This is a genomic window from Gabonibacter massiliensis (assembly GCA_001487125.1).
Lineage (GTDB): Bacteria > Bacteroidota > Bacteroidia > Bacteroidales > Marinifilaceae > Gabonibacter > Gabonibacter massiliensis.
The window spans coordinates 980414-1095756 of the sequence record LN913013.1 but is presented as its reverse complement, the minus strand read 5'-3'; the positions used below and the strand labels follow the sequence as shown (position 1 = coordinate 1095756).

General features: G+C 42.9%; 96 protein-coding genes and 1 tRNA gene (2 of these 97 running past the window's edge). 45 read left to right on the top strand and 52 right to left on the bottom strand.

Annotated features, from left to right (window positions below; genetic code table 11):
* The 3 genes from BN3283_RS08875 to BN3283_RS08865 form a co-directional block, all read right to left on the bottom strand.
* A protein-coding gene (locus BN3283_RS08875) for a hypothetical protein (RefSeq protein WP_059026426.1) crosses the window boundary here: on the bottom strand, positions 1-953 show its 5' portion. It extends 184 nt beyond the left edge of the window; the window shows 953 of its 1137 coding nt (coding positions 1-953); its start codon is at positions 951-953; its stop codon lies beyond the left edge, outside the window.
* A 201-nt stretch (positions 954-1154) separates the two neighbouring features.
* The gene (gene mdh, locus BN3283_RS08870; RefSeq protein WP_041504223.1) at positions 1155-2093 is read right to left on the bottom strand and encodes a malate dehydrogenase; all 939 of its coding nucleotides are present in this window, start codon (positions 2091-2093) and stop codon (positions 1155-1157) included.
* A 313-nt stretch (positions 2094-2406) separates the two neighbouring features.
* Positions 2407-3822: an MATE family efflux transporter gene (locus BN3283_RS08865; RefSeq protein ID WP_059026425.1), complete on the bottom strand. Its 1416-nt coding sequence runs from the start codon at positions 3820-3822 to the stop codon at positions 2407-2409.
* A gap of 95 nt (positions 3823-3917) precedes the next feature.
* Between BN3283_RS08865 and BN3283_RS08860 the strand changes: the two genes are divergently transcribed.
* The gene (locus BN3283_RS08860) at positions 3918-4895 is read left to right on the top strand and encodes a D-alanine--D-alanine ligase (RefSeq protein ID WP_059026424.1); all 978 of its coding nucleotides are present in this window, start codon (positions 3918-3920) and stop codon (positions 4893-4895) included.
* Between the two features lie 175 nt (positions 4896-5070).
* Here BN3283_RS08860 and mnmA (BN3283_RS08855) read toward each other — a convergent pair whose 3' ends face one another.
* The 6 genes from mnmA (BN3283_RS08855) to BN3283_RS08830 are packed head-to-tail and all read right to left on the bottom strand — an operon-like array spanning position 5071 to position 10796.
* Positions 5071-6153 carry a tRNA 2-thiouridine(34) synthase MnmA gene (mnmA, locus tag BN3283_RS08855; protein WP_059026423.1) on the bottom strand — a complete coding sequence of 361 codons (1083 nt, stop codon included), beginning with the start codon at positions 6151-6153 and terminating at the stop codon, positions 5071-5073.
* 39 nt (positions 6154-6192) lie between these two features.
* Positions 6193-6945 (bottom strand): tRNA (guanosine(46)-N7)-methyltransferase TrmB, encoded by a 753-nt coding sequence (gene trmB, locus BN3283_RS08850; RefSeq protein WP_059026422.1) that lies wholly within the window; start codon positions 6943-6945, stop codon positions 6193-6195.
* An 18-nt stretch (positions 6946-6963) separates the two neighbouring features.
* On the bottom strand, positions 6964-7437 hold the full coding sequence (locus BN3283_RS08845) for a gliding motility lipoprotein GldH (RefSeq protein ID WP_059026421.1): 474 nt from the start codon (positions 7435-7437) through the stop codon (positions 6964-6966).
* 2 nt (positions 7438-7439) lie between these two features.
* Positions 7440-8072, bottom strand: a complete 633-nt coding sequence (locus BN3283_RS08840; protein WP_059026420.1) for an NUDIX hydrolase — start codon at positions 8070-8072, stop codon at positions 7440-7442.
* Positions 8073-8100: 28 nt separating this feature from the next.
* Complete coding sequence (locus tag BN3283_RS08835) at positions 8101-9870, bottom strand: gamma-glutamyl-gamma-aminobutyrate hydrolase family protein (RefSeq protein ID WP_059027223.1); 1770 nt, start codon at positions 9868-9870, stop codon at positions 8101-8103.
* A gap of 35 nt (positions 9871-9905) precedes the next feature.
* On the bottom strand, positions 9906-10796 hold the full coding sequence (locus BN3283_RS08830; protein WP_059026419.1) for a S66 peptidase family protein: 891 nt from the start codon (positions 10794-10796) through the stop codon (positions 9906-9908).
* Positions 10797-11444: 648 nt separating this feature from the next.
* Here BN3283_RS08830 and metG point away from each other — a divergent pair.
* The 3 genes from metG to BN3283_RS08815 all read left to right on the top strand — a co-directional run bounded on the left by metG (position 11445) and on the right by BN3283_RS08815 (position 18108).
* Positions 11445-13475, top strand: coding sequence for a methionine--tRNA ligase (gene metG / locus BN3283_RS08825; protein ID WP_059026418.1), 2031 nt, complete (start codon positions 11445-11447; stop codon positions 13473-13475).
* Positions 13476-13773: 298 nt separating this feature from the next.
* Complete coding sequence (locus BN3283_RS08820; RefSeq protein WP_041504232.1) at positions 13774-16365, top strand: TonB-dependent receptor; 2592 nt, start codon at positions 13774-13776, stop codon at positions 16363-16365.
* An 18-nt stretch (positions 16366-16383) separates the two neighbouring features.
* Positions 16384-18108, top strand: coding sequence for a hypothetical protein (locus BN3283_RS08815; RefSeq protein ID WP_059026417.1), 1725 nt, complete (start codon positions 16384-16386; stop codon positions 18106-18108).
* A 260-nt stretch (positions 18109-18368) separates the two neighbouring features.
* Here the strand turns inward: BN3283_RS08815 and BN3283_RS08810 are convergent, their stop codons facing one another.
* On the bottom strand, positions 18369-20135 hold the full coding sequence (locus BN3283_RS08810) for a bifunctional metallophosphatase/5'-nucleotidase (protein WP_059026416.1): 1767 nt from the start codon (positions 20133-20135) through the stop codon (positions 18369-18371).
* 180 nt (positions 20136-20315) lie between these two features.
* Between BN3283_RS08810 and BN3283_RS08805 the strand changes: the two genes are divergently transcribed.
* Positions 20316-21725 carry a NupC/NupG family nucleoside CNT transporter gene (locus tag BN3283_RS08805; protein ID WP_082667089.1) on the top strand — a complete coding sequence of 470 codons (1410 nt, stop codon included), beginning with the start codon at positions 20316-20318 and terminating at the stop codon, positions 21723-21725.
* 151 nt (positions 21726-21876) lie between these two features.
* Here BN3283_RS08805 and BN3283_RS08800 read toward each other — a convergent pair whose 3' ends face one another.
* The 4 genes from BN3283_RS08800 to BN3283_RS08785 are packed head-to-tail and all read right to left on the bottom strand — an operon-like array spanning position 21877 to position 26877.
* Positions 21877-23154 carry an MFS transporter gene (locus tag BN3283_RS08800; RefSeq protein ID WP_059026415.1) on the bottom strand — a complete coding sequence of 426 codons (1278 nt, stop codon included), beginning with the start codon at positions 23152-23154 and terminating at the stop codon, positions 21877-21879.
* The gene (locus tag BN3283_RS08795; protein ID WP_059026414.1) at positions 23147-24472 is read right to left on the bottom strand and encodes a SpoIID/LytB domain-containing protein; all 1326 of its coding nucleotides are present in this window, start codon (positions 24470-24472) and stop codon (positions 23147-23149) included. Before BN3283_RS08795 ends, BN3283_RS08800 begins: the two co-directional genes overlap by 8 nt.
* Before the next feature lie 3 nt (positions 24473-24475).
* Positions 24476-25453, bottom strand: coding sequence for a DUF4922 domain-containing protein (locus tag BN3283_RS08790; RefSeq protein ID WP_059026413.1), 978 nt, complete (start codon positions 25451-25453; stop codon positions 24476-24478).
* A complete protein-coding gene (locus BN3283_RS08785; protein WP_059026412.1) occupies positions 25450-26877 on the bottom strand; it encodes a glycosyltransferase family 2 protein in 1428 nt (475 codons plus the stop codon). The genes BN3283_RS08790 and BN3283_RS08785 overlap by 4 nt, the downstream gene beginning before the upstream one ends.
* 45 nt (positions 26878-26922) lie before the next feature.
* Here BN3283_RS08785 and BN3283_RS08780 point away from each other — a divergent pair, with 45 nt between their 5' ends.
* Entirely contained in the window at positions 26923-29283 is a 2361-nt protein-coding gene (locus tag BN3283_RS08780) for a sensor histidine kinase (protein WP_286137616.1), read from the top strand.
* A 244-nt stretch (positions 29284-29527) separates the two neighbouring features.
* Here the strand turns inward: BN3283_RS08780 and BN3283_RS08775 are convergent, their stop codons facing one another.
* The 3 genes from BN3283_RS08775 to cls all read right to left on the bottom strand — a co-directional run bounded on the left by BN3283_RS08775 (position 29528) and on the right by cls (position 34829).
* Positions 29528-30805 (bottom strand): M64 family metallopeptidase, encoded by a 1278-nt coding sequence (locus tag BN3283_RS08775; protein ID WP_059026410.1) that lies wholly within the window; start codon positions 30803-30805, stop codon positions 29528-29530.
* Between the two features lie 18 nt (positions 30806-30823).
* Positions 30824-33271, bottom strand: a complete 2448-nt coding sequence (locus tag BN3283_RS08770) for a bifunctional UDP-N-acetylmuramoyl-tripeptide:D-alanyl-D-alanine ligase/alanine racemase (RefSeq protein ID WP_070807468.1) — start codon at positions 33269-33271, stop codon at positions 30824-30826.
* 103 nt (positions 33272-33374) lie between these two features.
* Entirely contained in the window at positions 33375-34829 is a 1455-nt protein-coding gene (gene cls, locus BN3283_RS08765) for a cardiolipin synthase (RefSeq protein ID WP_059026409.1), read from the bottom strand.
* Positions 34830-34938: 109 nt separating this feature from the next.
* On the opposite strand from cls, the gene prmC reads away from it, so the two are divergent.
* Together prmC and BN3283_RS08755 are read left to right on the top strand one after the other, a co-directional pair.
* Positions 34939-35790 carry a peptide chain release factor N(5)-glutamine methyltransferase gene (gene prmC, locus BN3283_RS08760; protein ID WP_059027221.1) on the top strand — a complete coding sequence of 284 codons (852 nt, stop codon included), beginning with the start codon at positions 34939-34941 and terminating at the stop codon, positions 35788-35790.
* A gap of 42 nt (positions 35791-35832) precedes the next feature.
* The gene (locus BN3283_RS08755; protein WP_059026408.1) at positions 35833-36282 is read left to right on the top strand and encodes a regulatory protein RecX; all 450 of its coding nucleotides are present in this window, start codon (positions 35833-35835) and stop codon (positions 36280-36282) included.
* Positions 36283-36402: 120 nt separating this feature from the next.
* On the opposite strand, the gene BN3283_RS08750 is transcribed toward BN3283_RS08755, so the two are convergent.
* Both BN3283_RS08750 and BN3283_RS08745 read right to left on the bottom strand, forming a co-directional pair.
* The gene (locus BN3283_RS08750) at positions 36403-37122 is read right to left on the bottom strand and encodes a Crp/Fnr family transcriptional regulator (protein ID WP_059026407.1); all 720 of its coding nucleotides are present in this window, start codon (positions 37120-37122) and stop codon (positions 36403-36405) included.
* A 16-nt stretch (positions 37123-37138) separates the two neighbouring features.
* A complete protein-coding gene (locus tag BN3283_RS08745; protein ID WP_059026406.1) occupies positions 37139-38722 on the bottom strand; it encodes an NAD+ synthase in 1584 nt (527 codons plus the stop codon).
* Between the two features lie 208 nt (positions 38723-38930).
* On the opposite strand from BN3283_RS08745, the gene BN3283_RS08740 reads away from it, so the two are divergent.
* Positions 38931-39473 carry a 5-formyltetrahydrofolate cyclo-ligase gene (locus tag BN3283_RS08740; protein WP_041504247.1) on the top strand — a complete coding sequence of 181 codons (543 nt, stop codon included), beginning with the start codon at positions 38931-38933 and terminating at the stop codon, positions 39471-39473.
* Positions 39474-39518: 45 nt separating this feature from the next.
* On the opposite strand, the gene fdxA is transcribed toward BN3283_RS08740, so the two are convergent.
* On the bottom strand, positions 39519-39689 hold the full coding sequence (fdxA, locus tag BN3283_RS08735; protein ID WP_071595998.1) for a 4Fe-4S ferredoxin: 171 nt from the start codon (positions 39687-39689) through the stop codon (positions 39519-39521).
* A gap of 499 nt (positions 39690-40188) precedes the next feature.
* Between fdxA and BN3283_RS08730 the strand changes: the two genes are divergently transcribed.
* The 10 genes from BN3283_RS08730 (at position 40189) to BN3283_RS08685 (ending at position 47677) form a co-directional block, all read left to right on the top strand.
* Positions 40189-40761, top strand: a complete 573-nt coding sequence (locus tag BN3283_RS08730) for a 50S ribosomal protein L25/general stress protein Ctc (RefSeq protein ID WP_041504249.1) — start codon at positions 40189-40191, stop codon at positions 40759-40761.
* Positions 40762-40777: 16 nt separating this feature from the next.
* Positions 40778-41347 (top strand): aminoacyl-tRNA hydrolase, encoded by a 570-nt coding sequence (gene pth, locus BN3283_RS08725; RefSeq protein ID WP_041504250.1) that lies wholly within the window; start codon positions 40778-40780, stop codon positions 41345-41347.
* 165 nt (positions 41348-41512) lie between these two features.
* Positions 41513-41890, top strand: coding sequence for an RNA-binding S4 domain-containing protein (locus BN3283_RS08720; protein WP_041504451.1), 378 nt, complete (start codon positions 41513-41515; stop codon positions 41888-41890).
* A 10-nt stretch (positions 41891-41900) separates the two neighbouring features.
* On the top strand, positions 41901-42446 hold the full coding sequence (locus BN3283_RS08715; RefSeq protein ID WP_059026405.1) for a DUF4924 family protein: 546 nt from the start codon (positions 41901-41903) through the stop codon (positions 42444-42446).
* Between the two features lie 112 nt (positions 42447-42558).
* On the top strand, positions 42559-43599 hold the full coding sequence (locus tag BN3283_RS08710; protein WP_059026404.1) for a DUF4097 family beta strand repeat-containing protein: 1041 nt from the start codon (positions 42559-42561) through the stop codon (positions 43597-43599).
* 35 nt (positions 43600-43634) lie between these two features.
* Positions 43635-44852, top strand: a complete 1218-nt coding sequence (locus tag BN3283_RS08705) for a M16 family metallopeptidase (RefSeq protein ID WP_041504452.1) — start codon at positions 43635-43637, stop codon at positions 44850-44852.
* 1 nt (position 44853) lies between these two features.
* Entirely contained in the window at positions 44854-45495 is a 642-nt protein-coding gene (locus tag BN3283_RS08700) for an O-methyltransferase (RefSeq protein WP_041504253.1), read from the top strand.
* 58 nt (positions 45496-45553) lie between these two features.
* Positions 45554-46348, top strand: a complete 795-nt coding sequence (locus tag BN3283_RS08695; RefSeq protein WP_059026403.1) for a thymidylate synthase — start codon at positions 45554-45556, stop codon at positions 46346-46348.
* 89 nt (positions 46349-46437) lie between these two features.
* Positions 46438-46929: a dihydrofolate reductase gene (locus BN3283_RS08690; RefSeq protein ID WP_041504255.1), complete on the top strand. Its 492-nt coding sequence runs from the start codon at positions 46438-46440 to the stop codon at positions 46927-46929.
* 1 nt (position 46930) lies between these two features.
* A complete protein-coding gene (locus tag BN3283_RS08685) occupies positions 46931-47677 on the top strand; it encodes a lipopolysaccharide kinase InaA family protein (RefSeq protein ID WP_059026402.1) in 747 nt (248 codons plus the stop codon).
* A gap of 1 nt (position 47678) precedes the next feature.
* Here BN3283_RS08685 and BN3283_RS08680 read toward each other — a convergent pair whose 3' ends face one another.
* The 3 genes from BN3283_RS08680 to BN3283_RS08670 are packed head-to-tail and all read right to left on the bottom strand — an operon-like array spanning position 47679 to position 50534.
* Positions 47679-48731, bottom strand: coding sequence for a CDP-glycerol glycerophosphotransferase family protein (locus BN3283_RS08680; protein ID WP_041504257.1), 1053 nt, complete (start codon positions 48729-48731; stop codon positions 47679-47681).
* Positions 48731-49465: a phosphocholine cytidylyltransferase family protein gene (locus BN3283_RS08675; RefSeq protein WP_059026401.1), complete on the bottom strand. Its 735-nt coding sequence runs from the start codon at positions 49463-49465 to the stop codon at positions 48731-48733. The genes BN3283_RS08680 and BN3283_RS08675 overlap by 1 nt, the downstream gene beginning before the upstream one ends.
* A gap of 10 nt (positions 49466-49475) precedes the next feature.
* Entirely contained in the window at positions 49476-50534 is a 1059-nt protein-coding gene (locus BN3283_RS08670; RefSeq protein WP_041504453.1) for a pyridoxal phosphate-dependent aminotransferase, read from the bottom strand.
* Positions 50535-50794: 260 nt separating this feature from the next.
* On the opposite strand from BN3283_RS08670, the gene BN3283_RS08665 reads away from it, so the two are divergent.
* The gene (locus BN3283_RS08665) at positions 50795-51412 is read left to right on the top strand and encodes a DUF4254 domain-containing protein (protein WP_059026400.1); all 618 of its coding nucleotides are present in this window, start codon (positions 50795-50797) and stop codon (positions 51410-51412) included.
* Positions 51405-52463 (top strand): glycosyltransferase family 9 protein, encoded by a 1059-nt coding sequence (locus BN3283_RS08660; RefSeq protein ID WP_041504260.1) that lies wholly within the window; start codon positions 51405-51407, stop codon positions 52461-52463. The genes BN3283_RS08665 and BN3283_RS08660 overlap by 8 nt, the downstream gene beginning before the upstream one ends.
* On the opposite strand, the gene BN3283_RS08655 is transcribed toward BN3283_RS08660, so the two are convergent.
* The 12 genes from BN3283_RS08655 to BN3283_RS08600 all read right to left on the bottom strand — a co-directional run bounded on the left by BN3283_RS08655 (position 52456) and on the right by BN3283_RS08600 (position 63437).
* Positions 52456-53877 carry a capsule assembly Wzi family protein gene (locus BN3283_RS08655; RefSeq protein ID WP_286137614.1) on the bottom strand — a complete coding sequence of 474 codons (1422 nt, stop codon included), beginning with the start codon at positions 53875-53877 and terminating at the stop codon, positions 52456-52458. The genes BN3283_RS08660 and BN3283_RS08655 overlap by 8 nt on opposite strands.
* A gap of 41 nt (positions 53878-53918) precedes the next feature.
* A complete protein-coding gene (gene ispD, locus BN3283_RS08650) occupies positions 53919-54647 on the bottom strand; it encodes a 2-C-methyl-D-erythritol 4-phosphate cytidylyltransferase (RefSeq protein WP_052634808.1) in 729 nt (242 codons plus the stop codon).
* A gap of 15 nt (positions 54648-54662) precedes the next feature.
* A complete protein-coding gene (locus BN3283_RS08645; protein ID WP_041504262.1) occupies positions 54663-56771 on the bottom strand; it encodes a GH92 family glycosyl hydrolase in 2109 nt (702 codons plus the stop codon).
* Positions 56772-56798: 27 nt separating this feature from the next.
* Complete coding sequence (locus BN3283_RS08640; protein ID WP_041504263.1) at positions 56799-57749, bottom strand: ROK family protein; 951 nt, start codon at positions 57747-57749, stop codon at positions 56799-56801.
* A 267-nt stretch (positions 57750-58016) separates the two neighbouring features.
* Complete coding sequence (locus tag BN3283_RS08635; RefSeq protein WP_059026399.1) at positions 58017-58724, bottom strand: tRNA1(Val) (adenine(37)-N6)-methyltransferase; 708 nt, start codon at positions 58722-58724, stop codon at positions 58017-58019.
* An 81-nt stretch (positions 58725-58805) separates the two neighbouring features.
* Entirely contained in the window at positions 58806-59213 is a 408-nt protein-coding gene (locus BN3283_RS08630) for a DUF5606 family protein (RefSeq protein WP_041504265.1), read from the bottom strand.
* A 131-nt stretch (positions 59214-59344) separates the two neighbouring features.
* On the bottom strand, positions 59345-60067 hold the full coding sequence (locus tag BN3283_RS08625; RefSeq protein WP_041504266.1) for a TerB family tellurite resistance protein: 723 nt from the start codon (positions 60065-60067) through the stop codon (positions 59345-59347).
* Positions 60068-60167: 100 nt separating this feature from the next.
* Positions 60168-60749 (bottom strand): dephospho-CoA kinase, encoded by a 582-nt coding sequence (gene coaE, locus BN3283_RS08620; RefSeq protein WP_041504267.1) that lies wholly within the window; start codon positions 60747-60749, stop codon positions 60168-60170.
* Entirely contained in the window at positions 60749-61759 is a 1011-nt protein-coding gene (locus BN3283_RS08615; protein WP_041504268.1) for a CdaR family protein, read from the bottom strand. The genes coaE and BN3283_RS08615 overlap by 1 nt, the downstream gene beginning before the upstream one ends.
* 82 nt (positions 61760-61841) lie before the next feature.
* Complete coding sequence (yajC, locus tag BN3283_RS08610; protein WP_200889860.1) at positions 61842-62159, bottom strand: preprotein translocase subunit YajC; 318 nt, start codon at positions 62157-62159, stop codon at positions 61842-61844.
* A gap of 16 nt (positions 62160-62175) precedes the next feature.
* Positions 62176-62631 carry a DUF1573 domain-containing protein gene (locus BN3283_RS08605; protein ID WP_147625568.1) on the bottom strand — a complete coding sequence of 152 codons (456 nt, stop codon included), beginning with the start codon at positions 62629-62631 and terminating at the stop codon, positions 62176-62178.
* A gap of 35 nt (positions 62632-62666) precedes the next feature.
* Complete coding sequence (locus BN3283_RS08600) at positions 62667-63437, bottom strand: AMP nucleosidase (RefSeq protein WP_041505105.1); 771 nt, start codon at positions 63435-63437, stop codon at positions 62667-62669.
* Positions 63438-63524: 87 nt separating this feature from the next.
* Here BN3283_RS08600 and BN3283_RS08595 point away from each other — a divergent pair, with 87 nt between their 5' ends.
* From BN3283_RS08595 to meaB, 4 genes are all read left to right on the top strand, one after another.
* Entirely contained in the window at positions 63525-64739 is a 1215-nt protein-coding gene (locus tag BN3283_RS08595) for an S-adenosylmethionine:tRNA ribosyltransferase-isomerase (protein WP_059026398.1), read from the top strand.
* Between the two features lie 29 nt (positions 64740-64768).
* Entirely contained in the window at positions 64769-65212 is a 444-nt protein-coding gene (locus tag BN3283_RS08590; RefSeq protein ID WP_059026397.1) for a type I restriction enzyme HsdR N-terminal domain-containing protein, read from the top strand.
* A 126-nt stretch (positions 65213-65338) separates the two neighbouring features.
* The gene (locus BN3283_RS08585) at positions 65339-66844 is read left to right on the top strand and encodes a glutamine synthetase family protein (protein ID WP_059026396.1); all 1506 of its coding nucleotides are present in this window, start codon (positions 65339-65341) and stop codon (positions 66842-66844) included.
* A gap of 147 nt (positions 66845-66991) precedes the next feature.
* Positions 66992-68098 carry a methylmalonyl Co-A mutase-associated GTPase MeaB gene (gene meaB / locus BN3283_RS08580; RefSeq protein WP_286137612.1) on the top strand — a complete coding sequence of 369 codons (1107 nt, stop codon included), beginning with the start codon at positions 66992-66994 and terminating at the stop codon, positions 68096-68098.
* A 208-nt stretch (positions 68099-68306) separates the two neighbouring features.
* Here meaB and ppdK read toward each other — a convergent pair whose 3' ends face one another.
* From ppdK to BN3283_RS14510, 6 genes are all read right to left on the bottom strand, one after another.
* Entirely contained in the window at positions 68307-71039 is a 2733-nt protein-coding gene (gene ppdK, locus BN3283_RS08575; RefSeq protein WP_059026395.1) for a pyruvate, phosphate dikinase, read from the bottom strand.
* A gap of 382 nt (positions 71040-71421) precedes the next feature.
* Positions 71422-74751 carry a golvesin C-terminal-like domain-containing protein gene (locus tag BN3283_RS08570; protein WP_059026394.1) on the bottom strand — a complete coding sequence of 1110 codons (3330 nt, stop codon included), beginning with the start codon at positions 74749-74751 and terminating at the stop codon, positions 71422-71424.
* Between the two features lie 32 nt (positions 74752-74783).
* Entirely contained in the window at positions 74784-75170 is a 387-nt protein-coding gene (locus tag BN3283_RS08565; RefSeq protein ID WP_147625567.1) for a hypothetical protein, read from the bottom strand.
* A gap of 102 nt (positions 75171-75272) precedes the next feature.
* Positions 75273-75737 (bottom strand): hypothetical protein, encoded by a 465-nt coding sequence (locus BN3283_RS08560; RefSeq protein WP_059026392.1) that lies wholly within the window; start codon positions 75735-75737, stop codon positions 75273-75275.
* Positions 75738-75773: 36 nt separating this feature from the next.
* A complete protein-coding gene (locus BN3283_RS08555) occupies positions 75774-76253 on the bottom strand; it encodes a hypothetical protein (RefSeq protein WP_059026391.1) in 480 nt (159 codons plus the stop codon).
* A 328-nt stretch (positions 76254-76581) separates the two neighbouring features.
* Positions 76582-76755 carry a hypothetical protein gene (locus tag BN3283_RS14510; RefSeq protein ID WP_154665526.1) on the bottom strand — a complete coding sequence of 58 codons (174 nt, stop codon included), beginning with the start codon at positions 76753-76755 and terminating at the stop codon, positions 76582-76584.
* A gap of 301 nt (positions 76756-77056) precedes the next feature.
* Between BN3283_RS14510 and mnmL the strand changes: the two genes are divergently transcribed.
* The 6 genes from mnmL (at position 77057) to BN3283_RS08520 (ending at position 83464) form a co-directional block, all read left to right on the top strand.
* Complete coding sequence (gene mnmL, locus BN3283_RS08545) at positions 77057-78007, top strand: tRNA modification radical SAM protein MnmL/YtqA (RefSeq protein ID WP_059026389.1); 951 nt, start codon at positions 77057-77059, stop codon at positions 78005-78007.
* Positions 78008-78182: 175 nt separating this feature from the next.
* Positions 78183-78674, top strand: a complete 492-nt coding sequence (locus tag BN3283_RS08540; RefSeq protein ID WP_041504288.1) for a prolyl-tRNA synthetase associated domain-containing protein — start codon at positions 78183-78185, stop codon at positions 78672-78674.
* Positions 78675-78898: 224 nt separating this feature from the next.
* On the top strand, positions 78899-79558 hold the full coding sequence (locus BN3283_RS08535; RefSeq protein WP_041504289.1) for a hypothetical protein: 660 nt from the start codon (positions 78899-78901) through the stop codon (positions 79556-79558).
* A gap of 204 nt (positions 79559-79762) precedes the next feature.
* A complete protein-coding gene (ffh, locus tag BN3283_RS08530) occupies positions 79763-81088 on the top strand; it encodes a signal recognition particle protein (protein WP_041504290.1) in 1326 nt (441 codons plus the stop codon).
* A gap of 139 nt (positions 81089-81227) precedes the next feature.
* The gene (gene folD, locus BN3283_RS08525; RefSeq protein WP_059026388.1) at positions 81228-82103 is read left to right on the top strand and encodes a bifunctional methylenetetrahydrofolate dehydrogenase/methenyltetrahydrofolate cyclohydrolase FolD; all 876 of its coding nucleotides are present in this window, start codon (positions 81228-81230) and stop codon (positions 82101-82103) included.
* A gap of 128 nt (positions 82104-82231) precedes the next feature.
* Positions 82232-83464 carry a nucleoside recognition domain-containing protein gene (locus tag BN3283_RS08520; RefSeq protein ID WP_041504292.1) on the top strand — a complete coding sequence of 411 codons (1233 nt, stop codon included), beginning with the start codon at positions 82232-82234 and terminating at the stop codon, positions 83462-83464.
* Here BN3283_RS08520 and BN3283_RS08515 read toward each other — a convergent pair.
* On the bottom strand, positions 83446-84039 hold the full coding sequence (locus BN3283_RS08515; protein ID WP_059026387.1) for a DUF4251 domain-containing protein: 594 nt from the start codon (positions 84037-84039) through the stop codon (positions 83446-83448). The genes BN3283_RS08520 and BN3283_RS08515 overlap by 19 nt on opposite strands.
* Positions 84040-84252: 213 nt before the next feature.
* Here BN3283_RS08515 and BN3283_RS08510 point away from each other — a divergent pair, with 213 nt between their 5' ends.
* The 5 genes from BN3283_RS08510 to BN3283_RS08490 all read left to right on the top strand — a co-directional run bounded on the left by BN3283_RS08510 (position 84253) and on the right by BN3283_RS08490 (position 95169).
* Positions 84253-84969, top strand: a complete 717-nt coding sequence (locus tag BN3283_RS08510; RefSeq protein ID WP_059026386.1) for an energy transducer TonB — start codon at positions 84253-84255, stop codon at positions 84967-84969.
* A 972-nt stretch (positions 84970-85941) separates the two neighbouring features.
* Positions 85942-89070, top strand: coding sequence for a SusC/RagA family TonB-linked outer membrane protein (locus BN3283_RS08505; RefSeq protein ID WP_059026385.1), 3129 nt, complete (start codon positions 85942-85944; stop codon positions 89068-89070).
* An 11-nt stretch (positions 89071-89081) separates the two neighbouring features.
* On the top strand, positions 89082-90632 hold the full coding sequence (locus BN3283_RS08500; protein WP_059026384.1) for a SusD/RagB family nutrient-binding outer membrane lipoprotein: 1551 nt from the start codon (positions 89082-89084) through the stop codon (positions 90630-90632).
* A gap of 17 nt (positions 90633-90649) precedes the next feature.
* Entirely contained in the window at positions 90650-91468 is an 819-nt protein-coding gene (locus BN3283_RS08495; RefSeq protein ID WP_147625566.1) for a DUF7015 domain-containing protein, read from the top strand.
* Positions 91469-91806: 338 nt separating this feature from the next.
* Positions 91807-95169 (top strand): golvesin C-terminal-like domain-containing protein, encoded by a 3363-nt coding sequence (locus BN3283_RS08490; RefSeq protein ID WP_059026382.1) that lies wholly within the window; start codon positions 91807-91809, stop codon positions 95167-95169.
* Here BN3283_RS08490 and BN3283_RS08485 read toward each other — a convergent pair.
* The 7 genes from BN3283_RS08485 to BN3283_RS08455 form a co-directional block, all read right to left on the bottom strand.
* Positions 95166-96437, bottom strand: a complete 1272-nt coding sequence (locus BN3283_RS08485) for a M16 family metallopeptidase (protein WP_059026381.1) — start codon at positions 96435-96437, stop codon at positions 95166-95168. The genes BN3283_RS08490 and BN3283_RS08485 overlap by 4 nt on opposite strands.
* 34 nt (positions 96438-96471) lie before the next feature.
* Complete coding sequence (locus BN3283_RS08480; protein WP_059026380.1) at positions 96472-97707, bottom strand: M16 family metallopeptidase; 1236 nt, start codon at positions 97705-97707, stop codon at positions 96472-96474.
* Between the two features lie 17 nt (positions 97708-97724).
* On the bottom strand, positions 97725-98672 hold the full coding sequence (locus tag BN3283_RS08475; RefSeq protein WP_059026379.1) for an NAD(P)H-dependent flavin oxidoreductase: 948 nt from the start codon (positions 98670-98672) through the stop codon (positions 97725-97727).
* Positions 98673-98816: 144 nt separating this feature from the next.
* On the bottom strand, positions 98817-100214 hold the full coding sequence (locus tag BN3283_RS08470) for an MFS transporter (RefSeq protein ID WP_059026378.1): 1398 nt from the start codon (positions 100212-100214) through the stop codon (positions 98817-98819).
* A gap of 68 nt (positions 100215-100282) precedes the next feature.
* Complete coding sequence (locus BN3283_RS08465; RefSeq protein WP_041504301.1) at positions 100283-101230, bottom strand: glycosyltransferase family 2 protein; 948 nt, start codon at positions 101228-101230, stop codon at positions 100283-100285.
* Between the two features lie 16 nt (positions 101231-101246).
* Complete coding sequence (locus BN3283_RS08460; RefSeq protein ID WP_059026377.1) at positions 101247-101768, bottom strand: DUF4199 domain-containing protein; 522 nt, start codon at positions 101766-101768, stop codon at positions 101247-101249.
* An 8-nt stretch (positions 101769-101776) separates the two neighbouring features.
* A complete protein-coding gene (locus tag BN3283_RS08455; protein WP_286137608.1) occupies positions 101777-102697 on the bottom strand; it encodes a glucosaminidase domain-containing protein in 921 nt (306 codons plus the stop codon).
* Positions 102698-102745: 48 nt separating this feature from the next.
* Here BN3283_RS08455 and cdd point away from each other — a divergent pair, with 48 nt between their 5' ends.
* The gene (cdd, locus tag BN3283_RS08450; RefSeq protein ID WP_059026376.1) at positions 102746-103207 is read left to right on the top strand and encodes a cytidine deaminase; all 462 of its coding nucleotides are present in this window, start codon (positions 102746-102748) and stop codon (positions 103205-103207) included.
* A gap of 72 nt (positions 103208-103279) precedes the next feature.
* Here cdd and recR read toward each other — a convergent pair whose 3' ends face one another.
* Both recR and recJ read right to left on the bottom strand, forming a co-directional pair.
* Complete coding sequence (gene recR, locus BN3283_RS08445) at positions 103280-103891, bottom strand: recombination mediator RecR (protein WP_041504307.1); 612 nt, start codon at positions 103889-103891, stop codon at positions 103280-103282.
* Complete coding sequence (recJ, locus tag BN3283_RS08440) at positions 103892-105616, bottom strand: single-stranded-DNA-specific exonuclease RecJ (protein ID WP_041504308.1); 1725 nt, start codon at positions 105614-105616, stop codon at positions 103892-103894. It abuts the gene before it with no gap.
* Between the two features lie 334 nt (positions 105617-105950).
* Here recJ and lysS point away from each other — a divergent pair, with 334 nt between their 5' ends.
* The 8 genes from lysS (at position 105951) to BN3283_RS08400 (ending at position 114731) form a co-directional block, all read left to right on the top strand.
* Positions 105951-107678, top strand: a complete 1728-nt coding sequence (lysS, locus tag BN3283_RS08435; RefSeq protein ID WP_059026375.1) for a lysine--tRNA ligase — start codon at positions 105951-105953, stop codon at positions 107676-107678.
* Positions 107679-107758: 80 nt separating this feature from the next.
* Positions 107759-108760, top strand: coding sequence for an NAD(P)H-dependent glycerol-3-phosphate dehydrogenase (locus BN3283_RS08430; protein ID WP_041504310.1), 1002 nt, complete (start codon positions 107759-107761; stop codon positions 108758-108760).
* A gap of 63 nt (positions 108761-108823) precedes the next feature.
* Positions 108824-109795: a nucleoside recognition domain-containing protein gene (locus BN3283_RS08425; RefSeq protein ID WP_286137607.1), complete on the top strand. Its 972-nt coding sequence runs from the start codon at positions 108824-108826 to the stop codon at positions 109793-109795.
* Between the two features lie 4 nt (positions 109796-109799).
* Complete coding sequence (locus BN3283_RS08420) at positions 109800-110999, top strand: hypothetical protein (RefSeq protein ID WP_059026373.1); 1200 nt, start codon at positions 109800-109802, stop codon at positions 110997-110999.
* A gap of 22 nt (positions 111000-111021) precedes the next feature.
* Positions 111022-112683: a putative transporter gene (locus BN3283_RS08415; protein WP_059026372.1), complete on the top strand. Its 1662-nt coding sequence runs from the start codon at positions 111022-111024 to the stop codon at positions 112681-112683.
* A gap of 38 nt (positions 112684-112721) precedes the next feature.
* The gene (mnmA, locus tag BN3283_RS08410) at positions 112722-113792 is read left to right on the top strand and encodes a tRNA 2-thiouridine(34) synthase MnmA (RefSeq protein ID WP_059026371.1); all 1071 of its coding nucleotides are present in this window, start codon (positions 112722-112724) and stop codon (positions 113790-113792) included.
* 150 nt (positions 113793-113942) lie between these two features.
* Positions 113943-114015, top strand: a tRNA-Trp gene (locus tag BN3283_RS08405).
* Between the two features lie 65 nt (positions 114016-114080).
* Positions 114081-114731, top strand: coding sequence for an HAD family hydrolase (locus BN3283_RS08400; protein ID WP_059026370.1), 651 nt, complete (start codon positions 114081-114083; stop codon positions 114729-114731).
* 307 nt (positions 114732-115038) lie between these two features.
* On the opposite strand, the gene BN3283_RS08395 is transcribed toward BN3283_RS08400, so the two are convergent.
* Positions 115039-115343, bottom strand: the 3' portion of a protein-coding gene (locus tag BN3283_RS08395; RefSeq protein WP_059026369.1) for a nucleoside kinase. The gene runs 1366 nt beyond the window's last position; the window shows 305 of its 1671 coding nt (coding positions 1367-1671); the start codon falls outside the window, past its right edge — the gene reads right to left on this strand; its stop codon occupies positions 115039-115041.

Here is a 115343-nt window from a genome sequence, read left to right as displayed (position 1 = left end):
ACGGGATTCTTTCCGTCTAAAAATAAATTATAAGACGGGTAGATGGTAAACCATACATTTGACCCTGTATTGAACGAGTATAGAATGATTTCATTACTTCTAACACCATTTGTCTCAGTTGTTAACTTTATGCCTATTTTGAAAGCAAACGATTTAAAATTATAAGAATTTGTTCCATTGATTTTTTCTTGTCCAATGGCACGCATGTACAGTTCTCTAATATAGTTGTCTGGAAGAGCTAAGGCCATTTTGTCATAATAAACAAAAGAATATCGTTTATTGTCTTTTATGATTGATAGTCCAGATGTAATATTGGGTGGAGATGCAGGGAAAGATATTGTACGAGCTTGTGGTTTTGAAGTATAATCATATACGAGAATGTTTTTTTTAGGATCAGAGATTTTGCATTCAGATAGGAGTTTGGTGTTTTGGATATCACCTTGAAACCATATTTTGAATTGATTTGCTGTGACTTGGAATATGGTGTCATTGACGGCAAAGAAGCCTTCATTATTGACTACTTTTGCATAATATGGAGCAGCAAGGTTAAGATCGTAGGAAGATGATCCATCGGTATAGAATACTTTTCTTATAACCCCTTTTCTTAGTGCTTCATTATAAGTGTTACTATGTTTCGGAGCTTGTTCCAACGCTTTTCCGCTTAGTTGATCTAAATAATCCATTTGTTTACGTTCGGCTGCAATAATTTCGTCCAATAGATTTTGTTGAGAAGTAAATTTAGTTACAAAACTATTTGTGGATATTTCTATCTTATCATTAAGAATTGAAGTTAATACTTTATGATTAGGTAAAATTAATATCCCATTTGTTATTTTCATTTCTGATGGAGAGGGTGTCGCGTTGGCAATTCCTTCTTCTTTTATTGTACAGCAATGGAATAATCCAATTGTAAATAATAATGCAAACAGTTTGATTGAATTGATTTTCTTCATGATATATGAATTTTTATCATTGGTGATAATAATATCATTGTTGGTGCAAATTAAGTGTAAAGATAATAGATAAAATATTATATCAAACAATATTCGTGTGAAATATTACATTATTATAGATCAATAATGGGTTTTGTGTAAACAAAAAACCGTTCCGGTACCCCGGAACGGTTCTAACAGAATGATCGTGAAGTATTATTGTTAGTTAAAGATTTTCATGTTGTCCAAAACATCCATTACGGATCTCACGGCTTTAGCCGATTGTTCCAACAAAGCTTTTTCTTCTTTGTTCAAGGAAACTTCGATAATTTTTTCAATACCGTTTTTACCCAAGATGACCGGAACACCCAAATAGATGTTTTTCATGCCGTATTCACCGTTCAGCATGGCACAAACAGGGAATACCCGTCTTTGGTTGCGGATGATGGCTTCGACCATTTGAGCTGCAGCGGCACCCGGGGCATACCAGGCGGAAGTTCCCATCAGTTTTACCAGTTCGCCACCGCCCACTTTTGTTCTTTCGATGATGGCATCCAACTTCTCTTTTTCAATCAATTCGGTAACGGGGATACCGCCGACAGTTGTGTAACGGGGAAGCGGAACCATGGTGTCGCCGTGACCACCCATCAACAAGGCCTGAATGTCTTTCGGAGAAACATTCAACGCTTCGGCTAAGAAAGCCCTGTAACGGGCCGTGTCTAAAATACCGGCCATACCGAATACCCTGGAAGAGTCGATTTTGGCAGTCAGGTAAGCGCAATAACACATCACGTCCAACGGGTTGGAAACGATGATAATGATGGCTTTCGGTGAGTGCTTGATGATATTTTCGGTTACTGATTTTACGATACCGGCGTTGGTTGAGATCAAGTCGTCGCGGCTCATACCCGGTTTGCGGGGAAGACCGGAAGTGATGACTACTACATCCGAATTGTTGGTTGCTTCGTAATCGTTGGTAACTCCCTTGATACGGGTGTCATAAAGATTAATCGGAGCGGTTTGCCACATATCCAAAGATTTTCCTTCTGAAACACCTTCTTTGATGTCCAAAAGAACCACTTCGCCGACGATGTCTTTTTCGGCGATGCAATTGGCGCAAGTAGCACCAACATTTCCTGCTCCTACAACTGTAACTTTCATTTTTGCAATTTTTTTATTGTTATACTATCCTGTTTTATTTAGTGTCAGCTTTAATGCCGACCCAAATGTATACCTTATTTTTTACATCAACAATCTTTATACCGAAAAATTACAGAATTTTTTCTGTAATAATAGAGATATCTTGGTCGGATATATTATTTCTTACTCGGGACAGGGATTTTGAAAAAAAAGTATAGGGATGGAAACCGTATGAATTAGTCGTTTTATTCGTCTGTTTTAGAATCTATTTTTCTCTTTTCGTTAAATTGAAAGAAGTCGGTCGTTATTCTGGAAATGCTGTCAAGGGAGGATTTCAATTGAATTGTTGCCAGAGACGGGTGGCAACGGCTTGCATGCGTCCGAGGATACCGATGGAATGGAAGCGGATACGGGGTAAATTCTTTTGGAATGAGTGATACCAGACGGCTAATACGACGCCTTTCAGCACGCTGGAAAAAGAGATACTCCACCAGATACCGTTCAGTCCCAAAGCGGGGAGGGTGATGAGGTAATAGGCCATGGGAATCCGGGCTCCCGTGAGGAGAATACCCACGATAGCCGGAGGAGTAGTGCGGCCGCACCCGTTGAATGCTCCGGCCGTGACGGTCTCGATCGCGGAGAATATTTGCGAGATGGCCAAAATCTTCAGGTAGTCGCTTCCGGCATCTAAGGTGGCGGGATCGTTGATAAATACGCTGAAAATACTTCTGCTGCCGAATAAAAAGGCGGCTCCGGCGAAGAAAGCGATACTGACGGCTAATTTAAGGGTATAATGATACCCTTGTTTGATCCGGGTGTAGTCGCGTGCCCCGTAGTTTTGTCCGACAAAAGCGGCAAGGGCCGTGGAGAATCCGGCGGCGGTCATCCAGGTAACCGCTTCGATCTGGGCTCCCACGCTTTGTACGGCGACCCCGATATGTCCCCATTGGGCGGCCACGGTGGCTAACGTGAGCGAGAACATGGCGAAAAGTCCGCTCTGCATGCAGACCGGTAGTCCCAATAGGGCAATTCGTTTGATAAAACGGATTCTTAACCGGGTGATGAAATAGAGTTTTCCGATGGAGGATTCTTTCAGGTAAAGATTCCGGATGAAGATGGAGAAAACGACAAACTGGGAAAATACGGTAGCGATAGCGGCTCCGGCGGTTCCCATTCCCGGGAGGGGACCATACCCGTAGATCAGTAGGGGGTCGAGCACGATGTTGCATAACAAACCCGTGGCCACGATTTTCAACGGTGTTTTGCTGTTTCCCTGCCCGTTGTACAGCCCGCTATAGGTATTGTTGTTGAAGGTAAAAAAGATACCGGGGACGATGATGCGCATGTAGGTGACCGATAGGGAGGAGATGTCGGACTCCAGGTGGAATACACCCACCAGCAGATCGGCTGCAAACCAGATAAAGCAGGCGTAGAATAAAGCGATAATGGAAGATAATTGAGAGGCTTGGTTGGCATAGATCCGGGCCCGTTTTTTTTGTTTGGCTCCCAAAGATTGGGCGATGGTGACTTCGGCTCCGATCTTGCTGATGAAAGAGAGTGCATTGCATAACCACGTGAAAAAGCCGGCAACCCCGACGGCGGCCACACTCTCGCTGCCCAGGTGTCCCAGCCAGATCATATCCGTCATGCTGTAGGCCATCTGTACGAATGAGGCGGTAATCAAAGGAATAGCCATGCTCCATATGCCTTTGCTGATGCTTCCCCTCGTAAGATCGTTTGTGTGAGCCATAGTTACTTTTTTAGCGTTGCAAAAGTATAAACCTTTTGCTTAAAGTCTAACTCTTTTTTATACTTTTGTCGAAGAGTTTACAAATTTATTGACGGATGAAAAATGTTGTGGTAATAGCAGGAGGGAACTCCTCCGAGTACGTGGTTTCGATAAAGTCTGGAAGTTATGTTTACGAAATGATCGATGAAACCCGGTACAATAAATATTTGATGTTGTTGAAAGGGCGGGATTGGCATGTGGTGATCGGGGAGAAGAATTGTCCCGTGGATAAGAATGATTTCTCTTTCACGAAGGACGGAGAAAAAGTAATTTTTGATTTTGCTTATATAACGATACACGGAAATCCCGGTGAAAACGGCATGCTGCAAGGGTATTTGGATATGATGGGGGTCCCTTACGGGGGATGCGATACGCTTTGCTCCGCGTTGACTTTCGACAAGCATACCTGTAACACCTATTTGAAAAGTTTTGGGGTAAACGTGGCTAATTCGGTATTGCTGACCCAGAAAATGGAGTATGAGGTAGAAGAGATTATTGAGGAAGTCGGTCTTCCCTGTTTTGTAAAACCCAATGCCGACGGTTCCAGTTTCGGTATATCCAAGGTAAAAGAGATCGGAGAGATGGAAGCTGCTTTAAAAAAAGCTTTTGAGCATTGCCATGAGGTGTTGGTCGAAAGCTTTATCGACGGTACGGAGTTTACCTGTGGCGTGGTGAAGGGTAGGGACATGGAGTTGGTGATGCCTATTGCAGAGGTCATTTCTAAAAAGGAATTTTTCGATTTTGAGGCGAAATACGACCCCAAAATGGCCGATGAGATCATTCCCGCTCCGATACCCGACGAGTTGACGGACCGGATAAAAAGCTTATCTTCCGCTGTCTACGACATCCTGCGTTGCAGGGGAATTATTCGTGTCGATTATATCGTGCGGGATAACGAGATTTTTATGTTAGAGGTAAACACCACTCCGGGTATGACCTCCAATAGCTTCATTCCCAAGATGGTCCGTGCTATGGGCGGTTCCATACGGGATATATTCACGAAAATAATTGACGACTCTTTAATGATTCGGTGATTGAAAAGATTGACGATTGTAGATTGGGTATTGTTTTTTTAATCTGCAATCGTTAATTTACAATCTACAATTTAAAATTTACAATGAAGGGATTGAGAGATTCGGTGATTGACGATTTCAGGATTAAAATCGAATCACTAAATCGCAGAATCATTAAATCATAGAGTCCGTTAGTCTATAATCGAATGATTCCTCCCCCGACGACATCTGTTCCTTCGTAAAAGACAGCGCTTTGTCCGGGAGTGATGGAGTCCATGCCTTCGCGGAAAACCACCCGGAATTTTTTTCCTTCAGGATAGACGGAGGCGAGGGCTCCCTGGTTGCGGTAACGAATCTTGGCCGTGACCTCGAAGCCCGGGGGAAGCGAGGGATATTTCATTAAGTTCGCCTCTTTTATATAAAACTCTTTTCCTTGAAGTTCTTCTTTGGTTCCTAAAACGACTTCGTTTTTTTCAGCGTCGATGGAAACGACAAACATGGGGTGTCCCAAAGCGATACCCAATCCTTTTCGTTGGCCGATGGTGTAGTTCGGGAATCCTTTGTGTTCTCCTAATTTTTTACCTGAGGTATCGACGAAAAGCCCCGGGCCGTATTTTTCCGTAAAATTTTCTACCTTTTCGTTTAGAAAGGTGCGGTAATCGTTGTTCGGAATAAAACAGATCTCCTGGCTTTCGCTTTTTCGGGAGAGTTGTTCGTATCCCCGTTCCAGGGCAATCCGACGCACCTCGGGTTTGGTCAGTTCTCCTAACGGAAAAATTGTCCGGGCTAAGTTTTCCTGCGTGAGCGACCATAGAAAATAGGTCTGGTCTTTGCTTTCGTCTATACCTTTCCGGAGAAAATAACGTCCGTTCTCCTGACCGATGCGGGCGTAATGTCCGGTGGCGATATAGTCACAACCGAGGGAATCGGCCATATCCATCAGTTTCCCCCATTTTATGGTGGAGTTGCAAAGAACACAGGGGTTGGGAGTACGGCCATGCAGGTACTCGTCGATGAAATTCCGGATGACTAAGGTGTCGAACTCTTTTCGGATATCCAAAATATGATGTTCGAATCCTAATTGGCGGGCCATGTTCTTGGCTTCAAAAAGAGCGTTGACACTGCAACACCCTTTCTCTTTTTCCAGGCATCCTTGTGCAATCTGATCGTAAACCCGGTAGGTTACTCCGACCAACTCGTATCCTTGTTCTTGCAGCAGCATGGCTCCGACGGTGCTGTCTATTCCTCCGCTCATGGCCATTAAAACTCTTTTTCCCATATGATGTTGATTAGTGAAAGGAGGTGAACTTTCCTCCTGTTACGGGTTGACTTTTTTATTCATAAACCGGGCTTCGCTGTGGTAATCGTCTTTTTCCAGTTCGATATCGGGTTCGATCCATTCCGTCGCATGTTCTAACGCGAATTGCAGGTATTTTATCGTCTTGCCGCGCGTAAGCCATTGTTGTTCGTAAAAAGTTTTGATATCCAGTATCTTATCGTTGTATCCGGAATGATACAGATCATCCGTGTCGACGAAATAGGGCAGGTGATTTACCCGGATTACCTCATCCGTGTAACGGTATAGAAAAGGACTATCTGTTTTTAAATGGATGAGTCCTTCGGGTTTCAATATTTTTCGGTATAGTGCTAAAAAGCGGGTACCGGTCAGTCGTTTTCTCGCTTTAGCCATTTGCGGATCGGGAAAGGTAATCCAGATTTCCGAGATTTCGTCCGTTGCGAAAATAGATTCCAGTACTTCGGCGTGCGTGCGGAGAAATGCCGCATTTTTCAGTTGTTGTTCCTGAGCCGCTTTGGCACCGGTCCACATCCGGGCTCCTTTTATATCCAATCCGATAAAATTTTTTTCGGGATACAACCGGGCCAGGCCTACCGTGTATTCTCCTTTTCCGCAACCCACTTCCAACACGATCGGGTGGTCGTTTCCGAATACCGTTTCGTTCCATTTTCCTCTAAGCGCGTATTCGGTACGAAAAACCTCTTCGTGAGTAGGCTGGAAAACGTTTTCCAACGTCTCCATTTCAGCGAATTTGGCTAATTTGTTTTTTCCCATGTATTCTTATTTGAAAAATTACTCTTTTGTATTGCCGGAAGCCTCTAACTCGATGCCTATATTTTTTATTCCTTTTAACTCCTTATTTCGCATGCTGTGCCACAAATAGAAGGTATAGCTGCAGCATGAGTCCGACGGGGCAATTTTCCCGACAGGCTGAATAATTGTTTTCAAACCTTTCATCCCGTCTCCTAACCAATCTCCGTTATCATCGGCCAGAATGAGGTTGATCGTGTCTATTTTGATCGGTTGATTGTTGCGGTGGATGGACAGGAAACACCTTAAATTGGCGTACATATAGTCTGTCGTGTGCCGCAGTCCGATTTTCAGTTGGTATTCTCCGGGAACCAGATCCTGTGCTTTAAATGCGATGACACTATCCCGTATCCATCTCTCTTTTGATAAGGTGCGGTAGCTTTTATAGGAAGAGAGGTCTAAATGGCATCCTGTGCATCCCAGTAATATTATCCAACAACAGATCTTATTCTTCATTCTTATCTAAACGGTTTTACATCCTCTTTTAGCAAATATTCCAATTCGGCGATCATCATGGCTGTCGCTCCCCATATGAAATGTTCCCTGACCCGGTAACCGGGAGCGACGATTTCATAATCGTGACGGAAAAAAGAGAGGGAAGTTTTATTCCTGTCGTCGAATAGCTCGCTTAACGGGACGAGAACCACTTCTTCCACTTCATTTTTCGAGAGCACAAAATTAGGTATTTTCGGCGTGGTTCCAACAAACGGCGTAATATTAAAGTTACTCAATGGGATATAAACATCGCTTAACCTTCCCATGATCGTCACCTCTTCGGGAGGAACGCCGATCTCTTCCTGACACTCCCGGAGGGCCGTACTTCGGCTATTGATATCTTCCCGTTCGCTTTTTCCCCCGGGGAGGGCCATTTGTCCTCCGTGGTATTTTCCGGCTTCTCCGCGTTTGATAAACGGAATAGCCCACTCGTCCCGATAGGGTACCAACAATATCATAACGGCACTTTTAATCGGGGGAACCGCGTGTATTCCGTCGACCCCTTCGATAAATTTGGGATAGGGGGCCATGCGAATGTGTGCTTTTTCGCCGGGAAGGGTCTGGTCTAATTTTTCTTGTATATGGGATAGTGTCACTTCTTTCTGCTGTTTTTTACGGGTGTTTTTACTCTTGATATTGTTGCGCCTGGTTCAGAACCCGCAATAGGTTGTCTCCCCATAGTTTGTCCAACTCTTCAGGTGTATATCCCTGGCGGAGTAATTCTACCGTTAAGGAAATCAATTCGTTGGAAGCCTTACAGCCCTTTAGCTTTTCCGTGTCGTCGCCGTCGAAGTCCGTACCGATACCCACGTGGTCTATTCCCACGAGGCGAACGATGTGATTGATATGGTCGATGGCGTCTGAAATATTCGGATTCGGTTGCTTACTGATAAACCAATTGTATAAACATACTTGTACGACGCCCCCTTTTGCCGCAATCGCTTTGATCTGATCGTCCGTCAAATTACGGGGATGATCACAAAGGGCTTTGGCAGAAGAGTGGGAAGCGATGACGGGAACTTTACTTGTTTCCAGTACGTCGTAAACCGTTTTCTCGCTGGCGTGGGAAATGTCGATCATAATTCCCAAACGGTTCATTTCCCGGACAACCTCTTTCCCGAATTCGCTTAATCCGTTGTGTTCCTCCTCGCCTTTGGCAGAATCGCAAATATCGTTGCTTCCGTTATGACATAAAGTAATATAGGATATTCCCATCTGTTTGAAAAGGGTTAAGTTGCGTATCTCCTTTCCGATTGCATAACCGTTTTCGATCCCCAGGAAAATAGCTTTCTTGCCTGCATTCTTTAATTGGATCAGGTCGTCCGACGTATAGGCTAAGCCGATCCGGTCGGCGTTCCGCTCCACCTGTTCCGCAATTTTGTAAAGAATGTCGATTGCCTTTTGGGTGGCAGCCCGGGAGGCTGTTTCGTTCCGATCCTCCTGTTTTAGATAAGCGACCATAAATACGGCGTCAACCATTCCTTCTTGCATCTTGGGAAGATCGATCTTTGTAAAAGAGGTACGTTTTCCCAAATCGAAGTCATCCGTAAATTTCATCGGGGTGTCGCAATGGGAATCGATGATAAAACTTCTTTTGTGTACCGCTTTTGCCCGCTTGTACAGGTCGGCTTCTTTCATGAAATGGCGGAATAATCCGAGCATTTGTTCGTTGGGAAGAGGGGCCATTTTTTCCGGATGCCATTGTACGCTGAATATCGGATATTCCGGCATGCCTTCCATGGCCTCGATGATTCCGTCCGGGGAGGTTGCCGTTACCTTAAATCCGGGAGCCACCTCTTTTATCGCTTGGTGGTGAAAGGAGTTGACGATTATGCTTTTTTGGCGGAATATGTCGGCGAGTACGCTTCCTTCTTCAATGTTTACGGAATGAGATCCGTACTCCCTGTTCAAGCTTTGGCTGTGCTTGAGGAGTTTTCCGGGGCACTGGGAATAGATATCCTGGTAATTGGTGCCCCCCAAGGCGATATTAATGATTTGGTGTCCGCGGCATATGCCGAACACCGGAATTCTTCGGTCCGCAGCTAATTTTACGAGTGTAAAATCGTATTGGTCCCTGGCGGCATCCATCTCCTGCAGAGCCGGAATCGGTTCCTCGCTGGCATATAGCGGATTTATATCTCCGCCGCCTGTTAGTATAAGTCCGTCCAACCGGGAAATAATATCCTTCAGGGAATCGATGTCAGTATGCATGGGAATCAACAGGGGGATTCCCCCTGCTTGCAGGATGGAGTGTACGTAGGTATTATCAATGCAAGAGTTGCCTTCCTTGAAGTTGGAAGAGATACCGATCAAAGGACGATCGTTATTTGAAATTCGGTTATCGATGGCATCGTTTAAAATTTTAAGATTTGCCGGATAGATAGGTGTATTCATTAGATTGAACAATATTACTAAAATTAATTTCATGATTAAGTAAAACGAATCTCGCAATTTTCAGGAGTTACGGAAAGTACGGTATCGGCTCCTAATATAACCGGAAAATTATTCCGAATGTGTCCTGCGGGAAATCCGAAACAAACCGGATAGCTGTACTCTTCCACTGCCTTTCGAATAAGGTGATAAACCTCTTCTGTGAATCCGGGATTTTCGTTTTCTGCAAATTCTCCCACGATTAATCCCTGAAGGTGTTGTAATTGCCCGGCATATTTCAGACATTGGATGCTGCGATCGATGTCGTATATATTATCTGCTTTCTCTTCTATGAAAAGAATGGTTCCCCTCGTATTATGATCTATACTGGTATCATGTAAGCTGTGTACCCAGTTCAACATGCCTCCGACCATTTCCGTTTCAGCGAATCCGGTTCGATTTAACGGGTGAGCTGGGATGGAATATGAAGAAATGATTCCGAACAGGAAATTTCTCAGTTGAGTCATCGCCTCCGGTGAAGTCATCGAGTAATCTTCCGGCATAAAGGCGTGTAGACTCTCGATTCCTAAAAAATGAAGTTTTGCATGAAGAATGGTGATGTCGTCCATCCCGATTATCCATTTGGGATTTCCCTGGAAGGTGGAGTAATCGGCTTCTTCGACGAGACGAAGAGTTCCGTATCCTCCTGTCGTACACCAGATAGCCCGTATCTCCTCGTCATCGAGCATAACCTGTAAGTCTACTAATCGTTCCTGATCCGTTCCGGCGAGTTGGCCGTTTCGGGCATAGATGTGCTTGCTTAAAACCGGAATAAGTTCCCAGGAACGCAATAAGTTTACGGCATAGTCAATGTTGTCTGTTTTCGGAACTCCCGCCGGGGAAATCAAAGCGACTTTATCTCCCGGTTGTAAATATATAGGTCGTAACATAATTGAACGTGTTTATTTTTGTACGAAGATAAGATTTTTAATTGTAAATTGACAATTGTAGATTGACGATTGTAAATTGTAGATTCAAAGATTAAAGAGATTAGGTGATTTGGGATTTTTGACGATCGAGGACTGAAGAAGCGGGGGATAGTGGACGGCGAGCGTCGTGTTTTCTTTTAGGAGCGACCGGACGACGGATTGTCCGAGCACGGCGAGTCCCGGAGGAGTTATCCCCTTTGCGATTGTAGATTGACGATTGTAAATTGTAGATTCAAAGATTAAAGAGATTAGGTGATTTGGGATTTTTGACGATCGAGGACTGAAGAAGCGGGGGATAGTGGACGGCGAGCGTCGTGTTTTCTTTTAGGAGCGACCGGACGACGGATTGTCCGAGCACGGCGAGGCCCGGAAGAGTTATCCCCCTTTGCAATTGCAGATGGACGATTTAAATTATAAAAATCGGAATTGAATCGTAAATCAATTTATAGTCTGCGATCTAAAATTTGCAAATTACAATCACAGATTAGGTAATATTTTTCTACCTTTGCGAATTCTTAAAGATCATGAAGTTTACGAGGTTATAGAACTTTGAATACGAGTGACTTTATGGATTTAGGGGCGTTTTAACTTTACAAACTCAAATAAAATATGAGCAAATTCAAGAGAAATTTAGTTACCACTGCGTTACCTTACGCGAATGGTCCGGTGCATATCGGACATTTGGCAGGGGTATATGTGCCGGCAGATATTTATGTGAGGTATTTGAGAAAAAAAGGAGAGGAGGTCGTTTTTATCGGAGGTTCGGACGAACACGGGGTGCCTATCACGATTAAAGCCCAGAAAGAAGGGGTGACGCCGCAGGATATTGTAGATCGTTATCACAAGATAATAAAGGAATCGTTTGCCGAATTGGGGATATCTTTCGATATCTATTCAAGGACGAGTTCCAAAACCCATCACGAACTTTCGTCTGCTTTTTTTAAAAAATTGTATGATGAGGGTAAATTTATCGAGAAGACCTCCATGCAATTCTACGATGAGAAGGCAGGGCAATTTTTGGCCGATCGTTATATTATCGGAACCTGTCCGCATTGTGGAAACGAGCGGGCATACGGAGATCAATGCGAGGCGTGCGGTACGAGTTTGAATGCCACTGACCTGATTGATCCGGTTTCGGCGATTACCGGTAACAAACCGGAACTGAAAGAGACCAAACATTGGTATTTGCCTTTGAATGAGTATGAGGATTGGTTGAAGAAATGGATATTGGAAGAACACAAGGAGTGGAAGCCGAACGTGTACGGACAGTGTAAATCATGGTTGGATAACGGCTTGCAGCCGCGTGCCGTCACTCGGGATTTGGACTGGGGTGTACCTGTCCCGATCGAGGGAGCCGAAGGCAAGGTCCTTTACGTGTGGTTTGATGCTCCGATCGGGTATATTTCGGCCACGAAAGATTTGACGCCGGAATGGGAAAAATATTGGAAAGACCCGGAGACCCGGATGATTCATTTTATAGGAAAAGATAACATCGTGTTTCATTGTATAATCTTTCCGGCCATGTTAAAGGCCGAAGGGTCTTATATCGTTCCGGATAACGTTCCGGCAAACGAATTTTTGAATTTGGAAGGCGATAAGATTTCGACTTCCCGGAATTGGGCGGTATGGTTACACGAGTATTTACGTGATTTCGAGGGGAAACAGGATGTATTGCGTTACGTTTTAACGGCCAATGCCCCGGAAACGAAAGATAACGATTTTACTTGGAAGGATTTCCAGACCCGGAACAATAGCGAATTGGTAGCGATATACGGTAACTTTATCAATCGTACCTTGGTATTGACACAAAAGTATTTCGATAACCGGGTACCGGAACGGGAAGAACTGACGGATTACGATCGGGAAGTATTGGACGAGATTCCTCGGATTGTCGAACAGGTGGAAAAGAACCTGGATACTTTTCATTTCCGGGAAGCTTTGAAAGAGGCTATGAATCTGGCTCGTTTGGGGAACAAATACTTGGCGGATACAGAACCTTGGAAGGTGATTAAAACGGACGAGGGGAGAGTGAAGACTATTTTGAATATATGCCTTCAGGTTTCAGCCGATCTATCCACCTTGATGGAGCCTTTTATGCCGTTCTCTTCGGAGAAATTGCGAGGTTTCTTGAATATAGAACCGATAGCCTGGGAGGCTATGGGCGACCAGGTTATTCCGGCAGGACATCGTTTGGGTGAAGCAGGGTTGTTATTCGAGAAAATTGAAGATGCCCAGATACAAGCTCAAGTCGATAAACTGTTGGCGACGAAAAAAGCGAATGAACTGGCTGCAGTAAAAGCAGCTCCGGCAAAAGCCAATATCAGTTTTGAAGATTTTTCAAAGATGGATATTCGCGTGGGGAAAATCATAGCCGCCGAGAAAGTGGCTAAAACTAAAAAATTGATGAAGTTAACCGTGGATACCGGGATAGATCAACGTACGGTTGTGTCCGGTATTGCGGAATATTATACCCCGGAAGAAGTCGTCGGTCGTCAGGTCAGTATATTGGTGAACTTAGAGCCGAAACCTTTGAAAGGGATAGAATCTCAAGGAATGATTTTAATGGCGGAGAATGCAGACGGAACTCTTTCTTTTGTAGCTCCGGAAAAAGAGTTAAAACCCGGGTCTGAAATTCGCTGACAACTGCAATAAAATAGCATATTTTAAAAATATTTTTGAGAGGTGTTGTTCCTGTAATATAGCCGGGACGACACCTTTTTCATAGGAAAAATTAACATCTGATAAAAAGAACTGTCTCTCTTTTTATAAAATGTTAAACTCGTTTAAAAAATAGATATATTGAATCGAAATACTACCTTTGTAGCTCTCTTAATAAAAAATAAAAAGAAGTGTGAAATGTAATTTTTATCCTACAAGAAATTAATAATTGATTAACATTAAGGGTGCTATTTTGCTTACGAATTAAAAAAGTTAGATTATGAGAAAAGTGTTATTAAAATGCCTGATGTTGTTTATTCCGATGCTTTGTATGTCGTTGGCTACGTTGGCGGACGGCGTTATCAAAGGGAAAATTATTGATGCTAAGACGAACGAGGCATTGATTGGAGCAACTGCAACGATAGATGGGACTTCCATCGGGGCTGCTGCCGATATTGATGGGAAATTCGTGATTAAGACAAAAAAGGAAGGGAAAATGGTCATTTTATTCAGATACGTGGGGTATGAGGAGTTGAAGAAAGAGATAGATTTGAAAGACAAGGAATTGGATATGGGAACTATAAAACTTACTCCTGTGACGGTAGGTTTGGATGAGGTGAAGGTAACAGCTTCTATTGTGACGAAAGATCGTGAGACCCCGGTGGCTATTTCGAATATCACACCCTTAATGATTGAAGAAAAACTGGGAAGTCAGGAGTTTCCCGAAATTATGAAATCTACCCCTTCTATCTATGCGACGAAACAAGGCGGTGGATACGGAGATTCTCGTATTAATATGCGGGGTTTTGATTCCAATAACATAGGTATTTTGATTAACGGTATTCCTATCAATGACATGGAGAACGGAAGGGTATACTGGTCGAATTGGGCCAGTCTTTCTGATGTGACTCAATTTATTCAGGTACAGCGCGGCTTGGGGGCTTCTAAATTGGCTGTTAATTCCGTGGGAGGAACCATGAATATGATTACGAAGAGTACGGATGCTATTAAAGGCGGTGGTTTATATTACGGAATAGGAAATGACGGTTACTCGAAAGCCGCTGTAAATGTTTCGACCGGATTGATGGAGAACGGATGGGCTGTAAGTTTAGCCGGATCCAGAACAGCAAGTACTCATGGGTATGTAGATGCAACTAATTACGAGGCATGGGCTTATTTTGTGAATGTGTCCAAGCGAATCAATGATAATCATCGTCTTTCTTTTACTGCTTTCGGTGCTCCGCAATGGCACAATCAACGCGGACAAATGCATACGATTCAGGAATATCGCGATAACCAAAACGGGACGAGATGGAATTCCAGTTACGGTATCTTGAACGGTGAAATATTCAATGGCCCTTATGCCTATAACGAGTATCATAAGCCTCAGATGTCCTTGAATCATTACTGGACGATTGACGAGCGTTCTTCTTTATCTACGGTGGTTTATTTGTCTTTCTCTAACGGAGGCGGAAGACGTAGCTATGGTGTTAATAAGAATTGGTTACAGTACAACTATACGGACGGAAAGCCTTACGAAGAGACGAAACTTACCCCGGACGGTTTGTTGGATTACGATGCCGTGATGAGAGAAAATCAGGCTTCCACGACCGGTTCCTTGTTAGTTTTGGCAAATGCGATAAACTCTCATGATTGGTACGGTGCGCTGAGTACCTATACCAATCAGTTAACCGATAATATCAAATTAACGGGAGGTTTGGACGTTCGCTACTATAAGGGGTATCACTTTATAAAAATTACGGATTTGATGGGGGGTGCTTATTATAACAATAAGTCTGATTTATTGGCTTACCAGGATCCTAACGTGGCTTTGAAAAAAGGAGATAAGATCGCTTTTGATAATACCGGAGAGGTCCTTTGGGGCGGTATTTTCGCGCAGGGAGAGTACGTGAAAGATAATTTTTCGGGATTCCTCTCTTTTTCGTTGACGGACGAGGCCTATCGCCGTATAGATAACGGTGCCTATAAAAAAGGTGACCCGATGCGTAAAACAAGTTGGCAAAACTTTTTGCCTTGGGGACTGAAAGCCGGAGCTAATTATAAATTCGGTGCTTTTCACAATGTTTATTTGAATGGCGGTTACTTTAAGCGGGCTCCTTATTTTAATGTGGTTTTCAAGAATAACACGAACGTAATTACACCGAACGTGAAATACGAGACCGTATACACTATTGAGGGAGGATACGGTTTAGAAATGCCCACTTTGACGGCCAAGATAAATTATTATTATACCCGCTGGAATGATCGCGGTTTGACCAAGAGTGTCGGTAACGGAAACGTGGCTAATATACGCGGCCTGAACGCCTGTCACCATGGTGTCGAATTTGAAGCCGAATATAAACCCGTTTATAATTTTAACCTAAAGGGAATGTTTTCGTGGGGTAACTGGGTTTTAACCGATAACCCGACGATGGTGGTTTTGGATGCGAGTAACGAAGTTATTAGCGAGAATGAGAAATTATACGTGAAAGACGTGCATGTGGGCAATTCGGCTCAGATGACTGCTGCTTTAGGAGCAAGTTACGAACCGTTCCCTCGTTTTAAGATCGGAGCCGATATGAATTTCTTCGGTAAAAACTATTCCGATTATACGATTGAAAACCGTGTTGCGGCGAGAGAAGAGGGAATTGATTCGTGGAGAATGCCGAATTACGTCACGGTAGATGCCAATTTACGTTACGGCTTGGATTATAAGGGCGTGCGTTTTACCCTGTACACGAATATCAATAACGTATTTAATGCAAAATACATTGCCGATGCTAAGGACGGAGCTTATCATAATGCTGCTTCTTCTTTGGTATATTACGGATTCGGTAGAACTTGGACACTGGGATTGAGATTGAATTTCTAATGATTAAAATTGAAAGATATGCGTAAAATATATAGTTTGATAACATTGGCATTGTTGGGGTTGGCATCCTGTAATCCCATGTCGGATGTGTATGATGATTTGGATGCCAATAAAGAGCCTGTTCATGCCGATATTGTTTACACGCTTGCGGATGCGGACTATGCCACGATCGCCTCTTTAGCTTATAAACATTGCGAAAACGCTGCAGACTCTGCAAAGGTGAAAACGATTGCGGATAATAAGAATTTTTCTTCTTCTGTTCCGGCTAAAAATTATATTCCTGATTTTTTAACATCGAAATATCCGGCATTGAATAAAAATTCAACAGCTATGGTTACCTATAATTTTTATACGGCGGCAACCAGAATAAATAAAAAGACGTTGGGGGTAGCCGATTATAAAAAAGTAGGAGGAAACGTGGCTCAGTATCTTTGTTTTACGGGGGGAATGCCCGCGAACCGGGATAATATGACAAAGGCTATCGATGCCGATGGAGAAGACGGAGAATTGCTGATCGTGACTTATAACGAGACCTCCGATGCGGTTGACGGAAAAACGGCCAATGTGGTGAACTTCGAAATGAATAAGTATGATTATAAGAGTATTCTGGATTGGGTGAAGAGCAACAAAGAAGAGTTCGTGGATGGAAACAAAGAGTTTTATTTCGGTGTGGATGCAGATCGTCCGAATTTTAATCTGAGCAAAAAAGATTGGGAGAAGTACCAGGAAAAGCACGGTGTGACCATAACGGATGCATTTATCCTTCAACAGGTTAGAGCCGGTATAAAGATTTTGTTGGCTAAATTGGGAAATAAGGCTGTAAAGGATGTGATTTACAATGTCAGATATGCCACTTATGGAAACAATAGCGCTCCGAAAAGTGTCGCTTATAAATGTACTTTAGCCGGAAAGACTCCCGAGTTTGAGATCGTAGGGAGTGTGGATCCCGTGTTGACCAAGGAAGTGGTTGCCGTATTCTCGTATAGCGAGAGGTATGGAAACTGGAGTCCCTACACGAAAAAAGATGTTTATATCGTGACGGCCGACGATTTCAGCCAGATGGGTAAGACCGATTGTTTCAATAGCGATGCAGACAATTATTTGCCTCAATTGTTGACGTTAAAATTCCCGTACGCTCAGGACAAGGATGTGGTGACGTTTATTTATAAAAATGACGGAGGAAGCAGTTACTCCATCTATACGGACGAGTATGCTTTTACCGCAGGAGCCTGGATGAAATACAATCCGGTTTCTCAGAAAGCAGAACAATTCATGCATAATGGAGAGAAGTGGTTTGCTAATCCTCACATTACATTCGAAATGGGGAAATCGGATTATCAGTATATGTTGGATTGGGTTGATAAAAACAAACATGCTTATTTGGACGAGAAATATCCGGATACCGGAGAGTTCTATTTCGGTTCTACGACCTATAACGTGAATATCAATATGGGCGTGTCTTTATTGGTAAAATATGACGAGTTGGCGGGTGTTAACGAGTTAGCGGGTAAATCCGATGAAGAAGTATTGGAAATCCAGAAGCAGCGTTTGATTACGGAAGGTTTCCCGGCCGTGTTAGAAGGAAAATATCCCGAAGCAGAGCCGGTAGTTGACGGAACGCCGATCGAATACACGATTCGTTTCAAGAGTTATTCTCCGCGCGCTAACTGGGAAGTGAAGTATAAAGGAGTATCGAAGGGTAAATTCGAATACATCGAAGACAGTTATAAAGAACTCCAGTAGATAAAAGTTTTTGGATAGGAAAATCCGGTTCATTCATGAACCGGATTTTCTTATTTGTGAATAATTATAGATTCAGTGATTCCATTTTAATCCAACAATCGTCATTTTTTCTATTGTCAATTTTAAATTGGACGTAATAACGTACAACGAAAAAGAGGTCGTCCCGGTCAAGTCAGCTATCGGTTATGAAAGAGATAGAGGTTGAAGGACCGGTTTTATTTGTAAAAAAGGGTTGCTTTTTATCGAAGCAACCCTTTTGTTTATTTGTTGTATAATAATTTATAGTCCTGCGCTTTGCCTTTCTTATACCATTTCTCCGGAATAACCTTCCATTCGTTTCTGGATTGAGGATCCAATACTTTTTGGCGTTTGATGTACTCCGCGATGTAATAGCGGATGTCTTTCTCTCGGACGTCGATGATGCGTTTCGTTAATTCGGCCTTGGGAATTCCTGCTCCGCGGGTGAGATGTCCTCCTCCTCCATTACCCTGGTAAGAGTTTACAGCTACCTTGTACATATGTTCCGGATAGAAAGGAGTACCGTCGGTCATGGAGAGGATGGTGACCCGGTGACCCGGTTCTTTACTTACGTCCACGGTATATTTTATACCTGCCGCGGCAGAGAAATTGAAAAAGTCGTTTTGTAAGAACGGATATCCTTTTTTATTCGTTAGAATCTCTCCTTCCGCGTCTTTTTTAAAGTTTAGCAGATGATCTTTTGAGGATTGCATGGTATTGAACTGCATAGCCGCGGCGTATTCCAAGTATTTGCGTATTTCTTCGCCGGAAAGCCGCATCGTGTAGAGAGAGTTCTCGTAAGCGTAAAGATTAAACATGTCTTTCATGGTAATTATTCCGGCTTTGATGTAGGCATCCCGCGAAAGGATGGAGGCAAAAGAGATTTCCGCTCCGCTTTCTGCTAATTGGGCTTCGTTGATGAAATCGATGAACGCCGAGGGGCCGAACATGGCGTCCCGTCCCGAAAGCGGACTTTTGAACGTACCTAATTCCGAGTCGATGTATGATTTGGCCTTATCTATTGCCGGAGTAAAAGTTGAAATGTAATCCTTATCCGTAGTTACCTTATCCAGATCGATCAGTTCGCTTCGGTAAGATTTTCGATACCGGTCGCCTTCCCGTTTCAAGGAAACGACAATTTTACCGAGATAAGTACCGTGGGATTTTGGATCCATTAATAAAACCTTATGGCCGAAATCGTTCGTCAGCTCTTCCTGCTTCTCCGTATGATCATGGCCGAAAATAACGATATCGAATCCGTCTACCTGTTGTGCAACTAATTTACTGGCGTTTTCGTTTTTAAGCGTTTTTTCGTTGGCTCCTCCATAGGTGTAGTCGTACCCGGAATGGAAAAGTCCTATGACCATATCCGGTTTTTCCTGTTTTCGGAGGATGTCGATCCATTTTTTCGAAGATTCGATCATGTCTTCGAATTCGATTCCTTGCCAAAGATGCTCCGGTAACCATTGAGGAATATTAGGAGTCGTCATTCCCAAGATAGCAATTTTAATTCCTTGTCGCTCCACTATTACATAGGGTGTGAAATAGGGCTTACCTGTTTGGCTGTCGATTAGATTTGCAGATAGCCAAGGAAATCGAAATTCTTTCTTTATGCGGTCATAAACCGGGTGACCGGCTTCGATATCATGGTTTCCCACGGCGGCGGCATCGTATTTCAAGTAGTTCATGACTTGAGCCTGGATGTGTGGGGTAATGGTGTCAATAAAATTATAGTAGTAGATCGAGGGTTGGCCTTGAAGAAAATCGCCGCCGTCTAACAGGAGTACACTTAATGAGTCTTTGGCCCGGGCTTCTTTGAGGAGGGTCGAAGCCTTGGCGAGACTATGAGAAGTTTCTTTTCCTTTTTTTAAATCGTAATTGAAAATACTGCCGTGGACGTCACTGGTACAGTAGATGGTAAGTCGGGCTTCTTCCGGTTTGGATGAACAAGCTTGTAAAAGGTTTAGCAGAAGTAATATTCCGGAAAACCATGAAATGATTTTTCTCATAGATATGGATTTATTCGTGTGTTTCAATAATATAAGATATAAGGGGCGTATCCGGGGCAAAACTATGGATTTTTTTGTTAAAAAGAATCTTTTCTATCGCTAAAAAGAGTAAATTCGCCCTGATTACTGCTAATGAAGCAGGTGCGTTTTATAATATAATGATCATCAATAATAACAGATATGGGTAAGATTGGAAAAATAACGGTACTGACGGTGGGATTGTTTATGTTGGCGGCAGGGAATCTTTTCGCTCAGGCCGGAGGAGGAATACATAGTGCGGTGAATATTGAAAGTCATATTTCGTTTATGTCTATTTTGAGGGGAGTCATAGGTATGGTGAGTATACTCGGGATCGCTTGGTTGTTCAGTAGCGATCGTAAAGGGGTTTCCTGGAGAGTTGTGGCGATTGGTTTGGCAATACAGTTGATTTTGGCCATAGGTATTTTATATCTCCCTCCGGTTCAGGCCGTATTTGATTTCGTGGGAAAAATATTCGTTACCATATTGGATTTTACGCGTGCCGGAAGTGAGTTTTTGTTAGGAGGATTGATGGATACGACCAAGAGCGGGTATATTTTTGCTTTTCAGGTACTGCCGACGATCATTTTCTTTTCAGCTTTGACTTCGTTGTTGTTTTATCTCGGGATCATACAGAAAGTAGTATACGGAATGGCTTGGGCAATGACTAAATTGATGAACTTGACCGGACCGGAGTCTTTGTCTGTTACGGGAAATATTTTTTTAGGACAAACGGAAGCTCCTTTAATGGTTAAGGCTTATTTGGATGATATGTCTCCTTCAGAAATATTTTTGGTGATGACGGGTGGGATGGCAACGATTGCCGGCGGTGTGCTTGCTGCTTATATCAGTTTTTTGGGTGGGGAGGATCCGGTACAGCGATTGTTGTTCGCCAAGCATTTGTTGGCGGCTTCCGTGATGGCGGCGCCGGGAGCTGTCGTTGTCGCTAAGATATTGATTCCTCAGACGCAGAAAATTCAAAATACGATCGAGGTACCTAAGAATAAAGTAGGCAAGAATGTTTTGGATGCGATCTCCAATGGTGCTTCCGAAGGAGTGAAATTAGCCGTGAATGTTGCCGGTATGTTGCTTGTGTTTGTTGCTTTCATCGCCTTTGCCAATTATTTGTTTGCCAAATTTGGACATATCGTGGGATTGAACGATTGGATTGCCGAGCTGACGGATGGGAAGCAACATGAATTGTCCTTGCAATTGATCTTGGGGTATTTGTTTGCACCATTGATGTGGTTGATCGGTATATGTCCCGCGGATATCGTACACGCGGGTAGTTTGTTGGGACAAAAAGTGATTATGACCGAATTCATTGCTTATGTGGATCTGGCGAGTTTGAAGACGGCAGGGGCTTTTGCCGAGATGAAGTCCGTAATCATGTGTACTTACTTTTTGTGCGGGTTTGCCAATTTTGCCTCTATCGGGATTCAAATCGGAGGAATCGGAGGATTGACTCCCAAAAATAAGCCGCTTTTGGCTAAATTCGGTTTAAGGGCTCTATTGGCGGGAACTCTGGCTTCTTTGATGTCGGCCACGATTATCGGTATGATTATAGGATAGGAGGATTCTGTGATTAAGAGATTGGGTGATTGAGAGATTCTGTGATTGGGGATTAGAAAGATTGACCATTGCAGGATTAAAATCGAATCATTTAATCACTAAATCACGGAATTTTATAGGGTTCGATCGTTGATCAAAAATCTATTTGCCATTATAAGTTTTTATGTATTTTCCGGGCGGCCAGGAAGCTGGGGATGGTACAGAGCATGATCCAGATAAAGAAATGCTGATACCCTACCTCTTTTTGAATCCACCCGGAGATCATGCCGGGAAGCATCATGCCTAAGGCCATAAAACCCGTACAAATGGCATAATGGGCCGTTTGTTCCTTTCCTTTACTGAATAGTATCATAAAAAAGGTCAAAGCCGTAAACCCGAAACCGTAACCGAGTTGTTCGATAGCGATACAGGAAGATATAAGGTATACGTTATCGGGGCGGGCATAAGCTAAATAGAGATAAACTAAATTGGGTAGATTCATGGCTGCCGTCATCCACATGATCCAATGTTTGAGGCCGTCGCGTGCCATCACGACTCCTCCGGATATTCCTCCAGTTATAAGGGCTATCAGGCCGACTACGCCGTATAGGGTGCCTACTTGCAATGTACTCATCCCTAGTCCGCCTGTTTCCGGTTTGTCTAATAAGAAAGGAGAGGCGATTTTCACTAATTGGGATTCGGCTAAACGAAACAGGAGCATGAACAGCAGGGCCGTGACGATACCCGGTTTCCGGAAAAAGGATAGAAAAGTGTCGAAAAAGGCTTTCAGATAATCATCGTTTTTAACCGCGGTATCCTCTTGGGGTTTGGGCAACACGAATTGATGATAAAGAAAGAGGATAAGAAATATGCCGGTAAGTAGATAAAAAGTAATCGACCAAGCCTTCGATACGGCGATCTCCTCCGGAAGTTGAATCGAATAGGTTTTTTCGAGCCATCCGGCGAACATGACGATAAGGCCTTGCCCGGTGAGCATGGCCAGGCGGTAGAACGTGTTGCGTATACCTACGAAAAAAGCCTGTTGTCGGGTATTTAGTCCTAACATGTAGAACCCGTCGGCGGCAATGTCGTGTGTGGCGGAGCTGAATGCCAATAACCACATAAAAGCAAGGGAGTAGCGAAAGGCGTTAGGTCCGGGAAGGGTCAGGGCAATGCAGGCTAAGCTGCCGCCGATCGTTAATTGCATGGAAACGACCCACCATCGTTTGGTTTTCATGATATCGACCAGCGGACTCCACAGGGGTTTAATCACCCAAGGAAGGTAAAACCAACTGGTATAAAGAGCTATGTCCGTATTGTCTATTCCGAGACGTTTATACATGATAACGGCTAAGGTCATGACAACTACGTAGGGAAGGCCCTGGGCAAAATAGAGCGTGGGTATCCACGACCAGGAAGACTTCCGTGTAGGGTGGGTTTGTTTATTCATGGTCTATTTTTTCGAGGTTGGTTCCCGGAAAGTAGTGTGCTAAAATTTCCCGGTAGTCGTATCCCTTTTCGCTCATGACGGCAGCACCGATTTGGCAAAGTCCGACACCGTGCCCCCAGCCGGCTCCTTTGAAGGTAAATCCGATCGTATTGTTCCGGGAATCTTTCAGGGGTTCGACAACAAAGGCCGAACTATAGAGATGGCTGGCGGAAAATGCTTTACGGATAACCAATTCTTTCCCAATGATCATACTTTTCAATGTTCCCACGATCTTAACCTTCACGAGTCTGCCGGAAACGCCTCTTTCGATAGGCTGTATCTCCACGATTCTTCCGAAGTCGATCCCGAGCTTTGATTTTACCAATTCTGAAAGTTCGGTCGTTTCGTAAGAGACTTCCCATCGGAAGAAGTTCCGGGTCTCTTGATCGTAATCGTTTAAAACGTTGGACAGTGTGGCTTTGTCTTTCGTGTTGCAAAAAACGTCGGGAGAAGACAATATCCATTTTCTCGCTTCTTCTTCCTGACGTAAATCGGGTGTCGAAGTTTGTACGGGAGTGTCTATGACCTTAGTCAGGTACGCGTGATTAACGGGTTCCCAGGTGTTTTCAAAAAGTTCGGATACTCCGCCGCAACATTTGGAAAATCGGGTGTCGCAAACTTCTCCCTCGTAAGTCAGAATTTCTCCTTGCGTGGCCTCTACGGCCTGAGAAACAATAGGAGTGTAAGCTTTGCTGATTCCTTGATAACGCTGGCAATGATCATCGGCGCATACATCGAAATGCAGGTGGTCTTCCCGATCGTACCAGCGGATGTATTCCGTTTCCGTCTGTACGCGGGAAGGATTTGCCGTCCTTCGGAAAGATTTGGCTTTTTGGGCCAACAACCAGCTCCGGGAGATAACGGCATGTGCTTTTAGCAATTCGAGTGAGGACGTGGCGCTCATTTCCGATGAGATGACGCTGACCAAATAATCTTCCAAAGGTAAGATGTTGATTGCCGTAAGATGTTTTTTTTCGTCGATGATTTTAAGAGAGCCCTTAAATTTTTGATTTTCCTTACGTTCCCAGTGGAAGTGAATGCCGATGATTACATCCAGCAATTCGAAGTGGGAAGAGGTATAATCTACGGGAATGAGGGTGAAACCGGAAAGAATGACTTCCTCTTTTTTTTCTTGTCGGAATATGATTTTTTCTTGTCGTTTGCATACGGTGTATTCTCCCCGGTATGTTTTTCCGGAGTTTTTTTCTATGAATTCTCCGTGTAAATGGAAACGGATTGAGGGGGAAAAGAGTATTCCGATTTCAATATGTGGTCTCATAGTTTATAAGTTAGGGTGTTCGATATATCGGATTAAATTGTTCCATTGGTTATCGTCCAAGGTTAATTGTCCGAAAAGATCCGACAGCAAAGGTGCGTCGAACCGTTCGAAATCTTCTTTCCGGGGGGAGATCACCACTCCGGCGAAATCGACACATCCGGGACTAAAAAGAATATGTTCTTTCCCTTCCGCGAAAAATTGCCGCGGGCGATGTTTTTGCCGGGGAAACAGGACGACGTACCACTCTCCGTTTTCGTACCAGACAAACAGGTTAAGCATCGGTTCGGGATCGTTCGGGGTTACCTTGCCTATTTCTGTCAGGAGATATTGGAAGGCTGTCTGCATTATTTTCTCATCTGCCGTCCGTAGAATCAGATTCTTTCGGATGTAACGCGTGATACTTTCGATTTTGAAAGTGACAGGCGAAGCGATGGAACTTATCTTCTCCTGACAGGTTAGGAAAGCCGGGAGTATGGTCTCTTTGGAACAATTAATCACGTCGTTTTCCAAGGGCATCGAATGTCTGGGGACCAGTTGGAAATGCAAATGATCCGGTGCGGAAGCTCCGCTTCGGGGGCCGTTATAGAAAACCGTGTAATCCGGAAAATCTTTGGCCATGGAGAGCATATCTCTGAAATAATTCTCCAGTAGTTGCGGGATATGTCTTTTGGCCGGTACGGTAAAGTGCGGGGTGAAAATGGGAAAGGGGTTGATTCGTATGTCGAAATTTTCGTTGTAGCTCACGCTGTCCTGCGAGGCAGGCAGATGTTCTTTACACAAAAAACAAGGTCTGGATTGAAGCGATAGCCTATCGATGCGTGCTGTCGCCGATACGATCCGGTCGGGATTGCATTGTATTTTTATTGAAAAATCGTCGAACTCTATCGTGCGGTAAAGTACTTCGTTCAACCGATTGTAATTGTTATTTGCCGTTTCCCAGTGGGAGAGCTGGTGCTTAAAAAAAGATTCCAAGTCAATCATTTTCCTTTCTTTATTAGATTATATCTGATTCGACCCCATAACTCGATGGTTCTTATTTTGTCTTTGTAAGTATTGTGTTCGTTTACCTTCGTTATCGTTAAATCTGCGTCCGAATTGCCTTCCCAACGGCGGCATAGGTATACAGGAGTATATATTCGTCCGATACGGTACCGGCGGCAGATAGCAAGGGCTACGGCGTAGTCTTCGCCGTAGCTGACATTCGGAATTTTAATTTTCCTCAGGATAGGGGTATAGAAGGCTCTCGGTGCACCTAATCCGTTTATTCTTAATGCATTGTTGTGTCCGTTTTCCATGCTCCACTCTTTATGGTCGATTATTCCGGGCGGAATCTCCTTTAAATTAAAATCGACCATCCGATAACTTCCCACGAGCATGGCACATTGCTGCTTGTAAAAAGTATCGATCAGGAGTTGCAGGACCTGATCGTCGATGTATAGATCGTCGCTATCCAGTTGAACGGCAAATTTCCCGCAACAGTTTTGCATGATGGCATGGGTCCAGCATCCGCCTATTCCTGTTTGCGGTTGATCGGGAATCAAATGAACGATTCGTTTGTCTCCGTGGGATAGATCGCGGATAATTTCTGTCGTTGAATCGGTAGAATGGTTATCAATGACGATTACATTGAAATCGAATGTCGTTTTTTGGTTTAGGGCGGAACGAATAGCGTCCGCTATTGTTTTTTCCCTGTTTCGGACAGGAATGATAACGGATGCTTCGGTCGTGAATTTTTGTTCATTCAAATCGACAGTCTCGAATTCGGGAGGTAACCAGGCATTTATCGCTTTTAGATGTGTCGTACAAGCCTGTTCCATTTCGATTTGAACTTCCCGGTTTTGGGGATTCACGTAGTCGAATTGTTTTTCTCCGGATAACCTGAGATCCTCTTCCGTATCCGTGTATAAAAATTCAGGAATCCTGATAATCATTCCCTCCCGCGATAGACGTAGCCGTAGATCATATAAGGCTGCGTACCGGTACGTTGTGCGAATCTTTTCGACCGCTTGTTTGAATTTTACGGTGTTAAATAAGATTAACGAACCGAAATCAAAATCGTTCCGTAGACTGCCGATTTGATACTCTATGGTAGGATGAGGTAAAGATACTCCTTTTTTTAGAGAATAATGATCGGAATAGACCATTGTCGCTCCTGTCGTTTCCGCTACTTGTACCATACGTTCCAAGGCGTAGGGAGCAAGCTTTACAGGGGCATTCTTGAGATAAAACAGGCAAAATGGAGTTCTTATTTGTTTAGCCAATTCTTTGAGGGTATTCGTTTGATGAATAGGTTCCCGTAATGGAATTATATTTTCAGTTTCTAATTGGGACTGAAATTCTAATTTGTTTTGTAAGAATATATTATCACTCTTGTCTACCAGAAAGCAAGTAAGTATACGATTCATGAAAAAATGATTTTAGATGTTGCTCAAAGATATATTCTTTTTAGCATGAATTTATTTCTTTTTATTAGTTTTTCTCCGGAATTATTTATCTTTGCTGGAATGTTATCACTATTCGGCATGTGGCGATTAATAGGATTGAGGTTAAAAATTTTACTAATAATAGGGTTGTCTGTCTTGCCCATGATGGTTATGGGCGAGAAGGATTCTTCTCATCCGATATTGATTATCAGTTCCTACAATCCGGAGACACAGCAAACCTCGAACAATATTTCCGAATTTTTGGATGAATACACGACTAAAGGCGGAAAGTTTCAGGTAAGCATAGAAAACATGAACTGTAAAAGTTTTTCGGAAGTACTTGCCTGGAAGTCGCGCATGAAAGAAATTCTTTTGAAATATACGGGAATAAATCGTCCCTCTTTGATCGTGATTTTAGGACAGGAGGCTTGGTCCTCTTATCTCTCTTTAGATAGCGAGCTTACAAAAGATATCCCATTGGTATGTGGTATGGTCAGCCGGAATGCTATTTTCTTGCCGGATTCCAATGTCGTCGATTTAAGTACGTGGAAACCGGAGAGTATAGATGTGCTTGCAGATGTGGACACAAGTGTACAAATGAGCGGTTTTGTATACGATTATGATATTGTCGGGAATATAAGGTTAATACGGGATTTTTTTCCGGAGACAAAACATATCGCTTTTATTTCGGATAATAGTTACGGGGGAGTTTCCTTGCAGGCGTACGTGAGGGAGGAAATGCAAAAGTTTCCCGAATTGGATCTGATTCTATTGGATGGCCGCGAGAATACGGTTTATCTCATGAATGAGAAAATTGAGAATCTGCCTGAAAATACGGTGATTCTTTTAGGAACGTGGCGTGTGGACATGAATGACGGCTATTTTATGAGGAATGCGACCTATTCCATGATGATGGCTAATCCCAAGATTCCGGCTTTTTCCGTTACTTCTATCGCTATTGGCCATTGGGCCGTGGGGGGGTGCGTGCCCGAGTACCGGACGGTCGGAAAAGATTTGGCTCAACAGGCTTTGGCATGGGAACGTCAAAAACAGGATACGACACTGAAGATGCAGTTTATTCCGAATCAGTATGTTTTCGATTACAGGAAGTTGCAGGAATATGATTTCTTGAATAAATCTCAGGTTGACCATGCTCGATTATTTAATAAGAAAATATCTTTCTTTGAAGAATACAGGTATCAGATAGTCGGCTTCGCTGTTACCTTCATTATTTTATTGCTTGGTTTTTTAATTTCCCTCTATTTTTATATTCGGACCAAACGATTGAAGGATGCGTTAGAGGATGCCCAGAAGGATAATATCCTTATATTGAATAATGTCAACGCGGGAATTAAGTTTATCAATCCTGATTTTACCGTGAAGTGGCACAACGGAGTAGATTTTGAGACTCCGGAGTGTAATATTCAGTCTTCCACGGGAAAAGTTTGTTACGAAGTATTGAGAGGGTTGGATGAGCCTTGTACGTATTGTCCGGTTGTGACCGCTATGAAGGAGAGAAGGGCTACCGAGGTGATTGCCAAATATCCCTCCAATACGTATGTCTATATGTATGCTAATCCGGTTTTTGATGCGGAACAAAACTTGTTAGGCGTGGTTGTCCGACTCGAAGACGTGACCAAACAAAAGCAGGTGGAGATGGAGTTGCGTTTGGCCAAGGAAAAAGCCGAAGAATCGGATCGCTTGAAATCGGCTTTTTTGGCCAATATGAGTCATGAGATCCGTACTCCGTTAAACGCTATTGTCGGTTTCTCCGAAGTGTTGACGGCTGACGAATACGACGCGGAAGTCCGTAAAGAGTATGTTTCTATCATACAAAAGAATTCGGATTTATTGTTGCGCCTGATCAATGATATTTTGGATATTTCCCGTTTGGAGACAGGACGATTGAAATTTAGTTACGAGTATTGTGAGGTGATCGGTTTGTGTCGTAGTGTAATGGCGACTACGGGGCATGCTAAGCCTCCTCGAGTGGAGTATGTCTTTAAATCTCCCGTGGAGAGTTTCGAATTGATGACGGATGTCCAGCGTTTGCAACAAATATTGATCAATCTCATGTCGAATGCCAATAAGTTTACCAAAGAGGGGAGCATTACGTTGGAAATCAGAATCGAAGCGGCGGAAGGCAGAATTTATTTTTCCGTATCGGATACGGGTTGCGGAATTCCGGAGGATAAACAAAAGAAGGTGTTCGAACGTTTTGAGAAATTGAATGAATATGCTCAAGGAACAGGCTTGGGATTGGCTATATCCAAGATAACGATTACCATGATGGGAGGAGATATCTGGGTCGATAAAGATTACACGGAGGGAGCCCGTTTCGTATTCTGGCATCCGTTACACATTCAGCCGGTTAATGAAAGCGAATAAGAGGCTCCTGGAAAATTCAGTTATTCAATTTTAAATCACGTATCGTAAATTGGAATAATTCTGCGATTTAGTGATTCGCTTTTAATCCTGAATTCGTCAATCACCTAATCCCTTAATCACCTAATCCTTTAATCCTTTAATCCCTTAATCCTTTAATCCCTCAATCTCTCAATCCCTTAATCCTTTAATTCCCTGTCATTATATCACAAAAGTCCGGATTTTATGTCCGGACTTTTAGACGGTATCATTCGGAATAAAATCGTATTTGTTGTTGGATGGCTCTTGTACACGCTGGACAGAAAGCTTCACCCTTGAGAGAGTTCATCAGGCAATCGGGCCAAGGTCTGTAAACGCCTTTGGAAACGTAACCGCCTCCCTCGTAGACCCCTAATCGGGTCGGATTTTCAGGGTCGACGGGTGTGGGGATGGGGGTATTTTTATCCATTAAGTTTTTCCATTTTTTCCCGAAATCGGTCAGCGTCGTCAAATTCGGTTCCCAAGGTTCTATTTTGGGAGGATAAAGATCGTTGTATTCGGCACCGCCCACGTATTCGTCTCCTAATCCGGCAAAAAGATGCCCGAATTCGTGTACGTATACTTTGGCCGAGTGTAAATTACCGGATATGCTCACGCCGTAATGGTTATAGATGGCCCCTCCTCCGTATTTTTGCGTGTTCACGATGATGTAAATGTAGTCGTACGGAACGTTTGCGGCTAAATCTTTTACACTTTTAAAATCGTAGGTCATGATATAACGTTCCGAATCGAAGGTGTAGAAAGAGGAGTTCAGAATCGTATTTTTCCATATGTACTCACCCGGAATATCAACTCCGGATTCCTTCGAGGGAGCCAGAACGGCGCGAACGTTGAATTTATTTTTATTCTCTTTGTAAGGCGAAAAGCTGAAAAGCCCTTCTACGAATTGGTGACAATCGGCTTTGAATTGCTCCATTTCGTCTGCCGAATAACCTTCCGGGAGCAAAACGATATCCACCCGTTTGGCAGAGTTACCCGTGTACATTACGTCATAAGTGGGATATTCCAAGCGACGGTCTTTGCTGATGAAATAACTGTTCACGTCTACCGTGTATTCGAATTTTTTCACGAAAACGCCTTTTTTATTCCGGGCTGTAATCTCAATACGTACATTCTCTTTCGGAAAGGGCATGGTTACGGCTTCCGGGCAACTACGGCGAGTTGTCAGGGCTTCGTCTGTCATTCTCCATTCTCCGAAAAGACTGCAATACCCCCTGGAGTAGATTAATTTATTGGTTTTAAGGTCGTAGACATTCAGGTAATAATTACCGTATAAGGTAGTATCGATTAAATTGGTTTTGGAACCGCCCCAATAGGGCTCTTCCCGTAATCCCTCGAAGAAGATTTCATCCTGTTTGTTGTCTCCGCAATGGGAGTAATCCAGCCGGAGTGTTTTGTTATAGAAATAGGTGTCGAATTGTGCAAAACTATTTCCTGCCGAAAACAGGAGGATAGATAGAAATAATAGTCGCATTCTTTTTTTCATAAATTAAAAATTATTGTTTTACTCTTTGTAATATACTCGTTTCACCCGAGAAGATACTCCCGTCAAAATCTCGTACGGTATGGTACCGAGTTTATCGGCTATTTCCGTTACGGGAATATGTTTCCCGAATATTTCCACTTCCTCGCCCGCGAGAGCGTCCGTATCGGTAATATCTATCATGCATGTATCCATACAGATATTTCCGATGATCGGAGCTTTTTTCCCTTTCACGTATACTTCGCCGACCCGATTGCTCAGATGACGATTCAGTCCGTCTGCATATCCCACCGGGATAACGGCAATTCGCGAAGGACGGTCGGTATAGCTTTTACGTCCGTAGCCGATCGATTGACCCGTTGGAACTTCCCGAATGGAAGAGATATGCGTTTTAAATGTACTGACAGGCCTGAGGAGGGCATGATCGGAGCTGATTCCGTGTAAGCCTATTCCCAATCTGACCATGTCGAAATGATATTGCGGGAAACGCTCGATGCCGGCAGAATTTAAAATATGTCGCCAGATTTTATAATTGAAACGCCCCTGGATTGTGGTTGTCATATTTTCGAAGAGATGAATTTGGTTTAAGGTAAACTCATCGTGTATGCTTTCGTCGCTTCCGGCTAAATGGGAGAATAGAGAACGGATATATACGGTCCGGGGGCGGTTGAAAAAACGGAGTAATTCCGGCAGATCTTTTTCGTCAAATCCGGAACGGTTCATTCCCGTGTTGAGTTTTACGTGTACCGGAAAATGTTTTATTCCGTGTTTACCCAGGGCTTTTTCAAAATCTTCCAAAATATCGAGAGCGTAAATCTCCGGTTCTAATCCGAACGTGATCATATTGTCGAATGCTTCCCGTTCCGGATTCATTACGGCAATAGGGAGAGTGATACCTGCGGCCCGTAATTCTATGCCTTCATCCGCGAAAGCAACCATAAGGTAATCTACCCGGTGATATTGAAGGAGTGAAGCGATCTCTTTGGACCCGCTGCCGTATGAGAACGCTTTTACCATAACCGCTAATTTGGCAGACGTGAGAGAGCGGAAATAGTTCAGGTTATGGACCATCGCATCCAAGTCGACTTCCAGGATGGTGCCGTGCGACTGTTTTTGCAGGAAACCGGCAATGAATTCGAATTGGAAGCGCCGGGCTCCTTTGATCAATATGACTTGATTTTTAAAATTATTCCGGTTCTCCTGTTTTAAAAATTGCTCGGTATTTTCATAAAATCGGGAGTTGTCGACGGTAAAGTAGTGCTGATACTCTCTTAATTCTTTCCCGATGCCGATGAAACAGGATATTTTTGCTTGCTGTAACAGCATGGCAATACTCTTGTACAGCGTCTGTTTGTCTTCGCTTATATCCATAAAGTCGGATAGGATGACCACCCTCTCTTTGTGGGAATCCTGTATGGATAGACTATTCAGAGCCAATTGAAAGGAGGCGGGATCGGAATTGTAGTAATCGTTGATCAGGATGCAGTTGTTGATACCCTCCTTTATCTCCATACGCATGGCTATAGAGGAGAGATGTTTTACGAGCCGGGTGATGGAGCTTGGTTGTATGCCTTTGAGTAATAGTACGCAAACGGCATTCATCGTATTTTCGAAAGAAGCGGCGTCCGGAAACGGTATCGTGAGTAAGAACGAGATGTCTCCGTGTGTGATTCTTACTTGACGACTCTTTTCGTCGATATCCAATGTTTCGGTTTTTACGGTTGCTTCCGGGCTATCCCCCCAAAGAAAGAGCCGTACTCGGTCCGGGAGTTGTTTTTTTATGAATTTCAGTACTTCTCCGGCTTGCCCGACGAGAGTTTTGCAGGAGGTAAATAACTTGGCTTTTTCGGTTAGTTTTTCCTCTGTCGAGGTGAAATTTTCATCATGGGCCTCCCCGATATGAGTAAATAGGCCTATATCCGGGCGGATCATCTGTTCCAAGTGTTGCATCTCTCCTTTTTGAGAAATTCCTGCTTCGATCACAGCGATCTCGGTCTCCTCTTCTATACCTAACAAAGAGAGCGGTACGCCCACCTGTGAATTATAGCTTCGAGGGCTGCGATAAACCCGGTAATTTTCCATTAAAAGTTGAGAAAGCCATTCTTTTACAATGGTTTTGCCATTACTACCCGTAATTCCGATTATTTCGGCTTTCGATTGTTGACGGTAGTGGGCGGCTAATTGTTGCAATGCGGATAACACATGGTCTACCCGTATAAAATTGGCTTCGGTCAATCGGTCGAATTCGGACCTGTACTCATGGATAACGAAAGCCCGTACCCCGTTTTCATACAAAGAAAGAATATAATCATGCGCATCGTGATTTTGTCCTTTTAGAGCGAAAAAAAGGGTTTGGTCGGCATAAATGACAGAACGACTGTCGATACCGTATTCACTTATTGTTACGGGACATCCTTTTTTCAGGTCTCCGCGGATGACACGGGCGATTTCTTCGATTGAGTACATCATACGGCCATAATTAATATCTTTAATTCGCAAAAGTATAAATTAATCGGATATCTTTCCGTCGGGAACGTTATAAATAATTATATGCCGTTATCCTTTTCGCTTGTCATAGGAGGGGGGCAAACAGACGGGCAAGAGACTCTTTTATCTTGTCTTTCTTGGGTCTGAATTTCCATTGTTGTATGCTGATCTCGCCGCTACCTTTCAAGTCGTTTACAAAATCCGTAGCCAGCTTGCGGCTAACGTTCCGGTCGTAGATGATCATGTTCAATTCGAAATTCTGCTCAAAGCTGCGAATATCCATGTTGGCGGTCCCTACACTCGAAACGAGTCCGTCTATGATAATTAATTTGCTGTGATTGAATCCTTTGCGATACCTGAATACCCGTACGCCTGCCTCTAATAACTCTTCGACATATGAACGGGTACACCAATAGGTAAGCAGGGAGTCTGATTTATAAGGAATCATGATACGTACGTCCACACCGCTCATCGCTGCTGTTTTTAATGAATTGATGGTCGTTTCTCCCGGCATGAAGTAAGGCGTAGAGATAAACACGTATTTCTTCGCCATATTTATCAACGTGAAATAGGCTTGTTGAATGGACGTCCAGTCACTATCGGGGCCGGAGGAGACCGCTTGCATGATGACACTTCCTTCTGCTCCTTTGTTCGGAAGATAGGCCTCTTTGTTGAGTAAAAGTTCTTGCCGGACAAAATACCAGTCAATAAGAAATACGACCTGGAGTGAAGTCACCGCTTCACCTCGGACCTTCAGGTGCGTGTCGCGCCATATTCCGATGCCGGGCAGACCGTGTAAATACCGGTCGGCAAAATTCAGCCCTCCTAAAAAGCCGACCTCCCCGTCCACGACAACAATCTTTCTATGGTTTCGATAGTTTACCTTATTCGTAAACAGGGGAAACCTTACAGGGAGGAAAGGGTAGATCTGAATGCCGGCGGCCTGCATTTCACGGATGTAACTTTTAGGCAGTTTCCAGGAACCGACGTCATCGTATATGACTCTCACTTCCACTCCTTCCGTCGCTTTTTTGATCAAAACGTTTTTTAGCCGTTCGCCTAATTCTCCTTTTTCAATGATATAGTACTCCAAATGGATGTATTTTTTGGCTTTGGAAATAGCCAAGAAGATGGCTTTAAAGGTTTCTTCGCCGTTATTTAATATATCTACCGTATTATTACGAGAAAGCAAAGCCTTACTATTGTTCAGTAAAAGTGTCATGAGCCGTTTTACGGTTTCCATGTCTTCCCTTTTCAACAGTTCGGTCTTTTTTATACGTTGTTTTTGATCTTCACTCATGTATTGGAGCCACTTGAAGTCTCCCAGCCCTTTCATGGAGAACATTTTAATCCTACGGTAATTCATACCGAAATAGATGTAGAACAGCAGTCCGATACCCGGAATCAGACTGAGGACGAGCATCCATGCCAAAGTCCTGACTGGACTCCTGTTTTCCATGATGATGGTATACATTACGCCAATAACGGTAATGACATATAAAGTAATGATAATATAAAATACGATCGTCGTCCACGCCATGCTGCTACTCCTTGTCTTTTCAATTTTTTTGTTTTACGAATCACTTTCTCTTTCTGTATATTTTATGATTTTCAAATTTTCTCCCGTTCAATTTTGTTATCTTTGTCTTATGAATACGATCTTCGATTTACAACAGTACGCATTGCAAGTATTAAAAGATACTTATGACGAAAGGGAAATCCGTTCTCTTTGTTCTCTTATTTTTCAATATGCTTTGCATTATACAAATATAGAAATCCATCTGAGAAAACACGAACAATTAGATAAAAGCTTTATCAATAAATTTTTACAAATACTGGAAGAGCTGAAAACGGACCGACCGATTCAATATATTTTGGGTGAAACAGAGTTTATGGGGTTGTGTTTTAAATTAAATGAAAATACGTTAATTCCCCGTCCGGAAACAGAGGAAGTGGTTATGCGGGTGGTCAATTCCGGGATTTGTATGCCTGCCCGGCTTTTGGATATCGGGACGGGAAGCGGGTGTATTGCGATCGCTTTGGCGAAGCAGATGGAGGGATTGGAAGCGGAAGGTGTCGATATCTCTTTGGAGGCTGTCCGGCAGGCAAAAGAGAATGCTCGGATAAACGGGGTAACAGTGGATTTTTATGTACGGGATATTTTGCGTTGGAAAGAAGAGAATTGGCCTGTTTATGATGTGATCGTGAGCAATCCGCCCTATGTCCGTTTTTCGGAACGGCAATTTATGCATAATCGCGTATTGAATTATGAGCCGGAACGGGCTCTTTTTGTATCGGATGAAGATCCCTTGGTGTTTTACCGTACGATTGCCGATTTTGCTATGTCTCATTTGAAATCGGGAGGGGCTCTCTTTTTCGAGATAAATGAAGCATTGGGAAATGAAATGGTAAATTTATTGTCGGAAATGGCATACGAGGGGATAAAGATAGAACAGGATATACACGGTAAAGATAGAATCCTTTGGGCTAAAAAAAGGTAACTTAAATTCAGAAAATAACAGAATCGGTTTGTAACGAGGACAATGGATGTGAAAAAGGCTTTGCATATAATTGCGGCTCAATGCAGCAAGAAAGAGTATTGTAGTTTCGATGTTATCGTGAAGTTGCAACGTTGGGAGTTGACGGGAACGGATATCACGGAAGTTATGGCTTTTTTGGTAAAAAATCATTTTGTAGATGATGAACGTTATGCCCGGGCTTACGCGATGGATAAGTTTCGGTTTAACCGTTGGGGAAAACAGAAGATAGAACGTATGCTTCGACAAAAGCAGATAGAGGAACATATCGTTGCCGGGGCTTTGAACGGTCTACCCGACGAGGCTTATGATGAGGCGTGTATCTCTTTGCTGAAACAAAAGGCCCGAAGCTTGAAAGAGGAAGATCCCCGCAAACGTAAAGCCAAACTTTTCCGTTATGCCCTCGGTCGGGGGTTCTGTTACGAAGTCGTTTCCCGTTGCATTAAACAGCTTTGATTTAAATTTTACTTCATATTTTCCCGGCCGTAAAAATGGATGAGGATAGAATGAGGGAAGTTTGTCCGTCGAAAGAGTGATTTCAACTTATGTGCATCGGTATAATTCAGGTGAAAATACTCATCCTAAATTACTGACTTTTTCCAAGGCTTCCATATCGGTGATCTTTATTTGTTTGCCGTTCAGCTCCACGATACCTTCCGAGGCAAAATTCGATAGTGTGCGAATAGCGTTGGAAGTAGTCATGTTGGAGAGATTGGCGATATCTTCCCGGGAAAGGCAAACTTTTAACGTTTGACAGTCATCTTCGCATCCGTAAGTCTCTTTCAATACCAGTAGGGATTCGGCCAACCGTCCCCGGATATGTTTTTGCGTCAGGGTAACGGTCCGGCGGTTGGAAAAACCGAGGTCGGTGGCTAAAGCGCGGATCACGTTCATGGCTACATCGGAGTTACTTCGGACGATGCCGAAAATCAATTCGGTTTTCATGATACACACGATGGAATCTTCTATGGCCTCGGCGGATGCTATATGGTTTTCTTCGGCAAAAAAAGCGCGATAGCCGATGAAACCGACGGGCTTGGCCATACGTACGATCTGATCCCTCCCCGATACACCTTTTTTGATGATTTTAGCTTTTCCGGTGATCAAACAAATCAGACCGAAAGGTTTATTTCCTTCCTCGTATATCAGATCTCCTTTTTTATAACTTTTACAGATACTGGTTTGCCGGATAATGCTCTTGCTGCTTTCATCCAAATCGGCAAAGAGAGAATTAGGGCTATCGATACAAATATTGCAATATTTTTCGTGTAATTCCTTGTCTTTGATTGTTCTCATAGGTTGGGTCGGTTATTTACGTTAGTTTGGCAGTGAGAGGCATACGGCGTCCGTTTCCGAAAGCTTTTTTGCTGACTTTTAAAATGGGAGGACATTGTGCCCTTTTGTAATCGTTCCGGTTTACCATCGTGATTGTTTTTTCTACGATCTCCGGGGCAAATCCTTGAGCAATGATCTCCTGTTCGGACAGGTTCTCTTCTATGTATAACTTTAATACGGCATCCAATACGGGATAGTCGGGAAGAGAGTCCTGGTCTTTTTGCCCGGGGCGGAGTTCTGCCGAAGGCGGTTTTAGTAGGGTGTTTTCCGGAATAATTTCCCGTTCCCGATTGATGAACCGGGCTAATTGGAATACCTCCGTCTTGTATACGTCTCCCAGAACGGATAAAGATCCGCATAGATCTCCGTATAAAGTTCCGTAGCCTACTGCCGCTTCGCTTTTGTTAGATGTGTTCAATAAGATGTTTCCGAATTTATTCGACATGGCCATGACCAGGGAGCCTCTGACACGTGCCTGAAGGTTTTCTTCCGCCACGTTGAAGGGTAAATCCCGGAACACGGGCTCTAAAGTGTTTAAAAAGGAGTCGTATATCTCTTTTATGGGTAGAATTTCGTGAGGTATATGCAAATTTTTCGCCAAGTCGATGGCGTCTTTCACGGAATGATCCGTGGAGTAGTGGGAGGGCATTAATATTCCCTTTACATTTTCACTCCCGATAGCTTCTGCGGCCAAGGCGGCGACGACAGCGGAATCGATACCGCCGGAAAGACCTAAGATGGCTTTGGTGAAATTATTTTTTTTGAAATAATCTTTTATTCCTAAGATTAAAGCATCGTGAATCAATTGTATTTTTTCCGGAAATTTCTCTTGGAGAGGCTTACTCTTGGCCAGTTGAAAAGTATCGACCAGCAGAAAATCCTCTTCGAAAGCGTTTAATCGGTGTGTTAGGATACCCTGTGCGTTAAATACCAACGTATTGCCGTCAAAGATAAGGGAAGTGTTCGCACCGACGTGGTTTAAAGAGATGACGGGGGCCTTTTGCTTTTTGGCCATGGAAGCAAAAACCTCTTTCCGGTAGGCGCAACTTTCGGTCGTGAAAGGTGTCGCACCCACGTGGATGATGAGCGAGTCCGTCTTTTGGATACTTTCTGCTTCGTATTCGTCAAAAATGACCCGGATATTCTGATCTTTATAACGGATGGCTGTATTTTCTTCCCCCGCAATGAAATAGCGACTCTCGTCGAATACGTCGTAATCGCTAAGGATGGTTTTGTTGGCTCCTCCCCGAACTTCCTTATTGTACATGAAAAAGATAGCGTTGTACAGAATACCGTCTTCTATATCGAGATTGGGACATCCTACTAAAGCGGCTATGGAATCGCAGGCCTCGGCGATTTTCTCGATACTGATCCGGCAAGCGTTTACAAAATACTCTTTTTCGAACAGATCCTGAGGATAAGCCCCGCATACGGCGTGTTCCGGGAATACGACAAGATCTGCTTTCATCGACTTCGCTTTTTTGATAGCCTTTATTATAAGCTCCTGATTTTTCTGTATATCACCGATGTGGTAATCGATCTGGGGTATTGCTATTTTCATAATTCCTTCATTGTACTGCCGGGCAGCACGATCTGTTTTAAGTTTATAAAATCAATCTTTTCCGTTACGAGGATTAAGATTTTTAGCTGTCTTTTCCGTTATACCTGTCACAGGTAATTTTTTTTTGTTTATGACGGATGAATTTTGTTTTCCTGAGGCAAATTTACGAATTTTGGGCTGAAATAACGATAGAAATTTGTATAAGTTTATGATGATAGAAAAAAAAGAGATCCGGAAACAGATCAAGGAGATAAAGAGCCGTTATGCGTTGGATGAGAAGAAGAAGATGTCCCGTTCCATTTGGGATCAGTTGGAGAAAGACCCCTCGTTTGAACAAGCCGAGGTCGTCTTGCTGTATTGGTCTATGGATGATGAGGTGTATACGCACGATTTTGTTTGTAAATGGGCGGATAAGAAGGTTATTTTGTTGCCTTGCGTGAAAGGGGATATTTTGGAGTTACGAATGTTTAAAGGGGTGGATTCTCTTGCTCCCGGAGAAAGTTTCGGAATATTGGAGCCACAAGGTGAGTTATATACGGATTACTCTTCTATCGATCTGATCGTTGTGCCCGGGGTAGCCTTTGATGCACAAGGGAATCGGTTGGGCCGCGGCCGCGGATATTACGATCGAATACTGAAGGAGACGCACGTAGCTAAAAAAATAGGGGTATGCTTCAATTTCCAATTTCTGAAGCGTGTTCCGGTAGACGAATTGGACGTGAGAATGGATAAAGTAATCCATGAGGCATAAAAAAACCGTCCTTAAAGACGGTTTTTGAATCTTTTTTTATGATGATTAAGCTTCTTTCGGAGCTCCAACAGGGCATACTCCTGCACATGCTCCACAAGAGATACACTCGTCAGCATTGATTTGATAGTGATCATCACCCATAGAGATTGCTCCAACAGGGCACTCTGATTCACATGCTCCACAAGAAATACAATCATCAGATATTACGTAAGCCATTTCTATAAATTTTTTTGTTAATAATGCCGCAAAATTAGAATCTATAATTGAAACAAAAAATTTTTTGCTTATAAAAAGACCAAAATCATTGAATTTAGATTTGTTCTATTCTTTATTTTGGGATTTTTACAATGATTCTATATTCACGTGATCTCGGATTTATGAAGTTGTAATGAGTTTATAGCGTGTTGATTGGTAGTATAAATATAAACGATTCAGCTATTCGGCTCTTTCGGGATATTCTTTCGCCTGATGATGGCGGATACAGACTCGGTACGATAAAATGCGTTTTGAACGAGGTCAGGCAATCCGAGTTATGATTGTGCGTTATATATTTTCACGGTATAAGGAAAAAGGATTTGTATTTTGTCATTATTTCTTTAACTTTGCGGCAAAATTTTGAGAACGGGGGTTTTAAAATCGTGCAATGGGAATACGGATATGGTCTATAACCCCGAGGCTTTAATTCGCATTTGAGTAGCACATATGAATATAGATTATGCAAGTATTTGAATTAAAAGGAGACGTAAGAAGTGATTTAGGGAAAAAGGCGACAAAAGCTTTGAGAGCCGAAGAAAAAGTTCCATGCGTGCTTTACGGTGGGGAGGCTAACGTACATTTTGCCGTTGCGGAACGTGATTTAAGAAAGTTATTGTATACTCCTAACGTATACCTTGTAAAATTGACGCTTGATGGAAAGTCTTACGATGCAGTAATGAGAGAGATTCAATTCCATCCTGTAACCGATCGGGTGTTGCATATTGACTTCTATCAAACGGCGGATGATAAACCGGTTGTGATTGAAGTTCCGGTGAGAACGGAAGGTTTTGCCGAGGGTGTGCAAGCCGGAGGTAAATTGGTTTTGGTCAGTCGTAAGTTGAAAGTAAAATCTCTTCCGAAAGATATGCCTGACGAGCTCGTTTTGAATGTAGAGAAGTTGGGGGTAGGTAAATCCATTAAAGTGAAGGATTTGGATTTTCCGCATATTGAAATCGTGAATGCGAAGAGCGTGGTTGTTGCTCAGGTTAAGTTAACAAGAGCTGCAAGAGCCGCACAATCTGAAGCTAAATAAGTTGTAAGAAGACAAGATGAAATATCTTATTGTGGGATTGGGAAACATAGGTCCCGAGTACCAGAATACACGACATAATATAGGATTTAAAGTATTGGACGCTTTTGCTAAGGCGTCCAATGCTGTTTTTGAAGATAAGCGTTACGGGGCCGTAACCACGGTAAAAGTAAAGGGGAGAACCTTGATTTTACTGAAGCCGAATACTTATATGAACCTGAGCGGAAAAGCCGTGGCTTATTGGTTGCAGAAAGAGAGAATCGAATTGTCGGATGTGCTCGTTATCGTGGATGATCTGGCATTGCCCTTTGGTACGATTCGATTGAGGGGGCAGGGAAGCGATGGAGGTCATAACGGTTTAAAAAGTATTAACGAATTATTGGGTACTCAGGCGTATGCCCGTTTGCGCTTCGGGATAGGCAACGATTTTGCTCGCGGAGGACAAGTCGATTACGTGTTGGGGCATTGGACTCCGGAGCAGGAAGAGAAAATGCCCCGGATGCTGGAACATTGCGGAGAGATCATTAAAAATTTCATTTTCGTGGGGCTTGGAAAAACGATGAGTCAGTTTAATAATTGTAAATTCTGAAATCGGATGATTAGATGATTGGTGATTGAGGGATTGAAATTGAATAACCTAATCATTGAATCACGAAATTCTTCTAATTTACAATGAGCGATTCTGTGATTGGAGAGAGTTACGATTTTCGATTTTAGAGAGTTTGAACGGAGTTTGGATCAAAAGTTATCGGATATGGACGAGAAGGTAAGGATAGATAAATGGCTTTGGGCCGTACGAATTTTTAAAACTCGTTCTCAGGCAGCCGAGGCATGTGGGAAGGGACACGTTTCAATCGGGGAGGTGCATGTGAAGGCTTCTCGGGAAGTGAAGGTCGGAGAGGTCGTGAAAGTGAGAATTCCTCCGATAGAGAGGGAGTATGTCGTTAAACAGGTTACGGATAAACGTATGTCCGCCCAATTGGCTGTTGATTTTGTAGAAGAGATTACGCCTCAGGAGAGATTGGATATATTGAAAGGGACACATATGATGTTTGAGCACCGGGATCGGGGTACGGGACGTCCGACCAAACGGGACCGGCGTTTAATAGATAAATTGAAAGGTGACGTTTAAAATTTGATTTATGTTGATTGCACGCGAAAAGAGAAAAAGTAACCTTGCGGAGTATATCCTTTACATGTGGCAGCTGGAGGATATGTTGAGGGCATTGCATTTGGATATGACTTTGGTGGATCAACATATCGTTAGTGGTTTTCAAGTAGATGAATCGACTCGTAAAGAGATGCTGGACTGGTATGATAATTTGGTCGAGATGATGAAGAAGGAAGAGGTGACCCGGGAAGGGCATTTGCAAGTCATTAAAAATATGGTAAGTGAATTGACAGAGATGCATTATCATCTTTTACACCAAACTCATGATGTCCGTTACCGGCATATTTTTATGGCAGCGGCAAATAATTTATTGGATTATCGCCGTAAATCCGATTTATCCGAGGAGGTTTCCGACGTGGAATTGGCTCTGCATGCTCTTTATGGAAATTTGCTCCTTAAATTACAAAAGAAGGAGATACACGCTCAAACGACGGCGGCGATGGAATCTTTCAGCCGTATGCTGGCCTATTTGTCTGCCGTATACAAACGTATGGAAGAAGAGAACGAGCGAGAATGACTGATAATTAAATAATATTTCTAACTTTGAAATCGGGCAGATCCGTCTGTCGGCAGAGTATGGATGATGGGAGGACGGAGAATAAAGGTTTGTCAAATCTAAATTATTTATTATGAAAAAAGCGGTGTTTATAGCTATTCTGATCTTTGTAGGCATAGCGTGTCGGGCGGAAAATCGTTCCAGAACATTTAAAAAGAACTTTCCTGCCTCAGCCGTGAAGGAATTGAGAGTATGGAATCGTTTCGGGAACATCGATGTCCGTCAGGAAGGTAACGAATTCGAGATCGAAGCCGTTATTGCAATGGAAGGAAAATCGGGGGCAAAGTTAGATGAATTATTAAAGTATATATACATACAGGTGCAGGAAGAGGGGGAAGTTTTGGATGTTAAGACCGTTTTTGGAAAAGATATGAGTATGCTACAAAGGGTATCGTCGGTAATTGTAAATGTGGATTACCACATTAAGGTGCCGGTAGGGAAGAATGTTAAATTAGAGGTGGAAGATGGTAATATCCTTTTGGGAGATTTTGTCGGAAATTTGAGCGTAGGAAGTGTTTCTGGAAATTTTAAGGCTCATTCCGTAAAGGAGGGGGTTTTTATGGTTAATTTCTCTAAAGGAGATTTCGAAATTGAGGAGTTGACACAGCTGAAAGGAGAGTTCAAATCGGCTAAAGTAAAAATCGGAGGGGGAAAAGAGGTAAAATTAAATTGTACTTCGACGACATTGCAATTGATGGAAGCCGATCATTTGAACTTGAAAACCTCGGGTGGTACCTGCTTTTTGGGAATGATCGATTGTTTAACGGCAGAATCTTTTTACACCAAATACGAGATTCAAGATATCGGAGATTCTTTGCAGATGAAAACCCGATGGGGTGAAGTTAATATTCGGAATATTCATTTCTCTTTTGCCGCCGTAGAGATCAAAAGTTCTTCGACGAAGTTAGGGTTGACGTTTGGTGAAGGAGCAGGTTATGATTTAAGTTTGAAATATAATCGGGGAGTAAAAGTTGATTTACCCGAATCCTTTCAATTGGAAACGCAGCCTGTGACCGAGAAAAATATAATTTGGAGAAAAGGAGCGGTCGGGGATAAAAAATACGATAGTAAGGTAGTTCTGGAGTTATCGGGAGGAAATCTATTTATACAGTAATGAGGATCCGTGTGCAGGCAAATGAAGGTGTAAAGATGTATCAGACACATATTTTTGAGAATGGATTGAGACTTATTCATTATGAAGTTCCGAATAAAGCGGCTTATTGCGGGTTGATCATAAATGCCGGAAGTCGTGACGAGCGAGAAGAGGAGTTGGGGGTAGCTCATTTTATAGAACATGTTATCTTTAAAGGAACGGAAAAGCGGAAGGCTTATCATATCTTAAGTCGTTTAGAAGATGTAGGTGGTGAATTGAATGCTTATACCACGAAAGAGGACACCTGTATTTATGCCACTTTTATGCCGAAAGATTACGAGCGGACATTGGAGTTGTTTGCGGATATTGTTTTCCATTCCGTGTTTCCCGAAAAGGAGCTTGAGAAAGAGAAAGATGTCGTGCTGGATGAAATTAATTCCTATAAGGATAGTCCCGGGGAGTTGATCTTTGATGATTTCGAGGAATTGATCTATAAAGGGTATCCTATCGGTCGAAATATTTTGGGTGATGAGGCTGCCGTGCTGCGTATTGATCGGAAAATGATCCTTGATTTCGTGAAGCGAAACTACAATCCCGAGCGGATGGTTATTACTTCAGTGGGAGATATGCCGTTCGAAAAGATCGTTCGTTTGGTTGAAAAATATTTTGCCGTTTACCCGAGAGGATCGGGGATTTTAAGACGGACTAAACCGGAGATCTATTTGCCCCGTTTCGTGAAAGAAGAGAGGGATACTTATCAGAGTCATTGTATTATCGGAAATGTCGCCTACGACCAAACACAGGAAAAACGGGTGGTTTTATCGTTGCTTGTTAATCTTTTGGGTGGACCTGGAATGAACTCCCGATTGAACCTGAACATCAGGGAGCGTTATGGTTTGGCTTATAATATAGAAGCTTCCTATACTCCCTATTCGGATACAGGGGCTTGTATGGTTTATTTCGGTTGTGATAAAGAGAATGCAGCCTGGTGTTTGGATTTATGCCGGAAGGAGATGCGCTTGCTCTATGAAGAGAGGTTAGGTCCTGTACAATTGAAGAGAGCCAAGGCTCAGATGATAGGGCAGATTACCATCTCCTCGGAGAACTATGAGAACCTGATGCTTTCTATCGGAAAAAGTTTTTTAATATACGATAGAGTGGATAGTCTGGAAGACGTTTATGCCCAGATAGAGAGTATTACGCCGGAAATGTTGATGGAGGTGGCGCAAGAGATTTTTGATTTGGAAAAACAGTCTATTTTGTTATATAAATGATATGTTGGAAATGAATGCGGAATTGGAACGGTACATTTTGTCCCATAGCGAACCGGAGGATCCTTTGCTATCGGAGTTGACTCGTTCAACCTTTCTGCATGTACTGCGTCCCAGAATGCTGTCCGGAAATCTGCAAGGACAATTTTTAAAGATGATTTGCCGGATGACGGGAGCCCGGAGGATATTGGAGATAGGAACCTATACCGGGTATTCGGCTATCGCTATGGCTTCGGGTTTGTCGGAGGAGGGGTGTTTGCATACCATTGATATCAATGATGAGTTGGAAGATTTTACCAGAGAATACATAGAAAAGAGCGGTCTGGCTCATCGGATCGTTTTTCACGTGGGGGATGCCCGGAAGGTAATTCCAACGATAGATGAAGTTTTTGACTTGGTATTTATCGATGCTGACAAGCGGGAATATTCCGATTACTATCGTTTGGTATTTGATCGGGTGCGTCCCGGAGGAGTTATTATTGCCGATGATGTGTTGTGGGACGGGAAAGTGCTGGAACCTGTAGGAAATCCTGATGCCCAAACGAAAGGGATATTGGATTTTAATGCTCTCGTGCAGTCGGATGCACGTGTGGAGAATATTTTACTGCCCATTCGTCACGGACTGATGTTGATCCGGAAAAAATAAATATCTTTGTTCTGAAAACCGATAAGATGGTAAGCTTATTCTCAAATTTTCATGAAATATGAAACAATATTTAGAATTATTAGATAGGATATTACAAAAAGGGGTTGAAAAAACGGACCGTACCGGTACGGGAACGATTAGCGTTTTCGGCCATCAGATGCGTTTTGACCTGTCAGCCGGTTTTCCGTTGCTGACCACTAAAAAATTGCATTTAAAATCCATCATATATGAATTATTATGGTTTCTTCGAGGCGATACGAATGTGAAATATTTGCAGGAACATGGCGTACGGATATGGAATGAGTGGGCGGATGAGAACGGGGACTTGGGACATATATACGGTTATCAATGGCGTTCTTGGCCTCGTCCTGACGGTACTCATCTGGATCAGATTTCACAGGTAGTAGAAGATATAAAACATACTCCAGACTCTCGTCGGTTAATCGTGAGTGCATGGAATTCCGGGGATATTGAGAACATGGCGTTGGCTCCTTGCCATGCCCTTTTTCAGTTTTACGTGGCCAATGGAAAATTATCCTGTCAGCTGTATCAGCGGAGTGCCGATTCTTTTTTGGGTGTTCCTTTTAATATCGCATCTTATGCTCTTTTGACCATGATGATGGCTCAGGTGTGCGATTTACGGCCGGGAGAATTTGTACACACTTTGGGAGATGCCCATATCTATTTGAATCATATCGATCAGGTGAAATTGCAGTTGTCCCGGGAACCGAGGGACTTGCCTGAGATGGTAATTAATCCTGCCATAAAATCCATATTCGATTTCCGGTATGAGGATTTTGAACTGCGGAATTATAACCCGCATTCGCATATAAAAGGAGAAATCGCGGTCTGATGAATTTTAAATCGTAGATTTAAAATTGTAAATTATAGCAATGGATTTAATTTATAATTTTCAATCTGCATGTTAATCTACAATTAATTATGGTTTTGTCAATAATAGTAGCAGCAGCAGAAAATAGTGTTATCGGTAGGGATAACGGGTTAATATGGCATTTGTCGGGAGATCTGAAGCATTTCAAGGCAATCACCACGGGACATACGGTAGTGATGGGAAGAAAGACTTTTCAATCTATGGGACGGGCTTTGCCTAACCGTAGGAATATCGTTATTTCCCGTAATCCGTCATTTGTTGCGAAAGGATGTGAATTGGTCGATTCCATTGAAAAAGCATTGGAGCTGGCAAAGGATGAGGAGGAAGTTTTTATTATCGGTGGCGGTACGATATACCGGGAGTTATGGGATCAGGCCGATCGTCTCTATCTGACGGTCGTTCACACGGTGTGCGACGGGGATACGAAGATCCCTTCCGTGGACCCTGGATGTTGGGAAAAAGAAGGTCAGGAAGATTTTCCGGCGGATGAAAAGAATGAGTTTGCCTATTCGTTTATCAATTATCGAAGCAAGAAAAAGTAGAATGATTTATCGGATTAACCCCAAGTATAAAGAGTTTGAGTCGTTTATCTTAGCTATTCCCCAACGTTTCGAACGAGAAGGTGAAGTGTTGGAGGCGGATCGGAATGTGATAAAAGTGCTGGAGATAAACGGTCTCCGGTTAAATGTCAAATCTTATAAGAAGCCGAATTGGGTGAATCGCTTTGCTTATGCTTATATTCGGAAGAGCAAGGCCGAACGTTCTTTCATTTATGCCAATAAATTGGTAGAGAAGGGTATTGGAACGCCGGATCCCGTAGCCTATATTCTATATAAAAACGCCTGGGGGGTTACTCGCAGTTATTATATCTCTTTACAAGTGGATTTTGATTATGAATTCAGGGATTTGAAGAAAAAACATCCGGTCGATAGGGAACGGATATTGAGGGAGTTTACCCGGTTTACCTATCGGCTTCATCAAAATTCGATCTATTTTTTGGATCATTCGCCAGGTAATACATTGATAAAGAGGGAGGGAGATGCTTATTGTTTTTATCTGATCGATTTGAACCGGATGCAATTTAAATCGATTTCTCCTTTGGCCGGATTAAGAAATTTTTACCGTTTGAATGCAGACGATGAAATGATTGACATTATGGCCGATGAGTATGCGCGGCTAACGGGGGGAGATTGCAGGGAGATGTCCGTTTTGTTGAAAAAGTGGACTCATGAACATGATGCCAACGTATTGAGACGCAAACAAAAAAAAATAGCCCGACGTCGACGGTAGCTTACTTTTTCCGTATTTTTCCAAATTTTTTTATACTCGTGTATTTACGCCATAGGTTAAGCTTCCGGTGTGAAGGGACACCGTGCCGTGCAATGTAATCTCTGGCGGCATCAAGCATGCGATGAGCTACTTTACCATCCAGGTAAGGATCGTAATTTTCAATGATCCATTTTCGCTTGTTGATGCATTCTTCGTCGCGTTGAACTCTTTCAAAAGCGTCGGAAAGTTCTTCCGCTTGTTGTATATCTTGCCAGTAGATGTCTTTGGCAATGGTTTTATAGGTGATTACCGGTTTATCCAGCAAAAGAAATTCGTATACGGTCGAAGAGGTGTCGCTGATCATAACGTCGGCCATCAATTGGTATTTGGTAATATTGTGATCCTCTATCCAGAGTATATTTTCGTGTTGTTCGGAGAGTGCTTTGTATTCTTCCATCCACTCCGGCCGGGTAAGGGGATGGAATTTTAAGATCAGTAAAATATCTTTTTCTTTCGCTATTTTAACCAATCCCTCTTTGATGAAAGGAAGGGAGGTCAGGGAGGGTGAGAATGTGGGAGCGTACAGGAGAAGTTTACTTTTACGGTATTTTTCCAATAGTTCTTTTTTCTCGTTATCAAAAGTATGCAGGTTCGCGTATATCCAGTCTTGGCGGGGCCAGCCTGTTTCGACTACTTCGAAATCTTTATATTTTTTGGCCAAAGCCTTGAACCCTCGGGTAAAGAAGGGCCCTTGGGTAAAATAAGTGTCAAAATAGCGACGGATCACCCAATGATCTTTTTTTTCTGCGGCATAACCGTGAAATATTTGTATTTTTACCCCTGGCAGGTAATAGGGAACAATGTTACACGGAACGAAAATGACTTCCGGTGAGAAATCGTAGACTTTCTGTATGCTATTGGTCCATCGGGTATCGTTTCGTAAAGGAAAATCAGGAATATTTTTTTGATGAACATACCATAGTAATTCATGTCCGCCCTCCTGTTCGGCTTCCTCTTCAATCGGTTGCAAAATGTTGATGGCGTATTTCTGCTCACAAAATAGTACGATTCTCATTATAATAGGTGTTGGGGTATTTGTTTTACTGCATGCTGAAAATCTTCTACCGTATCCAGTTCCATGGAAAAATAATCGCTGGTGTCGACGGGATAGAAATAATGTCCTTTGGGAATCAACCTTTCAAAAGCCCGTTCATAAAAAATGTTATCCAGTTTTTCTACCGTAATCATTTGAGATAGCTCGTGGTAAAGAGCCGTAAGATAGGAGTTGGAGATTTTCTCTATCCCGATGGATTCTCCGATTGCTTTCTCGATAGAACAGGTTTTGCTGATCTCTATGATTTGATCCTTCTCGTTGGTAATCACTTTAATCTCTTCTTCTCCAAGATGATGAGCGTTTAAAGCCAGGCAATTCTCGTGAGGGGATTCCTGCAATAGCCGGATCATTTCTGGGTCATAGAGGATGTCGCTATCGAGTAATAGAAATTCGTTCTCGCGAAGAACTGCCGGCAAGGCTAACCATAAGGAATAGATGTTGTTGGTACTCGCGTATCTCTCGTTGTAAATGAATCGAACCGATAAGTTCGGATAGGTCGTTTTTACAAATGCCTCGATCAACTCTTTTAAATAACCGGTGACAATGATAATTTCATCTACCTGATGCAAAAGTAATCCGTCGATAGCCCGTTCCAACAGACAGCGATCACCGATCTTCAATAAGCATTTGGGTTTATCGTCTGTAAGCGGACGTAAGCGGGAAGCTATACCGGCAGCAAGAATGACAGCTTTCATAAAAATGAATTTACGGTTTGAAATTCTTTGCTACTTCTTTTATCGTATCGATAACCAAACGGTTTTGTTTTTGGGTCCCGAGGGTAATCCGCATGTGAGTATTGATGTTTTCCTCGTTCATAAATTTCACGATCAGCCCTTTTTCTTTTAATGCTTTCTGAAGTTCGGATTTCATGGCGATCGGATATTTTACGAGGATGAAATTGGCATCGGATCGGTACACTTTGAAACCATCCAATACTCCTAACTCTTTTCTGTAGGTTACTCGATCTTCTGCCATTAAGTCCGCTATGCGTTGATAGTAATCACTGGCTTTAAATACGGCAATTCCGATCTCTTCGGAGATTCGGTTGTAACCTAAATATTTGGTACTGTAATTCAGGAACGGAGTCAGGTTACTACCCATGAAGGCAAAACCTAATCGCAGTCCGGGCAGTCCGTAAAATTTGGAAAGTGTTCTGACGATTAAGAGGTTGGGGTATTTTTCTATTAAAGGTTTGATGTAACTGGTATCTTTATTAGCGAATGAAGCGTAAGCTTCGTCGATAACAACGACCGTATCCTTATCGATAAAAGATAGTATCCTATCCAACTCGCTTTCCGATAGGGAGTTCCCGGTCGGATTATTCGGGGATGCAATTAAGATCATTTCCGGTTTTTCCTGTTCGGTGATTTTTTGCATTCCTTCGATATCGTATTTAAAGGTATCGCCCTCTTCGTATAGAGGATAGAATATGGTACGTCCGTTTACTTCGTCAGCAATAGACTTATAATACCACCAGGAAAATTTGGGTATGAGTAATGTTTTAGTTTTGGGACCTCCTGCTAAAAAACAATGTACCACTTGTTTTAAAATGTCTTCTCCGCCGTATCCTAAAATGACTTGTTTCTCGGGAACACCGTAGAGTGTGGAGATATAATCCGATAATATACTTTTTTTCCCTTCATCGTAAATACGGGTGTAAAAACATAATTTATTGGGATCGAAATTCTTTAGTACTTCTCCGATTTCAGGTGCAGGACCGTAGTTGTATTCATTGCGGTCGAGGTAAGTTATCTTATTTTCCATGGTTATTTTATATGGTTTCCAAAACATTCAAATAAATAGTTGCTTTAAAATGAAAAAAGCGTTTATTAATGATATGCAAAACTACATGAAATAATTTAATACGCCAAAATAACCGCTCTCTTTCGGCATAGAGAATGCGTAACCGAAACGGGGGTGTATTTGGCATAAATAATAAATGTTAACATTCAGGTGTGCCCGTATTATGGAATGAAATTATAATTTTGTTATCTAATGTATAATCTGTCAGATTCGTAGTGTAGATGTCGTTTACAGAATGGAGTTATAGGATTTTTGATGAGGCAACACATGCTTATCATCTTGTAGGTGAGGTTGAAGCGAAAGTAGTCAACCCGTACGATGAAAAGAATATTGCTTATCATTTGTATGTAAAAAATTGGACGGATGCGATACAATGGCATCTGGAAGATATTATTCGGGATCCGGATATTGTTCCGGAGGAAGCGTTGAGAATAAAACGTCGGATAGATGTGTTGAATCAGATTCGTACGGATATTGTTGAAAAAATCGATGATTGGTTTTTAGCGAAATATAAAGACGTAAAGACCGGACCGGATGCTGTGTTGAATACGGAAAGTCCCGCGTGGGCATTGGATCGTCTCTCTATTTTGGCTCTTAAAATTTATCACATGGAACAGGAAGTGGAGAGAAGAGATGTATCTTCTGTCCATGTAGAGAGATGTAGGTTTAAATTGGATGTGTTAAAGTGCCAGCGTCAGGATTTGATTGTGGCGATTGACCAATTATTGGCGGATATCGAATCGGGTAGAAAATATATGAAGGTTTACAGGCAGATGAAGATGTATAACGATCCGATGCTGAATCCCGTATTGTATAAAAAGATGGAGGTGGATGATTAAAAAGGTTTTAATTATTCGTTTTCGTCGGATTGGAGATGCCGTATTGTCAACCGTGCTTTGCAGTACTATTCGTAAAAACTTTCCGGAGGCGGAGGTGCATTATCTCTTGCATGATCCGATAAATACCTTATTCGAGTATCATCCCGATATTGATAAAGTGATCTCTTTTCCGGCGAAGGATAGTGTCGGGAGTTATTTAAAACGTGTTTGGCGATTGATGCGGAAAGAGAAGTACGATGCGATTATAGATACCCGTACCACTTTTACTTCTTTGTGTTTCTCCTGGTTTTCTTTTAAAACAAAATACCGTATCGGGACTCGGAAGAGTTATTCTTTCATCGGTCATAATTACCGGATCGCCAATCAAAAAGACGATACTTTAGATGAGGTCTCGCGAAATTTGTTATTGTTGAAGCCGTTGGAACAGTTAAGACCGTTGGAATACGTGTCTGATTTTCGACTATGCATTACTTCGGAAGAGAACCGGGATTTTCATTCTTTTATGGAGCGGGAAGGAATTGATTTTTCCAAGCCGGTAATTGTATGTACTCCTTTTACCCGGGTAAAAGGAAAAGCATGGAGTATGGAGAGAATGAAAAAAGTGTTGAGACTGATCATTGAAACTTATGACGCCCAATTGATATTCAATTACAACGAGCGGGAAAAGGAGGCTGCTTTTCGGCTCTTTCGGGAGATGGGAGAAGACGAGCACCTTTTTATTCATATTGAAGCCGATTCCATAAGAAAGTTGGGTGCCATGTGTTTGCAGGCAGACTTCTTTTTTGGTAATGAGGGCGGACCCCGGCATATCGCTCAGGCCTTGAACATTCCTGGCTTTGCTATTTATCCGCCTTGGGTGGATAAGACGAAATGGTTGCCTAATCCGAGTGAACGTTACCAGGGAATTAGTCCCCGGGATGTAATTCCTCCGGACAATTGGCAGAGCCTGACGGACAGAGAACGTTTCGAGCGGATTACCGTCAAGGAGGTGTGGGCGAGATTACGGCCTATGCTCGATAAATTTTTGGCTTCGAAATCCGGTATTACTTAATAAATCCTTTTCTGCTTATTCTAACGGTAAGCCCGATGTTATTTTTGAATACTTTTCCAAAATCTCCGTAGATACCCGTGTCGATATTTACGGGCAAATGCCGTAAGGGCAATCTGGCTTCCAATCCGAAAGAGAATTGACGGTGAGAACCCTCGAATTTTTTTGAATAAGTTCCGTAGTTGATGGAATAGGATAGCATAGCCTTGTAAGGAACTTCCCGGAAAGCCTTTCCTTTTATTCCTATATAGTGAGCTATAATCCGGTTATTGTATATTCCTAAACCTCCTTTTGCCATGTCGGATAACATAAAGGGGGAACCGATGGTGCGTTGATACAGGGTCCAACCGCTCCGGTATTCGCCGTTATTGAAATAATCGTCGCAGCCTCCTAATATTTTTTTACCGTACGTGGGGCTGTTCGGATCTTGATGCTCCATCTCTTCTGGTGTCGCTGGCCGGTCGTGACGGGAACCGGATTGGTATTTGGTATAATAGAATTCATACGTAATATCGCTGATCCATTGCTCTTTATTTTTGGCTCCGTAATAGAAATTATAAGTTCCGTCCGGAAAAGAACGAAAATCGGTGCCCGATCCGTCTTCAAACGGGATGTCGTGATAGAACGTCAGGGTGTAATTGTCTCCTATGTAATTGATGCGTAAATGTTCTCTTCCCAGGTGATTTCCCAAAGCGTTGATCATATCGCTTTGGCTGGCATCCGAGCCTCCTTCCTTGGCGGCGACGATTCGCAAATAATCTTTGAACGAAGAGGGTTGTTTCCCGTATACCGGAGATTTTCCTCCCCATTGAGCCCAATGTTCCAGACCCATGATAAGTTCGATCCGTCGGTGAATCGTGAATTTTACAAATAGGGACTTGTTGTGCAAACGGGTATCTTTTACATAGCGGTCATCGATCATCTGATAATCGGCCCAATTGAATTTAAAGGCAAAAAAATCCCCAACGGAGATGTAGTCGCTGCTAAGGTTATAACCCGGCATGGTCCTGGAATTGCCGGAACGGACGAAATTACCGTTGGTGGAAGAAGTTCCGTTATACTCTTCTTCCGGGTGGATCATTCCCAGGTCCAACCGAAATTTTTTCCATTTGGCACTAACGTAAAGTTGGTCGATCAATAGGTTGTTTTCTGCCTGGGAGAGATGGGCCGCCCCGGAAAAACCATAAGCGAATTGTATTTTATGTTTATGGTTGAAATCCGAGAAAATGCCGGCTTCCAACAAGCCGCCTTTGCCGTTGGGAATAAGACCGTGACGGTTGGAGATCATCCAAAAAGGTAATTCGTTTTCCGACGAGATAAAACCGGTAAGGGAGGTCTTATATTCCATACTTCTTTTTTGAGCACACATGACACCCGGAAGTAAAAATATCCCTAATAAGATAATTACTATTTTCATTTAACAAGTTCAATTATACACAATACAACACACAAAGGTATTTAAAAATCGATATAATCTTTGTGATCTGTGTTATTTCTTGTCAAAAGAAGTTTTTCTATTACCGGGATATCTTCTTTATAGGTTAGTTTGATGTTGGAAGGTTCTCCTTCCACTATCTTAATCGGAACGTCGGGAAAATAGCGACGTATCACGCTACAATCGTCGGTACAGGTGAATTGGGGATCGTTTTGTGCCAATTGGTATGCTTTTTTTAGAATGGTTGAATGAAATCCTTGGGGAGTTTGAACGTGGAACAAAGTCTGACGTCGGGGTATGGCAGCGATAAACCGCCCGGTCGAATCGCTCTGTATGATGGTGTCAGTTGCCGGTACGGCCGTAGTACACGCTTCATGGGTATTGAGGTTTTCGACAATACGATGAATGATGGAATGAGAGACTAACAAGCGAACGGCGTCATGAATGATAAAGAGCACGTTTTCGTCGGTGTAGGAACTTAAGGCTGCCAGAGTGGAGTGATAGCGTTCCCTGCCGCCCGGTACGATTTTTTTTACCTTGTGAAACTTTTCCGCATCTACGATATGCTGGGCTTGCGTGATAAAATCTTTGTGAATAACGATGATGATTTCGTCTATATCGGGATGTGTTTGAAAGACGGAAAGCGTGTGTGCCAATACGCTCTTTCCGGCGATTTCTAAAAATTGTTTCGGAATATCATTCCCCAGTCTTAATCCGGAACCTCCGGCCAATATGACGCCAATGCGTTTCATGATAAATCTTTGTGTTTATAAGTTTGTGGTAGGTTGATCCGTCAGTATGAATTCCAATTCACCTCCGCGAAGGATTTCTTCGTGTGTGATCCAGGGACGTTTTAAAGGATCTCCGTTCAATAATATCTTTTTTACATATATGTATTGATCGTTTTCTTTATTGGCCTTGATAATAAAACGTCTGTCTTGGCCCAGTTTTAAAATAACCTTTTTAAATAAAGGTGTGCCTAATCGATATTTGCCGTCGCAGGGATTTACCGGATAAAAGCCGATGGCTGAGAAAACATACCAGGTAGATAATTGACCGTAATTGTCGTTTCCCGGCAGTCCTTCTGGAGTATCGGAGTAAAGTTTTCTGATTTGGCTGACGTGGTATTGTGTCTTTGTCGGGACTCCGGCATAACTGAACAGATAGGGTGTGTGCTGTAACGGACCGTAAGCCTGTTCGTAATACAGGGTACTGTCTATTGAGGCATATAGACTGTCTAACCTGGAGATAAAAAACTGTTTTCCTCCTTGAATATTAATGAGCCGTTCGATTTCGTGAGGAATAAACCACGTGTTTTTCCGAGAGTCGTCGGTTTGTTTGAACCGGCACTGTTTGTCTTTTTCTTCAACCCACCCCGTTGCCGTGTCGAATAGTTGTTCGTAATTTCGGGAGGATTGTATAAAAAAGAGGTAATCGTCCTCTTTGTTTAATGCTTTTGCCATTTGTGCGGCACACCAGTTGTCATAGGCGTGGGTCAGACTTTTCAAAACGGAATGTTCCGTCAGCTCGCCGGGAATAAAGTGGTACCGACGTAACGCGTTGATTTCCGGTGACGGATTGGTTAACGTGGCTTTGATGGCTTCGTAGGCTTTTTCTATGTCGAAATTGCGGATTCCCTTCAGGTAGCTTCCCGTGATAACGGATATGGCCGGATTGCCGATAGCTCGTTGCGGGATGATCCCGCGGGGAAGAATGCCGGTTTGATCGTAATGGATCAGTAAAGATTGAATGATTTCGTTTGCCTTTTCCCGCTGGGTAATGGTTAATAGCGGGTATTGAGTCCAGCAAGTATATTGTAACGGAGCTAATTTATATTGAATCCCTTTCCCTACGGAGTGTACTTCTCCGTCTACTCCCGTGTAATTTCCGTGTACGTCAGAGTAGACGGATGGGGTTAAATAAGCGTGATATAAGGCTGTATAAAATATTTTAGCCGTTTCGGAACTATCCGTTTTTATTCTTATTCTGGAAAGCGTTCTTCTCCATTGTTGCTTGGCGTCTCTCTTTACTTTATCGAAACTCCAGTGGGGTATTTCTTTATTCAAATTTGCAATAGCCCCGTCGCTATTGGCGGAAGAGATACTGATTTTAGCGATGATTTTATTGGTGATTTGTCCGAAGTCTATCCAGGCGTAACTTTGGGGGAGGGTAATCCTTTTCCCGTTGGCAAGAGGCCGTAGCGAATCGTTGCCGGCCCACACGTTTACATCTTGTGAAAATTGAATGAAAAAGTAGATGCGCCTGGTCTGGTTGTCCTTTATGTATTTCCGGTATCCCTGAATACTTCTGTTGTCTACTTTTTTAATGGATGTTTCTTGTGAGCCTTCTTCTTCATGGGGAGTTATCATGTCCAACACCAATCCGTAATTGGCAGCCGTTGGAAACTGGTAATATTGTATGCCGCACCGTTCTGTAACGGAAGATTCCGTTTTAATCCCGTTTTTAAACGTGACACTATAATAGCCGGGTTCTGCCTGTTCGTCCCGATGAGAGAAACCTGCATAACAGGAGCGAATGAAATGCATGGCATTTTCTCCCGAATGTGGCTTTTGGACCGTGGGGAGGATCTTTATACCGGGGTGTTTTTCCATTGTCAGGTTTCCCGGATGAATAAAAGAAAACGCGGATATAACGGAATCCTTATACGTGTATCCTGGTTCTCCGGAAGTATTGACGGTGTTCGGACCGAGTTGTATCATTCCAAAAGGGTAGGCTGCGCCGGGAAAACAACCTCCTTGTCCGTTTGTGCCGATAAAAGGGTTAACGAGATCGGTTATGGGCATCTCGCGCTCTCTGGTACAGCTGGTACTGATTAGTAAGTATAGGAAAGAGAGCAATAGAAGATTTGTTTTCATAGTTTCGGTTTTACGATATGGATAAAACTAACCTAATTCATTCCATGCCAAGGCAGAGGCTCCGAATATGGCAGCATTTACCGGTAAAGAGGAACGTAGGATTTTAACCTTTTGTTTGTAGACGTGAAGTAAATTTTTCTCCATTTGTTCTCGAGTGGTTTTGAATAACCATTCTCCCGCGTTGGCAACTCCTCCTTGGAGAAATATGGCTTCCGGGCTGGTAATGGCTACTAAGTTGGCTAATGCGCTACCCAATTCTTCTCCGGTATGTTGGAATGCTTCTAAGGCAATAGGATCCCCTTTTTCCGCTGCTTCGTATACTTTTTTGGCTGTTAATTGGTGGAAGGGGATATCTCGTAATTGGCTTTCGATGTTTTCCGTGGCGAGTAATTCACAAGCTGTACGTTTTATTCCGGTAGCTGATACGTATGTTTCCAGGCATCCTCTCCTGCCGCAATTACATGCTCTTCCGCGAGGATGTACAATCGTATGTCCTAATTCTCCCGCTAAGCCGTCATTTCCATATACCAATTGGCCGTTTATTACGATTCCGCTTCCGAGTCCCGTTCCCAAGGTGACCACCACGAAATTTTTCATTCCTTTTGCCCCGCCATAGATCATCTCTCCAATGGCGGCAGCTTTGGCATCGTTGGTCACTACAGCAGGTAATTTGAACTGCTTCTCGATGAGTTCCACGATCGGAATAATACCTTTCCAGTACAGGTTTGCAGCGTGTTCGATGGTTCCGTTGTAGTAGTTGCCATTCGGAGCTCCGATACCGACTCCGATGGGAGTAATGTCCAGTGATTTCAATTCAGAGAAGATCTTTGCATGCAATTCCGTTATGAAGTTTTGGATATTGTTGTAAGAGCGAGTGGATAACGTTCCTTCCGCGTAACATTTACCCGCTTGATCAATAATACCGAAAACCGTATTGGTACCTCCTATATCGATTCCGAGTGAAACTTTCGTTTGCATGGTTATTTCCGTTTGAGTTGTATGTTTCTCCTTTCTGAGGTTAAAAGTAATAAAAAAATAAGAGACCGATGGGGCGATCTCTTATTTTTAATTACTAACTACTAACCTAAACATACAAACTTATGAAAAAAAACTGTGTCTTTTTGTCTGTTTCTACATTGCAAAGATAAAATGAAGGTAGGGATCGGATAGTTAACACTTCGTTAATCTTTTCTGTATAGAGATTTAAATCTGAGGGAAGAGGTGAAATAATTTAAAATGAAATAATTAGCTGTTCAGGTAAAAATCCATGGTCAGATTCTTGTAACTTTCATGGTATACATGTCTTTCTGTCTCAATAATTAACACGTCTTCTTGGTAAATGGTTTCACGGTCGGAAATCTGCATAAGCAAACGTTTGGGGGCTTTACCTGGATTAGGTAAAACCTTCGTTAATTTGTTAACAAACCATTTTTGTGTTTTAATGTGCCCTATAAAACTCTCTGCTTCCGTTACCGGGAGAATGACATGAAAGGAACCTCCCGGGAGTAAAAGTTTTTGTACGGCAATGAAAAGATCTTCGTGAGATAAGGTTGTGCAATGCCTTGCCAAAGTTCGTTCCGGAAAAGGGGTCGGTGTGGAACGGATAAAAAACGGAGGATTGCATAGAATGGCGTCGTAGCCGTTTTCGGGAGAGAATTGTTGGATCGCTCCTAAAAAAAGCTCTATACGGTCAGCCCAAGGACTGCTGGTGATATTTTCTTTTGCCTGAGAATAAGCCTCCGGATCGATTTCGATAGCATGGATTTTTGTTTTCGGATTACGTTGAGCTGCCATAAGAGCGATTAATCCGCTTCCGGTTCCGATATCGAGAATGTGTTTTTTATCTCGGATGTCAGCCCACGCTCCGAGTAAAACTCCATCCGTACCTACTTTCATGGCACACTTTTCCTGACGGACGATAAACTGTTTGAACTGGAAATAAGAGTTGCCCATAGTTTTGGCTGAAACTTTATGTAGAAAAGATGTTTAAAAAGTGGATTAGTGAATTCTTTTTAAACATCTTTTTGAGAGGAATTACTTACTCTCTTCTTGTTTCTCTTCGTCAAATAGCAAGATCTTTTTTTCCAACAAGAGATTGTACCATTGTAACATCTTTTTCATGTCGGAAACGTATACCCGATCTTTGTCGTATTCCGGAATGATGGATTCGATATAATCGGTGATTTTGGCGGAAGACTCTTTATGACTGATGGTCTGACCTCCGTTTTCTTTTTCGTAAATGCGCTTGAATACTTCTTTCAGCGGCATATCCTCACCTTCAGTGTATATGGAAATATCCTCCAAAGCAATGATTTTGGCATTGGAATAAGCTGGAAAGCGTTTACCGTCAATTAACGATTCGACAATAAGGGCCTTGGGGGTGTTGTTGATCAATTTGTATAAACCCGGTTGACCTGATATGGATAAAATCTCTTTTAACATACTTTGTTTTTTTGATGTGTTATAAATGAGACTGCAAAAATACGAATCAATGTTTAAAAGTAAAAGTAAAAACAAAATATAATCGAAAGGCAGAGGGCGAAATAATAATCAGGGATGATATTCGCGTGGTTTTATAAACCTCGTTGTTTTTTTATTTTTTCATACGCTTGGTTGATGGCCGTGAATTTTTTTTCTGCAGCCTTGCGTACGTCTTCTCCCAAATAACTTACCTTATCCGGATGATTTTCCATAGCCATTTTCCGGTAAGCTTTTTTAACCGTTTCATTGTCAGCAGACGAATCGACCCCTAAAATGCTATATGCTGAATTTAAATCGTCATAATACATGGATTTGATGGATCGGTAGGTGGTGGGATCTACTCCCAACAGATCGGCGATTCGATCCAATAACCCGATTTCCCGGTTACATACGTTTCCATCGGCCTTGGCCAATCCGAAAAGAAAATAGAGTAATTGAATCCGGGCGTGTATATTCATGTTTTGTCGAATCTGGATACATACGGGTTCGACTCTGATCTCTTTATGCATGATCTCTTTGATCATGGCCAAAGCTTCCCGTTCTCCTTCCGGTCCGAAATTTTCTCTGAAGAAAGTTTTCACGTAATCCAATTCGTTACGTGTGATTTTTTCATCGGCTTTCATTAATGCGGTAGCCAATACGACCAAACTACATAAGAAATCTCCTCTTCCGGAGGTGGTAGGACCTTCTTGTGTCGTTTGGATGACGGCCGGAGAATCAAAAGCCGACCCGATAAAGAAACCGAATAACGCTCCGATAGGACCGCCCATGGCGAATCCTAATCCCGCTCCTATCCATTTTCCGTATTTTCCCATAATATCGTATATTGTATGAAGTCTCTTTCTAAGGAAACTTTCGACCTATTGTATTTTTCTTGCAAAAATATAAAGATTCCCGGACAATGGGACTGGTATTTTAAGCTTTTAGTTTTTTTACGATTTCGATGATTTGCTCCAGAAGATAGTCTGAATCGTTATTATGGATAACAAAGTCGGATTGTAGGCATTTCTCCCTATCGGGTAGTTGATTGTTGATACGTTCTATTATTTTTTCCCGGCTGACCGCATCCCGCTTCATTGCCCGTAAGATACGGGTCTCCCGATCTGCGGTGACGGTGATTATGCGATCGAAAAGCGGAGTTAATCCGGCTTCGAAAAGGATAGCCGATTCAAAAAAAAGAAAAGGTGTGTTCTGGGATTCACTCCATTCTAAAAAATCTTCCGTCACAACCGGATGGACGATTTTATTGACTTGATCGATCCTTTTTTTGTCATTGAATATGAGGGAAGCGAATTTTTTTTTATCTAATTCTCCCGTCGGCAGATAAACAGATTCTCCGAAAAGTGCGATCAAGTCTCTTTTTATTTCATGGCGGTGATTGATTAACCATGAAGCTCTTGTATCGCTGATGTATACTGGATAACCAAGAGCTTGGAAGATGCGGGATACGGTTGTTTTGCCGCTACCGATCCCTCCTGTCAGACCGATTTTTATCATCACCGTTTATTTGATTTTTTTTCAATAAGAAATTCTACCTGTTCGGGCGAGAATGAGAGGTTCTGAATATAGGGAGGATATTTCTCGAGTGTTACGTTTAAGGCCGTCGTGTTTTTAGTGATCTGCTTATAATCCACACTGAACCTGAAACTCGTATCCGTGACTTGATCGTATCGGCTAAGCCCCACGTCGAACGTGACGTCTATGGCGCTGGGGAATAATCGCATTTGTAAAGAATCGGGTAAATTCTTTACGGTTAACGTCACATTTTTTTTAGACTCGGTGAAACGTTCCACTTCGATCAGAATTTTAGCATTATTGTCATCTATCTGAACACCGTGGATGTCTTCGAATGAGACATTTTTCGTAATATCTTTGGATAAATCTTTAAGTCGGACGGGAAGGGTGCATACGGTCTGAATCGTATCGATAACGGAAGCCGGCCCGCTAATTGTTAATTTATCGGGTGTCACGGATATCGGATTTTTTAGCATGTATTGTTTTTTCAGTGTATATTCAACACGAGGTTGTACGGGGACGACCTTACTTTCGAATCTTGAGAATTGAAAATGTATGGTCTCCGGAGTGATGTTCAATAGTTTGATATCCGAGTTTAGTTGAGCGGCGATTCTGTCCTTGATGTCTATCGTATTCAGGGTATAATCCAGCATGTCTTTCTTATCGAGTATGCCGTTGCTGTAACTGTTCACGTTGAAAACGATAGGTAGGAAAGAGGTCCCTATTTTATAGCGTAACAGGGCAAACCCGTGAGCCCTGATTTCCAACGTCATCTCTTGAGGCAGTTCGGAAACAAGTAATTTACCCTTGGGTAAATCCGTATATCTTATGGGGTATGTGATTTGTGTCGCATACTCTTTGTTTAGCGTGTTTAAAAACCATAAAACTGTTGCAATGATGAGACATATACCATAAGTAATGATATTGCGTTTTAAATGCAAACGCTTCCGTTCTTTAAACAAATGACCGATTCTACCGGATAAATCACGCATATTCAGAGATTAAGTGATTCAAAGATTAAGTGATTCGGAAATCACCTGATCACTTAATCTGAAATCTGCAAAAATATTGTTTTTATTTGGCCGGAACATCCGTCATGTCCTTAACAATGGCTTCTTTGCTTACTTTTAATCTTGCCTGGCTTTCAACCTCGATGATAACCGTAAAATCGTTGATCTCAACAATCTTACCGAAAATCCCCCCCGTAGTCATTACTTTATCTCCTTTTTGTAAAGATTCTCTATATTTTCTGAGTTCTTTTTGTCTCTTCATTTGCGGTCTGATCATAAAGAACCAAAAAACGATAACAATCAGGATTAAAGGTAAGAATGACATCATACCACCGCCTTGAGTCGCTTGCGCTTGTAATGTTAACATGAAAATTGTGTTCATAGTTTACTGTTTTGTATTAATTTTTAATATTTGCCGTTATTTTTAAAGTAAAACTTTTTTCCGGAATGTTTGCAAAGATATGAATAACTTTGTATTGTTTGCCCATTCGACCGGAAGAGTTGAATTCAACCTCGATTTTTCCTTCTCCGCCCGGGGGAATAGGTTTCTTATCGTATTTAGGAATAGTACATCCGCAACTGCTTTCCGTATGGGTGATGAGCAGATTCTTCGTACCCGTGTTTTTGATCTTAAAAGTGTGCGTGACAATTTCTCCTTTCTGAATCTCTCCGAAATTGAAGTGTGGATCTTCTATTTGAACTTTGGCAAGAGTATCCGTGCCTTGAACCGAGTCCGTGTGTAGAGTGGTGATTGAATTTGAAATCGTGTTTTCATCCGTTTGTTTTCTCTCCTTGTTATTACAAGAGCAGATCAAGATGATTCCTGTCAATATATAAATGAAAAACCTCCCCATAATCCTTATTTTTGCAACGAAAATACGATATTAATTTAAAATATGAGATGCCTCATGGAATAATTTTTATCTTTGATATCATTCATCGTTTCAAGACCGATATCGAGATGTTGCCGAACGAAATTCTGAGTTACCATCTTGTCTGAGGCCGTTGTTTTGATACCGTCTGAAATCATGGGGCGGTCTGAGATCAAAAGAAGAGCTCCCGTGGGTATCCGGTTTGCAAAACCCACGGTAAAAATAGTTGCCGTTTCCATATCGATGGCTAAGGCACGAGTGGTAATCAAATACTCTTTAAAACGGTCGTCGAACTCCCATACCCGCCGGTTGGTCGTGTATACGACTCCCGTGTAATAGCTTCTTTGATTTTTGGTGATCGCTTTCGAGCAGGCTTTTTGTATACTAAAGGCCGGAAGAGAGGGGACTTCTCTCGGCAGGTAGTCGTTGGAGGTACCCTCTCCTTTGATGGCGGCAATCGGCAGGATATAGTCCCCCACGAGGTGCTTGGTCTTGAGGCCGCCGCATTTTCCCAAGAAAAGAACCGCCTCCGGTTCTATGGCGGACAATAAATCCAAAATGGTTGCGGCATTAGCGCTTCCCATTCCGAAGTTGATCATGGTGATTCCATTGCTGGAAACATTAGGCATGTTTTTGTCTATACCGACGATTGGTGTTTGAAATTTTTCTGAAAAAAGTTCCAAATAATAATCGAAATTAGTCAGTATGATGTGTTTCGAAAACTCTTCTAAAGGACGTCCCGTGTAACGGGGTAACCAGTCTTCAACGATATCTTTTTTTGTTTTCACATTCTCGGATTTTCAGATTATCTTTGTCCCTTCAAAATTAAAACAATATTATGGACGAAGAAAATTTTCGTCTGAAAATTTGAAAGTATGTTAGAAGAGTTAAAGGGTATTCGCATAGAAGAATATACGTATGATCTGCCTGACGAACGGATTGCCAAATTTCCATTGGAGAATCGGGATGCCTCTAAGTTGTTGATATACGAGGAGGAGGAAATCCGTGAACGTCGCTTTTATGAGGTGCCTGATATGCTGAATGCCGGACAGACTCTGATCTTTAACAATACTAAAGTTATTTATGCCCGTATTCTGTTTCAGAAAGTAACCGGTGCTGCCATCGAGGTATTTTGTTTAGAACCTTACTTGCCGGCTGATTATGTCCGGAACTTTGCGGCTGTGAAGAGTTGTGAATGGAAGTGTATGGTCGGGAATCTGAAGAAATGGAAGGAAGGAACCATCGTATGTCCTTACCATTGGGAAGGAATCGAGGGACAATTGAGAGCAACCCGAATGAAGCAGGAGGGAAATGATATGATTGTTCGTTTCGAGTGGGATAGTCCGATTAGTTTCAGCGAGGTATTGGAACATTGCGGTAAAATTCCTATTCCTCCCTATTTGAACCGGGATTCGGAAGAGAACGATAAGATTCGTTACCAGACCGTCTATTCTAAAAACGAAGGTTCCGTCGCGGCACCGACGGCGGGATTGCATTTTAGCCTATCTGTGCTGGATCGATTACGGGCAAAAGGAACAATGATGGGGGAATTGACGCTTCATGTGGGAGCCGGAACCTTTAAGCCCGTGAAAAGCGAGACCATCGGGGAGCACGCCATGCATACGGAACACATTGTCGTACAACGGGAATTGATTGAGCATCTTTACGAGTGTCCGGATCATATTATTGCTGTCGGGACAACTTCTGTCCGTTCATTGGAAAGTTTGTACTGGATGGGTGTAAAGCGATTGGAAGGTGATAACGATTTTAATTTGTTGGAACAGTGGGAAGCTTATACTTTACCCCGGCATTATACTTTGCGGGAGGCTATGGCCTCTTTGTTGCAATGGTATAAAGAACGGGATGCTGAAATGTTAAAGGCGCAGACAACAATCATCATTGTGCCCGGTTACCGGTTCAGGGTGATTTCCGCCATGTTTACTAATTTCCATCAGCCGCAGAGTACGTTATTGCTTTTGGTCGCTGCGGCCATCGGGGAAGATTGGAAAAAAATATATCGGTATGCCTTGGAACATGATTTCCGTTTTCTCAGTTATGGAGATAGTAGTTTTTTAAAGATAAAAAAGTAAATTTGCGTGATTTGTCATAATATTATCCGATGAAAGAACTGTGCCTGCCTGCATTCGATTATAAGGTGAAAAAACAGCAAGGTCAGATGCTGATTTTTGATATCGTTCGCAAACGGTATGTCGTTTTGACTCCTGAGGAGTGGGTGAGGCAGCACTTCATTCATTTTCTGGTGGCTTACCGGGAATTTCCCGTACGATTGATCGCCGTGGAAAAAGAGGTGGCGGTTTGCGGATTAAAACAACGATTTGATATCGTTTGTTATGATCGGCAAGGAGAGCCCTATTTGATCGTGGAGTGTAAGGCACCGACTGTATCTCTTTCACAAGTGGTTTTCGATCAGGCTTTTCGTTATAATCTTTCCGTTGAGGCTCGCTTTGTGGCCATCACGAACGGGTGTGAGCTTTATTGTGGTGAAATGACGGAAAGCAGAGCGTTCCGGTTATTGGCTGATATCCCTTATTTCGGTGCTTGATTTTTATGTTTGTCGGAGTGAGTTCGAGCTTTTTAGAGTAATATTTTGACCTGTTGTGACCGATTGTGGTAACTTTTTTTTATTTTTACGGGGAAAGTTTATAAATATTCACTAAATAGCAGCGTTATGATTCCAGCATTTGCTTTGAACCCCGATCCGTTAGTGCGATTTTTAGGAAAAATTCCCAAAGAGTTTACAAAGGCCGATATTATTCGTTATATCATAGAGAATGATATTAAAATGCTTAATTTAAGGTATCCGGGAGCTGATGGCCGTTTGAAAACATTGAATTTTATAATAAACAGTCTGGAACATTTGGATGGTATTTTGAGCTGTGGTGAACGGGTGGACGGTTCCAGTCTTTTCCCTTATATAGAAGCTGGAGCGAGCGATCTGTACGTGGTGCCTCGTTATAGAACCGCTTTTTATAACCCGTTTAGTGAGGTCCCTGCTATTGATATTCTTTGCAGCTTTTACACGAAAGACGGAAAACCGTTGGAGATGTCGCCGGAATATACCTTGAGAAAGGCGCATGAAGCCCTTAAGGAGGTTACGGGAATGGAGTTCGAGGTGATGGGAGAATTGGAATATTATGTAGTGAGTAATAAAGAAGAGCTTTTTTGGGCTTCGGATCAGAAAGGATATCACGAATCGACCCCTTTCAATAAAGGGCAGGAGCTGCGGGTGTTGGCGATGAAATATATCGCCGAAACCGGAGGTTTGATTAAATATGGTCACTCGGAGGTAGGAAATTTCACGAAAGATGATTTGATGTATGAACAGAACGAAATAGAGTTTCTGCCGACGACTTTGGAGGATGCCGCGGATCAATTGATGATTGCCAAATGGATATTGAGGACATTGGCTTATCAATATGGGGTGGACTTGACATTTGCCCCTAAGATTACGGTCGGTAAGGCAGGGAGCGGATTGCATATTCATACCCGTTTGATGAAGGAGGGAAAAAATCAGATGATTCAAGACGGGGTGTTGACCGATAATGCTTTAAAAGCCATTGCCGGTTACTTGGATTTAGCTCCTTCTTTGACGGCATTCGGAAATACGAATCCGACCTCTTATTTTCGGTTGGTGCCCCATCAGGAAGCCCCGACTACTGTTTGTTGGGGGGACCGGAATCGCTCGGTACTGGTTCGTGTGCCTTTGGGGTGGACAACCGGAGCGAATGAAATGGTAAAGGATGCTAATCCTTTGGAAAAGGTGTCCCATGCGGATCATAGCGTGAAACAGACGGTGGAGTTTCGTTGTCCGGACGGCTCGGCAGATATATATCTGCTGTTGGCCGGTTTGGCCGTGGCGGCCCGTCATGGTTTTGAGATGGAGAACGGATTGGATTATGCAAAAGAACGCTATGTGGATGTAAATATATTCGATGAAACGAATAAAGGCGTTGTCGCCCGGTTGAGTCAATTGCCGACCTCTTGTGCCGAGTCTGCTGATTTCTTGCAGAAACAACGGGCTGTATTTGAGGAATATGGCGTGTTTACTCCTCGTTTGATCGATGGAACCATCGAAATGCTGAGAAAATATAATGACCGGACATTGCGTCGGGACATAGGAGAGCATTCCGAGAAAATCATAGAATTGGTCAATCGTTATTTCTATTGCGGATAGACAATTGTAGATTTGATGATTCGGAGATTCCGTGATTGAATTTGATGTTTTGAATCACGGATTCGATTCGTTGTTTTAATTGTCAATTTGCAATTTATAATCTACAATTAAAAGGTTATCTTCGCGTAAATGTTAATTAAGTGAGTTATGCAACAAAATATAGAACATCCGGAAAATGACGCTTGTTACGAGGGGTTGGCTGTTAATAAAGGAATTGAACAGCCTGATCCGGTGAATCCGGCTATCCTTGAAAGGCTAAAGCAGATTAAGAAAAAGACGTTGACCACGGACGATTACGTATCAGGTATTTTCCGAGGGGATATTAATATTTTAAGTCAAGCGATTACCTTGGTCGAGAGTGCCCGGGTCGATCATCAGGCGGTGGCTCAGGAGGTGATTAACCGTTGTTTGCCGAACACGGGGAAATCGGTACGAATCGGTATCACGGGAGTTCCGGGGGCTGGGAAAAGTACCTTTATCGAGGCTTTCGGTAAATTCTTAACTGCCCAGGGACACAAGATTGCCGTGTTGGCTATCGACCCGAGCAGTGAACGTTCTAAGGGGAGCATTTTAGGAGATAAAACCCGGATGGAAGAACTTTCCTGTGATCCACATGCTTATATCCGGCCTTCCCCTTCTGCCGGATCGTTAGGAGGTGTGGCCCGGAAAACAAGGGAGGCGATGTTGCTTTGTGAAGCTGCCGGTTTTGATATCATCCTGATTGAGACGGTGGGAGTGGGGCAGAGTGAAACGGCGGTACACTCCATGGTGGATTTTTTCCTTTTGGTACAAATTGCCGGTGCCGGAGATGAATTGCAAGGCATCAAACGAGGAATCATGGAGATGGCCGATTCTATCATTATCAATAAAGCCGACGGAAATAATATCACCCGGGCCGGATTGGCGAAGGTGCAATTGCAAAATGCTCTCCACCTTTTCCCGCCTCACGAATCGGGCGTCGAACCTCAGGTGATGACTTGCTCCGCCTATGAGAAGACGGGTATCGATAAGATATGGGAAAACATTTTGCATTATTGTAGTGAAACCCAACAAAACGGTTATTTCGAACACCATCGAAGCGAACAAGCTAAATACTGGATGTACGAGACGATTAACGAGCAGTTACGTAATCGCTTCTATCAAAACCAAAAAGAAGCAATCAAGGAGGCAGAACGGCAGGTTCGGAATAACGAAGTCAGCTCCTTTGCCGCGGCATTTCAGTTGTTAGATAACTATTTTAATTGTAAATTTTGAATTGCAGATTATAAATTTGACGATTGGGGGATATACTTGTGTTTCCCGATCGCTCTTTTTTTAGTACGTTGTATGTGTGGTGTGATGCTCCGAGTTAGAACTTGTCATGTTATTTGCTATTGATAATCTTTATAACGCTTCATGTTGCTTTGACGATAACAAAAAAGAGCTTGGAATTTCCAAGCTCTTTTCGAGGGTATAATTTAAATTATTTCTCGGCATGCATGATAGCGGCTTGTGCGGCAGCCAAGCGTGCGATGGGAACGCGGAAGGGGGAACAAGAAACATAGTTCATACCTACTTTGTCACAGAAAATGACGGAAGATGGCTCTCCACCGTGTTCGCCGCAGATACCGACTTTTAATTTTTCATTGGTAGAGCGACCTAAGCGGGTACCCATTTCAACCAGGCGTCCCACGCCGTTTTGATCTAAGATCTGGAACGGATCGTTTTTCAGAATTCCTTTATTGATATAGATGGGCAAGAATTTACCGGCATCGTCCCGGGAGAATCCGAATGTCATCTGGGTTAAGTCGTTGGTACCGAACGAGAAGAAGTCAGCTTCTTGAGCGATCAAATCTGCCGTAATGGCTGCACGCGGAATTTCGATCATCGTACCGATCAGGTATTCTACTTTTACGCCTTTCTCGATGAATACCAAATCTGCTACTTTGCGGATGATATCAGCCTGTAATTTCAATTCCTTCACGTCACCCACAAGCGGAACCATGATTTCCGGACGAGGATCCAATCCTTTTAATTTCAAGTTACATGCGGCTTCGATGATGGCGCGGGCCTGCATTTCGGTAATTTCGGGATAGGTATTCCCTAAACGGCACCCGCGGTGACCTAACATCGGGTTGAATTCGTGCAAAGCATCTACTTTTTGTTTTACCTCTTCGGCTGTAATACCCATTTCTTTGGCCATTTCGATCTGGGCTTCCAGCTCGTTCGGGGTAAACTCATGTAAGGGAGGATCCAACAGACGAACGGTTACTCCTAATCCGTCCATAGCCTCGAATATACCTTCGAAATCTCCTCTTTGCATCGGAAGCAGTTTCTCTAAGGCGGCACGGCGGCCGTTTTCGTCATCGGCCAGGATCATTTCGCGAACGGCTTTGATACGGTCTCCTTCGAAGAACATGTGCTCCGTACGGCACAGACCGATTCCTTTCGCTCCGAATGCGCGGGCTACTTTGGCGTCATGCGGCGTATCGGCATTGGTACGTACGTGCATGCGGGTGTACTTTTCAGCGATCTTCATAATCGTGCGGAAGTCTTCCGACAATTCGGCTTCAACGGTCTCTACCCGTCCGAGGTAAACTTCTCCGGTAGACCCGTTTAGTGAAATCCAGTCTCCTTCGTAAATGATCGTATCTTTTATAGAGAAACAGCGTTTTTCATAATCCACCACGATGGCTCCCGCCCCTGAAACACAACATTTACCCATGCCGCGGGCCACTACGGCCGCGTGGGAGGTCATCCCTCCGCGAGCTGTCAGAATGCCCTCGGAAACGTTCATGCCCCGCAAATCTTCGGGAGAGGTCTCCAGACGAACCAAGATGACCTGTTCTCCTCTGGCTTTCCAGATTTCAGCCTCGTCGGCAAAGAATACGACCCGTCCGCAAGCTGCTCCCGGAGAGGCCGGAAGACCTTTGGTCAAAACTTTCGCTTTGGCTTTGGCTCCTTTATCGAATACAGGGTGGAGTAATTCATCTAATTTATTCGGTTCCATGCGGAGAAGGGCCGTTTTTTCATCGATCAGTCCTTCGTTCAACATGTCGACAGCCATTTTTACCATAGCCGTTCCCGTGCGTTTTCCGTTACGGGTTTGGAGCATCCATAATTTACCGTCCTGGATAGTAAATTCCAAATCTTGCATATCGTGGAAATAATCCTCCAACTTTTGTTGTGTGGCATTGAGGTCGGCGAAGGCTTGAGGCATCGTCTCCTCCAGGGAAGGATAAAAGCTGGCCCGAACCTCTTCGGTTATATTTTGTTGTTTGGCCCAACGGCGCGAACCTTCAATGGTAATCTCTTGAGGGGTACGGATTCCCGCTACCACATCTTCCCCTTGAGCGTTGATCAGGTATTCTCCGTTAAAGATATTCTCTCCGGTAGAAGCATCACGCGTGAAAGCTACTCCCGTGGCGGAACTATTACCCATGTTTCCGTATACCATGGCTTGAACGTTTACGGCGGTTCCCCACTCTTCAGGGATTTGGTTTAGTTGACGATACAGGATGGCACGTTCGGTCATCCACGAATCGAACACGGCGCAGATGGCTCCCCATAGTTGTTCCCAAGGACAAGTCGGAAAATCTTTACCGGTTTTATTTTTAACGACTTCTTTGAATTTCTTTACCAGAATTTGTAAGTCTTCTGTGGTGAAATCGGTATCGCTTGCGATATTTTTTTCTAATTTTAATTTATCGATTTCGGCTTCGAAAGGATCGTGCTCACCTTTGGCTGCTGCAACTCCCATGACTACGCCACCGTACATTTGTACAAAACGACGGTAAGAATCCCACGCGAAACGGGCGTTACCCGATTTCTCCGCAACGATTTTAACGGCATCGTCGTTCATTCCTAAATTAAGAACCGTATCCATCATTCCCGGCATGGAGACCCGGGCTCCGGAACGTACGGAAACCAAAAGAGGGAAGGCTTCACCCTTTGAACCGAACTTGGCATTCATTAACTTTTCAGTTGCGGCAATACCTGCTTTTACATCGGATTCTATTAATTTTACAACTGCGTCACGTCCTTCTTGATTATAGAGCGTACAGACTTCTGTTGTAATAGTGAAACCCGCTGGTACAGGAACTCCGATAAGATTCATTTCGGCAAGATTGGCGCCCTTACCTCCGAGCAGATTTCTCATATCTGCCCGTCCTTCTGCTTTTCCGTCGCCAAAAGTGTAAACATACTTCGTACTCATATTCTGTTAGATTTTTCATTTATCTCCTGCCTGTCAGGAGACGGTTATTTATATAGATCATTCTTGTATTCCAAATATTAATCCCGGAAAGCGTATGGTTCAACGGCAACCGGATTAGGGGTGCAAATATAGTTTTTTTTATTCAATCTCTAAAGTAGCTTTTTGTATTAAAGTCAAGCGAACGTTCGGGGATTGAAAAATATTCACTTTTCTTACTTATTGGATGTAAATTTATCTTTTTTTGATGAGGTAACAAAAAAGAATAAACTTTTGTCAAACTTTTTAGTGTCTATTGTCCAATTTTAGGCGAAGGGATTACGGAAATAGTATGCAGGGTACGAATATGTTTTTATAGGTGATGGTGGTTATCGCTTTATTTTGTTTATTTATCTTTGATTTTCACCCATTTCACTGCATCGGCCACTATGCTTTTAAGTGGGGTGTGGCGTTTGTCTTTTTCCTCCTCTTTTTTTACAGGGGCCCTATCGTCTAAGATCACGAACGATTTTCCTCGTTTTAATTCGAATTCACCCAAAGAAGCCCATCTCCCTTTTTCCCACGGGAGTAAGATTTCTTCGGATTTCAATCCTTCTCCTTTTACCGTGTAGTATTGGGCTTTCTGGGGGCTCCACGCCTCGGGGTGCATTGCAAGAATCTCGTAAATTCCGTCTTCGGGGATGTCGGCTGACCATTCTGCTTTACAGGAGCCGTTTCCGGCTCTTTTCAGGTATATACTCTTGTACTCGTTTCCGTAAGCATTACCGCGAAACTCTTTTTGCCAGGGGCCTGTCAGGATCATCTCTCCGCCGGAACTCTTTTCGGAGAAAAATTTCGACCGGTTATTTCCCGGAAAGATCAATCTGAATCCGGGGTCCTCGTTGTCCACGATGATTTCTCCGTTTTGGGGAATGAACACTGACGGCGATATATCCTTAATTCCTTCTCTCGTGTCCCGGGTGGTTCCGGTTTCAGTGGTTTGCATGACGGATGGGAGATTACGCGAGATACCCAAATCCAAGGTAAACATATTTGAACTCCCGTGCAAGCGGACCTCCTTGCATTCTCCCGGTTGAAGCCAAAGATGATAGGATCCCTCGTGGGAAAAAGAGTAAACGATGAAGCCCGGGTGTTCTCCCGTGTTCCAAATTTGAAAACGAGCCATCCATCCACTCCCGTACTCTTGTTCCACTCGTTCGTTCTTTAAATTTTGTACCCGAAAGTTCGTTACTGCTTGGGAATCCCACGCCTGTAATACTTGCTCGAAATCAAATTCCAACTCCGATCGTATGACCTGGCATAACGTATCGAGAGGAATTTCCCCCTGATATGCGGTATAAAAGGAGCGCAGGAACCGGTAGAATTTCTTTTGCGGAACATGAACCGCCACGCGATCCAATAAAGCTCCTGTTTTTAAAGCCATCATCTGCTGCAAAACGTAAGACGGAATACTTCGGTCTTGCAGCGCCTCTTCTAACGTGTGATCTTGCAGGTAAACGTGAGCGGCCAGATCGCTGTTGTAAATGATTATCGTATTTGCAGCTTTGGGGTAATGTTCGCCTTTGGCGATGAATTGTTTTAATATCCGGTCGATTGTCCGGTAACGGGAGGAGACGATGGTCACTGCCGGTTCTGTAAACATAGGCAGACAACAATAGGGGTTTAATACGAAAGAAGGGCTTAGGCGAGCTTTTTTTAAATTGAGTCTCTCTAAAAACGGGTTATTTGCGTTGCTGAGACTCGACGGGTCTAAAAAAGGATTTGTTATCAAAAAAGAACCTCTGATGAGACGTATTGCTTCTTCCTCTTGTTTTGCGTTTTTCCGTGAAAAGAAAGCGTAAGCATTCATGTTCATTCCTATTCCTCGTTCGCCTAACAACACCATTCCCGGTTGAACGTATTCGCTTCGTCCTTTCCATGTCCGGGCATGAGAAACAAACGGGAGCGGGGTTTCCACCAACAGCAGGCGACCTCCTTCGTCCGTGTACCAATCCCGGCGCAGTATAAAGTCTGAGATATGATCTTCTTTTTCGGGAGCGTAAATAGAAAAAGAGATAACCTTTCCTAAGCTGGTTAAAATATTTGTTTCTACTTGCTTTAAAATTTTTTCCCCGTCGAATTGTTGGATAAGAGGTGTTACGAAATCATTTTCTTTGAAATAATACCAATCCACTTTTATATCTTGTAAAGATATCGTTCGATGCTCGTAATTTCCGGCACAGAGAGTTACTCCTTCCAACGGACGGGATGGCGAAAACAATAGCGTGTCGCCTTGCCGGGACGGTTTGCCCTGTGATAATACGACCGGTTGTACGGGGGCCACGACCCGGAGGCGATAAAGCGTATAGTCTTTACCTGACAAGAACGGGAGGGAGGGGTTGACGGGAGGGATGGTCACGGGATACCACATTACTTCCGGAACCAGTACCAACGCGGTATTGCTTGCCAACACGTGGCGACGACCCAGGTGGAAGAAATTATTATTGCGTCTCGTGTCGTAATACGATTTGTCGTCTGAATCTAAGTAAGCTATCCTGCCATCCGGTACACCGGAGTAACGTACGGATAAACGGACGCTATCTCCGGCTGCCAGAGAACGCTCGATCAATATCGCCTGGCCGTCGCGGGTAAAGGCAAGCGGTTTATCCCGTTCCTCTATATGCTTTACCGTCAATCCCGGATTTAGGTACAACACGATACGGGATACCGCTTCCTTGTTCGGATTTTGTAACGTCAAGTCGCTAACGGATGTGATCCGGTCGCCCGTTTGACGGAGCGTGATATCGTGCCTCGACACTCTACAAGATTTTTCTCCGGCATGACGGTCAAAAGCGGCACGAAATTCGGCCCTCGCAGATTTTTCCTGCATGAAGTCACGAGCGTAAATACTGCCTAATAGCATCCCGATAAACAGCAAGGCGATGCCACCGTAACAGCATCGGGCAATCGTTCGTTGTTCGTTCGGTATTCGTTTACAGAAACGAATTGCCCAGTAGGTAAAACCGACTCCTGCCAACAAGTAAGCCGAACGGTGGAGCAAATAATGCCAGCCGTCCACATGGCCTGTTGCCACGGAAAAAATATTCGACAAGGAACTCCCCGTGAAGTCGAACAGCCCATGGAATACACCCGGCAAAATTGTTACCGAGCAATAAAGGAATATCAATAATAATATCGCGGATAATACCCGGGAGCGAGCCAGCCACGTCATCCACAACGCGAATCCCGTGAAGAATATCAGAGACGGTACTGTTAGTGTTAGGAAATAATACAAATAATACAACGGGTTAAAGGGTGCCTGACTACCCCAGATGTTTATCCCGCAACACGCGAGCAGGGAAAAGAATCCTACAGCGAGTAGTACAAAAATGATTCCCACTGTTTTACCGAGGAAATACTCCCCGTTACTCACGGAACGGGCGTGTAACGACTCTAACATGCCTCCTCTTTGTTCCCGGGTAAACAGATTTACCCACACAAAGATCACGATGAAGCTCTGCACGATATTATAGAGGTAAGCATTTACCAATGGAAATGAAAAGGTTTGGTGATGCATCAACCAACTCCACCCCCATGCGGTTACTTTACCTTGTACCAACCATTGCAATAAGGTTATGCCCCCGATGGTAAGTGTAACCAGAACCCAAAAAAGAAATGAACGGCATATCGCTCGAGCCTCGTATGAAGCCACGACTTTTACCTTCTTTAAATCCACGATACTATTTGTATTTAATTAATAAGGTTCGGTTATGGCTGATCTTCCTCCTTTATAGCGTCGCCGATCACTATATTCGTCGAAGCGGATGGTGCTTGTCGGAATTCCGTATACCACATGGTGGTAACGAATGTATTTGTTGTTACGATTATGTCATTTCCATACTGATTCGTAAATATTATTGAGGTCGTTATCACGGCAGTTCCGATTCTAATCCCCACGAGTCTTAAAATCCAGCTGAATATGCTATTGGAATTGTGAAACTGGAGTTCTGTTACGGATACAATATCAGGATTATTTGATATGACTGATCTGCTTACTAATATAAAACCTTCTGGATCAATATGATATTGCATGATATACGAGTCGTCTACGTACATTTGTACGTTACTATTCTCGGGAGAGATTCTTTGTGCCATGGAGGCATTTACTGTAAATAATGCTATGATAAAAAAGCATGTGACTGTAAATTTTTTGATCTTCATGCTGTTTGAATTTTTATTGAAAGTAATTAATCTCGTTTATTCCTTTTCTTTGGGATTATTTTTGATTTTTATTTCTATCCCGTTTTTATCGGTTACCGTAATTTTGCGGGAAACTACTCGTTCTTGCCCGTTCTGATAATAGAATTTGTATTTATAGGTCGTTGTTCTTTCCGGTTTGATTACGAACGTGTATTTACAGTTCTTGATCTCTTGTGTTGTTGGCTTGTAAACAGCTGTATCAAAAACTATCGTTTTTACTACTTGGGGATTCCAGGCTACCTCTACAGTAAGCGGGGTACCTTTTTGAATAACAGTCCCTTCCACTTTCGTCAGTTTACCTTTGTCCCGAAAATACACGTAAGAAGCCCATTTTTCTTCTCGGGAAATTTCTTTTACAATTGTTTTTATTTTTTTTTGGGAAGTAGTATCTTTTGCTTGTGCTTTTACTTCCGCCATCGTGCAACATAATGTTACTACAAATAATAGACACCATTTTTTCATAATGTTTGATTTTTAATGATTAGTAATTAACGTTATTTATTTCTTTTCTTGTAAATTGTTTTTTACTTCTTCTTCTTCTTCTTTTATCTCGACCCCGTTTTTATCGGTTACCGTAATTTTGCGGGAAGCTGATTCTTCTTTACCGTCTTGATAGTAGTGTTTGTAGTTATAGGTCGTTGTTCTTTCTGGCTTAATCGTGAACGTGTATTTCCCGGCTTTAATTTCTTGAAGAGTCGGTTTGTAAACCGTGGTATCGAATACGACTTTTTTTATCATCTGGGGATTCCAAGCCACCTCGACGGTAAGCGTGGTACCTTTTGGAATAATAGACTCTTTAATTTTCATTTTTTGGCCTTTATTCAAAAAATATACTCTGGAAAGCCAGATTTCTTTTCGGGAAACTACTTCCTGGGTTGTTTTCATTTTACCTTGTGAAGCGGTGTCCTTAGATTGAGCGTTTGTTTCCATCCCTACAAGGCATAATAACACCGCAAATAGTAAGCACCATTTTTTCATAATGTTTGATTTTTAATGAAGTAATTAACGTTATTTACTTCCTTTCTTTCTTGATAATTTTTTAACTCTTCTTCTTTTATTTCTACCCCGTTTTTATCCGTTACCGTGATTTTACGGGAAATTAATAATTCTTTATCGTCATGATCGTATGTTTTATAATCGTATGTCGTTGTTTTTTTTAAGCTTGATCGTAAACGTGTATTTACAGTCTTTGATCTCTTGTGGGGTAGGCCTATAGACGACAGTGTCAAAAACGACTTTTTTTATTAGTTGAGGATTCCAGGCAACCTCGACGATAAGCGTGGTACCTTGTTGAATGACAGATTCTTTAATCTTCATCGGTTTGCCCTTGTTCAAGAAGTATACCTTCGTTTGCCACGTTTTTTGTTGGGAAATCACTTCTTGAATTATTCTTTTTTGACGAGTGGTATCCTTCTGGGCTTTTGCCTCCATTCCAACGAAGCATAGCAACGCTGCGAATAACAAATTCCATTTTTTTCATTTTATAAATTTAACATTATAAATATAAATTATAAAATATCTCTTCAAATATAATTTATTGTATTTTAAAATCCAAATGATAATAATAAAAATTAATAATCAATTTATAATGATTATTTAAACTAATGTGAAATTCAAAAGGAGGTATGAGCGGAAAGGTTGGTAAAAGAGAGTCTCCGTATTTCTTTAAGGGGGTGTGTTGTGATTGTTTTGGGAAAAGAATCATGAAAAGAGAGAGAGAGATGTTAAATATTTAACAGAAAAAGTGTATTTTCGCAACTTCAATAGAAGTGTCGAGGTTAATGAATACAAGGCAAAGAAGATACAGGGATTATCCGACTTTTTTTAAAGGTTTATTTCAGGAGCGGGTGCAAAAACTCTCTATAGACGGGGGATTTACCTGTCCGAACAGGGACGGGAGCAAGGGAACGGGAGGATGTACTTTTTGTAATAACGAGAGCTTTACGCCTGAATACTGCCGGCGTGCGGGGAGTATTACCCGTCAGATAGAGGAGGGAATTCGCTTTTTCGATGCGAAATATAAGGGGCAGAAATATTTGGCCTATTTTCAGTCTTACTCGAATACGTATGCACCCATGGATGTTTTGCGGAAGCGCTACGCCGAGGCTTTATCGCATCCGAAGATTGTCGGTTTGGTGATCGGTACCCGTCCGGACACGGTTACCCCGGAAATTTTAGATTATTTGGGAGAGTTGTCGCGTGAAAGATATGTTTGCGTGGAGTACGGTGTCGAATCGGTTCACGATGAGGTTTTATGTCGTATCAATAGAGGGCATGGTTATGCCGAATCGGAATGGGCTATTCGGGAGACAGCCAAACGGGGAGTTGCTGTCGGTGCCCATCTGATATTCGGTTTACCCGGAGAGAGCCGGGATGAGATGTTGACCGGAGCTGTCCGTTTGTGCGAGTTGCCGATACAAGTGTTGAAACTGCATCAGTTACAGATTATAAAGGGTACCCGTATGGCTGAGCAGTATGCGGCGGCCCCGGATGCGTTCGGACTTTACACTTTGGAAGATTATTTAGAGTTCGTGGTGGACGTGATCGGGCATGTCCGTCCGGATCTATATTTAGAGCGTTTCGTGAATCAGGCTCCTTCGGATTATCTGATTGCTCCCAAATGGGGCGTGAAGAATTTTGAGTTTGCGGCCATGTTGGAAAAACGTTTGGAAGAGAGAGAGGTATGGCAAGGGAAATGGAGAGATCAGGGGATAAAGGGATTGAATAATTGAATGATTATGCGATATAATGATTGGGAGATTGAAAAGATTGAGGATTATAGATTAAAGGATTCTGAGATTAAGCGGTTTTGAGATTCAAATTGAATCCCTGAATTCGATTGATCTAAAATTTACGATGAACGGATTTCGTGATTGAGAGATAAGTTTTTTGAAATTTGTAGTATATATGGTAGGACAAGAGAAGGTATATGAAATTTTGGCAACGTTGGGAATTACGTTCGATTATGTGGAGCATCCGGCAGCTCCGACCATAGAAATTGCCAGGCAATATTGGAAGAACCTGGACAGTACCCATTGTAAAAATTTATTTTTCCGGAATCATAAAGGAGACCGGCATTATTTAGTCATATTCGACTGTGATCACGATTTGGCCATTCATGATTTGGAGAAAAGGCTGCAACAGGGAAAATTGAGTTTCGCTTCGGAGAAAAGAATGGAGAAATACTTAGGCTTGCGTCCCGGTTCCGTAAGTCCTTTCGGGTTAATCAATGATACGGAACATCATGTACATGTTTTTTTGGATGAGAATTTACGAAAGGCACAAAAACTCTCTTTTCATCCGAATGATAATCGGGCTTCTTTGGCTGTTAAAGTAGAAGATTTTATCCGGTACATGGATCAAACCGGGAACGGTTACGAGTGGATAGAACTGTATTGATTAGGGGATTGAAGAGATTGAGGATAGTGGATTAAAGGATTTAGAGATTGAGCGATTTAGAGATTAGATTGTAAAATAAGAAAATAACGTTCAATTTACAATCTAAAATTTACAATCTACAATGAATACGTGGATCGGGAGATTAAAGAGATGGTGTGATTAGGATTTGGACCCTATTGATATGACGGACGTTATGAATTTTATAAACTTTTAGATTAATAAATATGTTGAGTGTAGCACAGGTTGTAGAAGATATCGTGAAGCATAAACCCTATCTGTCGGAGTCTTTAGCCATGGGGTTGATTAATATTTCGGCTTTGGCCCGGCAGATCAAATCGGAGGTGGAAGCGGCGTTGAAAAAAGAGGTTAATCCGGGAGCGATTGTTATGGCCTTGAATCGTTTGGCTCCCTATTTTCAGGTCCGTGAGCAGGTGCAGTTGAATAAGTTGCTTAATAATATGGGAGATATCATATTGCGAAGTAATTTATGTGATTACACGTTTAAAAATTCCAATACATTGTTGGAGTGTCATATTCGTGTATTGAAAAATATATCCCAAAAAGAGGAGGTTTTTTACACGATGGTACAGGGGGTATTCGAGACGAATTTAGTCGTGAGCGATACGATGGAGGCGGCTATCGATAACTATTTTAAAGGAGAACAATGTATATTTAAACAAAGCGGTTTGTCTTCCGTGACGCTAAAACTGCCCAAGGGAAATATCCTGCAACCCGGTTTCTATTACAGTATAATGAAAGAGTTATCCTGGGAGGGAATTAACCTGACCGAGGTTATTTCTTCCACGAATGAATTTACGGTAGTAGTGGATAATTCTTTAATAGATAAGACATTCGTGGTTTTAAAGAATATAAGCCGGAAATAAATAGTGAGATAAAAGTTTATAAAATGTATTTGTTTTATGTGAATATGGATGATATCGTGTCGTGTTTTTAGTTTTTAACATTTAGTTTTTAGATTGACGGTTAAAATTACTAATTTTGCAAGAAATGAATAAATAGAGAATTTAGTAGAGAAAGACAGATGCGATAAGGGCATTTTTCAATTTCCAAATTTCAATTAATAGCATATGTTTGAGAATCTATCCGAAAGATTAGAAAAGTCGTTTCAGATTTTAAAAGGACAGGGGAGAATAACAGAGATCAATGTGGCTGAAACCCTGAAAGAGGTGAGACGTTCGTTATTGGATGCCGATGTAAACTATAAAATCGCGAAGGAATTTACCAATACGGTAAAGGAGAAGGCGTTGGGCATGAACGTGCTCACGGCGGTGAAACCGGGGCAGATGATGGTGAAGATCGTGCATGACGAGTTGATCCAGTTGATGGGGGGAACCCATGTTGATATTGATATAAAAGGAAATCCGGCCGTTATTCTGATGTCCGGATTACAAGGTTCCGGTAAGACCACTTTCTCCGGGAAGTTAGCCAATTTGTTGAAGACCAAAAAGGGGAAGAATCCTTTGTTGGTTGCCTGCGACGTCTATCGGCCGGCTGCTATCGAGCAGTTGAAAGTATTGGGTGAGCAGATCGGTGTTCCGGTATATAGCGAAGAAGGGAATAATAATCCCGTGCAGATTGCTTTAAATGCCATAAGGCAGGCGAAAGCGACAGGGCGGGACGTCGTTATCGTCGATACGGCGGGACGTTTGGCTATCGATGAGCAGATGATGAATGAGATCTCTGCGATAAAAAAAGCGATAGAGCCTAATGAAACTTTGTTCGTGGTGGATGCCATGACCGGACAAGATGCGGTGAATACGGCTAAGGAATTTAACGATCGGTTGAATTTTAACGGTGTTGTCCTGACGAAATTAGATGGAGATACGCGCGGCGGAGCCGCGTTGTCTATCCGTACGGTGGTGGATAAACCGATTAAATTTGTCGGAACGGGAGAGAAGTTGGAAGCTTTGGATGTATTCCATCCGGAACGTATGGCAGACCGAATCTTGGGAATGGGAGATATCGTTTCCTTGGTAGAGAAGGCTCAAGAACAATTCGATGCGGAAGAAGCCAAAAAATTGCAGAAAAAGATTGCCAAGAATCAATTCAATTTCAACGATTTCCTGAGTCAGATACAACAGATAAAAAAAATGGGAAATATAAAAGATTTGGCTTCTATGATTCCCGGTGTAGGGCGTGCTTTGAAAGATGTGGATATCGATGATGATGCTTTTAAAGGAGTGGAGGCTATTATTTTTTCCATGACACCCCAGGAGCGAGAAAACCCGGAATTGATCAACGGTTCTCGCCGTAAACGTATAGCCATGGGAAGCGGAACAACCATTCAGGATGTAAATCGTTTGCTGAAACAATTCGATGAGTCTAAAAAAATGATGCGGATGTTGTCCAAGGGCGGTAAGATGATGGGAAATGCCGCTATGAGAAGAAGATAATAATTAATTGACGATTGACAATTGTAGATTTTGGATTAAGCGATTATAAGAATGAGTGAGTAACGATGGGGAGATTGGTAAGCTACGATTTGCATTAAAAAGATCAGGCAATTGATAATTTACAATTTAAAAATAAAAGATGGAGATTATTGACGGAAAAAAAGTTTCGACGCGGATCAAAGAGGAGATCGCGGAAGAGGTGGCTCGCTTGCTTGCCGAGGGAAAGAAGATCCCCCATTTGGCTGCCGTTTTGGTAGGCAATGACGGAGCGAGTGAAACCTATGTGGCCAGTAAAGTAAAAGCATGTCAAGCCGTGGGAATTAAAAGTACCGAACTAAGATACGGTAGTGATATTACCGAAGAGCAATTATTGGAGGTGATCCGACAATTGAATGAGGATTCGGATATAGACGGTTTTATCGTGCAACTTCCTTTGCCGAAACATATTTCCGAAGAGAGAGTATTAAATACGATTCATCCCGATAAAGATGTGGATGGATTTCACCCGTGTAACGTGGGTAAGATGGTGTTAGGGTTACCGACCTACCTTCCGGCAACTCCCGCCGGGATCATGGAACTGTTGGCTCGTTACCATATCGATACGGAAGGAAAACATTGCGTCGTAGTGGGACGAAGTAACATCGTCGGGACCCCGATGGCCGTGCTGATGTCCCGTAAGGCAAAGCACGCGAACTGTACGGTGACAATGTGTCACAGCAGAACCTCCAATCTGAAAGAGATTACCCGGCAAGCCGATATTTTGATCGTTGCCATAGGCGTTCCTCATTTTATCACGAAAGATATGATACGAGAAGGGTGTGTCGTCGTCGACGTGGGAATTCATCGGGTTCCTTCTGAAACGACTAAAAGCGGTTGGAAATTGGTAGGAGACGTCGATTTTGAGCAGGTAGCTCCCTTGTGTTCTTACATAACTCCGGTTCCGGGAGGAGTAGGACCAATGACGATCGTTTCTCTTTTGCAGAATACGATCAAAGCCTGTAAAGCGAAACATTAATGATACGGGTAGTGGGATTTTGTGCTTGGGAGATGAAAGGAGGTTGTGATTCAACTCGCTCGTCTAATCATTCAATCTCTCAATCACCTAATCTCTCAATCACCTAATCACTCAATCTCCGATCGCCTATGGTTCTTAACTATATTTGGATTTTTTTCTTCGGTGTAGCCTTTATCGTGGCCCTTTTCAAATTATTGTTTGATGGGGATACGGAGGTTTTTGCGTCTATTGTAAAAGCTACCTTTGATATGTCCAAGACCGGTTTCGAGATATCGTTGGGATTGACGGGGGTGTTGACCTTGTGGATGGGGATCATGAAGATCGGAGAGCGAGGGGGGGCGGTAAAGGTTATGTCGTGGATTATTAATCCTTTTTTCCGGCGTTTATTTCCGGAGTTGCCTCCGGGTAGTCCGGCTTATGGTTCGATTATGATGAATATCGCCGCTAATATGTTAGGACTGGATAATGCGGCTACTCCGTTGGGGCTAAGGGCAATGCAGCAGATGCAGGAGGTTAATTCTCGTAAAGACCGTGCTTCCGATGCTCAAATTATGTTTTTGGTATTGAATACCTCCGGGTTAACCATCATTCCTGTCTCTATCATGGTTTACCGGGCTCAGTTGGGAGCTGCTAATCCGGCGGATATTTTCATCCCGATTCTTTTGGCGACATATGTTTCGACCTTAGTGGGACTTATAGCCGTTGCTTTGTATCAGCGAATTAATTTATTGGACCGGGTAATTATGGCCTACCTGATCGGGGGTAGTGCTTTGGTAGCAGGTATTATATGGTATTTTTCAGGGTTGGATAAAGAGACGTTGACCAAAGTCTCTTCCTTGTCAAGTAATGTGATTTTGTTTTCCATTATTGTCGGTTTTATCGCTATGGGAGCCTGGAAGCGTATCAACGTTTACGATGCTTTTATCGACGGGGCGAAAGAGGGTTTCTCTATTGCCGTAAAAATAATCCCTTATTTAATTGCAATTTTAGTCGCTATCGGTGTCTTCCGCGCTTCGGGTGCAATGGATGCCGTCATGGACGCTTTGAAATGGGGGTGTGAGGCTTGCGGTTTCAATTCTGATTTTGTACCGGCTTTACCTACGGCTTTGATGAAACCGTTGAGCGGAAGCGGGGCACGGGGATTGATGATCGATACTATGAATACTTTTGGGGCGGATTCGTTTCCCGGACGATTGGCTTGTGCTTTTCAAGGAGCTACGGATACCACTTTCTATATTATTGCCGTCTATTTTGGGGCCGTGGGTATAAAAAATACCCGTTATGCTATTCCGTGCGGTTTGATTGCAGATTTGGCTGGAGTTGTTGCGGCGATTGTAATGGCTTATATCTTCTTTGCCTGATTTTCTGAAGGTGATGCTGTATTTAAAGGATGCTGTCCCTTTTTTTCCAAGGGGTAAATATTTCCCGTGTAGCTGATCGGGTAGCGTTTTTGATCGTTATAATAGAGATAACAGGTTCCGTCATAACGAATGTCCATGTGTAAAAACAAAATATTGTCTTTGGTTAAAATACTGATTTGATAAGCGATACTCTTTTTATTTCCGCGTGGAAGTATTTTTACTGTTCGAGAAAAAAGAATATAGTTAAATCGAAGAGAATCTTGTCCCGGTCTCGGAACCCAATGACTGCCGTTACCGAAATAGGGCAATCGCCCGCTGACCAGCGAATCTTGAATCTCTAAATAGCATTGTTCCGGGTCAATGGTGACGTTAGGGCCTTCCGATGGGGTGGCAACAAAGGTTTGTCCCGTTGGAGTAGCTATAAAAAATCGTATCATGAACCGATCGCTATTGGCTATTTGAAACGTTTTCTGAAACTCCGCTTCAAACCGGGCACTCCTTTTTTGACCCGAGGAGATGGAGGGAAATGAGCAAAGTAGGATGGCGATAAAAATAAACGGTAAATAATTTTTCATGTGCTCTATTTTTGTCGAATAAGTTGACTTTTTCGTGGTTATCACTATCTTTGAACGAGTTTACGTTTGCAGAAATAAAAAGTTTGATTCAGGATCGTTTTTCATAGCCCGTTCGCATCCTCTGCATATAATTGGCAAATACTAATGAAAACAATTATTTTGAGTCGGAACAGGTGACGATTTTGATGTGGCATTTTTGAAAAACGAATGAGAATGGAAAAAAGGATTTTCGTAAAAGGAATAATCAGATATCTGTTGTTACTTCCGGTGATGTTCTTTATGGTGTTGTCAGTTGACGTGCAGGCTATACCGAATTTTATAAACGGTACTCTAAACGATACGACGGGATGGGTTGTGACCGGTAAAGTGACGGACGAAAAAGGAAAACCCCTGAAAGGTGCCGTTGTATTTATTAAAGATAAGAACACGGGAGGGCGGACAGATGGTAAGGGGAGGTTTTTTGTAAATGCAGATTCGAACGATATATTGTTATTTTCTTATGTCGGAAAAGAGATGCGGAGCATACCCGTCGCTCGGCAAAAGGTGATGGAAGTCCGTTTATACCGTGCTGTTTGGGTTTTGGAAGATTCTTATCCGGTTGTTTGCGTGAAGGAGAAGACGGACGAGGTTTTCGAGCCGATTGAGGTTATGCCGGAGTTTCCCGGTGATGTGTTTGTATGGATTTCCGGACGGATAAAATACCCGGAGAAGGCATACGAGAAGAGAATAGAAGGAGAAGTGCAGATCTCTTTTGCGATCGATAAGAGGGGTAGGGTAAAAAGAGTCAATGTGGTCCGATCGACAGATGTGTTGTTGGAGAGGGAGGCGATACGGGTGGTGAAGGCGATGCCGAGATGGAAACCGGCGAAACAAAACAGAAAAAATGTAGAGATCGAGTGCTTGATTCCTGTAAGTTTTCTGTTAAAATAGGGAGGAAATATTTAAGAAGATATGATTCATTAAAAACGTTGCACGAAACGGCAACGTTTTTTTTTCGGGCTTTGAATAGAGTATTGCTTGTTGAGGGTTATTCTGAATATAAGGAAAATCTTCACATTTTTTTTTGTCTCATTCCGTATCGCCTAAAATCTTTTATTGTGTGTTTTATTGGAATAGAAGTGTTTCTTTGTTATGCTATTGATACGATAATATGGTGATATCGAGACATGTAATTGAATGATTGATTAAAATATACAAAATAGATAAATTGACTATTAAATTTGTTGACTTTGAATCAATAAAATGGTTTTGCAGGACAAGTAAATATATATGATAAACAATTGAATTATAGATATATATGCATCTATATAAAACCTTCGTTTTTTGATCATTACAAATATAGTAAAAAAATCACAAATACAAATAAAATAAATATTTTTTGATAAATCTTCAATTCTTATATTCAATATGTTGTATTATTTGAGCCAATTATGATGTATACCCTATAAAAATGTCATTAAACGAAGGTTTTTTGATAGGTGTATTAAAAATAGTCGTGAGTATAGTCGGATACAAGCTACGATGATGGACGTAGGTGGGATTTATTTATATTCTAATATTAGGTGTCTGCATGCTTTGGGCCTTTAGGGGACGATAGGTTCAGTTTGATGAGAAGATAACTGGTGACTCCGGGGGTAAATCGATTATTCCGAAAAAGCAATAATTTCTTTTAAAGTACGTTTCTTGTCGACATGAGTTGTCAATGGTATTTATCGTGGAAAAAGTTTTTCTCTTTGAATCGGAAGGGCTTTATCGAAATCATTTTTACTATCTCCTCGACGCGTCAAGATCGTGTGGAATTATTGATATATCCCGATAAGTAAGAGCTGTGCGTTATTGTATTGATTTTTCAATGCGATGATTATTGTTAACTACAAATGATGTCTAATTAAAAACAAGACTATGAAAAAGACGATTCAATTGATTGTTTTCCTGTTGTTAGCGGGAATGCAATTAGGTTTGGCTCAAAAGCGGGAGGTCTCGGGTACGGTGACCGATGCTGCTGACGGATCTCCGCTGCCGGGGGTTACGGTTGTTGTAAAAGGAACGAATGTCGGGACATCGACCGATGTTAAGGGACATTACGTTTTAAAAAATGTTGAGACGGATGCCGTTCTTGTCTTTTCTTTTGTGGGGATGAAAAAACAGGAAATTAATTCCGGAACGCGAAAAGTGATCGATGTGAAGATGGAGCAGGAGACGGAGCGCCTGGAGCAGGTGGTCGTAACCGCTTTAGGTATCAAGCGTCAGAAAAGAGACTTGGGATATTCGACGGTAAACGTGAGTAACCGGGAATTGGTTAAGGCAAGAGCGTTGAATGTAGCTGTCGGCTTACAGGGGAAAGTGCCCGGGTTGAATATCACGGGGTTGAATAGTGGTGTATTCGAGGATGTGAAGATCAATTTGCGGGGGATTCGTTCGTTGACAGGTAGTAACAATCCGATGTTGTTGTTGGATGGCGTTCCGGTGGATTTGAGTTTTCTCTCCTCTCTAAATCCGAACGATATAGAGAGTGTAAATGTATTGAAAGGGACTTCTGCAGCAGCCATCTACGGTCCGGATGCCCGTAACGGGGTAATTGTCGTGACCACGAAAGCGGGTGGCGAGAATGCCAAGCCGGAGATCACGGTAAGTAATTCGACCCAGTTTACCAGGGTCGCCATGTTCCCTAAATTTCAAAACACGTTCGGAAGCGGGGGATACGGTGATTATATTCCTTACGAAAACTGGTCTTACGGGCCGGCTTACGACGGTTCGGAAGTGGTATTGGGAGAGGTATTGCCGGACGGTAGCGTGCAGAAGGTAAAATATGCTCCGATAAAAAATAATCGACGGAAATTTTTTAAGACGGGTATGACGATGCAAAACGATATCTCTTATTTAGCCAAGGACTTTTTCTTGAGTATTCAGGATGCCGTGATTAAAGGTGTTGTGCCGGACGACCGGAATCGCAGGACCGGCATCCGTCTGAATGCCTCTAAAGCGTATAAAATATTTACGGTAAACTTTAACTCGAATTACGTCCAATCCAATTATAACGTGTTCGACGACCAGGCGATGAGCGATTATTATTCGGCCAATAACGTGGGATTGAACGACGGTTTGATGAACCTGATCTTTTCGACCCAGGCCCATGTCCCTCTAACCTCTTACAAAAATTATAAAAATAATCCGTTCGCTACTTACGATAACTATTACAACCGCTATGGAATTAATCCTTATATTGCCCTGGATACCTGGAGAAGAAAGGGGAAAAAGCAGGACTTGATTACCAGCATCGACTTTAAGTTATCGCCTACCGGTTGGTGGGACGTCAACTACCGGGCGGCTATGACCTACCGGACGGAAGAGTACAAGGTGCAGACTCGATTGCTGACCGTGACGGAGTACGGAGAACACCGAGAGTTATCGGACATTCCGCAACGGGTAGAGGATTACTCCTACGTTCAAAACAGGCTCTCCTCCGAGTTATATATGAATTTCCACAAAACATTCGGTGATTTCAAGGGGAGTTTGTTAGTGGGAACTTACGTCCGTGATGTGGATACGAAAGAGATGCAGCTGACCGGGGATAAGCTGATCATTGAGGATTTGTTCAATGTTTCGGCGCGACCGGGCGAGTTGGGCGGGGGATCGAATAAATTCAGAACCCGCATGCTCTCTTTTTACGGTAGCCTCAGCTTGAACTACAAGAATTTCGTTAATTTGGAGGTTACGGGGCGTAATGATAAAACTTCCGTGTTGGATCCTCAAAACAATAGTTTTTTCTATCCGGGTGTTAATCTTTCGTTGGTATTGACCGATGCGATTCCCGTGTTGAAATCGGATGTTTTGAACTTCCTGAAATTGAGAGGTTCCTGGAATAAAACCGGAAATGCCGATATCGATCCTTATTCGTTAAGTGCCACTGCGGTTCAAATATTGGGATTCCCTTATGCCGGACTTCCCGGGTACTCGATTAATTCCACCTCTTTCGACCCGTTGTTGAAACCGGAGTTCGTAAAGAGCATCGAGGTAGGGTTCGAGGCCAGTTTTCTCGATAACCGGATTATGTTGGACGCAACTTACTACATTCAGGAGAACTCGAATCAAATCGTGAGCGTAAGGGTTCCCCGTTCTACCGGTTACTCTTTCGCGAACGTGAATGCCGCTTCTTTTAAAAATTTCGGTTTCGAGGCTCAGTTGAAGTTAACTCCCCTCGTTCGGTTCCGGGGATGGGATTTTAACCTGGGAACTAATTTTACCTATAACGATAGCAAAGTAACCTCTATTTTCGGGGATCTCGAAGAGTTGGGAGTCGGGGGATACTATATGGCCGGTAATCAGGCGGTAGTGGGGAAACCCGCTTTCGTCTTCAGCGCGAAAGATTACAAACGGGATCCCGAGGGGAGGGTGATCGTGGATGCGACTACCGGAGTGCCGCAGATCGACGAGACCAATAAAATATTCGGAAGAACGATGCCCAAATACATTTTGGGACTAAACCCGACAATTACCTGGAGAGGGGTGACGATTGCCGCTACTTTCGAGTATAAAGGAGGGTATTACGCCTTTAATATGATCGGTGCCGATATGGCGTGGACCGGTGTGTCCGAGCGGACAGCTGCAAACCACCGGGAACGCTTCGTCTTCCCGAATTCGGTATACGAGGATCCTAAGAACCCGGGAAAATATGTTCCGAACGAGAACTTAACGATTACTAACGTGAACGATTTTTGGACGGGAGATAACTATCGGAACGTGGGAACAAACTTTCTGACGAGTGCCAATTCCTGGCGTTTCCGGGAGTTCTCGGTCTCCTACGATCTGCCGCAGTCGCTGTTGAGGAGACAAAAGGTGATTCAGGGAATCACGATCGGTTTCACGGGTAGGAACCTGGCTCTTTGGCTACCGAAGTCCAACGTGTACGGAGACCCTGATTTTCAGGGGAACGTGATGACTAACGACTATAATAACGTATCGGGAGTGGGAGATGCCACGGTGAATCCCCCGACCCGGAGTTTTGGCGGAACGATTACGGTTAAATTTTAAATCGAACGGATATGAAAAAGATACACATACTAACGGTAATTTCTTTGGCGATACTCTTGTTCGCGGGGTGTGGCGAGAGTTATTTCGATATCAATCAAAACCCGAACAGGGCGGTAGAGAGTAATATGACGCCTAACTTGATTTTACCCAGTGCCTTGAACCGGGTAGGAGTTTTGACTGCCGCAACCCAGCCGAGTACGGATTTTACCAACTTGAACGGGGCATGCGGTGATTACCAGCAATGGATGGGCTATTACGCTCGTTGTGCGGGGACTTACGGTCCGAATACAGACGTAGAAGCATTTCAGCTTTCGGCTTCTTTCCATCAGGGGGTATGGCACGATTGGATGGATGTATTGAAAGATTTGGACGTGATGGAAAAAAGTGCCGTGGCTCGAGAAGAGACGGCTTACGAGGCCATCGCCAAGATTGTGAAAGCCATCGGTTTTATGACGTTGGTCGATCAGTACAACAATATTCCTTATTCCAAATGTTTTGATATAGTTAACTATATGTTGACCCCTTACGATAAGGGAGAGGATGTCTATAAAGATTTGTTGGAGCAGCTCGCTAAGGCCGATGAACTGTTGAAGGAGGCCGATCTGGAAAAAAATTACGATATCAAACGGGCTGACGTGGTTTTTAGCGGAGATTTGGGGATGTGGCGGAAGTTAGGGAACACGCAACGTTTACGGATGCTCATGCATGAGGCCGATTTTCTCGGGGCTGCCGCCTTGAAAACGGAGGTGGACAAAATCGTGGCCAACGGGGCGGGTTTTCTCGGAGAGGGAGAGACTGCGGCCGTACATTTGACCTATTCGGCGGATAAGGGTAAACAAAATCCGTTCTGGAATACCTATAAAGTTAATGACCAAGGTGTTTCCGATGCCTATTTCCGGGCCAATAATTTTTTTCTGAGTCTTTTGCGGAATAACGGGGACATTCGGTATACCTATTTCTATTCGAGAGCTAAAACTCCCACGGGGGGAGAGTATTATATCGGTTTCGATTTCGGGGCGGTAGACAATTCCCTGCCCGACGGAGCCCACTCTTCTATGGTTTCCGGTCCGGGTATCGCCAAATCGGTCGATATGCCGCAATGGTTTTTGCCCTCTTTCGAGAGTCTTTTTTTACAAGCGGAGGCCATTCAACGGGGAGCCCTTGCCGGAGATGCTCAAACAGTTTACGAAAGGGCCGTGACCGAATCTTTCGTGTGGTTGGAGGTGGAAGATGCGGCGGAAGTGGCCGATAATTATTTGCATCCTGTGGAGCCGACCGATACCAAGTTTGCGGAGTGGGGCAGTCATCCTGATAAGTTGAGATTGATCTATCTGCAAAAATACATTGCCATGTACGGGATCAACGGGGTGGAATCCTGGACGGATTACCGAAGAACAGGGGTTCCCGATATCCCTCGTTCCAAACATCCGAGTGTGGGAAATAATCGTATTCCCTATCGTTTGATTTACCCGACTACCGAATACCAGTTCAATAACAAGAACGCAACGGCTCAGGGAACTATTAATCCCCAGGCAAATAAGATATTTTGGGATAAAAATTAATGTTTAAATATTGGATTATGAAAAAGATACATGTATTGATATGGATGATGTCGGTGATTTCATTGGGATTGACTTCCTGCTTGAAAGACGACAGGATCGATGATCTTGAATATGGCATCAGGCCGGAGGATCTTTCCACGAAAAAGATTATCGAGATACCGGCCAATGCGGACCATATGAAATCTATAGCTATTTTGGCTGTGGGGGCCGAACAGGAGATTACGATCGGGGAAGTGAGATTAGCGGCCGAGAAGCCGGCCGGGGAAGATATCGAAGTGGTATTGAAAAAATCCGTACAGGGAGATTTGATACCCGAGGGAGAAGAGTTGTTTCCGTTGGATAAGATCACTCTTCCGACGTCTGTGGTGATCCCGAAAGGAGAACGAGCCGTACCTTTAACAGCAAAGATAAAGACAGAAGCTCTGCAGGCTAATGGCAGTTATCTGGTGATAGAAATAGAGTCCGTGAAGCAGCCGGGTTATACGATAAGCGGAAATTTTGGAAATCTGTTATTGGCTCTGAAAGTACGTAGTCCGTACGAGGGTAAATACAAGTATGAAATGGAGGGGGATTTTGCTCCTCCGGCAAGTACGGAAGTTTACCTGGAAACGGTTAGTCCTACCCGGTTGTCGGCCGGAGGATTGTTCGGCGGTAAGTTCACCAATAAAGTGTTTTACGAGATCGATCCGACAACGAACAAGGTAACTCTGGACGTCGACGGACAGGCCACTTCCGTTATCTCGGGAACTTATGATCCGAACAAAAAGTCGTTCACGATCGAGTGGAATATTTTAGGAGGAAGGTACGTGAAGGAGACTTACACGTTGATACAATAGTAGCAACTTAACCCCTGTTTGTTAGCGAGAGGCCGTTTCCGTTTGTAGACGGGGCGGCCTCTTCGTACGTGTTGTTTTTTAATAATAATATTTGTATTAACAATTGATAATCATATGTTTATGTTTTATTGTAAAATTTAAAGTAGTTAGGAGATGTAACATTCGGGGAGGAGTGTGCGTCCCATAATATATGAAGAGTGGTGTGTAGCTTTGCGAGAAACATAGAGTGAAAAGGACCCTGCCCGAACTTGTTCGTTGGAGATTAAGGGGTAGGCAATCTGGATAAACCTTTGATTTAATGTGGATATACAAACTTGTGAAATTAATAAAATAGTACTATGAACCTGCATGATATTAAAACTGTAGCTTGCTATGAAGCGAAAACATTACGACGTTCCTGGATTTTTAGAATTTTGTTTTTCTTAACTTTGGTCTTAATTACTTATTTGCAATGGCTTGTACAATGCAAGCAACCTTTGTATCATCAATGGAATTGGAATTTGTTGGCTTTGGCCTCTTCCATGCCGTTGGTGAATGCTTATCTTTACAATATTGTTCAATCTTTGCTGGTGATATTCGTGGCTGCCGAGTTGTTTACACGGGAAAAGCAGGAAGGACCTATGGAAGTGATTCACTCTCGTCCGGTTAGCAATGAAGATTATTTTTGGGGGAAAGTAGTGGGAATTACAGCGGTTTTTGTTTCGTTGAATCTGCTATCCGTACTCATTTGTTTCTGTTTGAACATATGGGGGAGTATTGCTCCGTTTAATCCATGGTATTCGTTTTTTTATCTGTTGACTTTGACTTTTCCCTCTTTGGTGTTTATGTTGGGGGTTACTTTATGGTTGGCGACTCTTACTCGGTTGCGCATACTCTCCATATTTCTTTCGTTATGTTTGATGTATATCTCGATAACGGTATCAGACAAGGTTTTCCAGGGAAACCTGGATTTTACGGGTGCTTCTTTATCTAATTTGTTTTCGAGTGCGACGGGGCATGCGGATTTAGGCTATTATTTGATTCAACGCTTGGCTTTTTTTCTTTTGGGATGCGGACTTATTGTTTGGAGTTTACTTCGGGTAAAGCGCTTGCCGAACGAGCTAAAGTCGGTTTCCAGACTTCGATTGGCGGGTATTTTGTTGGTTTCTGTTGCTTTATTGTCGGAAGGGATTTGTGTATATCGCTTTACACGGGAAAATGTGGTTCGGGATCAATATAGGGCGAGCTTCGAACGTCATTGGAAAGATTGTTCGGCTCGGGTTTCCACTCATGCGATAACTCTTCGGCAGCAAGGGAAAAGTTTGGAGTTATCCAGTGAGTTGATGTTATGTAACTACAGCGGGAAGACATTGCCCCGTTTGCAATTGTTTCTGAACCCGGGGTTACGCTTGACGAGCATGAAAGAGGGAGATAAAGAGCTGGCTTATGAACGGGATCATCAGGTGTTATTGATAGATCGTCCTCTTGAAACGGGAGATAGCGTGCGATTGAACTTGACTTACGAGGGAACGATTGACGAACGGGTATGTTATTTGGAAGTTCCCGATTCTCTCTATTACGACACCCGTCGCAACGACTCCTTTTTCCATTTCGGCCGTCGCTATGCTTGTGTAAGCAATGCTTTCCTTTTGCTTGTTCCGGAAAACATCTGGTATCCCGTGGCAATTCCTCCGGTCAATCTGAATGCTCCCTGGCTGTCGACGAAAGATTTTACTCGTTATAGTTTGGATGTGATAAATCCGGTTCAATCGACCTTGTTGTCTCAAGGTCCTTCTCGCAAGAAGGGGGATACACTTCGGTTCGAACCTCCTTTTCCTCTGGATGGAATTTCAATCAGTGGGGGAGAATATGAACGTTTTACCTTAAAATTGAAAAGTTGTGATTTCGATCTCTATTATTTTAGAGGGAACGATATGGTTAGTGAGGTATTGAAAGATATTAAACCGGAAGAAATGAGTGATTTCTTTGAACAGAAAATAGCTGATTTGCAATGGCATACGAAGATTGCAAGTAGTAAATCATTGTTTAATGGCATTGCTGAAATGATGATGCGGCAGGATTGGTGCGGTTATCCTTCAAGTCGATTGATCGTCGCAGAGACTCCCTTGCCTTTTATCTCTCATTTCCGGGAGTGGATGGGGAAGAGTGAGTTCGTGCAATCAGGCTTGGTTTTGTTTTCTGAAAGGGGAGCGGGAATGAATGTCCCAGATTACAGATGGATATTGAAGCAAAATGCGAATAATGCGGCAAGAAGGTCGTCGTATACTCTCGATCCGAAAATCGAGAAATCATTTAAAACGAGCAGTTTATTACGTCCTTTTATCGATTGTTTTTTGTCTAAAACCGTATTGTATTATAACAATCAAAATTTATTTTTTAATAGGTTTGTTCCGAATCGTTCGCGTAGTGTTTATTTCACCTTTCGGAATTTGTTTGATTGCTATACTTTGTTTCGGGAGCCGCAGTCTTATATTTATTCTGTCGATTATTCGACTGTCGATTTGTTATTGAAAACCATTTTGAAGGCACAGGCACAATTTGAAAATATATACCAGGAAGTGGATATAGTCGAATACGCCGCACAGGTTTATTTATTGAATCATAGTTTGGAAGAGGCGATGAAGGATAAGACCTTGGATTCCGATGTGCTGTGTATGATTTTTCAGATGGAGGCAGAATCATTGTTGAACCATGTGACTGTGGATATACCTATTGGTGATTTTTACAAGTTCTTAAATGATTTTTATAAACAGAATCAAGGTGTGGTTCCTTTGGAGAGATTTACTTCGGATTTTGGAAAGCGATTCGGTGTGGATTTTGCGGAGGTTTGGAAAGAATGGAACTCCAAGTCGCCCACTCGCTTCCAGATAAAAGATATGGAAATAAACCAGGTCGTGGTGGAAGGAAAGAGGCAAGGGACACGTATGCGTTTTAAAATAAAAAATGCAGGGAATTCGAAAGGACTCGTTTCCGTTTTATATACGGAACTGATGGAAAGAAAAGTTTATAATTTTTATTTGCATCCGGGTGAGTGTAAGGAGGTGAAAATTCGAAAAGACCATATCGGAGAATTTCGGATAAATACGGGAATTTCTTACCATATCCCCGGAAAGATGGCTAATGTCAGGTCTGCCTTTGGGACGATGTCCGATGATGTGACGTCTGATACGACATCCGGTTTATTTGATATCCGTCCGGATGAATTTTTAGCCGAACCCGGGGAGATTATCGTGGATAACGAAGATCCCGGATTTCGCCTGATAGAGCCTGACAGAACATTCTTCCAGCGTCTTTTTGAAAATGAAAGCAAGAAAAATACGATAGAGACCAATCTCGGTTTGGGTTTCCCCCGTTGGCAAAAGGTGCTGTCTATCGACTATTTCGGAGACAGCATCCGTTCCGCTTATTGTAAAGAGTGTAAAAGCGGAAAATACAAAGCCGAATGGAAAGCTTTTATTCCGGAAGAGGGAAGTTATGAGGTATTCGTTTTATTGCCGAAAATACCGAGCAATTATCATTATACGGTTTATTATGGACAGGAAGAGCAGGAGGTATGGGCGAAAACTACCGGTTGGTCCTCTTTGGGAACCTATGATTTCCCAAAAGGAGAGGCTCGGGTTGTTTTAGATGATCGGCGTTTGGAAGATAAACGAGACTTTTATGTTATTGCGGATGCAGTGAAATGGGTGAAGGTTGATTAACCTTTACCCGCTTCGACGAAATACATCTCTTCTATATTCAGGTGTTTCCGGGCTGCTTGAAGAAGGTCCTCCGAGGTGCATTTTTTCATACGGTCGATCATTCTCAAGTAAAAAGTATTGTCCGTATCGTAATTCAATTTGTGTTTCAGGGCATCGGATTGGGCGAAAACACCGTCTAATTCCCGAAGCAGCTCCCCGTGAAAATAACTTTTAACAAGATCCAATTCTTCGGCCGGAATCGGCTCTTGTTGTAAACGGAGTATCTCTTTACGGATTTCGGAGATTGTGGCTTCCGCGTGATCGGCATTGACATCGGTGGCGATATTCCAGTAAGCGGCGTTTTTCATACTGACATTAAATGAACCGATGCCGTAGGTAAAGCCTTTTTCTTCCCGGATATTCGACATCAGACGGGAACCGAAATACCCCCCTAAAACCATGTTGAGTAACTGAAAATCGGTATAATCTTCTTCCGTGAGCCTGACCCCTTTTTTGCCGACCCGGATACTGGTTTGTACGGCATCCGGTTTATGGATACGGTATTGTCCGGCCGGTTGCCGCTTGATGTCGTATGTCGGTTCTTTCTCTGGTACGGTAGATCGTAGTGTGGAGAATCGTTTCCCGACCTCTTGTAGGACGGATTCGTTCACATTGCCGGAAAGAAAAATACGGCAGTTCAGGGCACTTACCCGTTTTTGATAAAAATCCAAGAGCCGGGGGCGGGTCACTTGGTCGAAATCTTCTCGGGTAAAATGATTAGCGTAAGGATGTTGTTCTCCGAAAAACAAGCGAAGAAACTCCATACGAGCCAGATAGGAGGTTTTTTCCAAGTTGACTAAATATTGTTGCTTTTTGTTGCGAAGGTAGACTTCCAATTCGTGTTCCGGGAAGGTACTCTCAGCAATCATCTCGGCTACCATCCCGATGGTCTTGTCCGCGTATTTGTTTAAGGAGATCAGGCTGATTTCCGATTTATGCAATCCGCAGTTGTAATCTACGTAAGCCCCGTGATAGTCGAAAAATTCGGCTATCATTTCGGAAGAATGGGAGCGAGTTCCTTCGTTTAACAAATGGAGCATAGTGGAAGCGATAATCGGTCGGGGTTGGTAATAAGCCCCGACAGGTAGAACGACATCCATTTTGAATACCTCTTGTTGAGGGTCATTCATGTAAATGATTTCTACTCCGTTGGAGAGGATTCTTTTTTGATAATTCAGGACGGAAGGTTTGGTCAGGGCTTCCAGTTGGGGAGGTTGGTTACGGTTCATACGAATTGAATTGTATAGATGATTGTTCTGTATTTTATTTCAGGTACCATAGGGTAGAACTGTTTGCAGGCGTAAATAGCTGTTGCGCCGTATTTTTTATCATTTCCCGGGTTATTTTTATATACCGGTTGCGCTCTGTATTGATCAGGTCGATATCTCCGAGGTACTCGAAAAATGCCAAATTGGCAGACTTCCCCTGGTAGTTGATTTCGCTGTAAGAGATACGGGCATCGGTCTTATTGATGACTTTCTGAAGCTCTCTTTCCGATACGTTCTCCTGAATAAAACGATCGATCTCGTTTTGAATGGCCTGTTCTCCCTCTTCGATTTTCACGCCCTCCGATAGTTTTCCGGAAAAGATGAAGAGACCGGGATCCATGTCGCCTGTCACGTAAGCATCTATTTCTGAAAAAAGCTTGCTGTTTTTTATTAAGTTGACGTATAGACGGGAGGATTGTCCGTTGGACAGGATATCCGAAATAATATCACAGGCGTAAAAATTATCCGAATAGCGGTCGCCCATGTGGAATACCTTATACAGGGCATCCGCGGGAACTTTATTGTGCTCGCAGATCAATTGCCGGGCTTCCGTCTGTTCGGGTTCCGGAGATATCCTGTTTTTTACGGTATGGGAGGGAGGGATATCTCCGAACCATTGCTTCACCAACTCCAAAGCCCGAGATTCTTTTATATTTCCGCTGATACTGATAATGGCGTTGTCCGGAGCGTAGAAACGATGGAAGAAATCTTCGACCTCTGCTAAAGTCGCCTCTTCGATGTGTTCGATTTTTTTACCTATGGTAGGCCATCGGTAAGGATGGAATTTGTAAGCCAATGGTCTCAATTTCAGCCAAATGTCCCCGTAAGGATTATTCAGGTAACGTTGTTTGAATTCTTCGATTACCACGTTTCGTTGTGCGTCGAGGGATTTTTGGGAAAAGTTAAGACTGAGCATCCGGTCCGATTCCAGCCAAAGGGCTGTTTCTATGTTGGCTGCAGGGATGGTGATGTAATAATTGGTATAGTCGTTATTGGTGAATGCGTTACTGTCTCCTCCGGCTTTCTGCACATGATAGTCGTAATCGGGAACGTGAGCGGATCCGCCGAACATCAGGTGTTCGAAAAGATGGGCGAATCCGGTTCTGTTCGGATCTTCATCTTTTGCACCAACTTTATACAGTATGTTTACGGAAACGAAAGGAGTTCCGGTATCCGTGTTACAGATAACCGTCAGTCCGTTATCCAATATATGTCGGGAATAGTGAATCATCGTTTTTCTGTCGCGTATTAAATAGATAGTTTTTCTATATTTTTCAATGCTTGTTCGTAGGCGGTAACGATATCGGTAATAATGTTTTCCGCACTCTCTTCCCGTTGTAGCATGGAAGAGATTTGACCTATTTCCAGTTCTCCTTCTTCCATATCTCCTTCGAAAATACCTTTTTTAGCCCGGCCTTTTCCTAAAACCGTTTTCAATGTTTCGGCATCGGCTCCTTTATCTTCCAGTTCTTTGATGTGTTCGTAAAATGCATTCTTTATCAGGCGGGTAGGAGCTAATTTTTTTAATGCCAGCATGGTATCGCCTTCTTCGAGTTCGTAAACTTTCTGTTTGAAATTCACGTGGGCCGAAGATTCTGCGGCCACGGCAAAACGACTGCCGATTTGTACTCCTTCAGCTCCTAAAACCATTGCGGCCAGCATTGACTCTCCGGAGGAGATGCCGCCTGCTGCAATGACCGGAAGAGAACAATGTTTAACCACGTTAGGTATTAGGGTCAAAGTGGTAGTCTCTTCCCGTCCGTTATGTCCTCCGGCCTCAAACCCTTCCGCCACGACTGCATCCACTCCGGCCTCTTCGCTTTTCCGGGCGAAAACGGCACTACTGACAACGTGGACAACCGTGATCCCGTGAGATTTCAATAAGGGAGTCCACTTTTTAGGACTTCCGGCAGAGGTAAAAATGATCTTTACCTCTTCCTTAATGATAAGATCGATGAGTTTCTCCATTTCCGGATAGAGCAAAGGGATATTGATACCCCAAGGTTTGTCCGTGGCTTGTTTCATTTTGCGTATGTGTTCCAAGAGAGTTTCCGGATGCATGGAACCCGCTCCGAGCAGACCTAATCCGCCATTGTTGCTTACGGCGGAGGCCAGCTTCCATCCGCTGCACCATACCATACCGCCCTGAATGATCGGGTATTTTATGTCGAAGAGAGTCGTTATTCTGTTTGCCATGTTTTATTCTTTATTTTTGGTTTTATCTATTCATATCGTATGCATGCAAAAATAGTTTTTATTTTGGTATAATACTACCGTATAATACGAACGGGTGTTTCGACAAAGTGAAACACCCGTTTAGCGATAATTTGATAAATGATTTTATTTTTCGATATTCGGTAATTCCAAACCGTATCCTTTTTTCTTGTCTTCGGCTTTTAGCCATAAACCTAAAAGGAAAGCCAAAACGCCCAAACTGGCGAAAATCAACATCGGAACGGTATAGTTATAGCTTACACCTTCGACTCCGGCTTTAATCTGTTCGGAAACACCCGGGTTACTTGCTTTTAAAGACCATCCGATAAGGATAGGGAAAGACAACAGACCGATATTCTGAATCCAGAAAATAACGGAATAAGCCGATCCTAAGTATCTGTTTTCTACTAATTTGGGAACGGAGGGCCATAAGGCTGCCGGAACCAAAGAGAAAGAGATTCCTAAAATAACGATGGCCACGTAAGCGATAAAATGATTCAATGGTGCTAACGCGAAGATCAGGTGACAACCGCACATCAAGAGAGCTCCTATGATTAACATGGTTGCTCCTTTACCTTTATGATCCAGATAGGCACCTAACAGGGGAGTCAGAACCATGGCCCCGATCGGGAACCAGGAGAATACGGCTGCCGCATCGGTTGCGCTGAGTCCTAAACGGCTTTCCAACATACCCGTTGCGAATTTCTGGAACGGGAAGATAGCCGAGTAATAGAGCACGCATAAGAAGGCAACGATAAGGAATGTTTTGCTGGTAAATAATTTCCCGATGTCGCTGATATGGAAAGGATCTTCCGGTTCCGTGCTCATCTCACCGATTTGTTTATCCAGTTTCTTATCCATGAATACGTAAACCAAGAAAGTCAGCAGACCGATACAAAGTAAGGTACAGCACACGGCAACCGGGGTTACGATGTCCGGATTGATACTTCCGGCCAATAGCGGGGAGATACGGAATACGGCAAATACCCCTAAACGGGCTATGGCCATTTCCAGACCCATGGCTAACGCCAATTCTTTTCCGGTAAACCATTTTACGATCGCTTTTGATACGGTGATACCGGCCATCTCCGTACCGCAACCGAATATGGCGAATCCGATGGAAGCGACTTTAGCACTGGCGGGAACGCTTGTCCAGAAAGAGTTGAAAAATTCATACCCTACACCGCCGTTGTTAAAGTATTCGGTGATGGCGTATAGTTTTATGGATCCTCCGATAACCATTAGAGAAGCCGAGAGAAGTCCCGTAAAACGAACACCCATCTTATCGAGGATGATACCCGCGAAAATGAGGAAGAAGAAAAAAACGTTTAAGAAAAATTCGGAACCTTCTTCCATTCCGAATACGTCCGGACTCCATCCGCGTTCCGTCTCCAATAAGGTTTGTAATGGGGATAAAACATCTACAAACATGTACGCAAAAAACATGGTCGATGCAATAAGGATCAAGGCTGTCCATCTGGCAGCTTTGGAGTCCCTAAGGGTTTGTTGAATCTTTTCAGTCATGATATTTTATTTATAAATTAAAATTTGCACATACACCGTCCAAAAGTAGGATAAAATTTGGAATTTCTTTATATTTTTTTCTCTATTCTGTATACATTTCTGTCATTGGCGCTTCTGGAGATCAATTCGGCTAAAAATCCGGCTAAAAACAACTGGGTTCCGAGAATCATACAGGTCAGAGCGATATAAAAGTAGGGATTATGGGTAACAAGAGGAGCTTTTATCTCTTTGCTTAATGCTATCAGCTTCTCTATCCCCAACCATCCGGCCGCAAAAAAACCGATGATAAACAAAACGGTCCCCAATGCCCCGAAAAGGTGCATCGGTTTTTTGGCGAATCGCGTGATAAAGGTTACGGATAATAAGTCTAAGAAGCCGTTGATGAAACGATTGAGACCGAATTTGGTCACTCCGTATTTTCGCGCCTGATGGTGGACCACTTTTTCTCCGATACGGGTGAATCCGGCTTGTTTCGCTAAAATGGGAATATAGCGGTGCATTTCACCGTATACCTCTATGTTTTTCACCACGTTATTTTTATATGCCTTTAGTCCGCAATTGAAATCATGCAGATATATTCCTGAAAATTTCCGGGCTGTTGCATTGTATATCTTTGTCGGTATGGTTTTCGTGATCGGATCGTATCTTTTCTTTTTCCAGCCGGATACCAAATCGAAATCCTCTTCCGTGATCATACGATAAAGCTCGGGTATTTCGTCCGGACTATCCTGAAGATCGGCATCCATGGTAATGACCACGTCTCCCCGGGCATCTTCGAAACCGCAATGCAAGGCGGCGGACTTCCCGTAATTTCTTCTGAATTTGATTCCGTGCACGCGGGAATCTTTCCGGGATAGTTCTTCGATCACCTTCCAGGAACCATCGTTGCTGCCATCGTCGACTAAAATGATTTCATAGCTGAAATGATTCTCTTCCATGACCCGGTTGACCCATGTTATAAGTTCGGGTAATGATTCTTCTTCGTTATATAAAGGAATGACAACAGATAAATCCATGGTTATTGTATTAATGTTAATAACGAGAAACGCGTTTGCGTAAAATCCCGGCTAAAAATAGCGTGAGAATGATACCGAAAAATAGTTTGTTCAGGAACTCTCCGACAGCGATACTGGCGGGATACAAAAAAGATTGAATACTTTTTTCAAACGTTTCGTAAAGAGGCGTGTTCCCGTATATTTGTTTTAGGATGGAGAGCATTACTTTTTTGAATTGCTCCATCAGATCGGGATCACTCGTGTAAAAAATAAAGATGTATAAGGCATAGAGAAAAGAGGCAATCGTTAGGATATATATTCCGGTCGAGAAGGATTTTCCGTAAGAGATGATTCCTTCTAAATGGTCGTCCCGGAATTTTTTTATTCCTAAAAAAATACCGGCAATCGTTAGCATTAAAATGATGTTGTTCAGTTGCGGGTTCAGTGAGATATTTTTCCCGCTCCAGAAGAACACTAAAGAAGCTACGATATAACTTCCGCCGACAAATAGACCGAAGATACTATTGTAGAGTAAAAATTCACTTGTTGTTTTTTTCATTATGACGATCAATAGAGTTGAGAATAACCTCTTAGAGATATCATTTCGCCGATTTGAGGCTGGCCTCCGTTTTCCATAAAATTATATCGAAGTAACCGATTCAATTTGATACCGTATATTTGAGAAATCATATACATGCTATCTCCTTTTTTGACTTTATGAAAGGTATAGCCTTTAGGCGCTTTATTTCTCTTGTGCTTTAGAAATACATGCATACCTGTTCGAATGGAAGTCTCCTTTTTGTCGTTGTAAGCCAATAACCGTTTTAACGGGATTCCGAAATACCGGGCAATGGCTTCGAACGTGTCCCCTTCCTTAATTTTGATACAGGGTCTGTTGTTGATATACACGACTCGTTGTTGATAGTCCGGTCCCCCGTTCAGGGTGTAATTCATTTCGTAGGGAATCGGTTTTACCCGTTTCCCGGGGCGGTCGTAGATGAATAATTTTTCTTCCTCGATGATTCTGATCAGCTTTTGAGCATAATCCGGTGCCGTGGCATATCCTGCTTTTTTCAATCCTTTGGCCCATCCTTTGTAGTCCGTTTTAGAAAGCTCGAAAAGAAAGGAGTATCTCGAGCGTGAAGTCAGGAAGTTACTGTGGTCTACCCATGACTGTTCCGGACTTTTGTATTTACGGAAACATTCGTTTTTCCGGTCATCGTCTTTTTTAAAACTGGGGCCGCTCCAGTCATGGCATTTGATACCGAAATGATTATTGGCATTTATAGAGAGCTCGGATCTGCCGCAACCCGATTCCAATATTCCTTGAGCTAATTTAATACTGGCGGGGATACCGGTACGGTCCATTTCCTGAATCGCGAGATCCTTGTATTTTTTGATATAGTGTTGTCTGCTATCCGGATTTGCCGCGGCTACTTGGCAACAAGCCAAGCAAAAAATGAAAAAAAAGTAAAATTTGTTCATCATCGGATATATTGTTTTATATTAGGCGGTAAAAATAATAAAAAAAACAGAATGGAAAAAGCGGAATTGAAGATAGAATACAAGGTATATAAAGAATCTTGCCCGGAAGAGTATGAGGAGTTATGTCATGCTGCCTCTGAAATGACGCGTAATGCTTATTGTAAATACTCCGAATTTGCGGTAGGAGCAGCTGTTTTGCTGAATAACGGGGAGATCGTGTGCGGTTCGAATCAGGAAAATGCGGCTTTCCCCTCGGGAATCTGCGCCGAGCGTACGGCTTTGTTTTATGCCTGTTCCTCCTTTCCAGAGGTGGGAGTAAAAGCCATGGCTGTTGCGGCCTGTAATAAAGGGGTCCCTTTGGAAGAGTTTATAACTCCCTGCGGAGCCTGCCGACAAGTGGTCTCCGAAGTGATAAAGCGATACCGGTCTGACTTCGACGTTGTTTTAATAGGACGAAAAACGACTATCAGTGTTAAAGCCAGTCAATTACTGCCTTTTGCCTTTGATATGTAATTCCGGGAAGCCGTATTTCATGATACCCTATTGATTAAACGGCGGAGCATGGAGATATAAAAGGTGCGGGGTTCAGATTTTGAACGCTACCCGGTTGATGATGGAACGTCCTAAAGTGAGTTCGTCGGTATATTCGAGATCGTTTCCCACGGCGATTCCTTTGGAAAGGGTGCTGATAATCAATTCTTCCCGTCGGGGTAGTTTTTTGTAGATATAGTAACCGGTAGTATCTCCTTCAATGGTGGCTCGCAAGGCGAAAATGATCTCTTTTACCGGAGAGGTTGATATCCGGGAAATTAACGTGTCAATATGTAAATCGGCCGGTCCGACGCCGTCCATGGGAGAGATGATTCCTCCCAGTACGTGGTAAATACCGTGGTATTGTCCTGTGGCTTCGATAGACATCAGATCCCTGATGTCTTCCACGATGCAAATCGTGCCGGTGTCCCGTTGCGGATCGACACAGATTTCGCATGTTTCCTGATCCGTGATGTTATGACATTGGTTGCATTCCCGAATGGATTCTTTTAACTGCAAAATGCTGTTTGTGAACTGTTCGACCTCTTCCTTATTTCGGTGTAGTATATGAAGGGCGAATCGGAGGGCCGTTTTACGTCCGATACCCGGTAGGGTGGCAAATTGTTCTACCGCTTTTTCTACTAATTTGGAAGAGAACGATTGCATTTATCTATTATCTTCTTTGAATTTAATATCTCGAATCATCATTTGTATATCGATTTTTCCCATGAAAACGTTTTCTTGCAAGGTGTAACAGATGTCGAAATATTCTCCTTTACTGATGCGGTTAAAGTAATCCCCCATGCTGAAGGCGATGCCGCTCCGGTCATTACAGATACGGGTGTCGTCTACCACCACTAATTTGAGATGTTCGTTGTTACGTCCGACCTGCTTTGATCCGATAAAATTGGTCACGTTTTCCGTCATGAAAACGGGAATGTTGTTATTCGGTCCGAAAGGAGCGAATTTTTGAATCATGTTATAAAGCTCCGGAGTGATATCTCCCAATTTTATTTTAGCATCGATATTGATTTGCGGAATCAACATCTCGTCGGTGATCGTTTCACTGACGATTTGTTGGAATCTTTTACGGAAGGGTTCGATGTTTTCGAGTTTTAACGTTAACCCGGCAGCATATTTGTGTCCCCCGTAATTTTCTAAATATTCACTGCATTGGGAAATGGCGTAATAAAGGTCGAATCCCTCTACCGAACGTGCGGATCCCGTAGCTAAACCGTTAGACTCGGTCAGGATGACGGTCGGCCTGTAATAGTACTCCGTTAATCGGGATGCCACGATTCCGATAACTCCTTTATGCCAGTTGGGATTAAATAAAACCGTGGCTTTCTGGGATTGATCGTATTGGGCCTGACCGATATACTCCAAGGCTTCTTCCGTGATGTTGTGATCCAGTTTTTTGCGTTGGTCGTTGAAGTTATTGATGCTTTCGGCAACCTCCATCGCCTTTTGGGCATCATCGGCGATGAGTAGTTCGACCGATTTATTACCCGATTCAACCCGTCCGGCAGCATTGATCTTGGGGCCGATACGGAAAACGATATCGTTGATCGTTAGAGGTTTATTGATGCCGGAAAATTTTAATATGGTGTTCAGCCCCAAGCTGGGGCGTTCGTTGAGCTGTTGTAGGCCGTAGTGAGCCAGTATTCGGTTTTCTCCCGTAATGGGAACGATATCGCTGGCGATGCTGACACATATAAGATCCAATAAACTGTAAAGTTCCGACATCGGAAGATCGTGTTTCAAACTATAAGCTTGGGCCAATTTGAAACTTACGCCGCAACCGCTGAGCCAACGATAGGGATAGTTGCAGTCGCTCCGTTGCGGATCCAATACGGCAACGGCTTCCGGTAGTTGCTCTCCGGGGGTGTGATGATCACAAATAATTACATCTACCCCTTTGGTTTGAGCGTATCGGACTTTTTCTACGGCTTTTACTCCGCAATCGGTGACAATCATGAGGGTGATTCCGTGTTGGGCGGCATAATCGATGGCCCGAATAGAAACCCCGTAACCTTCCGTATAACGATCCGGTATATAATACTCCGGTTTTTCACATTTATTTTTAAGGTATTTGTACAGTAATGCCACGGCCGTTGTGCCGTCTACGTCATAATCTCCGTAGATCATGATTTTCTCTTCCGTTTGAATGGCTTTTTCTAATCGGGCAACCGCTTTGTCCATGTCTTTCATCAGGAAGGGATCGTGCAGCATGTTTAAAGTCGGATTGAAGAAAGCGTGGGCCTCGCCTGCAGTTTCTATCCCTCTTTGTATTAAAAGGTTTGCAATGACATGACTGCAGTTAAGTTGTTTTGATAAAGTTTCTATTTTTTCCCACTCCGGTGGGGTATTGACTACCCATCTTTTTTTCATTATACACTTTCTCCTATTCAGCTACAAAGTAGTAGAATTTCCCCGTGATTTCAAAAGATTCGTAGTTATATTTTTTTAACCGATAGAGTATTTTATGCTATCGAATTGTAAATCAGAGCGGGCTAAAAGTTAAAAGATAGAGGATAAACCTAAAAGTTTGAAAAAAGAGGGGAGGTTGAGATAGGGGTGAATAAACTTTTTTCACTTTTCATTTTTCAATGATGGAATCGGTTTGTTATGAATTAGTAAATCTAAAATTATTACTATCTTTGCACTTTATTAAAACTTTCGTTTGCGCGAAGTATGTTCTAAAACCGCTAAAAGTTGATTGAAAATGAGCATAGAATTAAGTGAACAGGAAATAATTCGTCGGAACTCGTTGAATGAGTTGAATAAGATGGGGATAAATGCTTATCCGGCTCCGGAATTTAAGGTTACTCATCTCTCTAAAGAGATTCGGGATAAGTTTGAAACCTCTCCCGAAGAGTTACAGGAGGAGGTGGTGATTGCCGGCCGGATGATGAGTCGGCGGATCATGGGTAAGGCTTCGTTTTTTGAAATACAGGATGCTGCCGGTCGGATACAGGTATACGTGAGTCGAGATGATATTTCGGAGGGAGAGGATAGTACGATGTATAATGTGGTATTTAAGAAACTGATGGATATCGGAGATATCGTCGGCGTGAAAGGCCATGTATTCCGTACTAATATGGGAGAAATTTCCGTACATGCCAAGGAACTGACCATGTTATCCAAATCTTTGCGTCCGCTTCCGGTCGTAAAAGAAAAAGACGGAAAAGTATTCGATGCGTTTACGGATCCTGAAATGCGTTATCGCCAACGTTATTTGGATCTGATCGTGAATCCGCAAGTGAAAGAGGTATTCGTGAAGCGTACCAAGATGATCAATGCTATTCGTCAATTCTATAATGAAATGGGGTGTGTGGAAGTGGAGACGCCTGTTTTGCAAGCCATACCGGGAGGTGCTTCGGCCCGTCCTTTTATTACGCATCATAATGCATTGGATATCCCTCTCTATTTGAGGATTGCTAATGAATTGTATTTAAAGCGGTTAATTGTCGGAGGTTTTAACGGAGTTTACGAGTTTTCCCGGAATTTCAGGAACGAGGGAATGGATCGTACCCATAATCCGGAGTTCACTTGTATGGAGGTATACGTGGCTTATAAGGATTATAAGTGGATGATGGATTGTACGGAGCGTATGATAGAGGCGGCGGCATTGGCGGTAAACGGAACGACGAAAGCTCCGTTTGGCGAAAATGAGGTGGACTTTAAGCGTCCTTTTAAAAGAATAAGGATGGCGGATGCCATAAAAGAATATACCGGTTATGATATTACCGGAAAAAGTGAAGAGGAGATTCGGGCGTTTTGTTTATCCATCGGATTAAAGGTAGATGAAACCATGGGGAAAGGGAAACTGATAGACGAGTTGTTTGGAGAGAAGTGTGAAGGTCATTATATTCAACCGACATTTATCTACGATTATCCGGTCGAAATGTCCCCGTTAACCAAAATGCACCGGACGGATCCCGGCGTGACGGAACGTTTCGAGTTGTTCGTGAACGGAAAGGAGGTGGCAAACGCTTACTCCGAGTTGAACGATCCGATAGATCAATTGAATCGGTTTAAGGATCAATTGGCTTTACAGGAGAGGGGGGATGATGAGGCTATGTTCATCGACTACGATTTCGTGCGGGCATTGGAGTACGGTATGCCTCCTACCTCAGGAATGGGAATAGGAATCGATCGTTTATGTATGTTTTTGACGAACAGTGCTTCGATCCAAGATGTTTTGCTTTTCCCTCAAATGAAACCGGAAAAGAAAATACCGGTAGATGGCGATGAGAAATTTTTAGAATTGGGGATTGCAGAAGAGTGGATTCCTGTGATTCGGAAGATCGGTCACCAAACCGTGGAGTCATTGAAGGAAGTTGAGAATCCGAATAAGTTTCACCAGGAATTGTGCGGGATTAATAAAAAAGAAAAATTAGGATTGACGAACCCGACACAGGATGAGGTAAGGGTGTGGTTGAATAAATAAATTTAAAGTTTTATATTGCGATTTACGATTCACAAATGATATTCGTGAATCGTAAATCGTTCATTATTAATAGAAGTATCATGCAAATAAGTGATAAACCCAGGATCGGGATTGTCGGCGGAGGTAGTTGGGCTACTGCCATATCTAAGATGCTGACGGAAAACAATGGTCGTATTAATTGGTTTATGCGCAATATAGAGACCATAAAGGCTTTTAAAGGTTTGAATCACAATCCGCGGTATTTGTGTGAAGTTGAATTTGACCTGGAGAAAATTAATTTTACCGATGATTTGGATAAATTGGTTACTCAATCGGATATTATTGTTTTTGCCATTCCGAGTGCCTTTTTGAAAAATGTGGTATCTCGATTACGGGTTCCGTTGAAAGAGAAAATTGTCGTATCCGCCATAAAAGGATTGATTCCGGACGATAATTTGATTATCGGGGAGTTTTTTCATAAATGTTATGATGTACCTTTCGGGCAGATCGTAATTATTTCCGGTCCCTGCCATGCCGAAGAGATTGCTTTGGAGCGTCTCTCTTATCTTACTTTTTCATGTGAAGATTTGAAATTGGCCCGGGCGATAGCGCAATTGTTTGAGTGTCATTACGTGAAAACGGCGATATCGGATGATATTTACGGGACGGAGTACGGAGCCGTATTGAAAAACGTCTTTGCCATTGCGGCCGGAATTTGTCATGGATTGAGATACGGCGATAATTTTCAGGCTGTTTTGATATCCAATGCGATTCAGGAGATGAAGCGTTTCGTGGATGCGGTACATCCGATAGAACGGGATATTAAAAATTCGGCTTATCTGGGAGACCTGTTGGTAACGGCTTATTCACAATTTAGTCGGAACCGGACTTTCGGAACCATGATCGGGAAAGGATATTCCGTGAAGTCGGCTCAATTAGAGATGTTAATGATCGCGGAAGGGTATTTTGGTGTGAAGGGAATTCATGAGATCAATGAACATTATAACGTACATATGCCTATTACCAATGCGGTTTATAATATTTTATACGAGAGAATAAGCCCGACGATGGAGATACGGCTTTTAACGGATGAATTAAGGTAGCATGTTTAAGGGGGATGATGCCGAAAAAATGATTTTAATTTGGAATTGTAAATTAAGCGTGTGGTGAAAAAGATAGGGAAAAGGATGGGACATTGTGTAAGTAAGGCGTTGCCGGTTGCCTTGCGGACGTCGTCGTGGTTTTTGAAAATCATGTTACCCGTCTCATTGTTCGTCACGTTGCTTTCTTATTTCGATATTCTGCCTTATATCTCCTCTTTTGCAGCTCCTTTATTTAAATGGGTCGGGTTGCCGGGCGATGCGGCATTGGTTTTTGTCACGAGTATTTTTACGAATATATACACGGTGATCGCTTTGCTTTCGACGCTGGATTTTACCGTACGGGAGTGTGTGATTATGGCGACCATGTGCCTGATTTCTCATAATTTTATCGTGGAGACTTTGGTGTTGCAGAAAACGGGTTCTTCTTTTATAGGTATGATTGTTTTAAGGATCGTTATGAGTTTTGTCGCTGCGTTCGGATTGAATATTTTATTGCCGGAGATGGGAGAAAAAATGATGAAGGAGACTTTAACGGTTTTACCGTTTTGGGTAACGATGCAGCATTGGCTGGTTAATGCCCTGTTTCTCTCTTTGAAAATCGTAGGGGTGATTTCGGGGTTAATGATTTTGCAACGGGTCTTGGAGGAGTTTGGTGTATTAAAAGTATTGTCCGGTTTATTATCGCCCCTGATGCGTATTTTCGGGTTATCTCCCGAGGTCGCTTTTCTTTGGTTGGTAGGTAATACCGTGGGATTGGCCTATGGTTCGGCCATCATGTTGGATTGTGCGAAATCGGGTAAGTTGAGTCACCGGGAAGCGAATTTACTGAACCATCATTTGGCGATCTCCCATTCTCAGTTGGAGGATCCTCTTCTGTTTTGGGTTATGGGCTTACCTTTTTGGTGGTTGATGTTACCGAGAATGGTGCTGGCTTTGATCGTCGTGTGGATAAAAAGAGGGGAGTATTTTATACGTTCTCGTCATGATCATGAAAAGTGGCTTGTAAAATCTCAGGTATCCAATTCTTTAAATTAGTGTTATGGAATATACAATAGAAGAAGTTAAGAATGAACAACAGGCAAAAGAGTTTTTGATGTTGCCTGTGACCCTTTATAAAAATGATAAAAATTGGGTACGTCCTTTAGACAATGATATCAATAATGTATTTGATCCTGATAAAAATCCTTATTTTAAGCACGGAGAATGTACCCGTTGGTTACTGAGGGATGAAAACGGAGTTTGCGTGGGAAGGGTAGCTTCTTTTATCGATGAACATACCTGTCGTATGGATTCTTATGCTGTGGGGGGAATGGGTTTCTTTGAATGTATCGATGATCGAAAGGCGGCTTTTATGCTTTTTGATCGTTGCCGGGAGTGGTTGGAAGCCAGGGGAATGGAGGCGATGGAGGGGCCCGTGAATTTTGGCGAACGCAATGAATGGTGGGGCCTCTTGGTGGACGGTTTTGTGCAACCAAACTATGGAATGCCTTACACGCATAAATATTATATAAAATTTTTCGAAGAGTACGGTTTCCTGGATTATTTCAAGCAATATACCTATCGGACCCGGTTGGTTGTGGAAAGTCTTTCGAAAGTAGTGGTATGGAAGTCGGATCGTTTATTGAAAAATCCGGATTATTCGATTGTATGTTACTCTCAAATAGATGCCCGGGAGGCGAAAAAAGCCTTTTTAGAGGTATATAATCATGCTTGGAACGAGAATGTACACGGGGTGGGGAAAATGCAAATGGAGCAGGTGGAAGCCCTGTTTAAGACTATTAAGCCGATTTTAGACCCGAATCTGTTGTATTTTGCCTATTATAAGGGACGACCGATTGGTTTTTTTATCATGTTTCCGGAATTGAACTATATTATCAAACACCTCAATGGGAAATTGAACGGAATAGGATTTTTAAAATTTTTATATTACCGTCATATCAAGAAAGGAAATGTGGCGTTGGGACAGATTTTTGGAGTGGTGTCCGAGTTTCAGGGAAAGGGTGTTGAAGCCGCTTTGATCCGGGTATTTTGTAGTAATATAATCGAAAGGCGTAAGAAATATGATTGGTTGGAGATGAACTGGATAGGTGATTTTAATCCGCAGATGATTCATTTGATGGAGTATATAGGAGCAAAGATATCCAAGACGCATATTACATATCGTAAATTGTTCCGGGAGGATATCCGCTTCTGCCGTTCGATAGATAAAATGAAAGAACGTTCGGAAACGAATTCGTAATTATTAAATAAACAGATATTGTATGGCTTGGTTAGACTCCTTATTTTTCGGGCAAGGTATAGCGCACTCCGTCTTGGTGTTCGCTATCGTTATCGCTATCGGAATTGTTTTGGGTAAAGTAAAGATAAAAGGGATTTCCCTGGGTATTACCTGGATACTTTTCGTGGGTATTATCTGTAGTCATTTCGGGATGAGGGTGGATGAACCGACATTGCATTTTGTAAAAGAGTTCGGATTGATCCTTTTCGTGTATTCCGTGGGAATGCAGGTCGGGCCCGGTTTTTTTTCCTCTTTTAAGAAAGGGGGATTGACCTTGAACGTGTTGGCCTCAATGATTGTCTTTTTGGGCGTGATCACGGCCTACGTGATTCACTTGATAACCGGATTGCCGATAACGACTATGGTAGGAATCCTTTCGGGAGCCGTAACCAATACTCCGGGATTGGGAGCTGCTCAGCAAGCCTATACGGATATGACCGGCATAGGTGATCCTACGATTCCTTTAGGTTACGCGATTGCCTACCCTTTGGGGGTTATCGGAATCATCGGGTCTATTTTACTGATACGTGTGATTTTCAGGATTAAATTTGAACGTGAGCATGAGGTATTGGAAAAGCAGGATGAAGATAAGGCCACGAGTGCGCAACAATTTTCCGTGAAAGTCACTAATCCGGCTCTGTTTGGCAAGGACGTGATGGAGGTAACCCGTCTTATCAACCGTAAGTTTGTTTTTTCCAGGGTTTGCCATGGGGATGACCGGATTGAAATCGGTTCTTCCGATACCCGATTGAAGGCGGGGGATAAACTATTGGTTGTGGCTGCCTCGAAAGATATGGAGGCTATTACAGCCTTTTTGGGAGAACAGGTGGATGTTGCCTGGGAACAATTGGATAAACAGCTGGTTTCAAGACGGGTTGTCATTACCAAATCCGATATAAACGGAAAGTTATTGGGAGAGATGAAGTTGCGGAACTGTTTCGGCGTAAACGTGACGCGGGTAAATCGCGCCGGTTTCGATTTGGTCGCTAAGCCGAATTTGCAATTGCAGATGGGAGACCGTTTGACTGTCGTGGGGCCGGAGGCTGCTGTTAATAATGTGGCGAAGGTATTGGGTAATTCGTTGCGTAGGTTGAGAGAACCCAATTTGGTTCCTATATTCTTAGGTATATTTTTGGGCGTTTTTTTGGGAAGTATTCCTTTTACGTTCCCGGGTATTCCTCAACCGGTGAAATTAGGATTGGCGGGAGGTCCTTTAATCGTTTCCATATTGATCAGTCGTTTTGGTCCTCATTATAAGTTGGTGACCTATACCACGATGAGTGCGAATCTAATGTTGCGGGAGGTGGGAATTTCTCTGTTCCTGGCCGGTGTCGGGTTGGGAGCCGGAGAAGGATTCGTGGGGACGGTGATCGATGGGGGCGGATTGAATTGGATCGGATACGGCGTCGTAATTACCGTTTTACCCTTATTGATCGTGGGGATCATTGCCAGGCTTTTCTATAAAATCAATTACTTTACTTTGATGGGATTGATCGCCGGCAGCACGACAGACCCGCCCGCTTTAGCTTATTCGAATGGAGTGGTCGGAAACGATATGCCTTCGGTGAGTTATGCAACGGTTTATCCGTTAACCATGTTCCTGCGCGTATTGACAGCACAGCTTTTAATTTTGTTTGTAGCATGAGGGAAGGATGATTTTGTTAATTGTATCTGATTCGAAGAATGCGAAAAATAGTCGTCGGTCTTAGCGGAGGGGTAGATAGTTTTGTGACAGCCTTGTTGTTACGACGACAGGGGTATGAGGTTATAGGGGTAAATATGGATCTATGGCCGGCGAATGGGCAGGTACACAATCGTGATTTGGAGGAGTTTTGTAAACAAATAGAAATTCCCTTGTATCGTATTGAAGGGAGGGAACGTTTTGGACGTGACGTGGTTCTTCCTTTTCTTCAGGGGTATTTGGCGGGTATTACACCGAATCCGTGTGCCGTGTGTAACCGTTTTGTCAAATGGGAATTGTTGAAAGAGTTTGCGGATCGGCAAGGAATTCAACATATAGCGACAGGACATTATGTGCGCATCGGTAAAGAGAACGGACACTATTACATATACAAAGGGGTGGATTCCAATAAAGATCAATCTTATTTTTTGTGGGGAGTGAACGAGATGATTTTGAGCAGGGCCTTGACTCCGTTGGGAAACTACAGGAAAGAGGAGGTAAAAGAGATAGCCCGAATGAATGGTTTCCCGCTGCTTGCCAAGCAAAGGGAGAGCTCCGGGATCTGTTTTTTACAAGGAACGGATTATCGTACGTTTATCTGTCAACATACCGGATCGTCTTTTGGCTCCTCAACGGGTGAGATATGGGATGAGCAGGGTAATGTATTGGGAAGCCATCATGGAGTTTTGAATTACACGATCGGACAAAAGCGGGATATTCCTTTAAAGGACGGGAATTCTCAATATGTTTCCCGGATAGAGGCGGGTAGTAACCGGATTATCGTGAGTGATAAATCTGCGTTGTTCCGGAAGCGCATAGAGATAGAATCCGTTCATCTTATTGATCCAGAAGAGATGAATGCTGCAGATATAGAGGTAAAAGTCAGGGGATTGGGGTTAAATCCGTCGGGGTATGTTCAGGTGGAGAAGTTACCCGGGAATCGGTTGATGTTGTATTTGTCCCATCCGGCCTGGGCGGTAGCTCCCGGACAACCGGTAGCTCTCTACCGGGGAGAGCGGTTGGTCGGAGGGGGAATCGTTCGAAAAACGATCATTGACGGTGATGAATCTTAAAATCGGAATTTTTCGGGAGTGGAGTGAAAATTTGATGCATTAAGTGGCTTAGGCTCTGGAAACTCCGATCGGTGTCGGGAAAATGACCGGAGAGGCTATGGTTTCTACTTGTTTTTCTCGAGAAAAATCTGTTATTTTGCAACGCTAAACACGGGAGTGGCTCAGTTGGTAGAGCATCGGTCTCCAAAACCGAGGGTCGGGAGTTCGAACCTCTCCTCCCGTGCATAGAACCACCTGCCGAGGTGGTTTTTTTATTTGATAGCGGATGAATGTTTTAAAGGTATGCCTATGGTTAAGTTAGTCATATTTGATTTGGACGGTACTTTGTTGAACTCGTTGGATGATTTGGCGGTTAGCACGAATTATGCTTTGCAAAAGCATCGCTATCCCACTCATGAGTTGCTTGAATATCGACGTTTCGTGGGAAACGGAATCAACAAGTTGTTGGAACGTGCGTTGCCGGAAGAGGCGAGAACCGAAGAAAATGTGTTAAAGATACGGGAGGATTTTATGGCTTATTATGCCGTGCATAAAGCCGATTACACGGCTCCCTATCCGGGAATAGCGGAGTTGCTGGAGGCCTTGAGAAAGAAAAATATTTTATTGGCGGTGGCTTCTAATAAATACCATTCGGCAACTCAAGCTTTAATCCCTCATTATTTCGGTGAAAATACCTTCGGTTTTGTTTATGGTCAACGGGAAGGTGTTCCGGTGAAACCAGATCCGACAATTGTTTTTGATATTCTAAAGGAGGCCGGGGTAAAACCGGAAGAAGCATTGTATGTAGGAGATTCCGGCGTAGATATGCAGACCGCATCTAATAGCGGGATCGTCTCAATCGGGGTGACCTGGGGATTCCGTTCTGCTGAAGAATTGAAAGAAAACGGAGCGATACATATCGTTGACCGTCCTTCCGATATTTTGAAATTATTGCGATAATAGGGGATCCTGCGGTAAGAGGAACAGGTGATTCTGCAACTGATCACCTGTTCCTCCTATCCGCATACTCATTTTGAATCAACAGAATTCTGTGATTCAATGATTTATTGATTCCGTGATGCAATTACAACCTTCCAATCATCAATCTATTAATCACCCGATCCACGTGTTCATTGTAAATTTTAGATTGTAGATTGTAAATTAAGAAAATAGCGTTCCATTTACAATTACAATATACAATCTTTTTAATCTCTAAATCGCTTAATCTCTAAATCTCAGAATCCTTTAATCTTTTCTTTGTCTTTTGTCAGTATTTGAAAGAGCTGCCTCCGAGAAATTCGCGAATAATGGAAGTCGGCGGAATTTCTCTGGTAGGAACGGATTGTACATAGGAGAAGAACTTTAAGAGACGTAGAGCCTTGGAGTGTTCCGGGTATTTGGTCAGTACCTCTTCCAGTAAAGGAACAGCTTGTTGTTTAAGAGCTCCTAATTCGTATACCAATGCCGAATTGAAAATAACATCTGCTTCTTCTTGATAAGGTTCGATGTGTTTTTGTTCTCCGGATAGTACGCTTTCCCATCGTTTAAGGGTGTCCCAAGCCGAATATCCCC

Coding starts and splice junctions, on each gene's coding strand:
- BN3283_RS08400 (WP_059026370.1), top strand. CDS start 114,081: ATGGTTAAGTTAGTCATATTTGATTTGGACGGTACTTTGTTGAACTCG.
- ispD (WP_052634808.1), bottom strand. CDS start 54,647: ATGAAACGCATTGGCGTCATATTGGCCGGAGGTTCCGGATTAAGACTG.
- BN3283_RS08710 (WP_059026404.1), top strand. CDS start 42,559: ATGAAAAAAGCGGTGTTTATAGCTATTCTGATCTTTGTAGGCATAGCG.
- BN3283_RS08470 (WP_059026378.1), bottom strand. CDS start 100,214: ATGACTGAAAAGATTCAACAAACCCTTAGGGACTCCAAAGCTGCCAGA.
- ffh (WP_041504290.1), top strand. CDS start 79,763: ATGTTTGAGAATCTATCCGAAAGATTAGAAAAGTCGTTTCAGATTTTA.
- BN3283_RS14510 (WP_154665526.1), bottom strand. CDS start 76,755: ATGAAAAAAATGGAATTTGTTATTCGCAGCGTTGCTATGCTTCGTTGG.
- BN3283_RS08790 (WP_059026413.1), bottom strand. CDS start 25,453: ATGATTGACTTGGAATCTTTTTTTAAGCACCAGCTCTCCCACTGGGAA.
- fdxA (WP_071595998.1), bottom strand. CDS start 39,689: ATGGCTTACGTAATATCTGATGATTGTATTTCTTGTGGAGCATGTGAA.
- BN3283_RS08865 (WP_059026425.1), bottom strand. CDS start 3,822: ATGGCTCACACAAACGATCTTACGAGGGGAAGCATCAGCAAAGGCATA.
- BN3283_RS08565 (WP_147625567.1), bottom strand. CDS start 75,170: ATGGCACAAAGAATCTCTCCCGAGAATAGTAACGTACAAATGTACGTA.
- BN3283_RS08640 (WP_041504263.1), bottom strand. CDS start 57,749: ATGCAAACGAAAGTTTCACTCGGAATCGATATAGGAGGTACCAATACG.
- BN3283_RS08595 (WP_059026398.1), top strand. CDS start 63,525: ATGTTAGAAGAGTTAAAGGGTATTCGCATAGAAGAATATACGTATGAT.
- BN3283_RS08520 (WP_041504292.1), top strand. CDS start 82,232: ATGGTTCTTAACTATATTTGGATTTTTTTCTTCGGTGTAGCCTTTATC.
- mnmA (WP_059026423.1), bottom strand. CDS start 6,153: ATGGGAAAAAGAGTTTTAATGGCCATGAGCGGAGGAATAGACAGCACC.
- BN3283_RS08555 (WP_059026391.1), bottom strand. CDS start 76,253: ATGAAAAAATGGTGCTTACTATTTGCGGTGTTATTATGCCTTGTAGGG.
- BN3283_RS08655 (WP_286137614.1), bottom strand. CDS start 53,877: ATGAAAATAGTAATTATCTTATTAGGGATATTTTTACTTCCGGGTGTC.
- cls (WP_059026409.1), bottom strand. CDS start 34,829: ATGGCGTGGACGACGATCGTATTTTATATTATCATTACTTTATATGTC.
- BN3283_RS08515 (WP_059026387.1), bottom strand. CDS start 84,039: ATGAAAAATTATTTACCGTTTATTTTTATCGCCATCCTACTTTGCTCA.
- BN3283_RS08685 (WP_059026402.1), top strand. CDS start 46,931: ATGATTTATCGGATTAACCCCAAGTATAAAGAGTTTGAGTCGTTTATC.
- trmB (WP_059026422.1), bottom strand. CDS start 6,945: ATGGGAAAAAACAAATTAGCCAAATTCGCTGAAATGGAGACGTTGGAA.
- BN3283_RS08795 (WP_059026414.1), bottom strand. CDS start 24,472: ATGAGACCACATATTGAAATCGGAATACTCTTTTCCCCCTCAATCCGT.
- lysS (WP_059026375.1), top strand. CDS start 105,951: ATGAGCATAGAATTAAGTGAACAGGAAATAATTCGTCGGAACTCGTTG.
- BN3283_RS08630 (WP_041504265.1), bottom strand. CDS start 59,213: ATGTTAAAAGAGATTTTATCCATATCAGGTCAACCGGGTTTATACAAA.
- BN3283_RS08605 (WP_147625568.1), bottom strand. CDS start 62,631: ATGGGGAGGTTTTTCATTTATATATTGACAGGAATCATCTTGATCTGC.
- recR (WP_041504307.1), bottom strand. CDS start 103,891: ATGCAATCGTTCTCTTCCAAATTAGTAGAAAAAGCGGTAGAACAATTT.
- BN3283_RS08690 (WP_041504255.1), top strand. CDS start 46,438: ATGGTTTTGTCAATAATAGTAGCAGCAGCAGAAAATAGTGTTATCGGT.
- ppdK (WP_059026395.1), bottom strand. CDS start 71,039: ATGAGTACGAAGTATGTTTACACTTTTGGCGACGGAAAAGCAGAAGGA.
- BN3283_RS08430 (WP_041504310.1), top strand. CDS start 107,759: ATGCAAATAAGTGATAAACCCAGGATCGGGATTGTCGGCGGAGGTAGT.
- BN3283_RS08415 (WP_059026372.1), top strand. CDS start 111,022: ATGGCTTGGTTAGACTCCTTATTTTTCGGGCAAGGTATAGCGCACTCC.
- BN3283_RS08485 (WP_059026381.1), bottom strand. CDS start 96,437: ATGAACCGTAACCAACCTCCCCAACTGGAAGCCCTGACCAAACCTTCC.
- mdh (WP_041504223.1), bottom strand. CDS start 2,093: ATGAAAGTTACAGTTGTAGGAGCAGGAAATGTTGGTGCTACTTGCGCC.
- BN3283_RS08700 (WP_041504253.1), top strand. CDS start 44,854: ATGTTGGAAATGAATGCGGAATTGGAACGGTACATTTTGTCCCATAGC.
- BN3283_RS08830 (WP_059026419.1), bottom strand. CDS start 10,796: ATGTTACGACCTATATATTTACAACCGGGAGATAAAGTCGCTTTGATT.
- mnmA (WP_059026371.1), top strand. CDS start 112,722: ATGCGAAAAATAGTCGTCGGTCTTAGCGGAGGGGTAGATAGTTTTGTG.
- BN3283_RS08800 (WP_059026415.1), bottom strand. CDS start 23,154: ATGAATAAACAAACCCACCCTACACGGAAGTCTTCCTGGTCGTGGATA.
- pth (WP_041504250.1), top strand. CDS start 40,778: ATGAAATATCTTATTGTGGGATTGGGAAACATAGGTCCCGAGTACCAG.
- BN3283_RS08585 (WP_059026396.1), top strand. CDS start 65,339: ATGATTCCAGCATTTGCTTTGAACCCCGATCCGTTAGTGCGATTTTTA.
- BN3283_RS08810 (WP_059026416.1), bottom strand. CDS start 20,135: ATGAGAAAAATCATTTCATGGTTTTCCGGAATATTACTTCTGCTAAAC.
- coaE (WP_041504267.1), bottom strand. CDS start 60,749: ATGATAAAAATCGGTCTGACAGGAGGGATCGGTAGCGGCAAAACAACC.
- yajC (WP_200889860.1), bottom strand. CDS start 62,159: ATGAACACAATTTTCATGTTAACATTACAAGCGCAAGCGACTCAAGGC.
- BN3283_RS08775 (WP_059026410.1), bottom strand. CDS start 30,805: ATGAAAAAAAGAATGCGACTATTATTTCTATCTATCCTCCTGTTTTCG.
- BN3283_RS08785 (WP_059026412.1), bottom strand. CDS start 26,877: ATGAATCGTATACTTACTTGCTTTCTGGTAGACAAGAGTGATAATATA.
- BN3283_RS08465 (WP_041504301.1), bottom strand. CDS start 101,230: ATGGATTTATCTGTTGTCATTCCTTTATATAACGAAGAAGAATCATTA.
- BN3283_RS08770 (WP_070807468.1), bottom strand. CDS start 33,271: ATGATGTACTCAATCGAAGAAATCGCCCGTGTCATCCGCGGAGACCTG.
- metG (WP_059026418.1), top strand. CDS start 11,445: ATGAGCAAATTCAAGAGAAATTTAGTTACCACTGCGTTACCTTACGCG.
- BN3283_RS08835 (WP_059027223.1), bottom strand. CDS start 9,870: ATGAATACACCTATCTATCCGGCAAATCTTAAAATTTTAAACGATGCC.
- mnmL (WP_059026389.1), top strand. CDS start 77,057: ATGAATACAAGGCAAAGAAGATACAGGGATTATCCGACTTTTTTTAAA.
- BN3283_RS08715 (WP_059026405.1), top strand. CDS start 41,901: ATGTTGATTGCACGCGAAAAGAGAAAAAGTAACCTTGCGGAGTATATC.
- BN3283_RS08635 (WP_059026399.1), bottom strand. CDS start 58,724: ATGGGCAACTCTTATTTCCAGTTCAAACAGTTTATCGTCCGTCAGGAA.
- cdd (WP_059026376.1), top strand. CDS start 102,746: ATGGAAAAAGCGGAATTGAAGATAGAATACAAGGTATATAAAGAATCT.
- BN3283_RS08750 (WP_059026407.1), bottom strand. CDS start 37,122: ATGAGAACAATCAAAGACAAGGAATTACACGAAAAATATTGCAATATT.
- BN3283_RS08510 (WP_059026386.1), top strand. CDS start 84,253: ATGGAAAAAAGGATTTTCGTAAAAGGAATAATCAGATATCTGTTGTTA.
- prmC (WP_059027221.1), top strand. CDS start 34,939: ATGAATACGATCTTCGATTTACAACAGTACGCATTGCAAGTATTAAAA.
- BN3283_RS08505 (WP_059026385.1), top strand. CDS start 85,942: ATGAAAAAGACGATTCAATTGATTGTTTTCCTGTTGTTAGCGGGAATG.
- BN3283_RS08845 (WP_059026421.1), bottom strand. CDS start 7,437: ATGAAGAATAAGATCTGTTGTTGGATAATATTACTGGGATGCACAGGA.
- BN3283_RS08695 (WP_059026403.1), top strand. CDS start 45,554: ATGAAACAATATTTAGAATTATTAGATAGGATATTACAAAAAGGGGTT.
- BN3283_RS08460 (WP_059026377.1), bottom strand. CDS start 101,768: ATGAAAAAAACAACAAGTGAATTTTTACTCTACAATAGTATCTTCGGT.
- BN3283_RS08540 (WP_041504288.1), top strand. CDS start 78,183: ATGGTAGGACAAGAGAAGGTATATGAAATTTTGGCAACGTTGGGAATT.
- BN3283_RS08780 (WP_286137616.1), top strand. CDS start 26,923: ATGAATTTATTTCTTTTTATTAGTTTTTCTCCGGAATTATTTATCTTT.
- BN3283_RS08495 (WP_147625566.1), top strand. CDS start 90,650: ATGAAAAAGATACATGTATTGATATGGATGATGTCGGTGATTTCATTG.
- BN3283_RS08535 (WP_041504289.1), top strand. CDS start 78,899: ATGTTGAGTGTAGCACAGGTTGTAGAAGATATCGTGAAGCATAAACCC.
- BN3283_RS08660 (WP_041504260.1), top strand. CDS start 51,405: ATGATTAAAAAGGTTTTAATTATTCGTTTTCGTCGGATTGGAGATGCC.
- BN3283_RS08420 (WP_059026373.1), top strand. CDS start 109,800: ATGGAATATACAATAGAAGAAGTTAAGAATGAACAACAGGCAAAAGAG.
- BN3283_RS08490 (WP_059026382.1), top strand. CDS start 91,807: ATGAACCTGCATGATATTAAAACTGTAGCTTGCTATGAAGCGAAAACA.
- BN3283_RS08670 (WP_041504453.1), bottom strand. CDS start 50,534: ATGGAAAATAAGATAACTTACCTCGACCGCAATGAATACAACTACGGT.
- BN3283_RS08680 (WP_041504257.1), bottom strand. CDS start 48,731: ATGAGAATCGTACTATTTTGTGAGCAGAAATACGCCATCAACATTTTG.
- BN3283_RS08480 (WP_059026380.1), bottom strand. CDS start 97,707: ATGATTCACTATTCCCGACATATATTGGATAACGGACTGACGGTTATC.
- BN3283_RS08645 (WP_041504262.1), bottom strand. CDS start 56,771: ATGAAAACAAATCTTCTATTGCTCTCTTTCCTATACTTACTAATCAGT.
- BN3283_RS08500 (WP_059026384.1), top strand. CDS start 89,082: ATGAAAAAGATACACATACTAACGGTAATTTCTTTGGCGATACTCTTG.
- BN3283_RS08820 (WP_041504232.1), top strand. CDS start 13,774: ATGAGAAAAGTGTTATTAAAATGCCTGATGTTGTTTATTCCGATGCTT.
- folD (WP_059026388.1), top strand. CDS start 81,228: ATGGAGATTATTGACGGAAAAAAAGTTTCGACGCGGATCAAAGAGGAG.
- meaB (WP_286137612.1), top strand. CDS start 66,992: ATGCAACAAAATATAGAACATCCGGAAAATGACGCTTGTTACGAGGGG.
- BN3283_RS08720 (WP_041504451.1), top strand. CDS start 41,513: ATGGACGAGAAGGTAAGGATAGATAAATGGCTTTGGGCCGTACGAATT.
- BN3283_RS08665 (WP_059026400.1), top strand. CDS start 50,795: ATGTCGTTTACAGAATGGAGTTATAGGATTTTTGATGAGGCAACACAT.
- BN3283_RS08560 (WP_059026392.1), bottom strand. CDS start 75,737: ATGAAAAAATGGTGTCTATTATTTGTAGTAACATTATGTTGCACGATG.
- BN3283_RS08455 (WP_286137608.1), bottom strand. CDS start 102,697: ATGATGAACAAATTTTACTTTTTTTTCATTTTTTGCTTGGCTTGTTGC.
- recJ (WP_041504308.1), bottom strand. CDS start 105,616: ATGAAAAAAAGATGGGTAGTCAATACCCCACCGGAGTGGGAAAAAATA.
- BN3283_RS08675 (WP_059026401.1), bottom strand. CDS start 49,465: ATGAAAGCTGTCATTCTTGCTGCCGGTATAGCTTCCCGCTTACGTCCG.
- BN3283_RS08805 (WP_082667089.1), top strand. CDS start 20,316: ATGGGTAAGATTGGAAAAATAACGGTACTGACGGTGGGATTGTTTATG.
- BN3283_RS08755 (WP_059026408.1), top strand. CDS start 35,833: ATGGATGTGAAAAAGGCTTTGCATATAATTGCGGCTCAATGCAGCAAG.
- BN3283_RS08730 (WP_041504249.1), top strand. CDS start 40,189: ATGCAAGTATTTGAATTAAAAGGAGACGTAAGAAGTGATTTAGGGAAA.
- BN3283_RS08815 (WP_059026417.1), top strand. CDS start 16,384: ATGCGTAAAATATATAGTTTGATAACATTGGCATTGTTGGGGTTGGCA.
- BN3283_RS08475 (WP_059026379.1), bottom strand. CDS start 98,672: ATGGCAAACAGAATAACGACTCTCTTCGACATAAAATACCCGATCATT.
- BN3283_RS08590 (WP_059026397.1), top strand. CDS start 64,769: ATGAAAGAACTGTGCCTGCCTGCATTCGATTATAAGGTGAAAAAACAG.
- BN3283_RS08615 (WP_041504268.1), bottom strand. CDS start 61,759: ATGCGTGATTTATCCGGTAGAATCGGTCATTTGTTTAAAGAACGGAAG.
- BN3283_RS08625 (WP_041504266.1), bottom strand. CDS start 60,067: ATGGGAAAATACGGAAAATGGATAGGAGCGGGATTAGGATTCGCCATG.
- BN3283_RS08745 (WP_059026406.1), bottom strand. CDS start 38,722: ATGAAAATAGCAATACCCCAGATCGATTACCACATCGGTGATATACAG.
- BN3283_RS08860 (WP_059026424.1), top strand. CDS start 3,918: ATGAAAAATGTTGTGGTAATAGCAGGAGGGAACTCCTCCGAGTACGTG.
- BN3283_RS08705 (WP_041504452.1), top strand. CDS start 43,635: ATGTATCAGACACATATTTTTGAGAATGGATTGAGACTTATTCATTAT.
- BN3283_RS08740 (WP_041504247.1), top strand. CDS start 38,931: ATGATGATAGAAAAAAAAGAGATCCGGAAACAGATCAAGGAGATAAAG.